At 65.4% G+C, this 115,343-nt stretch carries 97 protein-coding genes and 1 pseudogene (2 of these 98 only partly in view); 48 read left to right on the forward strand and 50 right to left on the reverse strand.

Annotated features, from left to right (window positions below):
• From pgaC to kbl, 7 genes are all read right to left on the reverse strand, one after another.
• A protein-coding gene (gene pgaC / locus ACTJK4_RS19345) for a poly-beta-1,6-N-acetyl-D-glucosamine synthase (RefSeq protein WP_232038965.1) crosses the window boundary here: on the reverse strand, positions 1 to 1,176 show its 5' portion. Its footprint begins 108 nt before the window's first position; the window shows 1,176 of its 1,284 coding nt (coding positions 1-1,176); its start codon is at positions 1,174 to 1,176; its stop codon lies beyond the left edge, outside the window.
• Position 1,177: 1 nt separating this feature from the next.
• A complete protein-coding gene (gene pgaB / locus ACTJK4_RS19350) occupies positions 1,178 to 3,352 on the reverse strand; it encodes a poly-beta-1,6-N-acetyl-D-glucosamine N-deacetylase PgaB (RefSeq protein ID WP_260803432.1) in 2,175 nt (724 codons plus the stop codon).
• Between the two features lie 50 nt (positions 3,353 to 3,402).
• A complete protein-coding gene (pgaA, locus tag ACTJK4_RS19355; protein WP_440818708.1) occupies positions 3,403 to 5,868 on the reverse strand; it encodes a poly-beta-1,6 N-acetyl-D-glucosamine export porin PgaA in 2,466 nt (821 codons plus the stop codon).
• Between the two features lie 73 nt (positions 5,869 to 5,941).
• Positions 5,942 to 6,943 (reverse strand): LuxR C-terminal-related transcriptional regulator, encoded by a 1,002-nt coding sequence (locus ACTJK4_RS19360; protein ID WP_440818709.1) that lies wholly within the window; start codon positions 6,941 to 6,943, stop codon positions 5,942 to 5,944.
• Positions 6,944 to 7,531: 588 nt separating this feature from the next.
• Complete coding sequence (locus tag ACTJK4_RS19365) at positions 7,532 to 7,777, reverse strand: hypothetical protein (RefSeq protein WP_232038961.1); 246 nt, start codon at positions 7,775 to 7,777, stop codon at positions 7,532 to 7,534.
• A 109-nt stretch (positions 7,778 to 7,886) separates the two neighbouring features.
• Positions 7,887 to 8,870: an NAD-dependent epimerase/dehydratase family protein gene (locus tag ACTJK4_RS19370; protein WP_232038960.1), complete on the reverse strand. Its 984-nt coding sequence runs from the start codon at positions 8,868 to 8,870 to the stop codon at positions 7,887 to 7,889.
• Positions 8,870 to 10,087 carry a glycine C-acetyltransferase gene (kbl, locus tag ACTJK4_RS19375; protein ID WP_440818710.1) on the reverse strand — a complete coding sequence of 406 codons (1,218 nt, stop codon included), beginning with the start codon at positions 10,085 to 10,087 and terminating at the stop codon, positions 8,870 to 8,872. The genes ACTJK4_RS19370 and kbl overlap by 1 nt, the downstream gene beginning before the upstream one ends.
• Positions 10,088 to 10,174: 87 nt before the next feature.
• Here kbl and ACTJK4_RS19380 point away from each other — a divergent pair, with 87 nt between their 5' ends.
• Complete coding sequence (locus tag ACTJK4_RS19380; protein WP_232038958.1) at positions 10,175 to 10,774, forward strand: helix-turn-helix domain-containing protein; 600 nt, start codon at positions 10,175 to 10,177, stop codon at positions 10,772 to 10,774.
• Positions 10,775 to 10,794: 20 nt separating this feature from the next.
• On the opposite strand, the gene ACTJK4_RS19385 is transcribed toward ACTJK4_RS19380, so the two are convergent.
• A complete protein-coding gene (locus ACTJK4_RS19385) occupies positions 10,795 to 12,150 on the reverse strand; it encodes an MATE family efflux transporter (protein WP_440818711.1) in 1,356 nt (451 codons plus the stop codon).
• 362 nt (positions 12,151 to 12,512) lie between these two features.
• Between ACTJK4_RS19385 and ACTJK4_RS19390 the strand changes: the two genes are divergently transcribed.
• Positions 12,513 to 14,159, forward strand: coding sequence for an APC family permease (locus tag ACTJK4_RS19390; protein ID WP_260803438.1), 1,647 nt, complete (start codon positions 12,513 to 12,515; stop codon positions 14,157 to 14,159).
• A 101-nt stretch (positions 14,160 to 14,260) separates the two neighbouring features.
• Here the strand turns inward: ACTJK4_RS19390 and ACTJK4_RS19395 are convergent, their stop codons facing one another.
• Positions 14,261 to 15,175: a LysR family transcriptional regulator gene (locus tag ACTJK4_RS19395; protein ID WP_440818712.1), complete on the reverse strand. Its 915-nt coding sequence runs from the start codon at positions 15,173 to 15,175 to the stop codon at positions 14,261 to 14,263.
• Positions 15,176 to 15,277: 102 nt separating this feature from the next.
• On the opposite strand from ACTJK4_RS19395, the gene ACTJK4_RS19400 reads away from it, so the two are divergent.
• A complete protein-coding gene (locus tag ACTJK4_RS19400) occupies positions 15,278 to 16,162 on the forward strand; it encodes an aldo/keto reductase family oxidoreductase (RefSeq protein WP_440818713.1) in 885 nt (294 codons plus the stop codon).
• 71 nt (positions 16,163 to 16,233) lie between these two features.
• Here ACTJK4_RS19400 and ACTJK4_RS19405 read toward each other — a convergent pair whose 3' ends face one another.
• On the reverse strand, positions 16,234 to 17,262 hold the full coding sequence (locus ACTJK4_RS19405; RefSeq protein WP_440818714.1) for a MerR family transcriptional regulator: 1,029 nt from the start codon (positions 17,260 to 17,262) through the stop codon (positions 16,234 to 16,236).
• 227 nt (positions 17,263 to 17,489) lie between these two features.
• On the opposite strand from ACTJK4_RS19405, the gene ACTJK4_RS19410 reads away from it, so the two are divergent.
• Positions 17,490 to 19,304: a phosphodiesterase gene (locus ACTJK4_RS19410; RefSeq protein ID WP_322018018.1), complete on the forward strand. Its 1,815-nt coding sequence runs from the start codon at positions 17,490 to 17,492 to the stop codon at positions 19,302 to 19,304.
• Between the two features lie 16 nt (positions 19,305 to 19,320).
• On the opposite strand, the gene ACTJK4_RS19415 is transcribed toward ACTJK4_RS19410, so the two are convergent.
• Entirely contained in the window at positions 19,321 to 20,073 is a 753-nt protein-coding gene (locus ACTJK4_RS19415) for an autoinducer binding domain-containing protein (protein ID WP_316869119.1), read from the reverse strand.
• A 947-nt stretch (positions 20,074 to 21,020) separates the two neighbouring features.
• Between ACTJK4_RS19415 and ACTJK4_RS19420 the strand changes: the two genes are divergently transcribed.
• From ACTJK4_RS19420 to ACTJK4_RS19430, 3 genes are all read left to right on the forward strand, one after another.
• Positions 21,021 to 22,439, forward strand: coding sequence for a discoidin domain-containing protein (locus tag ACTJK4_RS19420; RefSeq protein WP_440077781.1), 1,419 nt, complete (start codon positions 21,021 to 21,023; stop codon positions 22,437 to 22,439).
• A gap of 191 nt (positions 22,440 to 22,630) precedes the next feature.
• A complete protein-coding gene (locus tag ACTJK4_RS19425) occupies positions 22,631 to 24,298 on the forward strand; it encodes an alkaline phosphatase D family protein (RefSeq protein WP_232038949.1) in 1,668 nt (555 codons plus the stop codon).
• A 27-nt stretch (positions 24,299 to 24,325) separates the two neighbouring features.
• Entirely contained in the window at positions 24,326 to 25,339 is a 1,014-nt protein-coding gene (locus ACTJK4_RS19430; protein WP_440818715.1) for a 2-dehydropantoate 2-reductase, read from the forward strand.
• Between the two features lie 10 nt (positions 25,340 to 25,349).
• Here ACTJK4_RS19430 and ACTJK4_RS19435 read toward each other — a convergent pair whose 3' ends face one another.
• The 7 genes from ACTJK4_RS19435 to ACTJK4_RS19465 all read right to left on the reverse strand — a co-directional run bounded on the left by ACTJK4_RS19435 (position 25,350) and on the right by ACTJK4_RS19465 (position 30,017).
• Positions 25,350 to 26,039, reverse strand: a complete 690-nt coding sequence (locus ACTJK4_RS19435; protein WP_316869123.1) for a Crp/Fnr family transcriptional regulator — start codon at positions 26,037 to 26,039, stop codon at positions 25,350 to 25,352.
• A gap of 20 nt (positions 26,040 to 26,059) precedes the next feature.
• Positions 26,060 to 26,431: a 2OG-Fe(II) oxygenase gene (locus ACTJK4_RS19440; RefSeq protein WP_322018013.1), complete on the reverse strand. Its 372-nt coding sequence runs from the start codon at positions 26,429 to 26,431 to the stop codon at positions 26,060 to 26,062.
• Positions 26,432 to 26,475: 44 nt separating this feature from the next.
• On the reverse strand, positions 26,476 to 26,739 hold the full coding sequence (locus ACTJK4_RS19445) for a DUF2164 domain-containing protein (RefSeq protein WP_440818716.1): 264 nt from the start codon (positions 26,737 to 26,739) through the stop codon (positions 26,476 to 26,478).
• Between the two features lie 35 nt (positions 26,740 to 26,774).
• Positions 26,775 to 28,388: an alpha,alpha-trehalase TreA gene (gene treA / locus ACTJK4_RS19450; protein WP_440818717.1), complete on the reverse strand. Its 1,614-nt coding sequence runs from the start codon at positions 28,386 to 28,388 to the stop codon at positions 26,775 to 26,777.
• A gap of 199 nt (positions 28,389 to 28,587) precedes the next feature.
• Complete coding sequence (locus tag ACTJK4_RS19455) at positions 28,588 to 29,148, reverse strand: dihydrofolate reductase family protein (RefSeq protein ID WP_440818718.1); 561 nt, start codon at positions 29,146 to 29,148, stop codon at positions 28,588 to 28,590.
• 117 nt (positions 29,149 to 29,265) lie between these two features.
• On the reverse strand, positions 29,266 to 29,592 hold the full coding sequence (locus tag ACTJK4_RS19460; protein ID WP_440818719.1) for a hypothetical protein: 327 nt from the start codon (positions 29,590 to 29,592) through the stop codon (positions 29,266 to 29,268).
• Between the two features lie 74 nt (positions 29,593 to 29,666).
• Complete coding sequence (locus tag ACTJK4_RS19465; RefSeq protein ID WP_232038942.1) at positions 29,667 to 30,017, reverse strand: hypothetical protein; 351 nt, start codon at positions 30,015 to 30,017, stop codon at positions 29,667 to 29,669.
• Positions 30,018 to 30,225: 208 nt separating this feature from the next.
• On the opposite strand from ACTJK4_RS19465, the gene ACTJK4_RS19470 reads away from it, so the two are divergent.
• Complete coding sequence (locus ACTJK4_RS19470) at positions 30,226 to 30,804, forward strand: chorismate mutase (RefSeq protein ID WP_373407688.1); 579 nt, start codon at positions 30,226 to 30,228, stop codon at positions 30,802 to 30,804.
• Positions 30,805 to 30,873: 69 nt separating this feature from the next.
• On the opposite strand, the gene ACTJK4_RS19475 is transcribed toward ACTJK4_RS19470, so the two are convergent.
• The 5 genes from ACTJK4_RS19475 to ACTJK4_RS19495 all read right to left on the reverse strand — a co-directional run bounded on the left by ACTJK4_RS19475 (position 30,874) and on the right by ACTJK4_RS19495 (position 38,989).
• Positions 30,874 to 33,102: a pectate lyase gene (locus ACTJK4_RS19475; RefSeq protein WP_440818720.1), complete on the reverse strand. Its 2,229-nt coding sequence runs from the start codon at positions 33,100 to 33,102 to the stop codon at positions 30,874 to 30,876.
• Positions 33,080 to 34,858, reverse strand: coding sequence for a glycoside hydrolase family 28 protein (locus ACTJK4_RS19480; protein WP_440818721.1), 1,779 nt, complete (start codon positions 34,856 to 34,858; stop codon positions 33,080 to 33,082). The genes ACTJK4_RS19475 and ACTJK4_RS19480 overlap by 23 nt, the downstream gene beginning before the upstream one ends.
• Before the next feature lie 447 nt (positions 34,859 to 35,305).
• Positions 35,306 to 36,787, reverse strand: a complete 1,482-nt coding sequence (locus ACTJK4_RS19485; protein WP_414563131.1) for a DegQ family serine endoprotease — start codon at positions 36,785 to 36,787, stop codon at positions 35,306 to 35,308.
• A gap of 147 nt (positions 36,788 to 36,934) precedes the next feature.
• Positions 36,935 to 38,251: an ATP-binding protein gene (locus ACTJK4_RS19490; RefSeq protein ID WP_440818722.1), complete on the reverse strand. Its 1,317-nt coding sequence runs from the start codon at positions 38,249 to 38,251 to the stop codon at positions 36,935 to 36,937.
• A 3-nt stretch (positions 38,252 to 38,254) separates the two neighbouring features.
• The gene (locus ACTJK4_RS19495) at positions 38,255 to 38,989 is read right to left on the reverse strand and encodes a response regulator transcription factor (RefSeq protein WP_232038937.1); all 735 of its coding nucleotides are present in this window, start codon (positions 38,987 to 38,989) and stop codon (positions 38,255 to 38,257) included.
• Positions 38,990 to 39,227: 238 nt separating this feature from the next.
• Between ACTJK4_RS19495 and ACTJK4_RS19500 the strand changes: the two genes are divergently transcribed.
• Positions 39,228 to 39,740: a hypothetical protein gene (locus ACTJK4_RS19500; protein ID WP_440818723.1), complete on the forward strand. Its 513-nt coding sequence runs from the start codon at positions 39,228 to 39,230 to the stop codon at positions 39,738 to 39,740.
• A 61-nt stretch (positions 39,741 to 39,801) separates the two neighbouring features.
• Here the strand turns inward: ACTJK4_RS19500 and ACTJK4_RS19505 are convergent, their stop codons facing one another.
• The gene (locus ACTJK4_RS19505; RefSeq protein WP_440818724.1) at positions 39,802 to 41,526 is read right to left on the reverse strand and encodes a S53 family peptidase; all 1,725 of its coding nucleotides are present in this window, start codon (positions 41,524 to 41,526) and stop codon (positions 39,802 to 39,804) included.
• Positions 41,527 to 41,741: 215 nt separating this feature from the next.
• On the opposite strand from ACTJK4_RS19505, the gene ACTJK4_RS19510 reads away from it, so the two are divergent.
• Entirely contained in the window at positions 41,742 to 42,575 is an 834-nt protein-coding gene (locus ACTJK4_RS19510; protein WP_440077773.1) for a MurR/RpiR family transcriptional regulator, read from the forward strand.
• 19 nt (positions 42,576 to 42,594) lie between these two features.
• Here ACTJK4_RS19510 and ACTJK4_RS19515 read toward each other — a convergent pair whose 3' ends face one another.
• Genes ACTJK4_RS19515 through zwf form a run of 3 tightly spaced genes read right to left on the reverse strand, consistent with a single transcriptional unit; the run spans position 42,595 to position 45,816 of the window.
• Positions 42,595 to 43,662, reverse strand: a complete 1,068-nt coding sequence (locus tag ACTJK4_RS19515) for a glucokinase (protein WP_414563138.1) — start codon at positions 43,660 to 43,662, stop codon at positions 42,595 to 42,597.
• Positions 43,643 to 44,347 (reverse strand): 6-phosphogluconolactonase, encoded by a 705-nt coding sequence (pgl, locus tag ACTJK4_RS19520; protein WP_260803461.1) that lies wholly within the window; start codon positions 44,345 to 44,347, stop codon positions 43,643 to 43,645. The genes ACTJK4_RS19515 and pgl overlap by 20 nt, the downstream gene beginning before the upstream one ends.
• Positions 44,347 to 45,816, reverse strand: coding sequence for a glucose-6-phosphate dehydrogenase (gene zwf, locus ACTJK4_RS19525; RefSeq protein WP_232038932.1), 1,470 nt, complete (start codon positions 45,814 to 45,816; stop codon positions 44,347 to 44,349). The genes pgl and zwf overlap by 1 nt, the downstream gene beginning before the upstream one ends.
• A 321-nt stretch (positions 45,817 to 46,137) precedes the next feature.
• Here zwf and edd point away from each other — a divergent pair, with 321 nt between their 5' ends.
• Positions 46,138 to 47,967 carry a phosphogluconate dehydratase gene (edd, locus tag ACTJK4_RS19530; RefSeq protein ID WP_316879853.1) on the forward strand — a complete coding sequence of 610 codons (1,830 nt, stop codon included), beginning with the start codon at positions 46,138 to 46,140 and terminating at the stop codon, positions 47,965 to 47,967.
• A 52-nt stretch (positions 47,968 to 48,019) separates the two neighbouring features.
• Here the strand turns inward: edd and ACTJK4_RS19535 are convergent, their stop codons facing one another.
• Positions 48,020 to 48,715: a YceH family protein gene (locus ACTJK4_RS19535; RefSeq protein WP_316869137.1), complete on the reverse strand. Its 696-nt coding sequence runs from the start codon at positions 48,713 to 48,715 to the stop codon at positions 48,020 to 48,022.
• Positions 48,716 to 48,820: 105 nt separating this feature from the next.
• Positions 48,821 to 49,276 (reverse strand): universal stress protein, encoded by a 456-nt coding sequence (locus tag ACTJK4_RS19540; protein ID WP_024977942.1) that lies wholly within the window; start codon positions 49,274 to 49,276, stop codon positions 48,821 to 48,823.
• Positions 49,277 to 49,413: 137 nt separating this feature from the next.
• Here ACTJK4_RS19540 and ACTJK4_RS19545 point away from each other — a divergent pair, with 137 nt between their 5' ends.
• From ACTJK4_RS19545 to ACTJK4_RS19580, 8 genes are all read left to right on the forward strand, one after another.
• A complete protein-coding gene (locus ACTJK4_RS19545) occupies positions 49,414 to 49,872 on the forward strand; it encodes a DUF3293 domain-containing protein (RefSeq protein WP_440077772.1) in 459 nt (152 codons plus the stop codon).
• 97 nt (positions 49,873 to 49,969) lie between these two features.
• Entirely contained in the window at positions 49,970 to 50,482 is a 513-nt protein-coding gene (locus ACTJK4_RS19550; RefSeq protein ID WP_316879848.1) for a hypothetical protein, read from the forward strand.
• A gap of 234 nt (positions 50,483 to 50,716) precedes the next feature.
• The gene (locus ACTJK4_RS19555) at positions 50,717 to 51,874 is read left to right on the forward strand and encodes a cytochrome c oxidase subunit II (protein WP_440818725.1); all 1,158 of its coding nucleotides are present in this window, start codon (positions 50,717 to 50,719) and stop codon (positions 51,872 to 51,874) included.
• A gap of 12 nt (positions 51,875 to 51,886) precedes the next feature.
• Complete coding sequence (gene ctaD / locus ACTJK4_RS19560) at positions 51,887 to 53,671, forward strand: cytochrome c oxidase subunit I (RefSeq protein ID WP_260803467.1); 1,785 nt, start codon at positions 51,887 to 51,889, stop codon at positions 53,669 to 53,671.
• A complete protein-coding gene (locus ACTJK4_RS19565) occupies positions 53,668 to 54,276 on the forward strand; it encodes a cytochrome c oxidase subunit 3 (RefSeq protein WP_440818726.1) in 609 nt (202 codons plus the stop codon). Before ctaD ends, ACTJK4_RS19565 begins: the two co-directional genes overlap by 4 nt.
• Positions 54,273 to 54,965 (forward strand): heme-copper oxidase subunit III family protein, encoded by a 693-nt coding sequence (locus ACTJK4_RS19570; protein WP_440818727.1) that lies wholly within the window; start codon positions 54,273 to 54,275, stop codon positions 54,963 to 54,965. The genes ACTJK4_RS19565 and ACTJK4_RS19570 overlap by 4 nt, the downstream gene beginning before the upstream one ends.
• Before the next feature lie 7 nt (positions 54,966 to 54,972).
• Positions 54,973 to 55,320: a cytochrome C oxidase subunit IV family protein gene (locus tag ACTJK4_RS19575; RefSeq protein WP_232038923.1), complete on the forward strand. Its 348-nt coding sequence runs from the start codon at positions 54,973 to 54,975 to the stop codon at positions 55,318 to 55,320.
• Positions 55,321 to 55,482: 162 nt separating this feature from the next.
• Complete coding sequence (locus ACTJK4_RS19580; protein ID WP_433868336.1) at positions 55,483 to 56,838, forward strand: MFS transporter; 1,356 nt, start codon at positions 55,483 to 55,485, stop codon at positions 56,836 to 56,838.
• Between the two features lie 477 nt (positions 56,839 to 57,315).
• On the opposite strand, the gene ACTJK4_RS19585 is transcribed toward ACTJK4_RS19580, so the two are convergent.
• The gene (locus ACTJK4_RS19585; RefSeq protein ID WP_260803474.1) at positions 57,316 to 58,218 is read right to left on the reverse strand and encodes a LysR family transcriptional regulator; all 903 of its coding nucleotides are present in this window, start codon (positions 58,216 to 58,218) and stop codon (positions 57,316 to 57,318) included.
• 130 nt (positions 58,219 to 58,348) lie between these two features.
• Between ACTJK4_RS19585 and ACTJK4_RS19590 the strand changes: the two genes are divergently transcribed.
• The 8 genes from ACTJK4_RS19590 to ACTJK4_RS19625 all read left to right on the forward strand — a co-directional run bounded on the left by ACTJK4_RS19590 (position 58,349) and on the right by ACTJK4_RS19625 (position 65,103).
• A complete protein-coding gene (locus ACTJK4_RS19590; protein ID WP_440818728.1) occupies positions 58,349 to 59,335 on the forward strand; it encodes an FAD-binding oxidoreductase in 987 nt (328 codons plus the stop codon).
• 32 nt (positions 59,336 to 59,367) lie between these two features.
• Complete coding sequence (locus tag ACTJK4_RS19595; RefSeq protein WP_440818729.1) at positions 59,368 to 60,624, forward strand: aromatic ring-hydroxylating dioxygenase subunit alpha; 1,257 nt, start codon at positions 59,368 to 59,370, stop codon at positions 60,622 to 60,624.
• A gap of 1 nt (position 60,625) precedes the next feature.
• Positions 60,626 to 61,117, forward strand: coding sequence for an aromatic-ring-hydroxylating dioxygenase subunit beta (locus ACTJK4_RS19600; protein ID WP_440077768.1), 492 nt, complete (start codon positions 60,626 to 60,628; stop codon positions 61,115 to 61,117).
• Positions 61,118 to 61,126: 9 nt separating this feature from the next.
• Positions 61,127 to 61,450 carry a non-heme iron oxygenase ferredoxin subunit gene (locus tag ACTJK4_RS19605; protein ID WP_440077767.1) on the forward strand — a complete coding sequence of 108 codons (324 nt, stop codon included), beginning with the start codon at positions 61,127 to 61,129 and terminating at the stop codon, positions 61,448 to 61,450.
• Positions 61,451 to 61,459: 9 nt separating this feature from the next.
• The gene (gene gtdA / locus ACTJK4_RS19610) at positions 61,460 to 62,506 is read left to right on the forward strand and encodes a gentisate 1,2-dioxygenase (RefSeq protein WP_433868337.1); all 1,047 of its coding nucleotides are present in this window, start codon (positions 61,460 to 61,462) and stop codon (positions 62,504 to 62,506) included.
• Between the two features lie 94 nt (positions 62,507 to 62,600).
• Positions 62,601 to 63,299 carry a fumarylacetoacetate hydrolase family protein gene (locus ACTJK4_RS19615; protein WP_260803482.1) on the forward strand — a complete coding sequence of 233 codons (699 nt, stop codon included), beginning with the start codon at positions 62,601 to 62,603 and terminating at the stop codon, positions 63,297 to 63,299.
• Positions 63,300 to 63,310: 11 nt separating this feature from the next.
• Entirely contained in the window at positions 63,311 to 63,952 is a 642-nt protein-coding gene (gene maiA / locus ACTJK4_RS19620; RefSeq protein WP_433868339.1) for a maleylacetoacetate isomerase, read from the forward strand.
• 47 nt (positions 63,953 to 63,999) lie between these two features.
• On the forward strand, positions 64,000 to 65,103 hold the full coding sequence (locus tag ACTJK4_RS19625; RefSeq protein ID WP_433868340.1) for a porin: 1,104 nt from the start codon (positions 64,000 to 64,002) through the stop codon (positions 65,101 to 65,103).
• Between the two features lie 67 nt (positions 65,104 to 65,170).
• Here ACTJK4_RS19625 and ACTJK4_RS19630 read toward each other — a convergent pair whose 3' ends face one another.
• Positions 65,171 to 66,406, reverse strand: coding sequence for a cystathionine gamma-synthase family protein (locus tag ACTJK4_RS19630; protein WP_440818730.1), 1,236 nt, complete (start codon positions 66,404 to 66,406; stop codon positions 65,171 to 65,173).
• A gap of 221 nt (positions 66,407 to 66,627) precedes the next feature.
• Here ACTJK4_RS19630 and ACTJK4_RS19635 point away from each other — a divergent pair, with 221 nt between their 5' ends.
• The 11 genes from ACTJK4_RS19635 (at position 66,628) to ACTJK4_RS19685 (ending at position 80,459) form a co-directional block, all read left to right on the forward strand.
• Entirely contained in the window at positions 66,628 to 69,546 is a 2,919-nt protein-coding gene (locus ACTJK4_RS19635; RefSeq protein ID WP_440818731.1) for an ABC transporter transmembrane domain-containing protein, read from the forward strand.
• 2 nt (positions 69,547 to 69,548) lie between these two features.
• Positions 69,549 to 70,100, forward strand: a complete 552-nt coding sequence (locus ACTJK4_RS19640) for a hypothetical protein (protein WP_440818732.1) — start codon at positions 69,549 to 69,551, stop codon at positions 70,098 to 70,100.
• A gap of 349 nt (positions 70,101 to 70,449) precedes the next feature.
• A complete protein-coding gene (locus ACTJK4_RS19645; RefSeq protein WP_440818733.1) occupies positions 70,450 to 71,763 on the forward strand; it encodes a glycosyltransferase family 4 protein in 1,314 nt (437 codons plus the stop codon).
• A gap of 38 nt (positions 71,764 to 71,801) precedes the next feature.
• Entirely contained in the window at positions 71,802 to 72,563 is a 762-nt protein-coding gene (locus tag ACTJK4_RS19650) for an SDR family oxidoreductase (protein ID WP_232038919.1), read from the forward strand.
• A complete protein-coding gene (locus ACTJK4_RS19655; protein WP_440818734.1) occupies positions 72,554 to 73,177 on the forward strand; it encodes a D-glycero-alpha-D-manno-heptose-1,7-bisphosphate 7-phosphatase in 624 nt (207 codons plus the stop codon). The genes ACTJK4_RS19650 and ACTJK4_RS19655 overlap by 10 nt, the downstream gene beginning before the upstream one ends.
• Entirely contained in the window at positions 73,174 to 74,385 is a 1,212-nt protein-coding gene (gene waaF / locus ACTJK4_RS19660) for a lipopolysaccharide heptosyltransferase II (protein ID WP_440818735.1), read from the forward strand. The genes ACTJK4_RS19655 and waaF overlap by 4 nt, the downstream gene beginning before the upstream one ends.
• 48 nt (positions 74,386 to 74,433) lie before the next feature.
• Positions 74,434 to 76,260, forward strand: coding sequence for a carbamoyltransferase family protein (locus ACTJK4_RS19665; RefSeq protein WP_440818736.1), 1,827 nt, complete (start codon positions 74,434 to 74,436; stop codon positions 76,258 to 76,260).
• Positions 76,257 to 77,309, forward strand: coding sequence for a glycosyltransferase family 2 protein (locus tag ACTJK4_RS19670; RefSeq protein ID WP_440818737.1), 1,053 nt, complete (start codon positions 76,257 to 76,259; stop codon positions 77,307 to 77,309). Before ACTJK4_RS19665 ends, ACTJK4_RS19670 begins: the two co-directional genes overlap by 4 nt.
• Complete coding sequence (locus tag ACTJK4_RS19675; protein WP_316869148.1) at positions 77,306 to 78,451, forward strand: glycosyltransferase family 9 protein; 1,146 nt, start codon at positions 77,306 to 77,308, stop codon at positions 78,449 to 78,451. The genes ACTJK4_RS19670 and ACTJK4_RS19675 overlap by 4 nt, the downstream gene beginning before the upstream one ends.
• The gene (locus ACTJK4_RS19680; RefSeq protein WP_232038913.1) at positions 78,448 to 79,440 is read left to right on the forward strand and encodes a glycosyltransferase; all 993 of its coding nucleotides are present in this window, start codon (positions 78,448 to 78,450) and stop codon (positions 79,438 to 79,440) included. Before ACTJK4_RS19675 ends, ACTJK4_RS19680 begins: the two co-directional genes overlap by 4 nt.
• Entirely contained in the window at positions 79,437 to 80,459 is a 1,023-nt protein-coding gene (locus tag ACTJK4_RS19685) for a UDP-glucuronic acid decarboxylase family protein (RefSeq protein ID WP_343619916.1), read from the forward strand. Before ACTJK4_RS19680 ends, ACTJK4_RS19685 begins: the two co-directional genes overlap by 4 nt.
• Before the next feature lie 21 nt (positions 80,460 to 80,480).
• Here ACTJK4_RS19685 and ACTJK4_RS19690 read toward each other — a convergent pair whose 3' ends face one another.
• The 6 genes and pseudogenes from ACTJK4_RS19690 to ACTJK4_RS19715 all read right to left on the reverse strand — a co-directional run bounded on the left by ACTJK4_RS19690 (position 80,481) and on the right by ACTJK4_RS19715 (position 84,493).
• On the reverse strand, positions 80,481 to 81,404 hold the full coding sequence (locus ACTJK4_RS19690) for a glycosyltransferase family 2 protein (RefSeq protein WP_440818738.1): 924 nt from the start codon (positions 81,402 to 81,404) through the stop codon (positions 80,481 to 80,483).
• Entirely contained in the window at positions 81,388 to 82,110 is a 723-nt protein-coding gene (locus ACTJK4_RS19695; RefSeq protein WP_440818739.1) for a PIG-L deacetylase family protein, read from the reverse strand. The genes ACTJK4_RS19690 and ACTJK4_RS19695 overlap by 17 nt, the downstream gene beginning before the upstream one ends.
• Before the next feature lie 95 nt (positions 82,111 to 82,205).
• Positions 82,206 to 82,325 (reverse strand): annotated as a pseudogene (locus ACTJK4_RS19700) (glutathione-dependent formaldehyde dehydrogenase); the annotation flags it as partial.
• Between the two features lie 95 nt (positions 82,326 to 82,420).
• Positions 82,421 to 83,692 (reverse strand): Nramp family divalent metal transporter, encoded by a 1,272-nt coding sequence (locus ACTJK4_RS19705; RefSeq protein ID WP_440818740.1) that lies wholly within the window; start codon positions 83,690 to 83,692, stop codon positions 82,421 to 82,423.
• A gap of 7 nt (positions 83,693 to 83,699) precedes the next feature.
• Positions 83,700 to 83,966, reverse strand: a complete 267-nt coding sequence (locus tag ACTJK4_RS19710; RefSeq protein WP_232038907.1) for a hypothetical protein — start codon at positions 83,964 to 83,966, stop codon at positions 83,700 to 83,702.
• Between the two features lie 35 nt (positions 83,967 to 84,001).
• The gene (locus ACTJK4_RS19715; protein ID WP_440818741.1) at positions 84,002 to 84,493 is read right to left on the reverse strand and encodes a DUF421 domain-containing protein; all 492 of its coding nucleotides are present in this window, start codon (positions 84,491 to 84,493) and stop codon (positions 84,002 to 84,004) included.
• A gap of 158 nt (positions 84,494 to 84,651) precedes the next feature.
• Between ACTJK4_RS19715 and ACTJK4_RS19720 the strand changes: the two genes are divergently transcribed.
• Positions 84,652 to 85,512, forward strand: coding sequence for an SDR family oxidoreductase (locus tag ACTJK4_RS19720; RefSeq protein WP_260803503.1), 861 nt, complete (start codon positions 84,652 to 84,654; stop codon positions 85,510 to 85,512).
• 22 nt (positions 85,513 to 85,534) lie between these two features.
• On the opposite strand, the gene ACTJK4_RS19725 is transcribed toward ACTJK4_RS19720, so the two are convergent.
• From ACTJK4_RS19725 to ACTJK4_RS19750, 6 genes are all read right to left on the reverse strand, one after another.
• Positions 85,535 to 86,671 (reverse strand): porin, encoded by a 1,137-nt coding sequence (locus ACTJK4_RS19725; RefSeq protein WP_440475736.1) that lies wholly within the window; start codon positions 86,669 to 86,671, stop codon positions 85,535 to 85,537.
• A gap of 115 nt (positions 86,672 to 86,786) precedes the next feature.
• Positions 86,787 to 88,007: a 3-(3-hydroxy-phenyl)propionate transporter MhpT gene (gene mhpT / locus ACTJK4_RS19730; protein WP_260803505.1), complete on the reverse strand. Its 1,221-nt coding sequence runs from the start codon at positions 88,005 to 88,007 to the stop codon at positions 86,787 to 86,789.
• A 29-nt stretch (positions 88,008 to 88,036) separates the two neighbouring features.
• On the reverse strand, positions 88,037 to 89,785 hold the full coding sequence (locus ACTJK4_RS19735; RefSeq protein ID WP_440818742.1) for a tannase/feruloyl esterase family alpha/beta hydrolase: 1,749 nt from the start codon (positions 89,783 to 89,785) through the stop codon (positions 88,037 to 88,039).
• Between the two features lie 60 nt (positions 89,786 to 89,845).
• Positions 89,846 to 91,750: a feruloyl-CoA synthase gene (locus ACTJK4_RS19740; protein ID WP_440818772.1), complete on the reverse strand. Its 1,905-nt coding sequence runs from the start codon at positions 91,748 to 91,750 to the stop codon at positions 89,846 to 89,848.
• A gap of 81 nt (positions 91,751 to 91,831) precedes the next feature.
• Positions 91,832 to 93,295, reverse strand: a complete 1,464-nt coding sequence (locus ACTJK4_RS19745; protein WP_440818743.1) for an aldehyde dehydrogenase — start codon at positions 93,293 to 93,295, stop codon at positions 91,832 to 91,834.
• Positions 93,296 to 93,328: 33 nt separating this feature from the next.
• Entirely contained in the window at positions 93,329 to 94,162 is an 834-nt protein-coding gene (locus ACTJK4_RS19750) for a p-hydroxycinnamoyl CoA hydratase/lyase (protein WP_065859218.1), read from the reverse strand.
• A gap of 189 nt (positions 94,163 to 94,351) precedes the next feature.
• On the opposite strand from ACTJK4_RS19750, the gene ACTJK4_RS19755 reads away from it, so the two are divergent.
• From ACTJK4_RS19755 to ACTJK4_RS19770, 4 genes are all read left to right on the forward strand, one after another.
• Positions 94,352 to 94,825: a MarR family winged helix-turn-helix transcriptional regulator gene (locus tag ACTJK4_RS19755; RefSeq protein WP_316879810.1), complete on the forward strand. Its 474-nt coding sequence runs from the start codon at positions 94,352 to 94,354 to the stop codon at positions 94,823 to 94,825.
• 162 nt (positions 94,826 to 94,987) lie between these two features.
• Entirely contained in the window at positions 94,988 to 98,194 is a 3,207-nt protein-coding gene (locus ACTJK4_RS19760) for an efflux RND transporter permease subunit (protein ID WP_440818744.1), read from the forward strand.
• A complete protein-coding gene (locus ACTJK4_RS19765; RefSeq protein WP_440077743.1) occupies positions 98,187 to 99,500 on the forward strand; it encodes an efflux RND transporter periplasmic adaptor subunit in 1,314 nt (437 codons plus the stop codon). Before ACTJK4_RS19760 ends, ACTJK4_RS19765 begins: the two co-directional genes overlap by 8 nt.
• Entirely contained in the window at positions 99,500 to 100,951 is a 1,452-nt protein-coding gene (locus ACTJK4_RS19770; RefSeq protein ID WP_440818773.1) for an efflux transporter outer membrane subunit, read from the forward strand. The genes ACTJK4_RS19765 and ACTJK4_RS19770 overlap by 1 nt, the downstream gene beginning before the upstream one ends.
• A 3-nt stretch (positions 100,952 to 100,954) precedes the next feature.
• On the opposite strand, the gene ACTJK4_RS19775 is transcribed toward ACTJK4_RS19770, so the two are convergent.
• Positions 100,955 to 101,869, reverse strand: a complete 915-nt coding sequence (locus tag ACTJK4_RS19775; RefSeq protein WP_440818745.1) for a hypothetical protein — start codon at positions 101,867 to 101,869, stop codon at positions 100,955 to 100,957.
• Positions 101,870 to 102,228: 359 nt separating this feature from the next.
• Here ACTJK4_RS19775 and ACTJK4_RS19780 point away from each other — a divergent pair, with 359 nt between their 5' ends.
• Positions 102,229 to 103,821, forward strand: coding sequence for an N-acyl-D-amino-acid deacylase family protein (locus tag ACTJK4_RS19780; RefSeq protein ID WP_440818746.1), 1,593 nt, complete (start codon positions 102,229 to 102,231; stop codon positions 103,819 to 103,821).
• Between the two features lie 31 nt (positions 103,822 to 103,852).
• On the opposite strand, the gene ACTJK4_RS19785 is transcribed toward ACTJK4_RS19780, so the two are convergent.
• A complete protein-coding gene (locus ACTJK4_RS19785) occupies positions 103,853 to 104,506 on the reverse strand; it encodes a helix-turn-helix domain-containing protein (protein WP_440818747.1) in 654 nt (217 codons plus the stop codon).
• A 94-nt stretch (positions 104,507 to 104,600) separates the two neighbouring features.
• Between ACTJK4_RS19785 and ACTJK4_RS19790 the strand changes: the two genes are divergently transcribed.
• From ACTJK4_RS19790 to ACTJK4_RS19805, 4 genes are read left to right on the forward strand one after another with little or no spacing between them, the layout of a single operon-like run.
• A complete protein-coding gene (locus tag ACTJK4_RS19790) occupies positions 104,601 to 105,893 on the forward strand; it encodes an MFS transporter (protein WP_316879798.1) in 1,293 nt (430 codons plus the stop codon).
• 11 nt (positions 105,894 to 105,904) lie between these two features.
• Positions 105,905 to 107,428 carry an amidase gene (locus tag ACTJK4_RS19795; protein ID WP_440818748.1) on the forward strand — a complete coding sequence of 508 codons (1,524 nt, stop codon included), beginning with the start codon at positions 105,905 to 105,907 and terminating at the stop codon, positions 107,426 to 107,428.
• Positions 107,429 to 107,452: 24 nt separating this feature from the next.
• Positions 107,453 to 107,809, forward strand: coding sequence for a RidA family protein (locus ACTJK4_RS19800; protein WP_147218740.1), 357 nt, complete (start codon positions 107,453 to 107,455; stop codon positions 107,807 to 107,809).
• Between the two features lie 13 nt (positions 107,810 to 107,822).
• Positions 107,823 to 109,076 carry an NAD(P)/FAD-dependent oxidoreductase gene (locus tag ACTJK4_RS19805; protein WP_440818749.1) on the forward strand — a complete coding sequence of 418 codons (1,254 nt, stop codon included), beginning with the start codon at positions 107,823 to 107,825 and terminating at the stop codon, positions 109,074 to 109,076.
• Here the strand turns inward: ACTJK4_RS19805 and ACTJK4_RS19810 are convergent.
• The 5 genes in view from ACTJK4_RS19810 to ACTJK4_RS19830 are tightly spaced (at most 50 nt apart) and all read right to left on the reverse strand, a layout consistent with a single transcriptional unit that may run on beyond the window.
• Positions 109,073 to 110,554 (reverse strand): NAD-dependent succinate-semialdehyde dehydrogenase, encoded by a 1,482-nt coding sequence (locus tag ACTJK4_RS19810; protein WP_440818750.1) that lies wholly within the window; start codon positions 110,552 to 110,554, stop codon positions 109,073 to 109,075. The genes ACTJK4_RS19805 and ACTJK4_RS19810 overlap by 4 nt on opposite strands.
• A gap of 20 nt (positions 110,555 to 110,574) precedes the next feature.
• A complete protein-coding gene (locus ACTJK4_RS19815; RefSeq protein WP_260803519.1) occupies positions 110,575 to 111,660 on the reverse strand; it encodes a tartrate dehydrogenase in 1,086 nt (361 codons plus the stop codon).
• 29 nt (positions 111,661 to 111,689) lie between these two features.
• Positions 111,690 to 112,493, reverse strand: a complete 804-nt coding sequence (gene hpaI, locus ACTJK4_RS19820) for a 4-hydroxy-2-oxoheptanedioate aldolase (RefSeq protein WP_316879791.1) — start codon at positions 112,491 to 112,493, stop codon at positions 111,690 to 111,692.
• A complete protein-coding gene (locus ACTJK4_RS19825; protein WP_440818751.1) occupies positions 112,462 to 113,802 on the reverse strand; it encodes an MFS transporter in 1,341 nt (446 codons plus the stop codon). The genes hpaI and ACTJK4_RS19825 overlap by 32 nt, the downstream gene beginning before the upstream one ends.
• A gap of 50 nt (positions 113,803 to 113,852) precedes the next feature.
• Positions 113,853 to 115,343, reverse strand: the 3' portion of a protein-coding gene (locus ACTJK4_RS19830; protein WP_440077732.1) for a UxaA family hydrolase. The gene runs 57 nt beyond the window's last position; the window shows 1,491 of its 1,548 coding nt (coding positions 58-1,548); its start codon lies off the right edge, out of view — the gene reads right to left on this strand; it ends in the stop codon at positions 113,853 to 113,855.

Consider the following 115,343-nt stretch of genomic DNA (forward strand, 5'->3'; position numbering starts at 1 on the left):
GACAAGGTTCAGTATCCAGAACGCAACCGGATACCAGACGGTGTCGATGAAGTAGCGCAGGATGTTGTCGTCGTAGCGGCGATCGATAAAGCAGCCGATCAGCAACTGCAGCACGCAGGTGATGAAGAGCAGCGTGCCGTGCCAGCGCGGGAGTGCTTCCATGCGCCATTCGGGAGGCAACTCGACGAAGAAGCCGACCATCGACCACGTGATGACGATCAGCATGTTGTACGCCCACACCACCGACAGTGCGTACTCGAAGAAGATCGGCCACATCATCGATTGCCGCAGGCTCGCCATGGCCGGCGCGTACTTGATGAGCGCCTGGATGCCGCCCTTGGCCCATCGCAGGCGCTGCTTGTAGAGGCCGCGGAAGGTCTCGGGCATCAGGATCCACGACAGCGCGCGCGGCTCGTAGCGGATCATCCAGCCGCCCACCTGCAGCTTCCAGCTGATGTCGATGTCCTCGGTGAGCATGTCATTGCTCCAGTAGCCGACATCCTCGATGGCGTGCTTGCGGAACATCACGACCACGCCCGACACCGTCAGCAGCCGGCCATAGACCTGCTGCGTGCGCTTGATGAGCCCCACGATCGACGAGAACTCGCCCACCTGCATGCGCCCCAGCAGGGTGGAACGCGTGCGGATGCGCGGGTTGCCCGTCACCGCGCCAATGGTCGGGTTCTCCATCAGGTGGCGAATCATCCAGGCAATGGCATCCACGTCCAGGATCGAATCGCCATCGATGCACATCAGGTATTCGGCGTCTGTCACCTGCGCGGCGGTGGTGAGGCCAATTGCCTTGCCCTGGTTCGACGACTGGTGGATCACCACCAGTTGCGGGTATTCCGCAGCCAGTTCGTTCAGGCGTTCACCGGTGCGGTCGGAGCTGCCGTCGTTCACGGCGATGATGTCGTAGTTCGGATACCGCATGCGTGCGAGGTGGCTGATCACCTCGCGCACATTGGCCTCTTCGTTGTAGCAAGGCACGATGATCGACACCTTGGGGTAGCTCTTCACCCCAAGGAGTGCCAGCGGATGCCGCACATTCTGCGTGCCGCGCTCGAGCAGGAAGTAGTGCAGCAACCCTCCGATCATCCAGAAATACGACATGAAGAACGGGTAGTAGAAGACAAAGCCGGAGATCCAGCGCTTGGCGGTGAGTGCGTCCACCATCTCAGCCTCCCGCCTTGTTTGCGTGGGACGGCGCTGCCGCTTCGGTGGTCGCGGGCTTCTTGTCTGCACCCCCGGCGTTGCCATTGGGCGACGGGCTCTGCGGTGCGGCGCTGCTCTCGAGCTTCTCAACGCTGGCCTTATTGCCGCCGGGCGGCTTGCGCGTCTCGATATACGTCTTGAGCGACATCACATCGCGCAGCACCTCGGTATCGGGCCGGCCGGCAATGAAGTCATCCGGGTAGTAGCCATAGTTGAGAGCCCCTGCCGAGCGCAGGGCGCGCATCTGGTCACGCAACTCGGTCGTGGGGATCGGTTTGTCCTGATTGCGCCAGTCCACCGCCTGCAGCTCGAAGATGGTCTTCTTCAGGCCATCCTTGTGCTTGGCCACGGCGGCGGTCAGCTTCTTCATCCAATCCTTCGGGTCCTTGGCTTCTTCCATGTACGGCATGGCTTCGAGCGCAACGTAGTCGTACGCCTCCAGGAAGTCGTCATAGTTCTGCGCCGTCCAAGTTTCAGCCTTCGGATCGAGCACCGGCCCCGAAAAGATATTGCGCGCGGTCAGCATGTCGCGGCCGTTCTGATAGCCCTGCGCCACCGCGATCAGCTCTTTCGAGAACGAGATCAACGCAGCGGTCTTGGCGCGCGACCACTTCTGCATCAGCTCGGGCGACTGGCGGATCTTGTTGATATCGCCGGGCAGGCCCATGGCCTCGTAGGCCTTGAGCGCGGCGGGGCTGGCATCTTCGTAGTCGTCGAGCACGCCGTCGTCGTGGAACAGCACGCCGTCGATGATCGAGTTCTTGGCCAGGTCCTCATAGATGTCCCGAATCATCTGGCGCGCCTGCGGATCGAACGGCGACAGGCGCGGCGGCTTGACGGTGCCCGGCTTTTGCGGCGCGCCCGGCAGCGACTGCACCAGGTGCGTGGCCGCCGGATTGTTGGCCGGCAGTTTGTACGACAGCATCGGCAGCCACGCGTATACCTCTACCTTTGCACGCGTCTTCAACTGCCACGACACGCGCGAGAACAGGTCTGCACGCATCGGCATGTGCCGGTTCGGGAAGTACACGGCGTCCACTGCGCCGTTGCCCTTCGGGTCGGCGAAAGCCTGCAGATACACCACACGCGGCGCGAGGTCCTTGATGCGGTCGATCAGCTTGCCGAGGTTGGCTTCCTGCTGCTTCGGGTCCGGGTCGTAGATGTAATCCATGTCGACCTGAACCACGCGCTGCACGGGGTTGATCTCACCGTGGTGCGTCACAGGCTCGCGCAGCGAACGCTCCAGATCACCGGTGTCGGTGTCGTAGCCCATCAGGCTGCGGCGGATGGCGGTGAGCGGCACGTCCGGCGTGTTCGGACCCGGCTCCAGCGTCAGCATGTACTTCAGGCCCACGTTGGCGGCTTCCTGGTCGAGCATCTGGTTGTGGGCGCCATACGGCCACACCACCGTCTGCACCTTGGTGCCCACGTTCTTCTGGATCAGGTCGATGCTGCGCTGCAGGTCGTCATGCACACGCTTGCGGTACTCGTCGTCGGTTTCATAACGGCCCAGATTGCGCAGATATTCGTGCGTGGTAGCCGCCGGCATCTCGTTGCCCTGCGGGTTGCCCAGCGCACCGTGGTGCATGTCCGCCGTGTGGGTGGCGAACTCGGCCAGCCCCGAGGCCTGCATCTCGCGGATCTGGTTCCAGTTCATGAAAAAGTCACGTGGCACGATCTGCTTGTCCGACAGCTTGATCTTCGCGCCCGCAGGTGCGTTGGTCCACTCCGTGACCAGCCCGAACACGGCGGGGAACCGGAACTGCTTGAGCAGCGGGAAGACCTTCGTGTAGTGGCTTTCATAGCCGTCATCGAACGTCAGCAGGATCGGGCGCTTGGGCAGCGGCTTGCCGCCGTGGCGCGCGGCGTCGATCTGCGCGAGGGTGACCGGGTGGTAGCCGTTGGCCTGGATCCAGCTGAACATGTTCGTCAGCATCTTGGTATCGACGGCAAACCCATCGGGCAGCTTCTCGAAACTGGCACGCAGGTTGTCGCGGATGTCGTGAAAGCACAGCACGCGGAACGTCTTGCCGTCATCCGGATCGGGCTTGGGCAGGAAGTCCACCTGAACGGCGGCGGCCGGTCGAACGGCGGCAAGGAAAGCCAACGTCAGGGCCAGCGCCAGTCTCGGTGCCATCCAGGCGAAGAATCGTCGCAATGACGGTTGTCGGAGAGCTTGCATGGGCATCACAGCGGAATGTTGAGGTTCAGGTACAGGAACTTGCGGTTCTCGGGCTGGCCGTCGTAGCGATGGCGACCAAAGCCGATGCCGTAGGACACCTGCGTCTTGCGATTGATTTGCCACACGTGCTCCAGCCGCGCTTCGACCATCGGGCTGCTGCCGAACGACTGCTGGTTGTACATGCCACCGGTCAGGTACACGCGCTGCGTGAACGACTTGTCGGCGTAGCGCCAGGGCGTCCACGACCAGATGGCCGTGGCCTGGCCGCTGTAGTCGCGCGACGGGCTGAAGTAGTTCAGGCCCGTCATCGTGTTGCGGCTGGTATCGGCCCCGAACAACACGCCGATGGTGTGCCGCGGCGAGGTGAACACCTGCTGGTAGAAGTTCGCTGCCACGCGCTGGCGCAGGTTGTCGTCGGTGTAGCGCGACACGCCGTACGTGAGCGATGCGTAGCGCGTTTCGTCCCAGGTGTAGCGAACGTTGCCGCTGGCGCTCTTGCCGGTCACGCCCACCTGGTACGCCTTGTAGGGCACTTCCAGGTCATCGTTGGTGACCATGCCCGACACCTTCCAGTGGTCACTGGGTATCCACGTGGCATCCAGGGTGCCGCCGGTCTTGCCAGCCGCGCCGACAGACTGGTGCACCTCGCCGTTCACCTCGACGCCGGTGTCGAACCACTGCAGGCCCGCGCCGTTGCGCACGCGGCTCTCCGATGCGCCGTCAAACTGCGCACGGCCCGCAAAGTTGTGGAAGAACAGCCGATAGTGGTCTGCAAACGGCCCGCTGTATGCCTTGGTGTCGATACCGTACTCGTTGTTGGCGAACGCCGAATTGCCCTTGTCCGCCGTCGACTGGATGATGAGCTGCGGGCTCTGGTAGACGTCCAGATCCTTGCGCAGCGCACGCACCGAGCCATTCTCCGGAAAGCGTTCGTCCAGCCCGTTGGCGACGTTCTTGGCGGTCTTCAGATCGTCCACCGCCAGCGACGCGCGGCCATAGCCGGCCACCACGCTCAGGTCATCCGGGTGCTCTGCAAGCGCCGTCTTGTACATGTCACGCGAGCGATACGGCTCGGTCTGCACCATCGCGCCGTCGGCACGTGCGCTGACGAGCGAGGCGGCGAACGGCGCTTCGTGCCGCCACTTGTCCAGCTCGGCAATGCCCTGGTGCGTGCGGCCCGTCAGGATCAGGTACTGCGCTTCCAGACGCTTGATGCGCGAGTAATCGGGATTGGGGGTACCGGCTTCCGGCGCCAGGCGCACGTATTCCGGGTTGTCGGCCTTCATCTTGTCGAGCAGCGCGCGGGCCTCTTCAAAGCGGCCGGTGTCGAGCATGGCGTAGAACAGGCCTTCCTGAACGTCGCCCGTTTCGATCTCGCCAGGGCTCGCATCCTTGAGCGCGCGGGCGTAGGCGTCGGCGACCTTGTCCGGCGTATCGAGATACGCATAGGCATCGCCCGCGGCCACGCGTGTGTAGGCCGGAACCTTGCCCGTCTGCGACATGGCTTCGTAGCGCTTGACGGCGTCTTTCATGCGCCCGCGCGAAGCCAGTGCCACCACTTCATCGGCCACGATCTGCTGGCGGAACTCTGCGTTTTCCGGCGTGTCGGGCACCTTCTTGAGCAGCGCCTCGATTTCGGCCACCGCCTGATCGATGATGACGAAGCGCTCCGGCCCATTGATGACCTTCAACTGCTGACGCCCCCAGCGGATGCGCTGCGCGGCGGCGGCATGGTCGACGTGCCACGATTCGCTTTCCTTGAACCAGTCCGGATGCTGGCGCAGGTTTTCTTGCGCAAGCGTGGCCGCGCCCTCGCGCGACTCCCGCATGACCTCGTCGTGGAACGCCTGACGGTCGGTTGGCATCGCGCCTACGGGCGCGTTGTCGGGCGCATTGCCAGCGGCATGGGTGGCCGCCGCATTGGCCGCTTCCGGCGACACCTGCAGCGGTTCGAGCGCGCCGGGCCCTTGAGCGCTCGGGCCTGAAGGCATGGCCGGCGCCTGTGCAGACGTATCCGGTGCAGGCGTGCCCGGCGGCAGGATCACCGTGGGTGACGGCGATGCGGGCCGAGGTGCGGGCGGCGCTGCCTCAACAGCAGGCATTGGCGAGGCGGCGGCCGGTGCGGTTGCCGCGGGCGATGTCTTGACGGACGAGTCTGCCGGCGGCACCGCCTGTTGCGCAACGAGCAGCGTGTTGGCCGGAGACGCCGGCACGTCGTCACCTCCGGCGATGACGGTCGTGGATGCAAACGTGGCCGGGCCCTTGGCGGCGGCGTCGGTCAGTTGCGAATCGATCAAGCGGCGCGTGGCCGCGTTGGAAGCATCGTCGGTCGCGGCGTGCGCGATCATCGGCACCGTGCCGACCACCACAACGGTGGCAGCAGCAATAGCGCAGCGGCGGGGATGCCATGCCGCGGCCGCGCTGGTGCGCTCGGCCGGCAGGCTCCAGGAGAGTGGCTCGTGGGTTGTCATTGTTGTCATGTCCAGTGGGCGGCGCGTGCGGGCGCACGCCATCCGCATTGCATGAAGGGCTGCCGGGGCTGAGTCAGCCGAGGCGGGCCGTACCGTTGGCGGCGCGCACCGGGGCGCGCATCGGCTTGGCAGGCGTCACGCCGCCAAAGGCTCGCGTCATGGCAGCCCAGCGCGATTCGGCGCCCAGTTCAGCGCCCGATGCGGTCACCGACGTGGTGGTCCGTTCGGACGCCCCCGGCTGGGGGGAGGAAGACGCCATCACCGCATCTCGGGCCGGTACGCCGGCCTGGAGCGGAGTCGATGTGCGTGCAGCGGTTTGCACGAACACGTCTGCGTCTTGCGCATCTCCAGACACCTGGACCGATGTCTGTGCGGATGCAGCGCTAATGGTGGCGGCAGCCCCGCCCTGCAGTTCCAGCGGAATACCCAAGCGCATGGCGGCATACACCGCTTCGCTCTTGTTGCGCACGTTCAGGCGTCGATACAGCGTGCACGCATGCGTTTTGACAGTGGCTTCCGAGATGCCCAGCAGGCGGCCGACACCCTTGACGGAGTGGCCGCGCGACAGCAGCACCAGCACTTCGTACTGCCGTAGCGACACATTCAGCCGCTGCGCCGCTTCGGACGCATCCAGCGAGAGCATCGGCATGGCTGCATCGTCTGCACGCGGTATCAGGGCCGGATACGACTGGCCGCCGGCCAGCACAAGCCGCAGCGTGGCCAGCAAGACTTCCGGCGATTGCGATTTGGCGCAGTAGGCATCGACACCGCACGTCATGGCAGCGTGCGCTTCTTGAGCAGACAGGCTGGCGGCCAGCAGCACCACGCGGCTGGCCTCGCTGGCGTCCATCGCTTCGCGCAATTGGGCAGCGAATTGACCAGCGTTGAACGGGCCCTCGGCCTCGTCCAGCCCGATGACGAGCAGATCGGCTCGCTCATCGAACGCGTGCAGTTCGCCAGGGATGCCCGCAGGCAATGCCGGGGCGACGACCTCCAGGCCGAGGGTGGGATGCGCCAGCAACTGCGCAAGTCCGGCCCGTAGCAAGGGATGATTCTCCAGCAGGACTGCTTTCATGGTTTCCTCGTTTTCTTGTGAAGCGATTCCGGTCAGGCGCGCACAAGCCAGCCGCTGCGGGCGAGCACGCATATGACCGTCGAAACCCCGGGACCGTCCGAGAGAAAGCGCCCTGCCGCCAGCGATGCGCCGGCTCTGGAGAAGCGAAGTGCGAATGCCGTGGGGACCGTGGGGCCGTGGGGACCAATCCGGTTCCGGATCCGCTTATGGGAAAAACCTGTTCTGCAGGTGGCGGAATTGCCTTGCACATGCAGAGTGACCGCACGACATAGAGCAAGCATCGGGCCACCTCCGTGCAGCGCAACATCTGCTTACACTTGCGGCACAAATGATGACGTGCAGAAGGCGGGCGAAACCCGCTGTGGCAAAGGATTGGCGGGCCGCGGCATCGGTTGGTGCGATGCCGCAAATTCACTTCATTTCTGTAACGATTCAGTTACGAATTCGCGACGTGTGACGACCGGCCCGATCATGCCGCCGGTTGTCCACTGAACGTTTTTACAACCTGTTTTAAAACTTACCGAGCGAGCGCGGCAGACGCCACATCACAGGCATGCCGGCGGTGGATAGATGACCGATGCGCCCCCTTCAGGGCTTATGGCGCATGGCAAAGAGGAAGAGGCTGTCGATGGCGCCCACCATGAAGATGATGCCCGCAGCCGTATGCAGCATCCAGGCACCGTCGGAAAAGGGCAGTTGGATCGACGTGTGTGGAATGGCCGCCACCGCGCCCGCGGCCACCGACATGCGCAACACCGGCACCCACCAGGTGCGCTTGGCGGGCTGCGGATCGTCGCGATGGCGCGGCGCGGGGTCGGGTGTCGAACAAGGCATGCGGCAGGGACGAGAAGTGATGGCCATGCTGCATTGTTGAACACAACCGATCGAAGCGAAACACAAAACAGCGCCCTGCAATGCCCGCAATTCCCCTAACTGAAGCTGCCTAGGCTGGATGCGCAGCCAGGTGGGCGAGGTTCTGCAGCATGTCGGTCGTCATCTCCGCCACACCGTATTCGGGCTTCCAGCCCCAGTCGCGCCGGGCAACCGAATCGTCGATGGAATTCGGCCAACTGGCCGCGATGGCCTGGCGGAAATCCGGCGCATACGCCACCTCGAACGATGGACGATGCCGGCGGATCTCGGCCGCCAGCTGCTCGGGCGTAAAGCTCACGCCTGCGAGGTTGTAGCTGCCGCGCTGGCTGATGCGCTCGGCCGGGGCCTCCATCAACTCGATGGTGGCGCGCACGGCGTCCGGCATATACATCATGGGAAGCGCCTCATCGTGCTCCAGGAAGCACGTATAGCGCTCGCCCTTCACGGCCGAATGGAAGATGTCGATCGCGTAGTCCGTCGTGCCGCCGCCCGGTGCGGTCTTGTACGAGATCAGCCCCGGATAACGCAGGCTGCGCACATCGACGCCGTGGTGCTCGAAATACCAGCGGCACCAGCCTTCGCCCGCCAGCTTGGAAATGCCATAGACGGTCTTGGGCTCCATGATCGTGCTCTGCGGCGTGTTGTCCGCAGGCGTGGTGGGCCCGAACGCGGCAATCGAACTGGGCCAGAAGATGCGCTCAAGCTGATGATTGCGCGCCGCCTCCAGCACATTCAGCAGGCCATTCATATTGAGCGCCCAGCCCCACGTGGGCGACTGCTCTGCCGCGGCCGACAGCGCTGCAGCCAGGTGATAGATCTGCGTGATGCCGTGGCGCTCGATGATCTCGCGCAACTGGCCGCGATCGGTCACATCCAGCGTTTCGTGACGGATCTGCGGGTGGCGGCCACGGGGCACCATGTCGCTCGTCACGACGTTGCCAGTGCCATAGCGCTCGGCCAGCGCGGCGGCCAGCTCCGTCCCCAATTGCCCATTGGCGCCGATGATGAGGATGCGCGGCGCCGTTCCAAAATTCGCGCTCGTACCGGTGCTCATCAGATGATCCCCAGTTCCTTGCCGGCGGTTTCAAACGCCTTGAGCGCCGCGTCGAGTTGCGCGCGCTCGTGCACCGCGCTGATCTGCACGCGGATGCGCGCCTGCCCCTTGGGCACCACCGGGTAGAAGAAGCCAACCACATACACGCCAAGCTCCAGCAGGCGTTTGGACAGCGCCTGCGCCTTCTGCGCGTCATACACCATGATCGGCACGATCGGGTGGTCGCCCGGCTTGATATCGAAACCCAGCTCGACGATCTTGCGGCGGAAATACAGCGCGCTGTCTTCCAGCTTGTCACGCAGCGCGGTGTCGGCTTCCAGCAGATCGAGCACCTTGATGGTGGCCCCGACAATGGACGGCGCCACCGTGTTCGAGAACAGATACGGCCGCGAACGCTGGCGCAGCAGCGCCACCACTTCCTTGCGCGCACTCGTGAAGCCACCCGACGCGCCGCCCAGGCCCTTGCCCAGCGTGCCGGTAATGATGTCGATCTTGCCGAACACGCCGCGGTGCTCGTGCGAGCCGCGGCCGCGCTTGCCAAGGAAGCCCGTGGCATGGCATTCGTCAATGCCGAGCAGCGCGCCGAATTCATCGCAGATGGCGCGGATTTCATCCAGCCGCGCGATGGTGCCGTCCATCGAGAACACGCCGTCAGTAAACACAAGCTTGAAGCGCGCGCCCGCCGCATCGGCTGCCTGCAATTGCGCGCGCAGATCCTCCAGGTCGTTGTGCTTGTAGCGATAGCGTTGCGCCTTGCACAGGCGGATGCCATCAATGATGGACGCATGGTTCAACTCGTCGCTGATGACGGCGTCTTCGGCCCCAAGCAGCGTTTCGAACAAGCCACCGTTGGCATCGAATGCCGAGCCGTAGAGGATGGTGTCTTCCGTGCCGAGAAACTTCGCCAGCCGCGCTTCCAGCGTCTTGTGCAGGTCTTGCGTGCCGCAGATGAAGCGCACCGAGCTCAGGCCAAAGCCATGCGTGTCGAGCGCCTCGTGCGCCGCCTTCAGCACCTCCGGGTGCGACGACAAGCCGAGGTAGTTGTTGGCGCAGAGGTTGATGACCTCCTTGCCATCAGCCGTGCGGATCACGGCGCCCTGCGGCGAGGTGATGATGCGCTCGGTCTTGTAGAGACCGGCTTCCTCGATCGCCTCCAGTTCGCGGCGGATGTACGCGTAGAAAGCGTCGGTGGAAGCGTTAGCTTGCGTTGTCCCCATGGTGCTGCTCCTGTAGACTGCGTTGATCGATAAATCGAACATGTTCGATATATCGAATAATTTGTTCAATTTACAAGATACCAACCGATGGCACAAGCCCCCGCCACCGATGTCCTCGCCGACGGCCCGCCCGCCGTTGGCGCCAAGCTGCAAGCGCTGCGCCAGGCGCGCAAGCTGTCGCTCGATGAACTGTCGCGGCGCGCGGGCGTGTCCAAATCCATGCTCTCGCAGGTCGAGCGCAACCTCGCCAACCCGACCGTCGCCGTGCTGTGGCGCCTGGCCACCGCGCTCGGCGTCGGGCTGGCGGATTTCCTCTCGCCTGAAGGCGCGGCCGATGCGGCGCCCTCCGTGACGGTCATTCCCGCTCACTCCATCCCAGTCATCAAAAGCCCGGATGGCAAGTGCGAATTGAAGATTCTTGGCCCGGTGGACCTTGCCGCGCGCTTTGAATGGTATGAACTGGCAATCCAGCCCGGCGGCGTGCTGGCGTCAGAGCCGCACGAGCTGGGCTCGAAGGAGCACATCTCGGTGCTCAGCGGCACGGTGACGGTGCAATCCGGCCCGAGTGAGAAGAAGGTGCGGCACGGGGAATCGGCGCGCTATCCGGGGGATGTGCAGCACGCCATCTCGAACGCCGGCAAGACGGTGGCGACGGCGTTGCTGGTGGTGGAATACGCGCAGCAGTAGGCGCTGCAGATTGGCGCCGCCTAGGCCGCCTGCAGTTCGGGCGCGCGCCACACGCGCGGCAGCAGCACCCCAAGCATCAGCCCGCGCACAGCCATGAACCCCAGCATCGACAACCACAGCCCGTGGTTGCCCCACAGCGGCTGCAGCGTGACCGACAGGCCCCAGAACGCGGCAGCCGCCGCGGCCATCGTCACCAGCAGTTCACGGGTGCGCGTCGCGCCGATGAACACGCCGTCAAACTGGAAGCCCCATACCGACACGATCGGCAGCAACGCCGCCCACACCAGATAGTGGCGCGCGGCTTCGCGCACGGCAGGCTGATCGGTCAGCACGCCGATGATGCCGGCGCCGGCCAGCGCATACACGGCGGCAAAAAGCCCAGCGCCAAGCACCGACCAGAACGTCGACACGCGAATCGCCATGCGCAGCGCAGCGCGGTCCCGCGCACCCATGGCGGCGCCCACCAGCGCTTCGGCCGCGTGTGCGAAGCCGTCCAACCCGTAGGCCATGAAGGTCAGGAAATTGAGCAGCAGCGCGTTGGCAGCCAGCACCACATCGCCCTGCTTGGCGCCCGCGTGGGCAAACCAGCCGAAGGCGGCCAGGAGGCAAAGCGTGCGCAGGAAGATGTCGGTGTTCAGGCCCATCAGGCGACGCCAGGCGTCGCGGGCCAGCAAGTCAGCGAGCGTGAGCGTCGGCAGACCAGTGGGCCGTTGCAGCCAGAGCAGCAGCATGCCGAGCCCAAACCCCGCAATGTCGGCCAGCGCCGTTGCCGCGCCAATACCGCCCACGCCCATGCCGGCCCCAAGCACCAGGGCCAGCACTGCCGCCATGTTGACGGTGTTGATGAACACCTGCAGCAGCAGCGCCCGCCGCACCTGCTGACGCCCGAGCAGCGTGCCGAGCACCACGTAGTTGGCCAGCGCAAACGGCGCCGACCAGATGCGCGCGTGGCAATACACCTCGGCCATGCGGGTGACGGATTCGCTCGCACCGAGCAGCGCCAGCGTGATGCGGATCGCCGGCACCTGCAGCACCAGCAATGCCGCTCCAATGGCAAAGGCCAGCAGCAGCGCGCGCACCACGCTCGCCCGCAACGCCTGCGTGTCGCCCGCGCCGTGTGCCTGCGACACCAGCCCCGTGGTGCCCATGCGCAGGAAGCCAAAGCCCCAGAACACAAAATTGAAGAAGACCCCGCCCAGCGCCACGCCGCCAATGTATTCCGGCCCCGGCAGATGCCCGGCCACGGCGGTATCCACCGCCGAGAGGATCGGCTGCGTCAGGTTGGCCAGCACGATGGGAAACGCCAGCGTCAGCACGCGCCGGTGCCACTGCGCAGGTGACGCAGGTGCAACCGAAGTGGCGAAAGAGGACTCCATGGGGAGAAAAAACTGCGAGGAACGATGAAAAAGGCGGTGCAACCGTTCACGATTTCGCTATCATTGCGCCCCATTGCGGGCTCCGGAAATCGGGCGGCAAGTGCGGCACCCCGCACAACGTCGTCGATGACTATACGCGAATCCCCCCGGAAGGCAGACACCGTGTTTTGCCTTTCATCGCGGCCGGACGGGTGCGGTTGATGCTACGCATCATCCGGCACACGCATGTCCTAGGCTGGTGACACCCACCACACGGGACGGCGGGCGACGCCCAAACAGCGTCGCCTCGGTAGAACTAAGCGGACTGGTAAGCAACCGCGATGCCCTGTCGAACTTCCGACTCGCCGGGGCGGAGACTCCTCTTGGAAAAAAACGTACAACGCAATCTGGGCGCCTGGGCATTGATGCTGACCGGGCTGGGCTCGATCATCGGCTCCGGCTGGCTGTTCGGCGCCGGCCACGCTGCAAAGGTGGCGGGCCCCGCTGCCATCTTCACCTGGATCATCGGCGCCGTCGTCATCCTGGCCATTGCCCTGACGTATTCCGAACTGGGCGCGATGTTCCCGGAATCGGGCGGCATGGTGCGCTATGCGCGCTACTCGCATGGCTCACTGGTGGGCTTCGTGGCGGCCTGGGCAAACTGGATCGCCATCGTCACCGTCATCCCCATCGAGGCCGAAGCCTCCATCCAGTACATGAGCAGTTGGCCGTGGCCCTGGGCGCAGTCGCTCTTCCAGCACGGTGAGCTGACGCCGCCTGGGCTGGTGCTGTCGGCCGTGCTCGTGGTCGTGTACTTCCTGCTGAACTACTGGGGCGTGAAGGTGTTTGCCAAGGCGAACAACGCCATCACGATCTTCAAGTTCATCATTCCGGCCGCGACAGCGGTGGCGCTGGTTGCAGCCGGTTTCCACCCGGGCAACTTTGGTGGCAGCTCGGCCGCGAATGTGGCGGGACAGGGCTTCGCCCCGTACGGCTGGTCTGCGGTGCTGACCGCCATTGCCACCAGCGGCATCGTGTTTGCGTTCAACGGTTTCCAGAGCCCGATCAACCTTGCGGGCGAGGCGCGCAACCCGGGCCGCAACGTGCCTATCGCGGTGATCGGTTCGATCCTGCTGGCCGCGGTGATCTACGTGGCGCTGCAGGTGGCCTTCCTCGGTGCGGTGCCGCCTGAGTCGCTCGTCAATGGCTGGCACGGCATTGATTACCACTCGCCGTTCGCCCAACTGGCGATTGCGCTGAACCTGAACTGGCTGGCCATCGTGCTGTACATCGATGCGTTCGTCAGCCCGTCGGGCACCGGCAGCACGTACATGGCCACCACCACGCGCATGATCTACGCGATGGAGCGCAACAACACCATGCCGGCCATCTTCGGCCGCGTGCATCCGCTGTTTGGCGTGTCGCGTCCGGCCATGTGGTTCAACCTGGCGGTGTCGTTCATCTTCCTGTTCTTCTTCCGTGGCTGGGGTGCGCTGGCGGCTGTCATCTCGGTGGCGACGGTCATTTCGTACCTGACGGGGCCGATCAGCGTGATGTCGCTTCGCCGCACGTCGCCGCAACTGCATCGCCCGCTGCGTCTGCCGGGGCTCTCGCTCATCGCGCCGTTCGCGTTTGTGTGCGCATCGCTCATCCTGTACTGGGCCAAGTGGCCGCTGACGGGCGAGATCATCGTGCTGATGCTGGTGGCGCTGCCCGTGTACTTCTACTACCAGGCCAAGGCCGGCTGGCCCGACTTCAAGACGGAACTCAAGGGCGCGTGGTGGATGATCGCCTACCTGCCGACCATCGCCGCGCTGTCCTACTGCGGCAGCACGGAGTTCGGCGGCCACGGCTACATCCCCTACGGCTGGGACATGGGCATCGTGGCGGTGCTCTCGCTGTTCTTCTACCACTGGGGCGTGGCCAGCGGCTGGCACACGCGCTATCTGGATGAAGTCGAACACGTACATGACGACGTGCAAGCGCACGACACCAAGCGTGCGCCGCGCGCCGTGCCGCAACGCGCCTGATACCGCTTTGCTCGTAAGAAAAAACGCCCGACCGGTTCTGCCGGCGGGCGTTTTTTTCGTTGGAGCAGTGATGCCGTAGCGAGAACCTCAGCTGCTAAGGTTCAGACGGCGCCTTGGCCTGACCCGGCCTTGATGAAATCGATGAACGCCCGGAGCGGCGCCGGAACGAGCCGCCGTCCCGGGTAGTAGAGATACGGCCCAGGGAACGGCCGCCACCAATCCTCGAGCACGGGCTCGAGCGCCCCGCTCACAAGATGCGGGCGCAGCCAGTCTTCGTAGAGGTGGACGATGCCGACGCCGGCGACGGCGGCATCCACGACAAGATCGGTCGCGCCACCAATACGGACGAGCAGCGGGCCAGATGGGTCCACGTTGACCACTTCACCATCACGCTCGAATTCCCACGGCGGCATGGCGCCGCTCGCAAACCGGCCGCGCATGCAGGCGTGGCCGAGCAGGTCGCGCGGATGCGTGGGGCGACCGCGTCGATCGAGATAGCCGGGTGCGGCTGCCGTCGCGAACCGCTGCGTTCGCGGCCCGATCGGAACGGCGATCATGTCCTGTTCGAGCCGCTCGTCATAACGGATGCCTGCATCGCAGCCGGCGGCCAGAATGTCGACAAAGCTTTCTTCGGCCACGACCTCAAGCCGGATCTCAGGATAGGCTTCGAGGAATCCGGGGATGACGGCAGGCAGCACAAGCCGCGCGGCGCTCATCGGCACATTGAGCTTCAGCGTGCCGGCAGGTCTTTCGCGGAAATTGTTGACCACGTCCAGCGCGGCTTCCACCTCGCTCAAGGCGGGCCGCAGGCGGGTCAGCAGGCGCTGCCCCGCTTCGGTGGGTGAAACACTGCGCGTCGTGCGGTTCAGCAGGCGCACACCAAGCTGCGATTCCAGCCGCCGCACGGCCTCGCTCAGCCCGGATGCGCTCGCGCCCATCAGCCTTGCACCTTCGCGAAAGCCCTTGGCCTGCGCCACCGCCACGAAGGCATTCAGGTCACCCAGATCGACTTGCATTGTTCGCCCTCTCGCACAACCCGTGCGGATTATGCCCACTTATCGAGCAGCGAGCTTGCGCCTAACCTGCCGTCACCTCGTCTTTCACACAGGAGTGTGACCATGTCTCCCATCCTTCAATCCGGCACGTTTTCCATCGGCGGCCACCAGGTGCACCGTCTCGGCTATGGCGCCATGCAGCTCGCTGGCCCAGGCGTTTTTGGGCCGCCCAAGAACCGCGACGCCGCGCTTGCCGTATTGCGCGAAGCCGTTGCCTCGGGCGTCAACCATATCGACACGAGCGACTTCTACGGCCCCCACATCACGAACCAGTTGATCCGCGAAGCCTTGCATCCGTATCGCGACGATCTGCTCATCGTCACCAAGATCGGTGCCAGGCGCGACGCCCAAGGCGCATGGCTGCCGGCATTTTCAGCGCAGGCGCTGACCGAAGCCGTGCACGACAACCTGCGTAACCTGGGCGTGGATGTTCTGGACGTGGTGAACTTGCGGATCATGTTCGACACGCACGGCCCGGCCGAAGGATCGATCGAGGCGCCCCTCTCGGCCTTGGCCGAGCTGCAACGGCAGGGACTCGTGCGGCATATCGGGCTGAGCAACGTCACGGCCAACCAGATCGCACAAGGGCGCCGGATCTGCGAGATCGTCTGCGTGCAGAACCACTACAACCTCGCCCACCGAAGCGACGACGGGCTGATCGACACGCTGGCCGCCGACGGCATCGCGTATGTCCCGTTCTTTCCGCTGGGCGGGTTCAGCCCGCTGCAATCATCCACGCTCAACGCTGTGGCAGCGCGGCTCGGTGCAACACCGATGCAGACGGCACTCGCCTGGCTGCTGCACCGGTCGCCGAACATCCTGGTGATTCCGGGCACCTCGTCGGTCGCCCATCTGCGTGAGAACCTGGGCGCGGCGACGATAACGTTGCCGGAAGATGCGATGCGCGACCTCGACGCCGTCGCGCTTTCCACGGACGAGGCCGCCTGATTTTGTGCAAACGACCAACGGGCCCTTCGGTCATCATCGAACGCGATCGGTACCCGCCGTCTGCGCCGCTGCTACGCCGCCTTCATCAGCCCTTCCATCGCCTCGCGCACATAGGCGATCAGGTCCGGGCCCATCCACGGGCTGGCGGATAGCTCGGGCTCGCGCTCCATTGCCAGTCGCACCTTGGCTTGCGTTTGCGGATCGTCCCCCGCATACGAACGGAACAATTCGATCCAATGGCGCGCGAGCTGCTGCATGGCAGGCGCATGCGCCGGCGTGCCCTTGGCCAGATGCTGGCGCACCTCTGCAATCAAGGTCGGCCACTCGTTGGCGCGCTTGCCGAAGTTCTCGCGCATGAACTGCAGCTCTTGCGCCGACAGATACTTCGCATAGATCGCCAGCTTGGTTTCGTTGGCCGCCTCCATGATGAAGTCGAGCATTTCCAGGCTGATGCCGGTGCGCTCCTGCAACGCCGGCTCGTTGATGTGCATTTTGTGCAGCTTGGCCGAGAGGATCGGGTCGAGCGCCGCATCCTGCGCGAGCAACGCCATCCACTGCTTGGCGAGCGCCTGCGCCTCGCTGCTGCGTGAAGGCACCTGGCGCGTCATTGCATCCTGCACGATCGACACCAGCGCCGCCCACCGCTCATGACGGGCCGTATCGGCATCGATGCGTTCGGCACGGGCACGTTCTTCCTGCGAAAGATATTTGTCGTACATGGTCATCCATTCCAAGGTTGTGAGCCACTCGGTCAATTCGGGCTCCTCTTGGCGCACGAGCTGGCCGTGCAGCCGCGACAACCGATCGCGCAGTACGCTGGCTTGCGTGATCTGCTGATCGAGCATCGCAATCTGCCGTTCCACGATCGTGGTGAGGGGAATATCCGGATTGGCCAGGAAAGCTCCGACATCGGCCAGCGACATGCCGAAGCGCCGCAACGCCTGGATCTGGTGCAGGCGCGCGACGTCGGCCTTGTCGTATAGCCGGTAGCCGCTGTCGGAGCGGGCCGAAGGCGTGAGCAGGCCGATGGTGTCGTAGTGGTGCAGCATGCGCACCGAGAGGCCGCAGCGTTTGGCGAGATCGCCCACTTTCAACAACATGGTGGCTCCTGTCTTCTGGCTTGGACACAGGCTAGGACCTCACACAATGTGAGGGTCAAGCACGGCGTGAATGGATCGCAATGAACGGCGCCCCCGGGAAGACGCAGGCGGGTCCAGCATTCTGGACCAGTCCCCTCTGTGGTGGGGACCATGCGCCGCGAACCCGCGCCGCTGCGTGCGTCACAAAAAGTTCATTCAACTCTGTGTTCAGCGGGTCGTTTAGCGGAATGTCCGATCTTGCGTCTGCCGCCAACGTCATGACTTTCTCACCGCTTCCCTTGCCCGCGGGCATTGCGCCCGAGATGCTGCGCACGGTGTTCCAACCGATCTTCCGCCTATCCACCACCGAGGTGCTCGGCTACGAAGCGCTGCTGCGCGGGCCGGTGGGTTCGGCCATGGAGTCACCCGCAGCGCTGTTTGGCGCAGCGTCGGACACCGCGGGCACGATTGCCCTGGAGACCACTGCCGCGCGTCTGGCCATCGCCAATTTCTCGACGATGCGGCTGCCGGGCAAGCTGTTCCTGAACTTCAGCGCGCTGGGCGTACGCCAGTTACTGGAAGACCATGCCCGCCTGCTGCATGCCATTGCCGACCACGACCTGCACCCCTCGCGCATTGTCATCGAACTGACCGAGCAGACGCCCATCGACGATCTGACCAGCTTTGCCGAGGCACTGTCGGTAGCACGCGACTTTGGCCTGCAATGCGCGCTTGACGATTTCGGCACGGGCAATGCCAACCTGAACCTGCTGATCGAACTCACGCCCGACTTCATCAAGCTCGACAAGTATTTCCTGCGTGACATTGCCAAGCACCCGGCCAAGCTGGACATGGCACGCACACTGCAACAGACGCTCAAGGGCGGCGCCACCAGCATCATTGCCGAAGGGCTGGAAACTGAAGACGAACTGGGCGTGGTGCGCGACCTGGGCATCCGCTTCGGGCAGGGGTTCTTCCTGGCGCGTCCACAGGACAAGCCGGCGAGCGACATGTCGAGCCACGCCGCGCGCGTGCTGCAGTCTTCGCAGATTGCGGTGTTTCCGCAGGCCGTGCGCGTGGGCTGGCGCGCCATCACGGCCAGCAAGCTGCTTCGCGTCGCGCCCACGCTGCCCTTGCGCAGCAGCAATGACGACGTGCTGCATCTGTTCAACCGCCACCCTGATCTGCACGCCATGGCGCTGCTCGATGAAGACGAGCGCCCGCTGGCGCTCATTGCGCGCCGCGCCTTTATCGACCGCTATGCGATGCCGTATCACCGCGAGCTGTACGGCAAAAAGCCAGCGCTGGCGTTTGCCAACCGGCAGCCGGTGCTGGTGGAAAAATCCGCTTCGCTGGAAGACATGTCGGCGCTGCTGATGAGCGAAGACCAGCGCTACCTGACCGACGGTTTCATCATCACCGAACATGGCCGCTACCTGGGCCTGGGCACCGGTGAAGAGCTTGTCCGCACCGTGACGGAAATCCGCATCGAGGCCGCGCGCTACGCCAACCCGCTCACGTTCCTGCCAGGCAACATTCCGTTGAACCTGCACATTGAACGTTTGCTGGAAGCGCGCGCGGAGTTCTACGCCTGTTATGTGGACCTCAACCACTTCAAGCCCTTCAACGACCAGTACGGCTATTGGCAAGGTGACGAAATGCTGAAGATGGCCGCCGCGGTGTTGGCTAACGCATGCGAGCCCACACGGGATTTTCTCGGCCACGTGGGCGGCGACGATTTCCTGATCCTGTTTCAGAGCGCCGACTGGCAGGCGCGCATCACGCAAGCCATGGCAGCGTTCAACGCCAACGCGCTCGCCATGTACACGCCAGCGGACCGCGCGGCGGGCGGCATCCATGCAGAAGACCGCAAGGGCCTGCCCACGTTCTTCCGCTTTGTGACCATCGCGGTGGGCGCGCTGCACGTATATCCCGGTGCGGCACACAACAGCGATGACATCGGCACCGCCGCAGCCCTGGCCAAGCGGCGTGCCAAGCAAAGCGAAAACGGCTTCCATCTGGAAGCCATGCGCCCTGCCCCTGCCGTGCGGGCCATCGCATGACACCGCTGAGCCCACGCTACGCCATCGCCGGAATCAGCCCCATCAGCGCGGCCTTCACCACGGCATGCGTCTTGTTGGCGGCGTTGAGCTTGATGATGGCGTTGCGGATGTGGAAGTTCACGTTGCGCTCGGTCATCTCCAGGATGGCCGCGACTTCGGCCGCCGTCTTGCCTTCGGCCGTCCAGTGCAGCGTCTGGCGCTCCACCTCTTTCAAACGCGTGGCGGCATCGGGCAAGACTTTTTCGGCCATCAGCGTGCTGAGGCTGGCGTGCGCGCGCTGGCTCAGCCAGATCATTTCGGGCTCGCTCGCGGCCAGCTCATCTTCGGTGATGGGCGTGGCGCGGCGCACCAGGCTGAAGGTACCGAAGATGCCGGTGTGATCTCGTATGGTGTGCGACCAACCGTGGTTCAACCCATGGCGGCGCGCGTCGATCCAGAACGGCGCGTCTGCGGTGGCGATGCTGGACCACAGCGTTGGCTTGATGCAGCGCTGCCCGAACTGCAAGACCGGGTCGACGGCCAAATAGCCGCGCAACCGGTAATGCTCGCACCAGGGCTCCGGATAGGTGCTCCAGCAGATGGTGTTGAAGCGCGTGATCGGAATCGCTGCACGCAGGGCGTAGGCGCAATAGTCGAAGCCGAGCAGAACCACCGCCTTTTGCAGGCAGCGGATGACTGCATCGGCATCGCGCGGGGCAGTCAACTCGCGCAGCAATGCCGCCCGCCAGGATATTGCGCAGCCATGCGGCACTTGGTTGTAAACGCCCATTCCCTCGGCCTCCAGAGCCCCCCCCTAAATCGCCATGCCCGCGCCCATTCCCGCTTATCGGCTTTCGTTATTTCAAACGGGCGGAGAGCGTGGTCAGTCTTGCGTTTTACCAAGGGCAATCATTGGCGTGCTGAAACTATACCTAATCCGAAACGAATTGCAGACCACGCATAGCCAATGCAATTAGTAGATTTTCTCGAATACAGGAATAGCGCAATACAGAAATAAATGAATTGATTGCCAAACACTTTTGCGCAAAACAACATTCATTATTTAAATCTGCTTTTTATATACGGCATACCCGCCCTCGACATTGCAAGCTGGCTACAGGGGCCAGCTTTTTTTACAACGCCGGGGTAGGCCGAATTCGTACCGTCGGCTTCCGCCAATGCAGGTTGCGGGCGGCATAGGTGCGCCTCGCAGCGCATGACACGCTTGCCGTATTGAAAACGCCGCAAAGCGGGCGCCGACGCCACTTCCGGATGGTGCGCAAACGCGACACCCAGCAAGGTTTGCACCGCGGAGGCGCGGCAAAACGCCGCAGTAAAAATAACAATAACGCCTTCGCACGTGCAGTTTGACCGACGTCCGGAAAATTTGACGTGTCAGATTTACACGTGCGTGTGGCGATTCGCTACCACGGCAGCGAATTAGGGCAAGAACGGCATTCTTATTGGGGTTTCACAGTGTCAGTGAAACCCTTACAGTCTGGTCCGCGACTCGCCCTCTCGATGTAGTCGAGGCCCCGACAAGAAACACGACGGTACGAAGCAACAGGGTTTTCTGGCGCGTCTTTATCTTCGTCACTCCCCCGGTTTGTGGCGCTTTTTTCAAATCCGGATTTCCCGGAATTGGCGGAGCTTTGCCCAAATTCATAAAAGTGACGCGGACTGAATGCGGCGGTTATCCCCGCCCCACTGACCCATTTGCATAGGAAGTCCCGTTTCATGCGCTCCACTCTGATTTCTCTTGGCCTTGTCGCCACCGCAGCCCTCGGTCTGTTCTCTGCTGGCGCCCAGGCCAACTGCGTTGCCAATCCGCCCACGCAGTCCAACACGAGCTTCCCCGCCAGCCTGACCGGCAAGCTCGCGTATCACAGCTACGTCAGCTACGGCGACGGCACCAGCCAGATCTTCATCTACGATTTTTCGGCACGCACGCTGCAGCAGGTGTCGAAGGCGGCCTGGGGCATCCAGGACCCGATGAATGCGGTGTTCAGCCCCGACGGCAAGTGGATCGCCTTCATGGGCATCACCAACAACGCGTGGAACGTGTTCTTCTGGCAAGTCGGTTCGACCAACATGCCGATCAACCTGACCAACAGCACCGGCCAGACGCGCAATGAAGATCCGAAGTTCAGCACCGACGGAAAATCGCTGTTCTTCAAACAGAACGGCGATGTCATGCAGGCTGCGCTGTCGTACACCAGCTCGGGCCCCGTCTTCACCTCGACGGTGAATTTGACGCGCACCGCACCGACGCTGGAAAACTCGATGCCGTTTGCGACGCCGGACGGCACGGCCGTCTACTACACCACGGGCACGGGCTCGGGCATGGGCCTTTACAAGCAGACCGTGGGCAGCACCACCAAGGTGGCGTTCGACACGCCCACCGGCCTGGCGACGTACTACCCGATCGTGCGCGCCGACGGCACCGTCTTCTATGCCCGCTGGCATGACGCCACGAGCCAGGCCGACCAGATCTACACCAAGGTCAACCCGAGCGACACACCCAACCAGCTCACGCTCAACGACTGCAACAGCAACAACTCTGATCCGTCGCCCGTGAACGGCACGAACTACGTGTTCTTCTCGTCGACGAGTGCGGGCGGCTACCAGCTCTACCTGGGCGACGCGAGCAACGGCCAGCGCTGGAGCCTGTCGCAGTTCGGGGTGAACTCGGACACGACCAAAGCCAAGCTCGGTTCGAACTACTACCCGGGCACGCCGACGGCCGCTGCACAGGCTGTCACCCTGCTCTCGCAGGGCAAGCCGGCCAGCGCGTCCACCAGCTACAGCGCCAGCTTCGGCCCGGCCTACGCGTTCGACGGCAACACCACCAACACACGCTGGGATTCGGTGGAAGGCGTGGCCGGCGCGCAATGGCTGATGGTCGATCTGGGCTCGACCCGCACCATCACCGGCGTCGACCTCTACTGGGACGCTGGCGCCAAGGTGTACTACATCCAGACCTCCAACGACGGCGTGACGTGGACGAACATCTACTCGACGTCGAGCGGCGCTTCGTGGGGCCACACTTCGCTGGCCAACCTCAAGGGCAGCGGCCGCTATGTGCGCATGTACGGCACGCAGCGCGCCACGCAGTGGGGTTACTCGCTGGATGAGATGCAGGTGTGGGGCTACTAAGCCGCAGCCCCCGCATCAGCATCGTCTGACATGACAAACGCCCCGCTGGCTTCGGCCATCGGGGCGTTTGTCATTGGTCATGGAGTCGACGAGCGGCCCGCATTGGGACCTACCCCTAGATTGTCAAAAGCTGAACATTCAGCATGGGTACGACTCGGCACGATGGCGTCTCCGCACCACGCCAGAGGATCATGATGCCCTCCCGCACACCCCCGAAGACGCCTGCGCACGGTATGAGCCGGCGCGATTTCCTGACGCTAGGCACCGCCGCCGCGGGCCTCGGCGCGCTGGGCCTGAGCCTGCCGGAAGGCGCACAAGCCGCCGCACGTGCCGCCGACGCCAACTGGCATGCCGGCCAGCTCGCGCATCTGATTCCCGCGGCCAGCCACGACCGCTTTCTCATCAAGGCTTCGTTCCAGGCGCCACTTGCACGTGCGCCGTGGCTAATGGTCAACGGCAAGCGCGTCGCCGGCGAGCAAACCGATACCGCCGGCCGCTTCTGGCGCTTCGATGCGCGTGGCCTGCAGCCCGCCACGCAATACACGCTGCGCATTGTCGATGCGGCCGGCAAGCCGCTGGCCGACGCGTGGCCGCTGCGCACCTTTCCCGCGCCCGATGCCACCCCCGCACGTCTGCGCATCCTGGCCTACACCTGCGCAGGCGGCTACGATGGCCCGCCGGTGGCCGGCAAGACCGCGTGGCTGGACATGACAGCGCGCCGCCGCCTGCTCGCGCGCGGCATGTCGTTCGCGCCCGACACCGTCATCGCCAACGGCGACCACATCTACTGGGATCTGCAGACCTCGCAGAACAAGCCGTTCGCCCGCCAGGTGCGCGAACTGATGTGGGCGAAGTTTGGCGGCGCGCTCGACACATCGGTGCCGATGTCGCACCCGAAGAACGAAGCCATCTTCACGCGCGTGTGCGACTACCAGATCAGCGGGCTGTACGGCACCACGCTGCGCTCCACGCCCGCGTACTTCCTGACCGACGACCACGATACCTTCGAAAACGACGAGTTTGACGACAAGGTCGCCACCCTGCCGCCGGAGCCGTACGGCCTGGTCGGTGCAGAGTTGACGCAACATCGCTACTACCCCGAATTTCTGCCCGACGCGAACCGCCCCGTGTGGCTGCCCGGCGGTGACAAGGCCGGCATGCCCGCCGACACCAACAGCGCCTTCGGCACGCTGCGCTACGGTGCGCTGCTCGAAGCCGTGCTGTACGACTGCCGGCGCTTTCTCGACAACAAGGGCATCCACGCACGCGTGGTACCTCAGTGGGTGGAAGACTGGCTCGTGGCACGTACGCGCGCCGAAGACACCGCGCATTTTTTCCACGTGCCTTCGCTGCCATTTGCGTATTCCTCGGGCAAGCTGGGGGACTGGTACCCGGACCTGCTCGACAGGAAGACCGGCCGCCTCGTTGCCAACCAGCCCAAGCCCGGTTGGCAGGCCGGCTGGCACACGCAGCACCAGCGCCTGGTGGCGGCGCTGGCCGAGCAGAAGCAGCGCGCGGCCGTGATCGTGCAGGGCGACTTCCATGCATCGGCAGCCGGGTCGATGTCGCGCTCGGGCGATCTGGCATTCGCCCATCCAGTGCATACAGTCATGACAGGCACGCTGGGCACCGGCGACCTCGCCTTCCCGTCGGCATTCCGCAGCATCGAGACCACGCCGGCACTGTCCGTCGCCATGCAGGAGGCGCTGCGCCCAACCGAGAAAAACGGCTTTACCATCATCGACGTGACGCCCGAGAAGATGACCTTCTCGCTGTTCATGTGGCGCCCGCCCGAGCCGGTGGAAGCCATCGATACACTGCAGCCGGCCCTGGTGTACGAGGTGCCGCGCCTGGCTTGAGGTGCCAGCGCAACAACAAGGAGACGCATGGCGAAGATCTGCATCGTGGGGGCCGGCTCGATCGGCTGCTATCTGGGTGGCCGTCTGCTGGCGGCCGGCGCCGATGTTTCGCTGGTCGGCCGCGCGCGCATCGGCAACGAGCTGCGCGCGCACGGTCTCACCTTGACGGACTATCGCAACGGCCGCTGGCAAGTACCGCCGGCTGACGTGCGCTACGTGACGGATCCCGGCGCTCCCGCCGATGCCGATCTCGTGCTCGTCACGGTCAAATCTGCCGCCACGCAATCCGTCGCCGATGAACTGAAGCCCGTGCTACGCGCGGGCGCCATCGTCGTCAGCTTCCAAAACGGGCTTGGCAATGCCGACGTGCTGCGGGCCACTCTGCCGCAGCACACTGTGCTAGCAGGCATGGTGCCCTTCAATGTGATGCAGCCTGGCCCGGGCGCTTTCCATCAAGGCACGGGCGGCGAGCTGGAAGTGGCAGCGTCGCCCTTGCTGCAGCCGTTTCTCGGCGATTTCCTCCGCGCGGGTCTGCCGCTCACGGAACGCACCGACATGACGGCTGTGCAGTGGGCCAAGCTGCTGCTCAACCTGAACAACGCCATCAACGCACTGGCCAACCGGCCGCTGAAGGAAGAGCTGTCGCAGCGTGTGTACCGGCGCTGCCTCGCGCTGGCGCAGATGGAAGCGCTCCGGCTGCTGTCCCGCGCGGGCATCCAGCCCGCCAAACTGACGCCGATACCGCCGACGTGGATTCCACGCCTGCTCGCCACGCCCGACGCGGTGTTTGCGCGGCTGGCCGGCAAGATGCTCGCCATCGATCCGCTCGCGCGTTCGTCCATGTCCGACGATCTGGCCGCCGGGCGCAAGACCGAAGTCGACTGGATCAACGGCGAAGTCGTGCGCTTGGCGGAGCGCCTCGGGCAACGCGCGCCGGTGAATGCGCAACTGTGTGCGATGGTGCATGCTGCCGAATCGGCCGCCACGCGCCCGAGCTGGTCGGGCAACGATCTGCTGGCGGCCTTGGGGGCGTCGAGCTAGGGGCGGCGGGTTAGTCGGCGCCGGCTTCGCTGGCGCCAAGCAACAGCGCCATGTCCTGAATCTCGATGTGCCCATAGCGCAGGCGGATCGCACCGAGCTTGACCAGCGCCTGCAGCTCCTTGCTGAGCGTCTGCCGGCTGATGCCCAGCATCATCGCCAGCGCGTCTTGCGAGGTGGAGATGCTCGCGCGGCCTTCTGCCGATTGCGACACGTCGCCGTGCGCGAGCGAAGCAATACGCCGCGCCACGCGCGCCCGCGTGCCGTGCAACGCCGCACTCGCCAGCGAGCCATACGCCAGGCGCAAGCGCGTCGCCACCAGTCGCGCAATCGCTCCGGCAAATGCAGCGTCGCGCATCAATGCTTCAAAGCGCGCCACGCTCACCCCCAGCACGTCCGAATCTTCCAGCGCGATTGCGCAATGGCCGCGCGGTTGTTGATCAAGCGTTGACACCCCACCAAACCAGTTGCCTGGCTCCACCAACGTGAGGATGGCCTCGTCTCCGTCGGCATTGAAGATGGAGAGCTTGAGCGCGCCACTGGCCACGCCAAAGAATGCGTGCGAACTGGCGTCCATCGGATCGCCCTGGCGAAAGAGAAATGCACCGGCGGCGATGTGCAGGGGCACCGTGGCTTCGAGTAGCGCGTCGGCAACGTGCGGAGGGAGGCTCCGGAACCAGGGGTTGGCGGCAAATGCGTTCATCACGATTCAGTTTCCGCCGCTCAGCGCCGGCGCCCTAACACCCACCCAACCGACAGCACATAGCGGCTGCCACCCACCACGCGCGTCACGCTGTGCTCGCACGCATCGGGGCGGAACAGCTTGATACGCCGCGACTGGAAGATCGGGCTGGCGCAAACGAACTCGCCGCCGGCCCGCGGCGACTTCAGCACGATGTTCAGCCGATAGTGCCGGCCGTTGGTGACGGGGTCGGTATGCGGCGGAATTTCCGAACCGTCCGGATAGCGGATCAGGTAGCTGTCAAACGGGATGGGCCACGGCGCGGTAGCCAGCAGCATCTTGTCGTAGCCGGTGCCCTGGCGGCCGCGCTGCCAGCGAAAGGCGGTGCTGAAGAATGCACGCAAGGAAGACATGGAAACGAAGCAGCCCGATGGAATCCGGGCATGGTAGCCGGGAACTATCGGCGCTTGTCGAATTTCTGCCAGTATCCGAACGGCTCCTGGTGGCACTCGTAATCCAGCTCGGCCACGCGCGTGTGCAGGCGTTCCTGCGCCTCCTGCACGGCAAGGTTGTAGACCACCGGGCCGATCTCTTCCAGAAAGAAACTCAGCAGCGCACCGGCCTGGATGTTGCCGATGCGCTCGTCCATCTGCTCGTTGAAGTAGCGCTGGATGGATCGAACGGCTTCTTCGCGGACGTCGCGGTCAAGTTCGATGGGCATGCGAGGGGCCGGTGGTGGCGGATGAAACCGCCAGCTTACTGCCCGCGGCCATACGCATCCAGCAGCTTGAGCGTGACACCGTTGGTCCAGCCGAAGCCGTCCTGCAACGGATACTCACCCCCGCCGCCACCCGTGCCCGTTCCATCGACGATGTATTTCTCGACGAGCTTCTGCTGGCTGGCATAGAGCTGCTCCACGCTGCCGAGAAAGCGCTCACCGATCGCCTGCGCAAGCGGCTGCCAACCGTATCGCTGCGCCCCGCGCAGTGCGATCCATTGCAGCGGCGCCCAGCCGTTGGGGGCATCCCATTGCTGGCCGGTCTTGAAGGTCGTGGTCGACAACCCGCCCACCTGCAGCAGCGCCTGCTGGGTCCATTGCAATGTCTTCCACGCGCGGTCTGGGCGTGCAGCGCCCACAAACAGCGGATAGGTCATCGCGGCGGACTTGTTGTCGCGAATGCGGCCGAGCTGCCAGTCGTAATCGGCGTAGTAACCGGCCGGGTGCCACAGGTAGCGCTCGATGGCGACGGCACGTTTTCCGGCGCGCACGGAGTATTCCACCGTGCACGCAAAATCGCGCGCCGCTGTACAGCCGCGCGCAATCGTCTTCTCAAGCTGGAACATCAGGCTGTTCAGATCCACCGGCACGATGGACGTCGTACGGATGGTGCCCAGCGTGGCGTTGTCGCCAAACCAGCGCGAACTGAAATCCCATCCGCTTTCTGCCGCCGCACGCAGGTCGCGCCAGACTTCGTTGGCGGGGCGTGCGGGTGTTTGCTGCGCGGTGGTCACGTCTTGCAGATACGACTCGGGGCGCGGGGTGTCCTGGTCGTCCCAGTAGCGATTGAGCACAGTGCCGTCGCGCATGACGACGACGTTGCTGCTTGCCTGCCCGGCAGGCGTGGTGGTGGCGCCGCGCATCCAGTACGCATATTCCTTGCGCAGTTGCGGGAGGTAGCGCTTGAGCGCCGCGTCGCCTTCCTGCTGCGCGGCCAGCTCCACCATCAACGCAAAGAACGGCGGCTGGGAGCGGCTCAGGTAGTAGGTGCGATTACCGTTCGGGATGTGGCCGAACTGGTCGATGGCATAGGCGAAGTTGTCGAGCATGTTGTCGACTAGGTCTTCGCGGCCGGCCTCCTGCAGGCCAAGCATGGTGAAGTAGGTATCCCAGTAATAGCCCTCGCGAAAGCGGCCGCCGGGCACCACGTATGGCTTGGGTAGAGGAATGAGCGAGCTGTTGTCAGGCGCGCTGGTCGTTGTGCGTGTGAGGGCCGGCCACAGCCAATCGATATGCGCGCGCAAGGATTGCCCCGCGGGCGGCGTCACCGGCGTATCCACCGGTGGCGTGAAGTACTGGTCGACGAACGCCTTGAGCGAGAAGCCCGGCACGCCCTTCTGTGCCTGATACGCCTGGAGGATGACGGCCGGCGCGGCCTTGGGCACCGCATCGACGAACGTCTTCTGATCCGGATACACCTGCGCCGTCTGCACCGCCACGAACAACTCGCCATAGAGCTTGTCGGGCGACGGCGGCAGTGCGGCACCCACGCCCACATCGGCCAACGCGGACGAGGCCGCCAAACCAAACGCCAGCCATGCGGCAACGTTCGCCACACGGCGCCGGATCAAAAAGTGAGCCTGTCGATGCATCGTCATCTCCTGCCTGGTTGACGGAAAGCCAGTCCAGAAAAGGAGACACCGACAGCGTTGTCAAATCGACAGGTTTTGCGCAAAACGGCGGCGTGCCCAAGCGGCAGGAATGGCGCCGTATCAGGCTCTGCGGGCAAGCAATTTGCTGATGGGCGGCGATGCCTCGATCGCTCATTCGAGCACGCGTTGCCAGAGAGCGCTATGCGTGCACGACCTCGTAGCGCATCTCGACGAAGGTGTTCTTGTAGGGCACGGCGGAAGTGAGCTTGAGCGCGGGCTGTACGATGCGGCGTGGCAACAGCGGCAGCCCGGTGCCCAGCGTGACAGGCATCACCTGCACGATCAGTTCGTCTAACAGCCCTGTATCGAGAAATTTGCCGGCGAGTTCACCGCCGCCAACGATCCACAGATTGCGCCCGCCGGCTGCGGCGAGCATGTCGCGGTGCACGGGCGCCACTTCACCATGCACGAAGCGGACGTCTGCGCCTTGCACCGCCGGCAGCGTGCGCGATGTGAAGACCCACGCAGGCTGCACGTAAGGCCATGGCTGGGCTTGCCCCTCGGGGCCGGGCTTGGCCAGTTCGCGAAGCAGCCATTCGTACGTGGACGCACCCATCGCCAGCGCGCCCACGTCGCGAATGAAGCTGTCGTAGCTCGTGCCTTCCAGCGAACCAAACTGCATCAGCCAATCGAGCGAGTGATCCGTCGTGGCGATGAAGCCGTCCAGGGTCGCCGCGGCGTAGTACTGCGTTTTCGACATGTCGCCTCCCGTTGATAGTCAGGAGCGAAATGCTACGTCGTTCGGATTGCCGTTCCCTTGCGCGCCCGACGGGTCAGGGCTGCAAGACGTGCTTTCCGGAAACACCGCACAGGACGATCAACGCTTCGGCCCAAGATCGTCCACGGCATGTCCGCCAGCGGGCTGTAACGCAGCTTCGGCGGCATCAACCTGGGTGGGCTCGGCATCGATGGTCAGCAGAAAGCGCCCGCCGATCACGACGTTCTGGAATTTGCGCTCGTAGGTCTCGGCGTTCTCGCCGCCGGGCTCGTAGTCGCCGCAAAGGAAGTTGCCGCACAAGGCACCTGCCTCGTCACCCTGATGCGACAGCGAGACGCGCTCCAGGGTGAGGCCGGTATTCAATACGGCTTCGCGGGCCGCCTCAGCAGCGACATGGTCTGTGAAGATGCGGACGATGGTTGGCATGGGGGTTCTCCTCGTCGTGGTGAACCCAAAGTTGACGCATCGGCCGTGCCCATCGACACGCCGGACGAGGGCGTTCAGAACAACGCCATCTGCCGCATCCCAAACCCGATCGCCTCCTCGACCCGCATGCGTGCGTGCGTGAGCGACCCCTCGATGCCCGAGAGCGTACCGGCGAGCCAGCGGTAGAGCAGCGGTGCCTGACCGCGCGGGCTCAGGTGGATTTCACCGAGCTTCTTGCCGCGCTTGTCGCGGTAGTAGTGGGAGCGGTAGCCGCGTTCCCAATGGGTGATTGGGCCGCGCCATCGGCGCAAGCGGCGGGGTTTGGTGGGGGAAGTGTCGGCTGGCGATGCCGACGCCGGTTCCTCCCAGCCGAAAGCGGGTTTGGCGAACAGCGGCAAACCTTCCAGATCGGGGTAGAAATCCATCGTCGTATGCTCAGCTAGCCGCGCCGCCGCAGGCTTTGCGGACAAACACGGCGCGTAGCCCGCATGATACCTGGGTTTGTGGCAGACAGCACGTGCAAACGGCCTAACGGCGGGCATCGGAACAACGTTGCGCACGCCGGCCGGTCAGCGCTTCGGTATGATTGCCGCTCCCAGTCTCATGACACGCAGCTATCGACCGGTACTTAGCATGAAGAACGCCTTTAACACGTTGATGACACCCCGAATTGCCTGCACCCTGCTGTTGGCGGCGAGCTTCGCCACCCAGGCTCACGCTCAGGAAGGCGCGTTCGCACCGCTGCTCCGCCATCTGGCGGATCGCCTGGTCACCGCCGATCAGGTTGCGCTGAGCAAATGGGACAGTGGCCAGTCGGTCTACGACCCGGCGCGCGAAGCCAAGGTCATCGCCAATGCCTCGGCGCAGGCGCCCGCCTACGGCCTGGCGGCCGCGGACGTGAGCGATGTCTTCACAGACCAGATCGAGGCGAACAAGGAAGTGCAGTACGCCCTGCTGAACGACTGGCGCCGGGCCGGTGCCGCGCCCACCGCGCAGCGGCAGAGCCTGCCGGATGTGATTCGCCCCAAGCTCGATGGGCTGCAGAAATCCATTCTGCAAACGTTGCACGATGCTGCGCCGGCGCGCCGGCAGGCGGATTGCCCCGTACAGGTAGCGAAGGAGATCGGCAGAGTGTCGCAGGAGGAATCGCTCGACACCCTGCATAGGATCGCTCTAGACCGTGCAACGGCAAGGCTCTGCACCACCCGCTGAGCCCCTGAAAAAAACGGCGCGGTCCTGAAAGGGCACGCGCCGCAGCATCCGTCACGCTTATCTGAGAAATCAGGGCGTGGGCGTCCAGCTCGCGCCGTTGCCATCCTTGAAGCTGGCGAACACCTTGGCGGTGGTGTTGAGCCCACTCAAATCAATGGCGCTGGTGGCGTATTGGGTATCCCGACCCGACATGCTCAACGCATTGCCGGCCGCGTCCATGCTCAGCCATTCACGCCATCCCGCGGTGGCGGTTGGTGTTCCGGGGTAGGGTGCCATGGCGCCGTTGGTGTTCGGATCTTGCCAGCCGCCGCTTGCAATGTGTGTGCCCATCTTCGTGCTGATGTACGCCGCTGTGTCGCAATACAGTTGAGCATTGCCCAAACTGCCGGTGCCGGTGTACTGCTGGGTGCAGTAGCTGTTCGCGGCCTGGGTGGCACCGGTCAGGGATCGGGCGAGATAGGTGGTCGCGGCAGGCACCGTAGCATCCGCGGTCAAGGCGCTGTTGAGCACCACGAATCCCGGGTAACCCGTGGCCGCACGTGCCTGAATGATGGCGTTGGCGCTGTAGCTGCCGCCCGACCCGGCGATCGGGTCAAACGTCGTATGCAGCTCGCTCTGCTCGAACAGTGCTGCATAGGGCGAGCCCCAGATGAAATCAACGTTTCCGGCAATGTAGGACTTGTAGTACCAGACCCAGCCCTTGGTCTGGATCGTATCCTGCGCGCTAAGGAAGTTCATGAAACTTGCCACCATGCGGCTGGCGGTCAGGGTCGAGGTGTTGTAGTAAAGCGCTTCGGCCTGGTTGTTGAAGTTCGACTGTCTGACGTGCGAGTTCTGCAACGTGAAGTTGGTGAGCTTGAGCAGGTCGGAACCTTCCACCAGAAGGACGGATCTTCCGCCTCCCAGGGCGCGCCGGGTGCCGCTGCCTTCCGTCGTCAGCGTTGTGGCCGGTGCCGCCTTGCTGCCGCCGGTGCCTGGGTTGTAAGACTCTGAATTGTCCTGATAGACGATGGTGCCCGCCTGGCTCTGGCCCGAGATCGTCAGGTTATTCACGTTGCGCAGGAACAGCTGCTCGTTGTAGCTGCCATCCTGGATCGTGATCGTCTTGCTGGCCGACGCGTTCGCGCTGCTGTTGCGCATGATCCAGTCGAGCGCACCCTGTACGGTGCGGAAGTCCGCCGTGCCGGTGCTGGCGACGGTCACGGCCGTCTGGGATGCCGGGGCCGCCTTGGTCGTGAAGGTCCACGCGGTAGGCGAGGTGATGCCCGCAAAGGGGATACCGTTCATCTTGCCGGCCAGTACACCGTTGTCGATGGTGACGTAGTACTTGGTGCCGTTGCTGAGCATGTTGTCGTGCAGGCGGATGGTGGCCGTGTTACCGGAAATCGTGACCGGCGTGTAGTACACATACCGCCACTGGGTCAGCCCGGTGTTGTTGCCCAGCGTGTCGATCTCGGTGTTGGCGGCCGGCATATAGGTCTGCGTTTCGCCGCCGGCGGTGACCGGTGCACCGCTGATATCGATCTGGTCGACCTGCGCACCCGTCGTGGCGTTAAAAACCTTGATCAAGCCGGTCGCACCCAAGATGGGGGTGCCATCAAAGCTGAGTTGCAGCCGCGTGTCGACATAGGCGGCGGTTTCTCCGTTGGCGGGAACCAACCCGACCGCGTTCGTCGAGCCTGACGACGAACCACCAGAAGACCCCGCTCCGCCGGCAGCCGGCGCAACCGTCACTGACGTACTGCAACTGCCCTGGGCCGCACAGCCCGACACCCCTTCGCCGGATGTCGAGACAGAACTGGTGAGGCTACCGGCGGTTGTGGCCGTGGCCGTCAGGGTGACGGTCGCGGCGGCTCCGGCTGCGAGCCCGGGCGGGATCGTGCACGTGAGCGTGCTGACTGCCGGCCCGCATGTTGCACCCTGCGCGTTCACCGCGATACCACCGACGTTGCCTGGCACGCTGACCACCAGCGAAACGGTATCCCCGGTGGCGCCGCTTCCGTTGTTCACGGCGGTGATCGTCCAGATCACCCTGTCCCCAACGGCGGCGCTCGTCTGGCTGGAGGTCTCGGACACATTCACAGAAGCGAGGCTGGCCGTTGTCGCCGAGCCACCGCTTCCTCCGGTGGTGGCGCTGGCAGTGTCGGCGCCACCATCTCCGCCGCAGCCCGCCAACAGCAGTGCCGGCAGGGCTGCAACCACAATTGCGCGCTGGAACGTTCTTGTCATTGTTGTCTCCTCTTCTTCTTTTTGGATGAGCGGAACCCAGTTGCGCTCAATGAATCGACATCGGCGCATTCACTGCGGGGAAGTCCACAAACGCGGCCGAGCAGTCATAGGGCGCCGGGGTTGCCGCCCGGTTGTCGAAGATGTGGACGTGGTTGATGTCCTGCCCCGCGAGCAGCAGGCTGGCAAACGACACCGGCCCCGAACCCATCGTCAACTCCGCATAGGACGGCACGGAATTCGTCAGCTTGGTCGTTGCCCAACCCGGCAGAGAATCAAAGACCACGTTGTCGAAGACGACGTTGTAGAGATAGTTGAACTGGCCCTGCGACTGGTAGCCGCGCAGCAGTAAGGCTGCGTTGGCGCCGTCATAGACGGAGCCGGCCACATCCAGGTAGCGGAAATTGCGCACCGTGATGTCATGAAGGTTCGGGTAGAGCGCCTTGGCCGAGCCGGAAGCGTCGCCGTAGTACGGGTCCATCACAATCGGCTGTTGCAGACGCCGTGCGCACACACCGTCAACCGTCACATTCTTGACTTCACCGCCACGGCTATCGTCGGTCTTGATGCGAAAGCCGCTGGTGGCGCCCATGTCGAAACCGTCGATAGTCAGGTCGCGGATCGTGATGCTATTCATGCCGCTGTCGGTTTCGCTGCCGAGCGACATGCCATGCGTGAAATAGAAGCGGTTGTGCAGGATCTGCACGTTGGAAACGGGGCCCGTGGTACTGGCGTGCGACTTGATGGCGATACCGTCGTCGCCATTGCTGATGTGGTTGAACGCGATGAGCACGTTCTGCGATTGACCCGGGTCGATGCCGTCTGTGTTTTTGACGGTGGCAGGCGTAAAGCACGTGCTGGGCGTGGTGGTATTGGGCGAACCTGAGACGACCGGCATCGTATTGGCTGCGCATTGGTAGCCTGCCACGGAGTATTCGAGCGAGGGCGTCAGGATCTTGGTGCCCCAGGCGGTCACCCCACTGACGCCGCTCGTGACAACGTGGAACTTCGGCGCGTTCTGCAACGTAATCCGATAGAGGCTGAAGTTGCTCCCGCCATTCACCTGGATCAGGCGCGGGTTGTTCTGACTGGCGTTGCTCATGGTTTTGGTCAGCGCGCCGACATCCCACCACGTGAGCTTGTTGGCATACAGGCCGGAGGTGAGCACCTCGCCGCCGCGGCCGTCGATCACGCCGTCGCCGACCACACCGTTACCATTGGGCGTCGTGGTGATGAGCGCGTTGCAGCCGTTATCGCTGCTGGCGGTTTCGCCGCAATTGTTCTTACCGCTGATCTGGTAGTCAGACGGCTTACGTGAGGCGAACAGTGTCACCCCCGCATCGACCCACAGCGTGACTGACCCCGGCAAGACGATCGGGCCACTGAGGAAAGCATTTTGGCCTTGGCTTCCCTTGACCAGCTTCACCGCTTGTCCGGCAGGACAACCGTTGATGGCCGCCTGAATGTTGGCGGTGTCGGGCTCAGAGTTGGCCGGCGGCGCATCCACCGACGCGTCGAGCAGCCCCTTGCTGTTCTTGGTCAAGGTGGCGCTCAAGGTCGCGCACACCGTAGTCGGTAGCGACGGCTCCTTGCCCTGCACGGCCGGATCCGAAAGCGCCGTGGCCGGCCAGAGCGCAGAGGAAGTTGTCGTAGATGTACCGGTGCCGACTCCAGGGCCGGTTCCAGGGCTGGTGGCGACACCACCGCCGCTGCTGGCGATGTTGCTGCTGCCATCACCACCCCCGCAGCCGGCCAAAGCAAGGCTGACAGATAGGCAGATCAGGCCGATGCAGGCACGCGCTGGCCGCACCGCTATTGAATGGGTCATCGTGTTGTTCTCCTCGTTTGCTTCGTATGGGTGTGAATTCAGCGCGCGTGCAAGCCGCTCGCAGACGGAACCGCACGCGTTTGGCGGAGGCAGGCGCGCGTGGGAATACGAACGCCGAATGGGCGGATCAGCACGCGCCGGTGTTGCGCTGCAATGTGCGTCGTGAAGACGCGAAAAGCGTATGGGCGCGTGTTGGCGCCCACCGCCGGTGGCGGGGGTATTGCATGCGTCTCCTCTCTGCTTTTTGTATTGGCATCTACCGGAGGACTGCATCGTTGCGAGCAGGCATGTCCGCAGGGAGCCAATTTCTGATATATCAAAATCTATTAATTGATATATTAGAAGTCAAGGCAGGGTTTTCCCGGCAAAGGCGTAGGGCCGGCAAGACAAAAAAAAGCCGGCCCCTTGGGACCGGCTATTCGAGGAGATGCAGCGCCGAGGTCTACGTCAACCGAGATCCACCGGCACGAAGATCTTCGTATCGTCACGCTGCACCAACAGCGCGACATGCTTGCCGGCGCGATCCACCAGCGTGCGCAACTCCTGCACCGATGACACCGGCGTGCCGTTGAGCGACAGGATCACGTCGCCGGGCTGGATGCCGACCTTGGCCGCCGGGCCGGTTACGTCCATCACCACGAGGCCGCCAGGCAGGCCGTTCTGCCGCTTCTCTTCCGGTTGCAGCGGACGCACCGCCAAGCCCAGACGGCCTTGGTCGGGCGCAGCCTTTTCACTGGACGCCACCTTGGCGTCCTTGGCGGCACCCACGGTCACAGTCAGCGTGGTCTGCTTGCCCTGGCGGATGATCTGCAGCGGGACGGTGGTCCCAGGCTTGATGTCGGCCACCTGTTCGGGCAGATCACCCGACCGGTCGATACGTGCATCGCCAATCTGCAGGATCACGTCGCCTGGTTGCAGGCCTGCCTTGGCTGCGGGGCCGCCGTCTTCGACCGAGTTGACCAATGCGCCTTCGGGCTTGGGCAGCTTGAAGGAGTCGGCAAGCGACTGGTCGACCTCCTGCACCGCCACGCCCAGGCGGCCACGCGTGACCTTGCCGGTCGACACGAGCTGCTGCTCCACCTTCATCGCCACATCGATCGGCACGGCAAACGACAAGCCCTGGTAGCCGCCGGTCTGGCTGTAGATCTGCGAGTTGATGCCGATCACCTCGCCGCGCTGGTTGAACAGCGGGCCACCCGAGTTGCCGGGGTTCACGGCCACATCGGTCTGGATGAACGGCACATAGGTATCGTCCGGCAGCGAGCGCGACTTGGCGCTCACGATGCCCGCCGTGACGGTGTTCTCGAAACCGTACGGCGAACCGATGGCCAGCACGGGCTCACCCACCTTGGTATTGGCTGGGCTCCCAATTTGCACCACCGGCAGGTTCTTGGCCGAGATGCGCAGCACTGCCACGTCGGATTGCTTGTCGACGCCCAGCACCTTGGCCTTGAACTCGCGGCGGTCGGTCAGCTTGACGTTGACCTCTTGCGCGCCATCCACCACGTGGGCGTTGGTCAGGATCAGCCCATCGGCCGAGACGATGAAGCCCGAGCCCAGACCGCGCACGATCTGGTCGCCGCGCTGCTGCGGCATCTGCGGCATGAAGTGCTTGAAGAATTCGGAGAACGGATCATCCGGGCTCATGCCGGGCGGCAGACCCTGCATGCTGGTGCGCTGCGCATGCGCGGTGGTGCTGATGTTGACCACCGCCGGGCCGTAGCGATCGACGATGCCGGAGAAATCCATGGGCGCCGCAACAGCCACCGCAGCTGCGCCAGGAGCGGGCGCGGTGGTTGCCGCTGCGGTGGCCACGGGTGCTGCCACCGCGCGCGAAATCATGTCTTTTTGAAGATAGGCATAGCCGCCTGCAACGGCGACCACAGCGGCCAGGCCAGCCGCACTGCGTGCCAGGGTTTGACGCGTCATTGTCGTGTCCTCTCTTGCTGAGCACGAGGGTCACGGCCTGCGGAGTCGCCTGTCGTGCCCATCGGTTGAAGGCATCGTAGGCGGGCAGACTTAAACGAGACTTAAAGGTGCAAGGCGCACGCGCGCATCACACGAAACAAAATGTTTCTACGCGCTGGCCTTGAATGGAAAGCGCAGCACCACGCGCAAGCCGCCACCCTCGCGCGCTTCCAGCGCAAGGGCGGCGTCGTGCGCCTGCGCAATTTCGCGGACGATGGCGAGCCCCAGGCCGCTGCCGCCCGTGGGCGCCTGCGCAGGCCGATAGAAGCGATCGAGCACGCGTTCGCGTTCTTCCGCAGGGATGCCGGGGCCGTTGTCCTCCACCACGAGCTGCGCGCCACCGTCTGGCGTATGTGCCGTCGACACATCGACGCGCGCCCCGGCCGGACAGTATTTCAACGCGTTGTCGACAAGGTTCACAAGCAGCACACGCAGCGCATCGGTATTGCCCATGACCGAAGCCGGCTGCGACTCCACCGCAATCCCCAAATCAATGCCCTTGTGCACTGCCGCCGGCGACAACTCGGCAACCACGTCGGCCGCCACGGCGTCTAGCGCAACGGATGCGCGTTGCGTATCGGCGGCGCCAGGCTCCTGCCGCGCGAGCGTGAGCAACTGGCCGACGAGACGGATCATGCGTTCCACACCCCGATGCAGATCAGCATGTGCGGCGCGGCGTTCGTCTTCGTTCTCGGCGCGGTCGGCCACCTGCAACTGCAGCTTGAGGGCGGCCAACGGTGTACGCAGCGCGTGGGCGGCGTCGGCAACGAACGCGCGCTGGTGCGCGAGCGCGGTGCCGAGTCGCGCAAGCAGATCGTTCAATGCGTTCGTCAGCGGGCGGATCTCGTCAGGCAGGCCCTGCGTGGGCAACGGCGACAGCGCGGCCGCATCACGCGCCTGCACCTGCTTGGCCACAGAGCCCAGCGGCGCCAGCCCACGCCCGACGGCAAGCCACACGATCCAGCCCAGCAGCGGCAACAGGATCAGCAGCGGCGCCGCCGTGCGCAGCGCCATGCGCGCCGCCACCTCGTGCCGCGCGCTGTATGGCTGGGCGATCTGCACCACGGCGGGCCCGAACGCAACGCTGTAGATGCGCCATGGGCCTTCCGGCGTATTCGCGTCTGAGAAACCCAGCTCCGCCTGGTCCGGCAGATCGGGACGCGCGTGCGAGAGATACAGGCTGCGCCCGGTGCCGTCCCAGATGCGGATCACGACATCGTCGTCACGCGCAATGCCGGCCAGCGCCGGCGGCGGCGGGTCGATCCACTGGCTCGGCAAGGCGGCGGCCACCTGCTGCATCTGGTAGTCGAACAGCGCGTTGGCCTCCTGGCGCGCCTGCGCGTAGATCAGGCCGGTGGCGATGACAATGCCCGCCAGCAGGCCGCCGGCCAGCCACCACAGCAGGGTTTTACGAATCGATTGCATGGGTTATTGGTGCGCGTCGTCGCCGGCAGGTTCCACAGGCGACGTTGCCGCCTCACGTGGAATCACATACCCCACGCCGCGGATGTTCTGGATGAAATGGCTGCCGAGCTTCTTGCGCAGCGCATGGATGTAGACCTCGACCGTGTTGCTGCCGACCTCTTCATCCCAGCCGTAGAGGTTGTCCTGCAGTTGTGCGATCGACCACACCTTGCCCGGCCGCGCCAGCAGCGCATGCAGCACCGCAAACTCGCGGCCCGACAGCTTGACCGGCACCCCCGCGCGCAGCACCTCGCGGGTGACGGGGTTGAGCAGCACCTCGCCGTGGCGCATGAGCGGATCGGCACGGCCGCCTTGCCTGCGCAACAGCGCATGCATGCGGGCAGCCAGTTCCTGCAGGTCGAAGGGCTTGACCAGGTAGTCGTCTGCGCCGGCATTGAGACCGGCCACGCGGTCGGCCACGGCGTCGCGCGCGGTGAGGATCAGGATGGGGATGGCGATACCGCGCTGGCGCACCTCGCGCACCACGTCGAGCCCGTCGCGCTTGGGCAGGCCGAGGTCGAGCAGCATGAGATCGAACATGGTGGTGCCGGATTCTGCACCGGCAGCGCCGGGGGCGGTCACGGCGTGCACGGCAGCCTCGCCGTCGCGCACCCAATCGATGGCGAAACCGTCGTGGCGCAAACCCTTGCGCACGCTGTCGCCGATCATGTCGTCGTCTTCTACGAGAAGCACACGCATCACTGTCTACCTGGGGTATTCGAGAAACCTACGCTGAAGCCTACGCCCTGGCATGCATCCATGCCACCCGCCCTCACCGCCGAACGCATCATAGCGCTGTCGGTGCACCCGCCCCATGGAAGCCGGCCCGTGCCAATGTCGTGACGCTTGGCACCTGTTTGCGTCCAGAGGCGAGTGCCACGATGACGTCGTAGGCGTACTGCAGCGTCATGCGCCTTAACGTCAATGGAGAACGAAGATGCCACGCAGACTCTCGGACCAAACTCTGAAGAAAGGCAATGGGGAAATCGCAATCACCTTCCTGCAAGAAGGCTTCGGCAACTTCCAGGCAGTCAAAACCAATGACCCGGGTGATGGCTCAGAAGAGTGCACAGTCACGTTGCATTACAGCGGCGGCTCTATCGAGGGCAAGACTGGCAACGGCCACGGGCACGCAGAAATGGACGCCCTGCACCAGTTGTGGGCCGACGTCTGCAACAAGGACCTGAATACATTCCTGACCTATTCGCGCAACCTCACGCTCGACTGCACCGACAAGCCGTGTTGCGTCAAATGCTCCTCGGTGCTCGGCTGGATGGGGGTTTTGCCGCGCACCGCCGATACGAAGAAAACGCCGTACACAATGGGAAAAACGTCATGGAACGTCAGCACTGACCTACTGAACCTGATACGCGAAGTCACGAAAGTGCCCACCGATGCCTTCCGGCAGTTCGCCAACATGAGCCAGTCCGATGTCCGCAAGCATCTGTAGCAGTACGGCTGGGCGGGCGGCTCGCGCTTTGTGCAAAACCGCCCGCAAACTCACTCCCGCGTCAGAATCCGCCCGATTTGATCAGTTGATTCAACGCGCCGATGTTCAGGCTGCCCCAACCCGTCGGGTAGTCCCAGCCTTGCGCGGCGTTGTAACCGTAGCCCTGGTAGCCGTTGTTGCCCGAGACCACGTCATAGCGCAGCAGCGACGCGTTGGCCGGAATGGCGCTGTACAGGCGCGCCGCCGGGAAGCCCAGGTTGCCGTTGGCCGCCAGCAGCCGTGCCCAGAAGCCGACGAAGATGGGCGATGCGAGACTCGTACCGCCAATCTGCTGCAGTCGCCCGTAGTTGTAGATGTAGGCGCCGGTGCTCTGCGCCGCATCGAACGACACATCGGGCAATAGGCGCGCATTGCCGCCCTGCCAGCTCGGCGCCGGCAGGATCTGGCTGATGCCGCCGCCCGTGGCCCAGAGCTTGCCGTTGCCGTCGAGCCCCTCGTTCCACACGCTCTCGCTGGCGAAGCTCGATCCGCTCGTGTAGAGCGTGGTGCCGCCAATGGCGAGCACGTGCGGTGACGATGCCGGCCACGATACGCTGTAGTTGCCGTCATCCGGATAGCCGCGGTTGTTGCACTCGTAGACGCCCTCGTCGCCCGAAGACACGGAGAACGTCTGCCCCTGCGCGGCGGCCGTGGTGAAGATGGCCTCTTCGGCGTCGAGCGTGCCATCGGCGCTGGCGTCGTTCTCGCACCAGCCGAGCGACACGTTGATGATCTTGGCGGTGTTGTCGGTCACCGCCTTGTTGAAAGCCTTGGTCAAGCCCGTGTTGCCCGGCGCATTCAGGTCGGCCATGTAGAAGGCGAGCTTGCCGACCGCGCCGCCGGCCGCACCCACGATGGACTGGCTGTCGAGGTTCCACTCACCCTGGCCTTCCTGGTCATCGGTGTAGTTGCCGCTGGTGCCGTTCGTCTTGATCGTGGTGGTGGACACCGTGGCGTAGCCGTTGTTGCTCGTAAACGTCCGCAAGTCACGCAGCGTTTGCGATACACCGCCGATGGTGATGACACCAACGGTGGTGCCCGCCGCCGTCGGCACGCCGGTCGCGCCATACAGCGCCGGGAATTCCTTCGGGTAGTGGCCCGTTGCGGTGCCGGCCGCCAGCGTGCGCGCTTCGGCCACATCGCCCACGCGCAGCAACGGACGCGCGCGCGCCACGTTCTGCAGGCCCAGCACCGAGCCGACGATACCGCCCAGGGCGCGCGGCACCTGCGCCTTGCCGCTGTTCGCAAACCCGCTGCGGCCGGTCAGCTGGTAATGCACCAGCGGCGTGTTGAATGCCGCCTTGACCGTGCCGGCCGTACCGCGCGCCGACACCAGCAACCGGTTGGGCGCAACGTCAATATCGATAAAACCGTTCTGCCGCAGATAGCGCACCACGGCATCCACCTGCGCCTGCGTGGGCGCGTGGTCGGCCAGGAACTGCTCGCTCGTCAGGTACTTGCGGTAGCGCGGGCTGCGCGGGTCGTTGACGTCGTGGGCAAGCGTCTTCAGCGTGGCCTCGTTGCGCAGCTTGAGGCTGATCAGCACGTCGGTCGCCTGGCCCGGTGCGACCTCGTTAGCGGCACCGCGCGCCATGAGCTGCGGGCCGGTCACGAACGCCTTGGTGTGGGTGTCGACCCAATCGGTGGCAGCATGCAGCGGCCCGGCCGCAAACACCAGCGGCCATGCATACGGCAGATGGCGGCACAGGTTGGAGAAACGCTGCATGGGGAGAGCAGTACGGAGCATCGGATGTCCTTTTGAGGAGTACGACGTTGCAGGACCACGCCGCTTGTGACGACGTGGGCGTCGTTCACCGTATCCAACCCGCTGCCCTCGCAACAGTGCAAAAACAGGCAGTTGCACTCGGAGCGCGCTGCATCTAGCAACCCCTCGCCGGGCGGTTGCGTACGGCTGCGCTTGCCTTTATCGTGATGCGGTCCACCATTCGAACCCGCGCGCAGATGAGCGCCCAGCAAGCCACTTCCTCCGCCAAACCTGAAGCACCGACCGACCTGCGCGAGCGCATCCGCGCGGCGCGCCCGTCGCTCTCTCCGGCCGAACGCCAGGTGGCCGACTGGGTGCTGCGCCAGCCCGGTACGGTGCTGAGCCTGCCGGTGGCCGCCATCGCGCGCGAGGCCGGTGTCAGTCAGCCCACGGTTATCCGCTTCTGCCGCTCGATGGGCTGCCATGGCCTGTCGGATTTCAAGCTGCGGCTCGCGCAAGGCAACGTCGCCCGCGATGCTGCACCGGCGCGCATCGCGTCTCCCTCCGGCACGCGCGTCCTGCAAAACGCCATCGATTCGCTCACCACGCTGCAAGACCGCTTCGACCCGCGCACGCTCGATGCGGCGGTTGCGCTGGTCGACAGCGCCCACCGCATCGACCTGTACGGCTTCGGCAGTTCAGGCGTCGTGGCGCTCGATGCGCAGACGAAGTTCTTCCGCTACGGCATTCCCGCGAATGCGTATAGCGATCCGTATCTCGTGTCGATGTCGTTGAACGTGCTGCAGGCGCGCGACGTGGTGATCGCCATTTCCAAATCGGGCGCGTTGCCCGAACTGCAGACGGCGGTGGAGCGCGTGCGTGAACTGGGCGTGCGCGTGATTGCCGTGACTGCGCCCGGCAGCCCGCTCGCGGCACTCGCCGATGTGGTGCTGCCCGCAGACGTGGACGATGCCGTGGCCGACCGCTCGATGGTCGCGCGCCTGTTGCACCTGGCGCTGCTCGATGCGCTGGTGCTGGAGGTGGCGCTGCGCAAGGGCAGCGCACTCCAGCACGCCGATCAACCCGAGTAACACCAACGCCAACGCAGCGTCAGTGTCCCTGCGCCACCGCGTGGTCCATGGCAGCACAGAGGCCGATCAGCCCCGGGTACGGGGAATGAATCACGTACACCGGCATCGACGCCACATAGGCCGAGAAGCGGCCCTTGTCTTCAAAGCGGCGCCGGAACGGTGAGTTGGCAAACGCCGGCCCCAGACGCGGGACGATGCCGCCGCCGATGTACACGCCCCCGCGCGCACCCAGCGTGACCGCCAGGTTGGCCGCGATGGTGCCGAGAAACGCACAGAACGTATCGACGGCATAACGGCAGCGCGCGTGGTCGCCAGCGGCATCTTCCATCTCGCCCAGCGCGATGGCGGTGATGTCGGCCGCGCGGCGCAACGTTGGGCCTTGCTGCCAGAGATCGAAGCACGCACCCAGCGCCTCGTAGATCAGCTCCAGACCCATGCCCGAAATCAGCCGCTCGGCCGACACATGGCCGAAGCGCTCGCGTGCGAAGCGCCAAATGACGGCTTCCTCGTCGTTCATCGGCGGAAAGGCGACATGGCCGCCCTCGCCTGCCACGGCGATGTAGCGGCCCTCGGCCGTCGGCAGCAGCGATGCGACACCCAGGCCCGTGCCGGCGCCGAGCAGCGCCCGCGGTGCATCGGCCAGGCTCGCGCCGCCGCCCACCTGTTCCAGCTCGTCTGCGGGCAGATACGGCAACGCGTGCGCCAGCGCGGCAAAGTCGTTGAGCACGACGAAGGTGTCGAAGCCCAGCGACTGGCGCATCGCCTCGATTGAGAACGCCCAGTCGCGGTTGGTCATGCGGATCTGGTCACCCAGCACCGGATTGGCGATGCCGATGGCCGCATGGCGCACGCCAGCGGTTGCGATTTCCGGCGGCAGCGATGCCAGGTACGCGCGCATGGCTGCTTCCAGCGACGGATAGTCATCGCCGGCCAGCACACCGATGTGGGCCAGGCGCATGGGCGCCATCTCCAGCGCAAAGCGCACGTTGGTGCCGCCCACGTCGGCCACCAGCCGCGGGTAGGCCAGCGCATCGGCCAATTGGTCGGCCCCCGTGCCCGCGTTCACCTCATGTAGTCCAATAGACATCGAGCGGCACCTCCCGCTGATGAATGACGTAGCTCACCGGCAGCGCGCGCTGGGCCACGCCTCGCGCGGCATCGTCGAACACACCGCGCTTGACCGGCCCGGAGATCGAAAGGAACAACCGCCGCGCCGCACACAGCGCAGACAGATTCAGGCTGATACGCCGATGCGGCGCTGTGCCCGGGCGCACCGGCAGATAGGCCGGCGCCTGCGTGCGATCGATGCCCTCGTTCAATTCGGGCGCGTCGGGAAACAACGATGCGGTATGCCCGTCGTCGCCCATGCCGAGAATCACTACGTCGGGTTGCTGAAACGGATCATTGGCAGTTGCCACGCATGCATCCACGTCCACCGATTCGCCATGCACATGCGGTGACAACACCAGCGGAAAAAAGCGCGCCGCAGCCGCGGCATCCTGCAACAGGTGCTCGCGGACAAGGCGCGCGTTGCTGTCGGCATGCCCGGGCGGCACGGCACGCTCGTCTACCAGCGTGATCGACACATCAGCCCAGCGCAGCGGCAACACGCGCAGTGCGGCAAACAGCGCGATGGGCGAACGCCCGCCAGAGACAGCCAGGCACGCGCTGCCCTGTTCCTCGATCACATGCGTGAGCGTGTTGGCAACGGCCGCTGCCAGCGCTTGCACCTGCGCAGCGGCGTCCGGAACTGCGTGCCAGCGCATCGCCATTACATCTCCTCGTGCCAGGCGGCGTTGTCGCGCGAGAGCAGCGCGCTCGATGCCGCCGGCCCCCAACTGCCAGCGGTGTAACCCTTGGGCGCAATGCGCGCTTCGTTCCACGCTTCAATGATCGGCTCGACCCAGCGCCAGGCTTCGGCCTGCTCATCGCGGCGCACGAACAGGCCGAGCTTGCCGTTGACAGCGTCCATCAGCAGACGCTCATACGCGCCGGCATGGCGCACGCCGCCGTGGTCGGTAAAGTCCAGATCCAGCGTGGACGGCTGCAAGCCCAGCGCCGCGCCCGGCGTCTTGGTCAGGAACTGCAGGCGGATGCTTTCTTCCGGCTGCAGGCGGATGACCAGACGGTTTTCCGGGAACTGGATCAGCGGCTTGGGAAACAGCGCGTGCGGCACATCGTGAAAACGCACCACGATCTCCGCGAGGCGCTGCGGCATGCGCTTGCCCGTGCGCAGGTAGAACGGCACGCCGGCCCAGCGCCAATTGGCAATCTCCGCCTTGATCGAGACGAACGTTTCGGTTCGGCTGTCGGGCGGAATGCCCTGCTCGTGCAGATAGCCCTGCACCGGCTGCCCGGCGATGGCGCCTTCCTGATACTGGCCCCGCACGGTCTTTTCCGGCACCTCCTGCAGCGGAATCGGCTTGAGCGCCTTGAGAATCTTCAGCTTTTCGTCGCGGATGGCGTCTTGCGACAGGCTCGACGGCGGCTCCATGGCGACGATACACAGGAGTTGCAGCAGGTGGTTCTGCACCATGTCGCGCAGCGCGCCGACGCCATCGTAGAAGTCACCGCGCTTTTCCACGCCCAACTGCTCGGCAATGGTGATCTGCACGTCCTTGATCCATTCGCGGCGCCACAGCGGCTCGAACAGCGCGTTGCCAAAGCGGATCGCCATCAGGTTCTGGACGGATTCTTTACCCAAGTAGTGGTCGATCCGGTAGATCTGGTCTTCGGCAAAGAATTGCGCCACGGCGGAGTTGATGCGCTCGTTCGACGCGAGATCGGTGCCCAGGGGCTTTTCCAGCACCAGCCGCACATTCGGCGTATTCAGCCCGACACGGGCGAGCTGCGCGCAGATGTCGATGAAGAAGCCAGGGGCGGTGGCCAAGTAGCACACGGTTACCGGAGCGCGGTCCTCGCCCAGCGCGGCGGCCAGCCCGTCGAACTGCTCGGGCTTGCGGGCGTCGACCTGCTGATAAACGATGCGCTCGGCAAACGAAGCCCAGGCGTCGTCTGAGACGGGCGCCCCGGAGTACAGGCGCATGGTCGGGCGCGTTTCACGCTCCAGCAGGGCAAGGTAGCCGGCGGTCTCCAGCGGCTGCGTGCCGATGGCGAAGATCCGCCCGCGCGGGTGCAGTTCGCCGCCCTGATGCGCATCGAACAAGGCCGGAATCAGCTTGCGGCGGGCAAGATCGCCCGTACCGCCGAACAACACCATGTCGAATGCGGGCACCGACATCGTCATCTCCTGTGTGTGAGCCATCGATTAGGCTAGCCTAGCTGACTAGCAAGACAACACGTGTTTTTAGCTCATTTTGTAGTATTACTACATCGCGGGCAAGGCATTCATGAAACTGCCCCGGCAAGCGTTTCCGGCGAAACTTTTGCCGCGGGGCACCTGCTTTGGCGCGCCTTCTGGCACGCAATTCGCGTGCTCGCCCGTGTTAAGGGCGCTGCATCGGATGCGGTACCTGTGGAAAACCCTGCACCACATTCGGCGCATTTGTAGGAAAATTACAGCATTCCGTCCTGCCCGGACCTACCCCCCAGGAGAACCCGCATGGCCCTGCACCGCACTTTGGCCGCCGTCACCCAGCGCATCATCGACCGCAGCCGCGGCCCCCGCCAGGCCTATCTGGACGTCACCCGCAAGAATGCCGGCCGCAGGGTCGAGCGTACGCTCCTCTCGTGTACGAACCTCGCCCACGGTTTTGCGGCCATGCCGGGTGAAGCGAAGATCCGCCTGAAAGCGCTGGAGCGGCCGAACCTCGGCATTGTCTCGGCGTACAACGACATGCTCTCTGCCCACCAGCCGCTGGAGGCATTTCCCGCGTGGCTCAAGCAGGCCGCGCTGGACGCTGGCGGCACCGCACAGTTTGCCGGCGGCGTGCCGGCCATGTGCGATGGCGTGACGCAGGGGCAGGACGGGATGGAGCTGTCGCTGTTCTCGCGTGACACGATTGCCTTGTCGACAGCAGTAGCGCTGTCGCACCAGATGTTCGATGCGGCGCTGTACCTGGGCGTGTGCGACAAGATCGTGCCGGGACTGGTGATCGGCGCGCTGTCGTTCGGCCACCTGCCCGCCGTGTTCGTGCCGGCCGGCCCGATGACCACCGGCATCAGCAACGATGAAAAAGCCCGCACGCGCCAGCTCTACGCCGAGGGCAAGCTATCGCGCGCCGACCTGCTGGAAGCCGAATCCAAGTCGTACCACGGTGCCGGCACCTGCACGTTCTACGGCACGGCCAACTCCAACCAGATGCTGATGGAGGTGATGGGCCTGCACCTGCCGGGTACCGCCTTCATCAACCCGAACACGCCGCTGCGCGAGGCGCTCACGCGTGAATCGGCGCGCCAGGCGCTCAAGCTCGTCTTCAGTGGCGACCAATACACCCCCATCGCCGACGTGCTGGATGAGCGCGCCTTCGTCAACGGCATCGTCGGCCTGCTGGCCACGGGCGGCTCGACCAACCACACGCTGCACCTGGTGGCGATGGCGCGCGCGGCCGGCATCCTGCTCACGTGGGACGACTTCAACGATCTGTCGGGCGTGATTCCGCTGCTGGCGCGTGTGTACCCCAACGGCAAGGCCGATGTGAACGAATTCCAGGCGGCGGGCGGCCTGTCCATCGTGATTCGCGAGTTGATCGATGCCGGCCTGCTGCACGACGACGTGACGACGATCATGGGCAAGGGCCTGCGCCGCCATGCGCAAGAACCTTTCCTGGACGGTGACAAACTCGTGTGGCGCGATGGCGCCGCCGCCTCGCTCGATACCAACATCGTGCGCGGCGTGGCCGAGCCGTTCTCGCCCGACGGCGGCCTGCGCGTGCTCGACGGCAATATCGGGCGCTCGGTCATCAAGGTGTCGGCGGTCAAGCCGGAACATCGCTTTGTGGAAGCGCCGGCACGCGTGTTCCTCGCGCAGGACGATCTGATCAATGCATTCAAGGCCGGTGAACTGGAGCGCGATTTCGTGGCTGTGCTGCCGTATCAGGGCCCGGCCGCCAACGGCATGCCCGAGCTGCACAAGCTCACGCCAACGCTGTCGGTGCTGCAGGAGCGCGGTTTCAAGGTCGCACTGGTGACGGACGGCCGCATGTCGGGCGCGTCGGGCAAGGTGCCGGCCGCCATCCACATCACGCCGGAAGCGCTCAACGGTGGGCCGCTGGCGCGTGTGCGCGATGGCGACATCGTCGTGCTGGATGCGGAAGCGGGCACGCTGCAAGTGCGCGTGCCGGAGGCGGAGTGGAAAGCCCGCCAGGTCAGCACGCCGGATCTCTCGCACTACCACGCCGGCGTTGGACGGGACTTGTTCTCGGGCTTCCGCCGCAATGTGTCGGCGGCGGAAGAAGGTGCCTGCACGTTGTTCGTATCGGCAGGCGCATAAGCCGAAGACGATCTACCGGTCGAGGCCCGATGCCTCGGCCGGCTAGTTACATCTACAGCATCGACTTGTCGATCGAGATGCCCAGTTCACCGGCCATCTGTTCGACGAGCGCCTGCAGCCTGGCCACCTTGTCGGCCAACGCCTTCTGCTCCGCCTTCAGCGCCTCGAACTCGGACGGCGCGATGGACTCGTCAACGCCGCCTTGCCGCATATCGGCCTGCGCAACTTCACCGCACAGCAGGTGCATCCAGCGGCTTTCGCGCTCCCCCGGCATACGCTGCAGCTTCACCACATAGGGCGGATCGTGCTCGGCCAGTTCGTCCAGAAACGCTTCAACGGATGAAATATCGGCAAAGGCGTGGAACCGCGCTGCGTTCAGCCGCAGCTCGGCTGCGGTCTGCGGGCCGCGCAGCAGCAGCACCGTGAGCAACGCGACCGATTGGCTCGGCACAGCCAGCACGCGGTTCATGTTGTGCTCGAAGCGCGGCACGCGGCTGCTGCTGCCTTCCATGACCAGACTCATCGATTTCAGCCCGTCGATGGCCGTGAGTATCTCGGCTTCGGTCACGGACATGACGGGCGCACGTGCGGTCTTCTGGTTGCAGCCGGCCGCCAGCGCGTTGAGCGTTAGCGGGTAGGTGTCGGGCACCGTGTGCTGCTTCTCGACCAGAACGCCGAGCACGCGTCCTTCAAGTGCGGTCAGGGTGCGGATGGCGCGACGCTGTGGAGCGTCGGAATGGATGTTCATGATGGGACGGCGACGGATACGCTGTGGGTTGGGGCAAATCGGATCCCAGCATCATATCCGCCACGCGCAGGCAAGCGACCCTGCCTGCGCAACAGCAAGCGAAACTCAGCCCTTGGCCGGACCGCGCACCAACAACACCGGCGTGGTCGCCTGGCGGATGAACTTCTCGGCCACGCTGCCCAGCATCGCATGCGCCAGCCCACGGCGGCCGTGCGTGCCGATCACCACCACATCGGCGCCACTGCGCACCGCTTCGCCTTGCAGAGCGGCGGCCACATCTTCCCCCACGTTCTGCGTTTCCACCAGCACCGTTTCCTGCTGCAAACCGGCAGAGGTCAGCGTTGCGGCGGTGTCGGCCAACAACGCGGTGCCGGCCTGGATAAACGACTTGCGCAGCTCGGTCGGGTCGTAATAGCCGACGTCGAACAGCATGGCAGGGCTGTCGACGATATAGACCGCGCGGACAGTGCTCTGGAATGCCTTGGCCAGGCGCACGGCCTCGGCCAGGGCCAGCTTGCTGGTTTCGCTGCCATCAATGGCGACCAGGATCTTCTTGTACATGGTTCAAGCCTCGCAGGGGAGTGGTTGTCGGAATACTGTGCCGGGGCAGCAACATGGCCGCCTACGCACTATTCTGTGACATCCACGGCCCTTTTGCGTTGCGCCAGATCAGATGGCCGCGACCATGCGACGCAACAATGCACCGCCATCCGCCCGCCCCTCCGCCCGAGTTGATTGCTGCTTACCGCAGCGCGCGGTATCGCGTCAGCACGCCGGAAGGCGACGTGCTGCTGCGCGTCGATGCCGTCAACCCATGCGTGGCGGCTCTGCTTGCGCAAGCCAACGCACCGTGGGCCGTCTTCGTGACGGCGCATCAGCCGTTCTCCCACCCGGTGTCTGCCGATGAAAACGCTGCGCGCCAGGCAGAACTGCTCGCCTGGGCCATCGCGCGCGGCATGCCGTGGCTCGATGGCGAAGGCGGGCCACCGGAAGATTCCCCGGCAAACCCGTGGCCGCCCGAGCCGAGCCTGCTGCTGTTCATTGAAGACGAGGCCGTCGCCGACACCCTGATGCTCACGTTCGAGCAGAACGCCGTAGTGCTGTGCGATGCGCACGGATTTTGTACCTTGCGTTGGCACCCGTATCTGCCAGACTGATTTTGCACAGGGCACTTGGCAGACAGCGCTTTGCAGCACCCTAAGTGGCGCTTCCGATTCCTAAGTGCTTGCGTGGATACATCAGCAGGAGGTTTGTATGGAACTGCACATGCAATCGCATCATTGGGAGCGCCGCATGCCGGACTGGCTCGCCGCCAGCGTGGCAGGCCTCGTGGGCGGCGCACTGGTCATCGTGCTGGAGTTCTTCTGGTCAACCATGGTGCTCAATGAAAGCCCATGGCGCCCGACCCACAAGATCGCCGCCATGGTCATGGGCCGGGGCGCGCTGGAAGAGATGTCCCTGTTCAGCTACAGCATCGTGGCGACGGCGCTCGTGCTGCACTTCGTGCTGGGCGCGATCATGGGGATGATCCTTGGGGCCATCATCGCACCGTTCCACTTCGACTCGAGCCCCGGCATGCTCGCAGCCGTTGGCGTGGTCTTCGGGATCGTGGCGTACGTGGTGAACTTCTACGGCATGACGGCCGTGTTTCCTTGGTTTGTGTCGGAGCGCGGCTCGGGGCCGCTACTGGCCAACCTGCTGTTCGGGGTGGCGGCGGCCATCACCTACGGCATGCTGGAGCGGCGCGTGGGCGAACCGATGCACTGATCCCTCGACCTTTTTCCTGCGGCGCCGCAAGCTGAGCGGCGCCATCAGGAGGCGGCCGCCTCTGGCAACCCATGCCGGAGGCGGCCGCTTTGCATTGCGGCGCAGCACGCAGATGCCGCATTGGCGCGATCCGCACGCGCGGTGCGCCTCGTCCTTACGTTGCCTTGCACGATCCGGGTGCGCGACCTAGCCTGTCTTTAGCGTGTTGAGGGAATCCCTCGCCGGGAGGTGCCCATGGCCCTTGCGATTGCGCTCGTGCTGATCGTCGTGCTGGCGGTGGGGTTTCACTTTGCCAGTCCGTGGTGGATCACCCCGATCGCCTCCAACTGGGTGCGCATAGACGACACGCTGACGATCACCATCGTCATTACCGGCGTGTTGTTTGTCGCCATCAACCTCTTCGTCGTTGCAGCGCTCCTGCGCTATCGCCATCGCGATGGCCAACCCAACCAGCGCGCCGCCTACGAGCCGCACAACACGCGACTGGAATGGTGGCTGATCGGCGTCACCACGGTGGGTGTGGCGGCGCTACTGGCGCCCGGCCTGTTCGTCTATGCCGATTACGTGCGCCCGCCATCGAACGCCCTGCAGATGGAAGTGCTCGGCCAGCAATGGCAATGGCGCTTCCGCTTTGCCGGCCCCGGCGGCAAGCTCGGCACGACCGACGTGCGCTACATCAGCAACGACAACCCGTTCGGCATGAACCCGGCCGACCCGAACGGGCGCGACAACTACCTGATCGAAACCCCCGAACTGCACCTGCCGATCAACCGCCCGATCCAGGTGCTGGCGCGCTCGCGCGATGTGCTGCACGACTTTTATGTGCCGCCGTTCCGCGCGCGCATGAACATGGTGCCGGGCATGATCACCACGTTCTGGTTCACGCCCACCAAGGCGGGGCGTTACGACATTCTGTGCGCGCAGCTCTGCGGTATCGGGCACTCCAACATGCGCGGTGTGGTGGTCGTGGAAGACGAGGCATCGTTTGCACGCTGGCTCGCACAGCAGACCACCTTCGAGCAGAGCCAGAAGGCCAAGGTGCAGGCCGCCTCCGCCGCTGCCGGCGGCAGCGCGCAGGCATTGGCCGAACAAGGCCACACGCTCGCGCAGGCCAAGGGCTGCGTCGCCTGCCACTCGGTCAATGGCAGCCCAGGCGTCGGCCCGACATGGAAGGGTTTGTACGGCTCCACCCAGACCATGGCCGACGGCTCGACCGCGGTGGCCGATGAAGCCTATCTGCGCGCCTTCATCCGCGATCCGAAAGCGCGTGTGGTCAAAGGCTTCGCGCCCATCATGCCGAACTTCGACCTGAGCGAGCAGGAGCTCGCAGCGCTGGTGGCGTACATCAAGGCGCAAGGTGCCGACGCTGCGGCGACCGCTGCAAAACCGTAGCGAGGAGAAACCATGTCCTACGCACACGCCGACCACGGCCAGGATCACGCACCGCAAAGCTTCTGGACACGCTACGTCTGGAGCCAGGACCACAAGGTCATCGCCGTGCAGTATTCGCTCACGGCCATCGCCATCGGGCTGGTGGGGCTCGTGCTGTCGAACCTGATGCGGCTGCAGCTGGGGTTTCCGGGCAAGTTCGCCTTTATCGACGCCAACCACTACTACCAGTTCGTCACCATGCACGGAATGATCATGGTGGTCTACCTGCTCACGGCGCTGTTCCTGGGCGGCTTCGGCAACTACCTGATCCCGCTGATGCTGGGCGCGCGCGACATGGTGTTTCCGTTCCTGAACATGCTTAGCTACTGGGTGTATCTGCTGGCCGTGCTGGTGCTGGTGGCGAGCTTCTTCGTACCGGGCGGGCCCACCGGCGCAGGCTGGACGCTGTATCCGCCGCAGGCGATCCTGCCCGGCACGCCCGGCACCGAATGGGGCATCGTGCTGATGCTGGTGTCGCTGGCGATCTTCATCGTGGCGGCAACGATGGGCGGTCTGAACTACGTGACCACCACGCTGCAGGCGCGCACGCGCGGCATGACGCTCATGCGCATGCCGCTCACGGTGTGGGGCATCTTTACGGCGACCGTGCTGGCGCTGCTGGCGTTTCCGGCGCTGTTCGTGTCGGCCATCATGATGCTGCTCGACAAGACGCTGGGCACCAGCTTCTTCGTACCGGCTGTGGTGTCGATGGGGCAGCAGCTCAAGCACAGCGGGGGCAGCCCGTTGCTGTTCCAGCACCTGTTCTGGTTCTTCGGGCACCCCGAGGTGTACATCGTGGCGCTGCCCGCCTTCGGCATCGTGTCGGACCTCATCAGCACGCACGCGCGCAAGAACATCTTCGGCTACCGGATGATGGTGTGGGCCATCGTCATCATCGGTGTGTTGTCGTTCGTCGTCTGGGCACACCACATGTTCGTCTCGGGCATGAACCCGTACTTCGGGTTCTTCTTTGCCACCACCACGCTCATCATCGCCATCCCGACGGCGCTGAAGGTCTACAACTGGGTGCTCACGCTGTGGCGCGGCAACATCCACCTGACCGTGCCGATGCTGTTTGCCATCGGCTTCATCAGCACGTTCCTGATCGGCGGCTTGACGGGGCTGTTCCTCGGCAACGTCAGCGTGGACATTCCGCTGTCCAACACGTACTTCGTGGTTGCGCACTTCCACATGGTGATGGGCGTGTCGCCGATCCTGGTGGTGTTCGGCGGGCTCTATCACTGGTACCCGAAGGTGACGGGCCGCATGCTGAACGACACGCTGGGCCGCGCGCATTTCTGGATCACCTTCATCGGCACGTACCTCATCTACTTCCCGATGCACTACCTGGGCTTGCTCGGCATGCCGCGCCGGTATTACGCGTATGAGGGCTACAGCTTCATCCCGCCCTCCGCGCAGACGCTGAATACGTTCATCACCGTCATCGCCATCATCGTGGGCGTGGCGCAGTTGCTGTTCCTCTTCAACCTGGCTTGGAGCCTCGTGCGCGGCAAAAAGGCCGAGGCCAACCCGTGGCGCGCCACCACGCTCGAATGGCAGACGCCGCAGACGCCACCCGTGCACGGCAACTGGGGGCCGACGCTGCCGGTGGTCTATCGGTGGGCATACGAGTACAGCCCGCCCGGCCGTGCCGATGACTTCGTACCGCAGAACGAACCACCCACCGGCGCACCCCACATGGGAACGGAAGCAGCGCCGGGCACCGACATCCTCCACACCAGCGGGGTGCGCACATGACGACCCTTCCCCGCCACTTTGTTCCCGATACCGCGCCTATACTGCCGCACGCCGGGCGCATCGGCCTGCGCGTGTTCATGGCCGTGGTGACGGCGCTGTTCTCGCTGCTGATCCTGGCTTATGCCATGCGCATGCGCGAGCCGGATTGGATGCCGGTTCCGCACCCGGTCCTGCTTTGGTGGAACACCGGCGCGCTGGCGCTGGCCAGCGTGGCCACGGAACTGGCACGGCGAACCGACGCGCGCCGCACGATCTGGCTGCTCGCGGGTGGCGCGCTTGCCGCACTGTTCGTGTTCGGGCAATGGGCAGCATGGCAACAACTGTCGGCCACGGGGCAAGGCGTGTCGGTCAACCCATCCAACAGCTTTTTATATGTGTTCACCGGCCTGCACGCCGCGCATGTCATCGGTGGGCTCGTCGTCTGGGCGGTGACGGTCGTGCGCCTGCACAGCAACGCCGATCGCACGCAACGTGCCGTTGCCCTCTGCGCGACGTACTGGCACTTTCTGCTGGCCGTGTGGCTCGTGCTGCTGGCCGCGATGTGGTGGATCACGCCCGCCTTCGTCAGCGCCATCTGCGGGCCGTTGTACGGAGCCACGCCATGAGCCACTCCACGCTTCCAACCGACCCGGCCAACGCCTTGCCCGAAGGTTGGCCTGGCGTCGTCAGCGACTGGTCTGGCGACCGCGAAGCCTTCAAGGTGCCGTGGGGCAAGGCCATGATGTGGATCTTCCTGCTGTCGGACACCTTCGTCTTCAGCAGTTTCCTGATCGGCTACATGACAGTGCGCATGTCGACCACGGTGCCGTGGCCCAACACGGCCGAAGTGTTCGGCATGAAGATCGGCGGCGTGGAGGTGCCATTGCTGCTGATCGCCATCATGACCTTTGTGCTCATCAGCAGCAGCGGAACCATGGCCATGGCCGTCAACTTCGGCTACCGGCGCAACGCCAGGCGCGCCGCCGCGCTCATGCTGGCCACGGCATTGCTCGGCGTCTGCTTCGTCAGCCTGCAGGCATTCGAGTGGACCAAGCTGATCGTGCTCGAAGGCGTGCGGCCCTGGGGCAATCCGCTGGGTGCGGCGCAGTTTGGCGCGTGCTTTTTCATGATCACCGGCTTCCACGGCTTTCACGTGACCTGCGGCGTGATCTACCTGTTGCTGGTCGCACGCAAGATCCGGCAGCCGGGCTTTGCCGAACACGGCAACTTCCAGATCGTGGAGATCGCGGGCCTCTACTGGCACTTCGTCGATCTCGTCTGGGTATTCATCTTTGCGTTGTTCTACCTGTGGTGAGGCAGCCATGAACCACACCGACCCATCTCCCACGCCAGCAGTGCCCGACACCCACGGCCAGCAGCACAGCATCAGCGTCTACCTGAAAATCTGGGGCCTGCTGTTCGTGCTCAGCACGCTGTCGTACTTGGTCGATTACTTTCGCGTGGAAGGCCTCACGCGCTGGGTGCTGATCGTCGTGCTGATGATCGCCAAGGCTGGGCTGATCGTCTCCGTGTTCATGCACATGATGTGGGAGCGGCTGGCCCTGGTGTACGCGATCCTGATGCCGCCGCTCGCGCTGCTGGTGCTGATGGTGTTGATGGCGGCGGAGGCGCATCACACGTTCGGGATGCGCATGTTGTTCTTCCACTGAGCCGCCTCTCGGCTGTCGTTTGACGGGCCGCCCAGTCCGGCCACGCCTACCTTTTCCGTCCAGTATCAATCTGGTGAATGTCGCGCATTCACCAGCTGACTGGCGTGCCTCCTCGGTGCCCGCTACCTTCAGCGCACACCTACAAAAAACTGAGGAGACACCATGCTGCCCCACCCTGCAACCATCGACGTACGCGCGTGGCTCGATGGCCAGCGCTTTTCCGCGTTCCAATGGCGCGTCGTCGCGCTGTGCTTTTTCATCGTCGCCATTGACGGCTTTGATACCGCATGCGTCGGCTTCATCGCACCGGCGCTCGTGCAGGACTGGCACGTCACCCCCGGCGTGTTGGGCACCGTGTTCAGTGCCGGCCTGGCGGGGCTGATGGTTGGGGCGCTCGCCTTTGGCCCATTGGCCGACCGCATCGGGCGCAAGCGCACGCTGCTGATTACGGTCTCGGCGTTTGGCGTTGCCACGGTGGCATCGGCGTTTGCACCAAACGTCAGCGCGCTGATTGCGTTGCGATTCCTGACGGGCCTCGGCCTGGGCGGCGCCATGCCCAACGCCATCGCCCTCACGTCTGAATACTGCCCAGAGCGGCGGCGCTCCTTCCTCACCACCGTCATGTTCTGCGGCTTCACATTGGGGTCGGGCTTTGGTGGCATCGTTGCCGCGCAACTGGTGCCCGATTTTGGCTGGCGCAGCGTGCTGCTGTTCGGCGGCGTCGTGCCGCTGGTGCTGGTGCCGGTGATGGCCTTTGCATTGCCGGAGTCGGTGCGCTATTTAGTGTCCAGTGGCGCAAGCAACACAGCGGTCGGCAAGCTGCTCAACCGGATTGCGCCATTGGACGTCACGCCCGACACCCGCTTCGCGCTGCATGAAGCCAAGGCGCCGGGGTCGCCGGTGCGGCAGCTCTTCCTGCCGGCTTTCCGCACGGGCACGCTGCTGCTGTGGACGGTGTTCTTCATGAGCCTGCTGATCGTCTATCTGTTGACGAACTGGCTGCCGACGCTGATTCACGCGGGTGGCGTGTCGCTCGCGCTGGCGTCGCGCATTGCGGTGATGTACCAGGTGGGCGGCACCATCGGCGCGCTCATCATCGGACGGTTGATGGATCGGCACCCCGCGACGATCGTGCTGTGCGGCACCTACGGCCTGGGCGCCATATTCCTTGCTCTGACCGGCGTGACGCAAGGCACGATGCTCGCCTTTGCCGTCACGGGCGTCGGTTTCTGCATCAGCGGCTCGCAAATCGGCGCGAATGCGTTCGCAGCGCAGTTCTATCCCACTGCCAACCGTGTAACGGGCATCAGCTGGGCACTGGGCGTGGGCCGCCTCGGTTCGGTGTGCGGTGCGCTGGTGGGTGGCGTCTTGCTGACGGCAAACATCGGGTTCCAGCTGCTGTTCCTGATCGTGGCGGTGCCGGCAGCAATTGCGGCGGTGGCCATGTTCCTATGCGGCAGCCAAGCCAAACGCTCCGCCGCTGGGCAGGCGTTGCCCATGGCGTCGGAAGGCACCTAAGCATCCGGCCCGTCGAGAGCGGATTGCGGACCTCAAACAGTGAAGCTCCACTGTCTGAGGTCGAAAATCTCGACCTCCAACTGCGGCGCTCGACCGTCCGGGAGCGGAACGCCAGCCTCAACGCGACAACTTCGCCGATCCCAGAACGAAATGCAGGCCTCGGAGCACGGATGGGTCGGATGTTTTAGAGCGGAGCGCGAGCCTCGGATAGTCGCCTTCGAGCGTTCGAGACTGAAACTTCAGCCCCCGAGCGTGGCAGTCGAGTGTTCGAGGGTGAAGCACGACCCTCTGGCGGTGGAGTTCGACCCTCAGAGCGCCAAGTTCGAGCGTTCGAGCCGGACGCTCGACCCTCGGACGGTGGGGCGCCAGTGTTCGAGCTTGAAGCGTCACGATCCAAAGGTGGAATTCGAGTGTTAGGCGGTGAGGCGCGAGGCTCCAATACTCACCGACGACGAAGCCGACGCGTTGCCGGCCCGCCTAGATGGCAAACATCTCGAACAACAGCTGCCGCAGCCATTGATTGGCCGGCTCGCGGTGATTGCGCCCGTGCCACAGCACATTGATGGTGATATCCGGGATCTTGGCCGGGCACGGCGCCGTGGCCAGGTCAAACGGTTTGAGCGTACGCGTGGCATAGGCCTCGGGCACCACCGCAATCATGTCGGTCGACTGCAGGATGTGCCCCAGCGCCACGAAGTGCGGCACACGCAGGCTCACGCGCCGCGACATCCCTGCCCGCAGGATCGTTGAATCCACCATGCCGTGGCCCGTTCCCTCGGCGACGATCGACACGTGCTCGGCTTCCAGGAAGCTCTTCATTGTCATGCCGTTCCTGGCGAGCGGATGGCCCTTGCGGAAGAGGCACACATAGCGCTGCTTGAACAGCCTGCGCTGGAAGAACCCCGCTTTCAGATCCGGCAGAAAGCCAATGGCGAGGTCCACGCGGCCGGCCTCCATTTCATCGCGCAGCGTGTCGGCATGGTTGCGCACCGTACTGATGGTGACCCCAGGCGCGTCCTTCTCCAGGCGGCGCATCAGACTGGGCAGAAAGTAGATCTCGCCAATGTCCGTCATCGCGATGGTGAAGGCGCGTGTGCTCGTCTTGGGGTCGAACTTGGTCGTGGCGTTGAGCGAGTTGTAGATCGCCCCGAGTGCGTAAGCGATGGGTTCAGCCAGCGTCTCGGCAAACGGTGTCGGCACCATGCCTTTCGATGTGCGGATGAACAACTCGTCCCCAAACAACTTGCGCATGCGGTTCAGCGCATTGCTGATGGCGGGTTGCGAGATGCCCAGTGTTTCCGCCACGGCAGAGACACGACGTTGCCGAAGCAACTCATTGAAGACGACCAACAGGTTGAGGTCGATGTCCTGTAGTTCCACCGCGTGTCTCCTCTCGTTTTTGCATTATCACTGCGGGTGATATGACACATCAGGTTGCTTCTATTTATGTATGTCGTCAAGCGAGCCATGATGCGTTCACACAGAAAAACGACTAGCCCGGAGACACGGCATGGACGTCACCGTCACCCCTCTGCAGCGCATCGTGAGCGCGCGCTCGGGCGATAACCTGCTCGAAGTCCTTCGCACCAACGAAGTGCCCATCTCGTACAGCTGTATGGCGGGCCGCTGCGGTACGTGCCGCTGCCGGGTCGTGTCCGGCAATGTGGCCGTGACCGGCGGCGCAGATATGAACGGCCCCTCGACTTCCGGCCAGATTGTGCTGGCGTGCCAGACCACGCTGGTGGAAGACTGCGCGATCGAGCTGCCGGAAATCGATGAAGTGGTTGTGCACGCGGCCAGGATCGTCAAGTCGAAGGTGGTGTCCATCGAGGACATGACCCACGACATCAAGCGCATCCGGCTGGACCTCGCCAAGCCACTCGAATACTCGCCCGGCCAGTACGCCACGCTGCAGTTCACGCCCAAGCATGTGCGGCCGTATTCCATGGCCGTCGCCAACGAAGGGAACACGCTGGAGTTCCATGTGCGTGTGGTGCCGGATGGCCGCGTCACCTCGTATATCGCAAGCGAACTCAAGGTTGGCGACGATGTACGCGTAAGCGGCCCACTGGGCACGGCGTATCTGCGCCGCCGCAATGCAGACCCGATCCTTTGCGTGGCCGGCGGCACGGGTCTCGCGCCCATCCTGTCCATCCTGCGCGGCATGGCCGATGCGCGCATGACGAACCCGGTGCACGTGTACTTCGGCGTGCGCTCGCCCATCGACGTGTACGGCACGCATTGGCTGGACGCGCTGCGCGAGCGTCTTCCAAACCTGCACACGCACGTCGTCATCACCACATCGAATACGGACCGCCGCTACCGCTCGGGCGTCGTCACCGATGCCGTGGCGAGCGACTGGCCGAGCCTCACCGGCTGGCGCGCCTATCTGGCTGGCGCGCCCGTCATGGTGGACGCCGCGAGCCTGCTGCTGCGCCAGCGCGGCGTGCTGCCCGAACACATCTACGCGGATGCCTTCTACGCCGTTGGCGTCTGAAGCAGCACGCATTACAAACCTCGGAGACGCCCATGAAAGAGTCGACCCTCACGTTTTCCAGACCCGTCTGGAAAGACGACGGCTGCAGCCGGATTCCATTCCGCGCGTACACCGACGACGAGATCCACCAGCGCGAGCTCGAACGCCTGTTCTACAACGGCCACTGGTGCTACGTCGGCCTGGAAGCGGAGATCCCCAACGCGGGCGATTTCAAGCGCACGGTGGTGGGTGAACGCTCGGTGATCGTCACGCGCACGCCGGACGGCTCGATTGCCGTAGTGGAAAACGTCTGCGCGCACCGCGGCGTGCGCTTCTGCCGCGAGAAATCCGGCAACCGCAAAGACTTCACCTGCCCATACCACCAGTGGAACTACGACCTGAAAGGCAACCTGATCGGCGTGCCGTTCCGGCGTGGTGTGAAGTCGGAAGGCAAGGTGCAGGGCGGCATGCCCGCCGACTTTGACCCGAAGGAACACGGCCTCACGCAGCTCAACGTCGCCGTGCGCAATGGGGTCATCTTTGCCTCGTTCGACCACGACCTGCCGTCATTGGAAGACTTTCTGGGGCCCACCATCCTCGGTTACTTCGACCGCGTATTCGACGGCCGCAAGCTGAAGATCTTGGGCTACAACAAGCAGCGCATTCCGGGCAACTGGAAGCTGATGCAGGAGAACATCAAAGACCCGTATCACCCGGGCCTCCTGCATACGTGGTTCGTCACCTTCGGGCTCTGGCGTGCCGACAACAAGTCCGAGCTGAAGATGGATGCGCTGCATCGCCATGCCGCGATGATCTCCACGCGCGGCACCGGCGGCAAAAGCGCCGTCACCAGCGGCGTCACCAGCTTCAAAGAGAAGATGACGCTGCACGATGACCGCTTTCTCGACGTGGTGCAGGAACCCTGGTGGGACGGCCCGACGGCCGTGATGATGACCGTCTTCCCGAGCGTGATCATCCAGCAGCAGGTCAATTCGGTGTCCACGCGGCATATCCAGCCCAACGGTCACGGCTCGTTCGATTTCGTCTGGACCCACTTCGGTTTTGAAGACGACACCGAAGAGATGACGCAGCGCCGCCTGCGCCAGGCCAACCTGTTCGGGCCCGCCGGCTTTGTCTCGGCAGACGACGGCGAGGTCATCGAGTTCTCGCAGGAAGGCTTCGAGCAGAAGCCCGGCCACCGCACCGTGGTCGAACTGGGCGGCCGCGAAGTGGGCGACACCGACCACATGGTCACGGAAACGCTCATCCGGGGCATGTACGAATACTGGCGCAAGGTGATGGAGATCTGACATGGCTGACGTCGCTCACACGCTCGATTTCCCGACCTACCAGCAACTGCTGGCGCTCTACACCCGCTACGCCAGCGCCGTGGACAACGCTGCGTGGGATCAATGGACCGACCTCTTCGTCGACGACTGCACCTACAAGGTCCAGCCCCGCGAAAACTACGAACGCGGCTTTCCGCTCGCCACGCTGTCGTTCGAAAGCAAGGGCATGTTGAAGGATCGCATCTACGGCATCACCGAGACGATCTTCCACGACCCGTACTACCAGCGCCATGTGGTCGGCCTGCCCGAGGTGACGCACGTGGAGGGCGACCGCATAGAGGCGCAGGCCAACTACGCCGTGTTCCGCACCAAGCCCGACGAGCTGTCGACGGTGTTCAACGTCGGCCGTTATATCGACACCATCGTCCGCACCGAAACGGGATTGAAGCTGAAGTCGCGCACCTGCGTGTTCGACAGCGAAATGATCCCCAACTCGATCATCTACCCGATCTGAGGTCTGCCCATGAGCAACACATCAACCACCACCTGGCTCAAGCTCATCAGCGTTGACGACCTGCCGGACGACGACGTGATCGCAGTCGCTGCCGGCGATGCGGAGATCGCGGTGTACCGCGTTGACGGCGAGGTCTTTGCCACCGACAACGTCTGCACGCATGGTCATGCGCGCCTGTGCGACGGCTTTCTCGACGGCTACGAAATCGAATGCCCGCTGCATCAGGGCAAGTTCGACGTGCGCTCGGGCAAGGCGATGTGCGAACCGCTGACCACCGACGTGCGCACGTTCCCGATCAAGATCGAAGACGGCCACGTCTTCGTCGAGCTGTAAGGAGCCGTCATGACATCCACCACGCTGCAAACGGAGCGCAGTGCGTACTACGCGCAACTCGATGGCAAGCAACTGGCGCCGCTGTGGGAGTCGCTGCATTCGCTGGTGCCGCGTGAGCCCAAGCCGCGCATCGTGCCTGCCATCTGGAAGTACAACGAGGTGCGCCCGCTGGTCATGCAGGCCGGCGCCGTCATCAGCGCGGAAGAGGCCGTGCGCCGCGTTCTGATCCTGGAGAACCCGGGGCTGCCAGGCAAGGCCAGCGTTACGTCCACGCTGTATGCAGGGCTGCAGCTGATCCTGCCCGGCGAGATCGCGCCGAGCCACCGGCATACGCAGTCGGCGCTGCGTTTCATCGTCGAAGGCCGTGGCGCATGGACGGCGGTGAATGGCGAACGCACGACGATGCACCCCGGCGATTTCATCATCACGCCTTCGTGGACGTGGCACGACCACGGCTGCCCGACGCTTGAGGATGGCGGCGAACCCGTCGTCTGGCTGGACGGCCTCGACATTCCGCTGGTGCAACAGTTCGACTGCGGCTTTGCCGAGAACTACGCGCAAGCCCAGCAACCCGTGATGCGCCCGGAAGGCGACAGCTACGCGCGCTTCGGCCACAACATGGTGCCGGTCCGCCATCGCGTGACCGACCCCACCTCGCCCATCTTCAGCTACCCATATGAGCGCACGCGCGACGCGCTGGACACGTTGTACCGCCACGGTGAACTGGACCCCTGGGACGGCGTGAAGCTGCGCTACGTCAATCCCGCCACCGGCGGCTGGCCGATGCCGACCATCGCCACCTTCATGCAGTTCCTGCCCAAGGGCTTTGCGGGCAAGGCCTACCGCAGCACCGATGCCACCGTCTACAGCGTGGTGGAAGGCCGCGGCACGGCTCGCATTGGCGACATGCAATTCGAGTTCGAGCCGCGCGACGTCTTTGTCGCGCCGTCGTGGGCGCCGGTGCAGCTCCATGCATCGGAGGATGCGGTGCTGTTCAGCTATTCCGACCGGCCCGTGCTGTCTGCACTGAATCTGCTCCGCGAAGCGCGTACCTGACGAGACCCCACTCCATTGCTCTTGCGGGGTGCCAGCTGGCACCGCCGCCGGACCCATTCACCCCTGCGTTTTGACTGACCACACTGAGCCGACCATGAACTACGTCTTCACGCCCCCAGCCCTTACCGCCGTGCCCGTTGCGGGCAGCAACGAGGAGTTTGTTGTCCGCCGCGTCTATTGCGTCGGCCGCAACTACGCCGCCCACGCCCGTGAAATGGGCTATGACCCTGACCGCGAACCGCCGTTCTTCTTCTGCAAGCCCGCCGATGCCATCGTGCCGGTGGCTGATGGGCAGACGCTTGAACTGCCGTATCCGTCGCAAACGCAGAACTACCACTACGAAGCCGAGCTGGTGGCCGTGATCGGAAAATCCGGCGCCGACATCTCGGTGGACAACGCGCTCGATCATGTGTGGGGCTACGCCGTCGGGCTGGATATGACGCGCCGTGATCTGCAGATGAAGATGCGAGAGATGGGCCGCCCCTGGGAGATCGGCAAGGCGTTCGATGTGTCCGCGCCGATGGGGCCAATCCACCCGGCCACCAAGATCGGCCACCCGCAGCGGGCCGGCATCTGGCTGACCGTCAATGGCGAGACCAAGCAACGCAGCGACGTATCGCACCTGATCTGGTCGGTGGCGGAAACGGTGGCGTACCTCTCGCAGTTCTTCCGGCTGGAACCGGGCGACGTGATCTTTACCGGCACGCCGGAGGGTGTGGGTGCCGTGAATCCCAGCGACAGCATCGTGATGGGAGTCGACGGCCTGGGCGAGCTGAAGGCTCGCATCGTCTGAGCGCGCCGGCCATGCAGCTCTACAGCTTCTTCAACAGCTCGACGTCCTATCGGGTGCGCATTGCGCTGGCACTCAAAGGGCTGCCTTACGAGACCTTGCCGGTCAACATCCGCACCGACGAGCATCGCGCGGCGGGTTATGTGGAGCACATCAACCCGTCGGCGGGCGTACCGGCGCTCATCGACGGTGAGATGCACTTGAGCCAGTCGCTCGCGATCATCGATTACCTCGACGCGTGCCACCCCGCAACACGGCTCATTCCGCGCGAACCGTTGCGGCGCGCACGCGTGCTGGAACTGGCCAACGCCATTGCCTGCGATATCCACCCCGTCAACAACCTGCGCGTGCTGCGCTATCTGCAGGACGTGCTGGAGGTCTCACCCGAGCAGAAAGACGCCTGGTACCGCCACTGGATCGACGAAGGCATGTCCACCGTGGAACGCTTGCTCGCGCGGTACGGCGCAGGCCCCTGGTGCTTTGGTGAATCGCCCACGCTGGCCGACGTGACGCTCGTGCCGCAGATGGCCAACGCGCTGCGCATGGGGTGTTCGCTGGAACGGTACGAACGGGCGATGGCCGTCTACGAACACGCCAGTGCGCATCCGGCCTTCAAGGCGGCTGCCCCGGCACAGCAACCGGATTTCACCGCCTGATGCACGTCACGCATTGCTGAAAAAACAACCACAACGGAGGAGACATCATGAACCTGCGCCACCTGGCGTTCCCCCTGCTGCTGGCGGCGCCCGCGCTTGCCGCCGCACAATCAGCAGCCCAATCCGTGACGCTGTATGGCGTGATCGATACCGGCGTCGAATACGTCAACCGCATCGGCTCGACCGGCAATAGCGTCGTGCGCATGCCCAACCTGAGCGGCACGGTGCCCTCGCGCTGGGGCCTGCGCGGCACCGAGGATCTGGGCGGCGGCGCCAAGGCGCTGTTCACGCTGGAATCGGGCTTTGCGCCCGACAGCGGCACGAGCAACCAGGGCGGCCGCCTGTTTGGCCGGCAGGCGTGGGTGGGCCTGTCCAACAACTGGGGGCAAATCAGCCTCGGCCGTCAATACACGATGCTGTTCTGGGCCACGCTCGATACCGATCTGCTCGGCCCCAACGCCTACGGCTCCAGCTCGCTCGACACGTATCTGCCCAACGCCCGCGCCGACAACGCCGTTGCCTACAAGGGCAAGTTCGGCGGCTTCACGGTGGGTGCCACCTACAGCTTTGGCCGCGATGCCGTCAACGCCGGGCCCAGCCCATCCGGCACCAACTGCGCAGGCGAGAACCCCGCTGACAGACTGGCCTGCCGCGAGTGGTCGGCCATGCTGATGTACGAGACCGGCAAGTGGGGCGTGTCGGCCGCGTACGATTCGCAACGCGGCGGGCCCGGCGCATTTGCCGGGTTGACGTCAAGCTCGCTCAAGGATGAGCGCATGGCGTTGGGCGGCTATGCGCTATTCGATCGCGCAAAGGTCGGCCTGGGCTGGATTGGCCGACGCAATGGCGCATCGGCCACGCCGCGCAGTGATCTCTTTTACGCCGGCGCCGCATACGATCTGACACCGGCCCTGATGTTGACTGGCGAGGTGTTCCATCTGCGGTTCCACAACAGCGCCAACAAGGCATGGCTGGGGGCGGTGCGCGCCAGCTACGCGTTCAGCAAGCGCTCGTCGGTATATGCCACGGTGGGCTATATCGACAACCGCGGCAGCCTGGCGCTGTCAGTGGACAGTGCCGCCACGGGCGCCGCACCTGCCGCTGGCGGAAACCAGCTCGGCACGATGGTTGGTATCCGGCACGTGTTCTGACGTGCCATGAAAAAGGCCCGCCACTCTGTGCGAGTGTGCGGGCCTTCAAAACCGCATCGATGTCGGCTTAGCCGACGGCCGTAGCGTCCAGCGCCTGCGTGAAATCGGCCAGCAGGTCAGCTTCGTCTTCAATGCCGACCGATACGCGAACCAGCGAATCGGCAATGCCCATCGACGCGCGGCGCTCGGCGCCCATTTCCCAGTAGATGGTTGGGGCGACCGGAATCACCAGCGTGCGCGTGTCGCCCAGGTGCGTGGCGCGCACGGCGTAGCGCAGGTGATCGAGCATGTCGACGTAGTCAGCGCCGTCCACCAGTTCGAAGCTCAGCAGGCCGCCGTAGTGACGGAACAGCTCGGTGGCGCGGGCGTGTTCGGGGTGTTCCGGCAGGCCGGGGTAATACACGCGTGCCACCTTCGGGTGCGCGGCCAGCGTGCGGGCCAGCGCCAGCGCGTTGCTGCAGGTGCGGTCCACGCGCAGCGCCATCGTTTCGGCGCCCACGGCAATACGGTGCGCGGCATCGGCAATCAACGTCGCGCCCTGATCGCGCAGGCCCTTCTTGCGGATCTGCTGGATGCCCTGCATTTCCGGCTTGGCCTTGCGGTATGCCGGGTAGATGTTCGGATACGCCGTCCAGTCGAACAGGCCCGTATCCACCACCGCGCCGCCCAGCGCGTTACCGTGCCCGCCGATGTACTTGGACAGCGAATGCACCACGAGGCTCGCCTGCGCATCACGCGCGCGGAACAGCCATGGTGACGTCATCGTGCTGTCGACCACGTAGATCAGCCCGCGTGCCTTGCAGATGTCGCCAATGCCCTTCAGATCCGCCACCTGGGTGCGCGGGTTGGCAATGGTTTCCACAAAGACGAGGCGTGTGTTCGGCTGCACCGCATCGACCACGGCCTGGGCCGACGTGGCATCGACAAACGTCACTTCCACGCCCAGGTTGCGCAGCGTTTCGAACACGCTGTTGGTGTTGCCGAACAGGAACGCGCTGGAGACCACGTGGTCGCCGGCGCGCAGCATGGTCGAAAACACCGCCATGATGGCCGCCATGCCGGTCGCAAAGCATGCGGTGGCCACGCCGGCTTCCATCATCGTGATCTTGGCTTCGAGTGCGGCCGTGGTCGGGTTGCCCTGGCGCGCGTAGGTGTAGCCGGGCTTGCCCTGGAACACGTCGATCAGCTCGCGCGTATCGGTATAACCGTACGTGGTGGACGTGTGCAGCGGCTTGTGGATGGCGTAGTGCTCGACGCCGGCTTCGCGGTCGGCGTGCAGGAGGGCGGTGGTCAGTCCGGTCATGGCGGGGGCAGCAGAAAGGCAGGAAACAGCAGGAAAGTCCTGCATTATCGCGCGATTCCGGGGCCACCTGGGCGGTCCAACCGGAGCGGGCGTGGAACATGGCTTGCGTCGCACCCTCGCGTTGCAAGACCGACCGGATTCCACGCCTGGTGACGAGCCCATCTCCTGCATCCTCCCCTCCTCCCCATCCTGCTGAGGCATCGAGCCTGCAGCAGCGGATCGTGGGCGCGTTGTGGCGCGCCATCTGGCGCTACCGCAAGCGCGTGCTGGTGGCCGTGGGGCTGCTGGTGCTGGCCAAGCTGTGCGCGGTGGGCGTGCCGATCGTGCTCAAGTGGATTGTCGATGGCTTTGGCGATGCCACGCGGGCGCGTGTCTTTCCCGCCTTCCTACTGCTGGCCTATGCCGTGCTGCGCTTTGGCGGCACGCTGTTCGGCGAGCTGCGCGACATGGTGTTCTCGCGCGTGTCGCAGCCCACGGTGGCGGGCTTCATGGCGCAGGCGTTCGAGCACCTGCACCAGCTCGGGCCGCGCTTTCATGCAAGTCGGCAGACCGGCGGGCTGATCCGCGATGTGGAACGCGGCACGACCGGCATCGAGTTCCTGCTGGGTGTCGCGCTGTTCACGATCCTGCCGACCATGGTGGAGATCGGCTCCGTGCTCATCATCATGATGAGCCGCTACAGCGGGTGGTATCTCGTCACCATCCTGGCCACGTTTGCCGCCTACTGCACCGCCACCGTGCTCCTCACGCGACGCCGCGTACGCCTGCAGCGGCAGATGAACGAGTTCGACTCGATGGCCGGCAGCCGGCTGCTCGACAGCATGCTCAACCACGAAGCCGTGAAGGTCTACACGAGCGAGCGCTTCGAGGCCCACCGCTACCGCGACATCCTGCGCCAGCGCATCGAGACGGCGGTCGCCAACCAGCGTGCTTTGTCATTGCTGCACGTGTCGCAAAGCGGCGTCATTGCCGGCGGTGTAGCGACCGTCATGCTGCTGGCCGGGCAGGACGTGACGCGCGGCGTGCTGTCGGTCGGCGACCTTGTGCTGATCAACGCGTACATCATCCAGGTGTGCCTGCCGCTCAACGCGCTGGGCTTCATGTTCCGCGAGGCGAAAGACGCCGCCATCAATGCCGAGCGCCTGTTCCAGTTGCTTGAACAGCGGGCCGATGTGGTGGACCTGCCCAACGGCGCACCGCTGCGCGTGACGCAGGGCGAGGTGCAGTTCGACCACGTGGATTTCGGCTACGAGAACACGCGACCCATCCTGCACGACCTGTCGCTGCATATTCCGGCCGGGCACACGGTGGCCGTGGTGGGGGGCAGCGGCTCAGGCAAGTCGACGCTGGCGCGGCTGCTGTTGCGCTTTTACGACCCCTGGGCGGGGCGCGTGTCCATCGACGGGCAAGACCTGCGCGTGGTCACGCAAGACAGCGTGCGGCGCGCGATCGGCATCGTCCCGCAAGACACGATCCTCTTCAACGACACCATCGCCTACAACATCGCCTACGGGCGCGAAGGCGCAACGATGGCCGAGGTGATCGAGGCCGCCCGCGCGGCCTATGTGCACGACTTCATCGCCGCGCTGCCCGAGGGCTACCAGACCATGGTCGGCGAGCGCGGCCTGAAACTCTCGGGCGGTGAAAAGCAGCGCATTGCCATTGCGCGGGCGCTGCTGAAGAACCCGTCGATCCTGATCTTCGACGAGGCGACCTCCGCCCTGGATACCCGTTCGGAACGCGCCATCCAGCGCGAGCTGGACCGGCTCTCGGCACACCGCACGACGCTGGTGATTGCACACCGGCTTTCCACGGTGGTGGACGCCCACGAAATCGTCGTGCTGGAAAAGGGCCGCATCGTCGAGCGCGGCCGCCATGTCGATCTGCTAGCGTCCAACGGCGTCTACGCCCAGCTCTGGACGCTGCAGCGTCAGCAGTCCGACCTGGAACAGGCCCAGCACCGGCTTGCACAGCAGCCGATCAACCTCGTGGCACTGGTGGTGAGCGTGCTCGACGGCTTGCGCGAGGCAATCGATGCACGCCGTATCACGGTGTATTCCGTCATCCGATCAGAAACGCCAAGCATCACGGGTGACCCGAGCCGCCTGCAAGGCATCGTGGGCGACGTGCTGAGCCACGCCGTGCTCGCCAGCCACCCAGGCAGCCGCATCGAGATCGTGCTGGAGCGCGTGGAAGGCATGGCGCAGTTGCGTGTGACTGACACGATTGCCATACCGGCTTCGGCCGCTGCCGCCATTCCCACCGCCTCGCACACGCCTGCCGAGATGGAGCCCGACGCCGCATTGTCAGCCTTTGGGCCGACGGCAACCCCGCCGGCGCCCGCGCCGTTCGACGTGCTGGACCCGGTGGAACCGCTGGCGCCGCTGCGGCAAGAGCCGCGCGCGTTCGACACCGCGCTCGTGGCCACCGCGCAAGACACGGCCCCGACACCCGCAGCCACGCTTGACCCGTTGTGGATTCGCTCTGTCGTCGAACAGCACGGCGGGCGCTTTGCCGTCGTGCCGCTGCCCCATGGCGAGGGCACAACGTATGTGATGGACTTCCCGATCCGCGCCGTGGCGCCGCTTGCGACCGCGCCCGGCGAGCCCGTGCCCGCCACCGCGCAGCAGGCGCCACGAGGCGAACGCACCACGCTTGCGCCGCCGGATGCGCTATCCGGTGTGCACGTGCTCATCGTCGATGACCAGGAAGACGCCCGCGAGATACTCCAACTGCTGCTGGAAGACTACGGCGCCACCGTCACCGCTTACGGCGCGGCCAAGCCTGCACTTGCTGCGTTGCGCGCGGCGCCGGGCAATTCCTGGCCCGATGTGCTGGTCTCCGACATTGCCCTGGGTGACGACGAAGACGGCTACGCGCTGCTGCGCAACGTGCGCATGCTGGAGAGCGAACGCGACATGCCGCTCGATGCCCGCCTGCCCGCCGTCGCGCTATCCGGCTATGACAGAGCCGAAGACCGCACGCGCGCGCTGCTGGCCGGCTTCCAGCTGCACCTGGCCAAGCCGACCGAACACGGCGAGCTGGTCACCGCCATCCTGAGCGTCATTCGCGCACGGCATGCGCCCGCACGTGAATCGCACGCATCCGTTTCCTTCCAATCAGCCCAGGAGTCTCCATAAGCATGCTGGCCGATTTCGATCCTTCCGCCCAAGCAGAGCCAACGCAGGCGACGCAGAAACCACCGCAACAGAGCACATCGCACTTTGCCAGCGCAGACGCCGCGCGCCGTGCTGTCGAAATGGCACTGCCGCTCATCACGCAAGCGATGACGCGTCCGCAGGAGGTGGGCGACAGCGGTTTTCTGCACATCGTGGTGATGGACCCGGCACGCTCGCTCGGCGAATGCGCCTTCGACGAGGCGGTGCTCTACGAATACTCGGTGGGCGATCGCACGCAATGGGATGCGGACTACGCCGCTTACGCGCGCGCCAAGGCGCGGCTGGCGTGGCAGCACGGCATGAGCACACATGCACTGCAGGCACTGCGCCCGCACGTGCTGCGTGCGGGCGACACCAACCTGTGGGGCAGCGCCGTGCTCGACGGCATCGTGATCGGCGTGAGCGGCGCACTGCCGTTCTATGACGAAGCCTTTGCACATGTGGTGGCCGCGTGCCTGCGCGCCATCGCCAAACAGGCCGCGGCCGCCACGAGCGGTATGCTGCGGCTCGCCTGACGCCCTCCCTTCCGCGCGCGGCACGACGGGCGTGATGCCGTCGCCGCGCCGTTTCTCCTTGCCCTCCACGTAAGAATTGCGCGGTCACTTCGGCGGCAGCTCGTGCCAGCCGAGTGTCGCCATGGCGGCCGACGGCGCGCACAGGTCGCACGCCATGTCCTCGCCAATCTCCCGCAAACGCTTGTCCGGACAAGCGAGAGACGCTTCTCCGCAGGCGCTCCACGCGCACTGCCGGAATACCCCCGCCGCATCAGGTCGCGCGCCATGGCACGCCGGCTGCTGTAGGTCTTCGCACGTGGCTTCCAAACACCTCACCACCACAGGCCGCGACGATAAGAGGAGAAACGACATGCGCATCGCCATGGTCAGTGAACACGCATCGCCACTCGCCGACCTGGGCGGTGTCGACTGCGGCGGACAAAACGTCTACGTGCGCCATGTCGCGCGCCAGCTTGCACGGCTGGGCCACCGTGTCGATGTCTTCACGCGCCGCGAGCGCCCGTGGGACCCAGAGGTGGTGCCGTTCGATAGCGGATGCCGTGTCGTCCACGTACCGGCCGGGCCGGCTGCCGTGCTGCCCAAGGAAGCGCTGCTGCCGCACATGCATGCCTTTGGCCGCTACCTGCTCAACCATTGCGCGCGCGCCCAGGCCAGCGGCGACGCCTACGACGTCATCCACGCCAACTTCTTCATGTCGGGCCTCGCATCGCTGGCAGCGTCCGCGCGGTTGCACCTGCCGTTGGTCATGACCTTCCACGCGCTCGGCCGCGTGCGCCGGTTGCACCAGGGCAGCGCCGATGGCTTTCCTGATGCGCGCTTCGCGATTGAAGAAACGCTGGTGCAACGCGCCGATCGCGTCATTGCCGAATGCCCGCAGGATCAGGCTGATCTGGAAACGCTCTACCGCGCGCGGCCCGAGCAGATCGACGTGGTGCCGTGCGGCTTCGACGCGAGCGAGTTTGCTCCGATTGACCGCGCGCAAGCGCGACGCCGGCTGGGCGTGCCGGCCGACGCGTTTGTCGTGCTGCAACTCGGCCGCATGGTGGCGCGCAAGGGCGTGGACAACGTCATCGAGGCCATCGGCAAGCTGCCGCCCGATGCCCGCAAGCGCGTGCGCCTGTATGTGGTGGGCGGCAACACCGTCGCGCCGGACGTGGCCGCCACGCCCGAACTCGGCCGCCTGCAAGCCATTGCCGAGCGCGCCGGCGTGAGCGCGCAGACCACCTTTGTCGGCAAGCGCGGCCGCGCCGATCTGCGCGCCTGGTACAGCGCCTGCGATGTGTTTGTGAGCACGCCGTGGTACGAGCCGTTCGGCATCACGCCGGTAGAGGCCATGGCGTGCGGGCGCGCCGTCATTGGTGCCGACGTGGGCGGCATCCGATCGACCGTTCGGCATGAGCGCACCGGCTTCCTTGTGCCGCCCAAGGACCCGCAAGCCCTGGCCGCACGCCTGCTGCAACTGATACAGCGACCCGAGCTGTGCCGCGAGCTAGGGCAGGCCGGACTGGTGCGCGCCCGCATGCTCTACACGTGGCTGGGTGTGGCCGGACAGCTTGAACGCGCCTACCTCAAAGCCATCGACACCCACGCGCGCTCCGTGGGCCGCATGACCGACGCCGCGCCCAGTGCCAACGCTGCCGCGCTGGCGGGGCTCGCAGCCTGACCTGATCTTCTTTCCCACCGTTCCATCTTCACGCCGCCATGACCCAGACTGATTTGAATTCCAATCCCAACACCACACCCACACTGCGCGACCAGGTCATCATCGTGACCGGCGCGGGGCGCGGGCTGGGCGCCGCCATCAGCCGCGTGCTCTCTGCCGAAGGCGCCACGGTGGTGGCCACCGATCACGATGCCGGCACCGCGGACCGCACCGCCGCCGAGCTGATCGCCGAGGGCAGCCAGTCGCATGCCATTGCGCTGGACGTGGGCGACGAAGCGGCCGTACGCGGCGCGCTCGATGAAGTGGTCGATCGCTTTGGCCGCTTGGATGCCGTCATCAACAATGCGGCCATCGATATCACGCTGCCCATTGATGAACTGAACGTCGAAGACTGGGACCGCGTGGTGCGCACCAACCTGCGCGGCCCGTTCCTGCTGGCCAAGCACGCCAGCGTGCTGATGCGCAAACGCGCGAGCGGCGCCATCGTCAACATTGCCTCGACCGCATCGCGCCGTGCGTGGCCGAATGCGTCGGTCTACCACGCCACCAAATGGGGGCTGCTGGGGTTGTCGCATGCGCTGCATGCCGAGCTGCGCCCGCACGGCATCAAGGTCTCTGCCGTGATTGCCGGCGGCATGCGCACGCCGTTCCTGCTCGACCGCTTTCCCGATATTGATGTGAACAATCTGCAGGACCCGGCCAACGTGGCCGCCGCCGTGCGCTTCGTGCTGCTGCAGCCGCCCGAGACGGTCATCCCGGAAGTGATGGTGCTGCCGATGCGGGAGACGTCATGGCCCTGATGCGCGCGCCGTTGCGGCTGCGACCAAGCCCCGCCGTCTTTCTCGACAAGGACGGCACGCTGCTCGAAGACGTGCCCTACAACGTCGACCCCGCGCGCATCGCATTGGCACCCGGGGCGGGAGAAGGTCTGCGCATGCTGGCCGCCACCGGCCTGCCGCTCATCGTGGTCAGCAACCAGCCCGGCGTGGCGCTGGGCTACTTTTCCGAGGAGGCGCTCGACGCCGTAGCCCTGCGGCTGGGCGAGCTGTTCGCGCTGCACGGTGCCACGCTCAGCGGCTTCTACTTCTGCCCGCACGTGCCGGCAGACGATGGCAGCGTCAATTGCGCCTGCCGCAAGCCGGCCGATGGCCTGTTGCGCCAGGCAGCGGCCGCACACAGCCTCACGCTGGAAGGCTCGTGGATGATCGGCGACATCCTCAACGACGTGGAGGCCGGCCGGCGCGCGGGGTGCCAGACCATCCTGATCGCCAATGGCAACGAGACGCTGTGGCAGCCGGGGCCGCTGCGCGTACCGGACTACATCGTCGGGCGCTTTGACGAGGCGGCTGCCATCGTGATTGCACAGCAGGGCTGGCACGCGGCCCACACGCAACACCTGAGGGCGGTCGCATGATCCCAGCCGGCATTCCCGAGCGCCGCGCCGTGTGGGCCAACGCGAGCCGCATCCTGTGTGTGCGGCCCGACAACCTGGGCGACGTGGTGATGACCACGCCCGCCTTCCACGCGCTCAAGGCCGACCAGCAAACGCGCCACGCGAGCCGTCATCTCACGTTGCTGACATCGCGCTCGGGCGCCACGGCCGCACCGCACCTGTCCGACATCGACGATGTGATCATCTGCGACGTGCCGTGGGCCAAGCATGCCACCGCGGCCGACGCCGACCAGACGCGCGCACTGGTCGACACCTTGCACGACGGCGCGTTCGACGCGGCAGTCATTTTTACCGTGCACACGCAGAATCCGTTGCCGGCCGCCATGCTGTGCTTTCTGGCGGGCATTCCGCTGCGTCTCGCGCATTGCCGCGAGAACCCGTACGCGTTGCTGACCGACTGGATTGCCGACCCCGATGCACGCATTGCCGCCACCGCCCCTGGCGACGTGCGCCACGAGGTGCGCCGCCAACTGGACCTCGTGCAGCACGTGACCGACGTGGCTGCGCATCTGCCGCATCGGCTGCGCTTCAACGTACCCGCGGCGGACCGCGACGCCGTGCGCGCCAAGCTGGCCGAGCGGGGCGTGACCACGGATACGCCGTGGATCGTTCTGCACCCGGGCGCGACCGCGGCCTCACGGCGCTATCCGCCCGATCGCTTTGCGCATATCGCCTGCACGCTGGCAAACCGCTATGGCTGCCCGGTGCTGGTGACCGGTGCGCCCACCGAAGCGGAACTGGTGCAGCAGGTATGCCTGCCGGGGCTGATTGCCGGGCAGCGCGTGCTGAACCTGGCCGGCGCGCTCACGCTGGGCGAGCTGGCCGCTCTCATCGAAGGTGCGGCGCTGCTGGTGTCCAACAACAGCGGCCCCGTGCACTTGGCCGCCGCCACGCAGACACCGGTGGTCGATCTCTACGCGCTGACCAATCCGCAGCACACGCCATGGGCCGTGCCGCACGCGGTGCTCTCGCACCAGGTGCCTTGCCGCTATTGCTACCGCAGCGTGTGCCCGCTCGGCCATCAGGCTTGCCTGACCGGCGTGACGGAAGAGGAAGTGGTGGCCGCCGCGCACCCGCTATGGCAGTCGTCGCGCGTGGCGCGGGCGTTATGGCCTGCCCCCGCCATGTCTGCGTTGCCTGAATCGAACGCGCCAACGCCGGTCGCCTGAGCGTTGCGCATGACTTCACCTGACTGAACCGATTGACGGAGCCCCCGCATGGAAGCCAAACCGCGCTACACCCTCGGCATCAACGCGGCGTATCACGATTCTTCCGCTACGCTGGTGCGTGACGGTGTGGTGATCGCCGCCGCTGAAGACGAACGCTTCACGCACGTCAAGCACGCCAAGCGGCCGGTACCCTTTTCCACTTGGCAGCTGCCGTATCACGCCATCGATTACTGCCTGGCCGAAGCCGGTATCGACCTCGCGCGCGTGGACCAGGTCGCCTATTCGCTGGACCCTGCCCTGCTGACCGACCTGCAGGCGCAGACCCATATCGCGCTGCCGCTGCAGCCGTCGGCGCAGATGGATCTGCCGGCCGGCGCCGCGCCGTGGGACCCGCTGTTTCTCTCGTACGTGCTGAACGCCCCCCGCCAGCTTGCCGACGGTGCACCGCATCACCTGCAGGCGCGCTTCGCCAACGTGAAGCACACGGGGCCGTTCCGCTGGTCGTTTGTCGAGCACCACCTGGCGCACGAGGCCAGTGCATTCCTGGCAGCCCCGTTCGACGACTGTGCCGTGCTCACCATGGATGGACGCGGCGAGCGCGCAACGACCTCCTATGGCCTCTTCCGCAACGGCGAATACACGCGCCTGCAGCAGGTGGACTTGCCACACTCGCTGGGCCTGCTCTATGAAGAGGTGACGGACTACCTGGGCTTTCTACGCTCGTCCGACGAGTACAAGGTGATGGCGCTGGCCTCGTACGGGGAGCCGCGCTATGTCGACGCATTTCACGAGATGGTGCGGGTCGAGACGGACGGCCGCTACACCGTGGCACCGCTGCGCCTGGAAGAGCGCTTCGGCCCGCCGCGCCAACGTGGCGGCCCGATGGAACCGCGCCACTTTGACATCGCCCGTTCGCTCCAGCAGGTGCTGGAAGAGACCGTGCTGACGATGAGCCAGTGGCTGCATCAGGCCACGGGCGCGCGCAACCTGGCCATGGCCGGCGGCGTGGCGCTCAACTGCGTGATGAATGCGCGCATCCGCGACCGCGGCCCGTTCGAAAACGTCTGGGTACAACCGGCGGCAGGCGATGCCGGCACGTCGCTTGGCGCAGCGCTATGGACGGACTATCAGACACGCGGCAACAAGCAGCGCCTGTGGAAGATGGACCACGCCTATCTCGGCCCGTCGTATGCCGATGAAGAGATCGAGCAATTCCTCAGATGGTCCAAACTGCCGTTCGAGCGCCTGGACAACATTGCCGAGCAGACCGCCGAGCTGCTGGCGCAAGGGCAGGTGATCGGCTGGTTCCAGGGGCGCATGGAGTTCGGCCCGCGCGCCCTGGGTGCGCGTTCGATCCTTGCCTCGCCCATCCCCGCCGACATGCAGGCGCGGCTCAACGAGATCAAGGACCGCGAGGACTTCCGCCCCGTCGCCCCGGTGGTGATGGAAGAGCGCGCCGCCGACTGGTTTGTCGGAGCGCAATCCGCGCCGTTCATGCTGTTCATCTTTGACGTGCGGGAAGACCGCGCCACGCAGATCCCGGCCGTGCGCCATGTTGACGGCACCGCGCGCGTGCAGACCGTCAACCGCAGGCAGCTTCCGCTGTACTACGACCTGCTGGCTGCGTTCGAGCGTCGCACCGGCGTGCCGATCCTGGTGAACACATCGTTCAATACGCGCGGCGAGCCGATGGTCTGCAGCCCACGCGATGCGGTGGAATCGTTCTGGACGTCGCCGCTCGATGCGCTGGTCATCGGGCCGTTCCTGCTGCGCAAGACGGCCGTGCGCCCGGACCAAACGCAAACACAGGAAGACGGCGCCGTGCGCAATGTCGACGGCTTGCGGCGCGTTCCCGGCCTGGCGGGGGTCGCATGAACCAGCCGATGCCGTTTGACGTGTCGTCCTTGACGCCGACGCAGGCAGCGCCAGCCATGTCGATCGTCATTGCCACATGGCGGCGGCCGCAGATGCTGCAACGCTGCCTGGACGGCCTGCTGGCCCAGACGTTCGACGCGCGCCGGCTGGAGTTGGTGGTGGCTGACGATGGCCCCGACGACGCCACCCGCGCCGTCGTGGACGGCTTTGCCGCAGCGGCCCCCGGCTGGCGTGTGCGGTACGTGCCCGTGCGCGAAACGCAGGGCCCCGCCGCCGCACGCAACCGCGGCTGGCGCGCCGCCACGGGCGACATCATCGCCTTTACCGACGACGACACCATTCCCGCGCCCACATGGCTAGCCGAAGGCTGGCGCATCATGACCACGCCCGAATGCGCTGGCGGTGCCGACGGAAGCGCACCGCCTGACGCCGCGACCGGCGCTGTACGCATGCCGTTGCCCACACGCCCCACCGATTACGAACGCGACGCCAGCGGCCTCACCCGCGCCGAATTCGTCACCGCCAACTGCTTCGTGCGGCGCACGATGCTCGAACGCATCGGTGGCTTTGATGAACGCTTTCGGCTGGCGTGGCGTGAAGACTCCGATCTGCAGTTCCGCATCCTGGATGCGGGCGGGCGCATCGTGCAGGCACCGCGTGCATTGATGCACCACCCGGTGCGGCCTGCGCCGTGGGGCGTAAGCGTGTCTCAGCAGCGCAAGGTGTTTTACGACGCGCTGCTCTACAAGAAGCATCCGCAGCGCTACCGCTCACGCATCCGCCCGGTGCCGCCATGGCATTACTACGCCATGGGCGCCGCCGCGGTGATTGCGCTCGCTGCGCTGGCTGCGCATCTGCCTTGGGTGGCTGCTGCAGCCGCCATGGTCTGGCTGGCGCTCACGCTGCGCTTCACCGCCATGCGGCTGCGCGGTACCGCACACACCGCGCGGCATGTGCTTGAAATGTTTTGGACATCCATCGCCATTCCGCCGCTGGCGCTGTACTGGCGCATTCGCGGTGCATGGCATTTCCGGGTCTGGTTCCTATGACGCCCGCTGCTGAACTCCTGCGCGGCGCACGCCGCATTGCCGTCTTCCGCGCCTTGCAACTGGGCGACATGCTGTGCGCCGTGCCAGCGCTGCATGCGTTGCGGGCCGCTGCGCCACAGGCGCATATCACGCTGGTCGGTCTGCCGTGGGCGTGCCAGTTTCAACAGCGCTATGCCGATCTGCTCGACGACTTTGTCGCCTTTCCGGGCGGCGAGGGCTTTCCGGAAGCCGGGCCCGCCGATGCGGATGCCACACACGCGTTCTATGCCGGGATGCGGGCCCGCTGCCTGGATGTCGCCGTCCAGTTGCACGGCAGCGGGCCGCAATCCACCGAAGTGGTCCGCCAGTTTGGCGCGCACCATGTGTTCGGGTTTCAGCCCAGTGGCGTGATCGCACGGCACGCCAACGCAGGGTTGCTCCCTTGGCCGACGCAGTTGCCCGAGGCGCAACGCCTGCTGGCGTTGCTCAATCACCTGGGGGCACCAGCGGTGCCGGCCACACCGGATTTTCCGCTTGGGCGCGACGACTATGCCGAAGCGCTGGCACTGCTGCGCCATCAAGCCCTGGACCGCGATCGCCTTGTCTGCTTGCACCCCGGCGCCCGCATGCCCACGCGGCGCTGGTGGCCGGAGCGCTTTGCGGCGGTAGCCGACACGCTCATCGTCAGCGGTTTCCATGTGGCGTTCACGGGTGCGCCATCGGAAGCGGCGCTTGTTGAAGAGGTTCGCGGCCACATGCGCCAGCGTTCGGCGTCGGTGGTGGGGCAGACCTCGCTCGGTGGGCTCGCGGCGCTGTTGCGTCTGGCGCGCCTGCTGATCTGCAACGACACCGGCGTCTCGCACGTGGCGGCAGCCGTCCGTGCGCCCAGCCTTGTCATTGCCTGCGGCAGCGACGTGGAGCGCTGGGCGCCGGCGGACCGTACGCTGCACCGCGTGCTGGCGGCACACCCGCCCTGCCGCCCCTGCATGCACTGGACCTGCCCCACGGGCCACGAATGCGCGCGCGATGTGACGGTGCACCAGGTGCTGGATGCGGCGTATGCCGCGCTGTTCGACCCCGATGTGCACCTGCGCGCGTCGCACGCGCCGCAGCCAGCCGACACTCCCACCGCATCGCACACGATCGAGAATTCGACCTCATGAACCACCCGACGCGACAACGCCTGCGTATCCTGACGTGGCACGTGCACGGCAACTACCTGTATTACCTGTCGCAGGTGCCGCACGACTTCTATCTTGTTACGCGCCCGCCCGACGCCTCAGGGCGGGTGCCGCCGGGTTATGCGGGCAAGGTGGGCGCGCTGCCCTGGGGTGACAACGTGCACGAGGTGCCGTTCGACGCCGTTGCGGGGCAGCACTTCGATGCGGTGCTGTACCAATCCCGCGCGCAATGGGAAAGCGATCGGCTGTCGGTGCTGAGTGCCGCGCAGCGCGCGTTGCCGACGATCTATCTCGAACACGATCCGCCCCAGGAACACCCGACCAACACCCGGCACTGGGTGCAAGACCCCAATGTGCTGCTGGTGCACGTGACGCCATTCAACGCGCTGATGTGGGACAGCGGCATCACGCCAACGCGCGTGATCGAACACGGTGTGCACCTGCCCGTGCCGGCGCGCTACAGCGGCGAACTGGAGCGCGGCATCGTCGTCGTCAATCATCTGCACAAGCGCGGGCGCCGGCTGGGTGCAGACGTGTTCCACTCACTGCGCCAGCGCGTGCGGCTCGATCTGGTCGGCATGGGCGCGGAAGAGGCAGGGGGCATCGGTGAAGTGGGCAATCTCGCCCTGCCCGCCTTCTGCGCGCGCTACCGCTTCTTCTTCAACCCGATCCGCTACACCAGCCTGGGACTGGCCGTGGTGGAAGCCATGACGATCGGCATGCCAATCGTCGGGCTGGCCACCACGGAGATGAGCACCGTCATCCGCAACGGCGACAACGGCTACGTCGATACCAGCCCCGATGCGCTGGCCGGCGTCATGCAGACGCTGTTGCGCGACCCGGCACTTGCCCGCCGCTGGGGCGACGCCGCACGCGAGACGGCGCGCACACGTTTCGGCATAGACCGCTTTGTCGCCGATTGGCTGAACGCATTTGCCACCGTCATGGAAAACAGAAGGGAGGCGGCATGAGACACCACGGAGATGCACATCACCCCGGCCACCCCGAACCGCACCACCACTGGCGCGACCAACGCCGCGTGCTGGTCACGGGCGGCGCGGGCTTTCTCGGCTCGCACCTGTGCGACCGCCTGCTGCGCGACGGGCACGATGTGCTGTGCGTCGACAATTTCTACACCGGCACCAAGCGCAATATCGCTCACCTGCTGGGGCACCCGCGCTTCGAAGTGCTGCGCCATGACGTGACCTTCCCGCTGTATGTGGAAGTGGACGACATCTACAACCTGGCCTGCCCCGCCTCACCCATCCATTACCAGCACGATCCGGTGCAGACCACCAAGACGAGCGTGCATGGTGCGATCAACATGCTGGGGCTGGCGAAGCGGGTAGGTGCGCGCATTCTGCAGGCATCCACCAGCGAGGTGTACGGCGACCCGCATGAACATCCGCAAACCGAAAAGTACTGGGGCAACGTCAACCCCATCGGCGTGCGCTCGTGCTACGACGAGGGCAAGCGTTGCGCCGAGACTCTCTTCATGGACTACCGCCGCCAGCATGGCCTCGACGTCAAGGTAGCGCGCATCTTCAACACGTATGGCCCGCGCATGCACCCGAACGATGGGCGCGTGGTCTCCAACTTCATCATGCAGGCGCTGGCCGGCGAGCCCATTACGCTCTATGGCGATGGCCGCCAGACACGGGCCTTCTGCTATGTGGACGATTTGATTGACGCAATGGTGCGGCTGATGAACACGCCGGCGGAATTTGCAGGACCGGTCAACGTAGGAAACCCGGTGGAATTGAGCATGCTCGATATTGCGCGGCAGATTGTGGCTTGCACACGCTCGACATCGGAACTCGTATTCCACCCGCTGCCGCAGGACGACCCGACGCAGCGTTGCCCCGACATCACGCTGGCCCGCGATGTGCTCGGGTGGGAACCCCGCACTGCGCTTGAAGTAGGGCTGGCGCGCACGGTGGAGTATTTCCGGCAGCAGTTCTTCCTCGCGCCGATGCCGGTGCTTGCCTGATGTTCGCGCCGCCAGCCCGCGTTAGCCGACCGACAGCGTGGGGATGGCGCGGCGTCGCTGGCGGTCTGCGTCCATCTGCCGCCACAGCGCCACGGTGGTGGGCTGCACGGTATGCCGGCGCAACAAGGTGCGCGGCAGGCGGACCAACGCGGCGGGCAATGCCTCCGCAAGCACGCCTTGTTCGGCCATCGCACGTATCGCCCGGCCGGTGACCCGCCACGCGAGGTCCAGCGGCAACCGAAGCCAGGCGCTCAGCAACTCGTTGCGCGTGAGCAGCGCCCGTCGCTGCATCACGTCTCGCACCGGCGAGGGGTTGTGGTGCGTGACCACCTCCCGGCAGTAGACGATGCGCCAGCCTGCGTCGACCAGGTCGAGCGCCAGCACGCTTTCTTCGCCGCCGATAAAGAGGTCGCGCCGGTAGCCGCCCGCCTCGGTAAATGCGCGCGTGCGCGCCACGCACGCCCCGGCCATGAAGCCGAGCAGCGCGGGGCCCGGCAGACCGTCGGCAGGCAGTGTGCTGGTGGCCATGGGTTCGCACGCGGTGTCGTCGCGGCGCGTAGGGCCGACCACCACGTGCGCCGCCACCACGCCCACCGACGGATACCGCTGCAGCACATCGACCGCGCGTGCCACGGAGCCCGGGAGCCACGCGGTGTCGTCGTCGCAGAAGGCAACGTACGGTGTATCGACCGAGGCGACGCCAAAGTTGCGGCCAGCCGCGCCGTAGTTGCGCGGCGCACGCACGATGGCGACGTCAGGAAAGCGCGCGGCGATCTGGTCGGCGGTGCCGTCGGTCGAGCCGTTGTCGACCGCCACGATGGGCCAGGGTTCATCCAGGGCGGCCAACTTCTCCAGCGTCTCCAGCACAGTGGCCGCCCGGTTATATGTGAGCACGACGATGGAACACGGTGCCTGGGCCCGACGGGCGTCATCCAACGGTTGCATGATCGGATTCTCCTTGCTTGGATTCCAGCAGCCAGAAGCGTTCAGGCTGGTGCAGATCTTCCACACCACCTGGCCCAAAGGCGCGCAACTGACTGGCGTAACAGGCGACGGCGCGGCGCTTCTGACGGCCATCGGCCGCCGTGGTGGGCGACACGGGCGTGGCAACAATGCCCTGGGCCGCCAGCGCAACGATGCGTTCCTGCACGACGCCGCGCCCGCGCCGGTACAGCGCATCTTCGTAGCCGATCCAGAGGCGCTCCGGCAGCTTGTGCATCAGCATCAGGGCCGCTTCGTGCACAAGCACGTGATCGCTGTGAAACAGCCCCAGCGGCACGAATACCGCATCTGCCGTGCGCTTTTCCACCAGGCGGTACAGCGCGCGCTCCAGCTCCGTTACGGTAGGCGTCTGCCCGTACTGGCTGTCGCAGAAGCCGAGATGGTGAACGGTGGCGCTCACCTGCGCGTGGGCCTGTGCGTCTTCCTGCCGGCGCGCGGCCACCGCTTCGTTGGAATCGGCAAAGCCCGCGTCGCGATCCCACACCGTCGACACGGGCGTGGCAGGTGCGCCGCCAAACACGGTGACGGTGCGACTGCCGTGATGCGCAGCCAGCAGGGCGCCGCACGAGAAGATCGCGTCGTCAAAGTGCGGCGAGATCACCAGCACCGGCCCAAGGCGGGCGACACGATCGTGCAGCTCGCGGCTCATGCCCGTGAGGCGCGGGGCGTGCGAGCGCCGTCAGTGGCTTGCGGGCCCAGCTTGACCTTCAACCAGCCGGGCTGGCGCGTGTCGAAGACGCGGTATGTGCCGCGCACGAAGTGCGGATTCGTGCCGCAGATGGCGTTGGTTGGTTCGCGCCGTGTCGGCTCGGGCACGTCTTCCAGACGGATGTCACCGATGCCGTGAAATACGACAGCTTTCATGATTGACCCCTGGTTGGTGAACAGGACACCGCGCCTGTTGCGCGGTTTTGCCCAAGACACGCAACCCCGGTGCCTGCGCAGGCCGACTGCCCTTTTTACGACCCCTGCACAGCCAGCGCAAAGAACAGCAAGGTACTGGCGCACATGCACAGGGTCGCCACCCAAGCGGTGCCATGCAGCAGCCGTGAGCTGGGGAACGGCCCCATCACGCCTTTGCGGCGCGACATCAACTGCAGCATCACCATGACGGGCGTAGCCGCCACGCCATTGAGCACCGCAGCCCAATACAGCAGCTTGAACGGCTCGATGGGCAGGAACACCATCACCGTGGCCACCGCCATCACAAGCGCCAGGAACAGGTAGAACTTGGGCGCACGGTGCACCTTGGCCTCCAGGCTGCTGTGCCACTGGAAAGCCTCGGCGGCGGCATAGGCGGCGGAGCCCGCCAGCACCGGCACAGCCAGCAGCCCCGTGCCGATCACGCCCAGGGCAAACAATGCCTGCGCAAAGCGGCCGGCCACGGGCTTGAGCGCTTCAGCGGCCTGGGCGCAGGTCTCGATCTGCGTCACGCCGTGCGTGTGCAGCGCGTAGGCGGCCGTCAACATGATGCAGAAGGCGATCAGCGCCGACACCACCATCCCGACCGTTGTGTCGATGCGGATGCGTGCGAGCTGGTCCTTCGCCTGCCACGGCGCTTTCTTGAGCGGTGCTTCGTCTTCGGCCAGCCGCGTCTCTTCCACTTCGCCTGCGGCCTGCCACACAAACAGATAGGGGCTGATGGTGGTGCCGAACACGGCGACGAGCGTCATTGCATAGTCTTTCGACCAATGCAGCCGGGGGACCACGGTGTCGTGCAACGCGTGCGCCCAGTCCACCTTCACGACAAACGCCGTGGCCACGTATGCCAGCAGCGACAGCGCGGTCCATTGCAGATAGCGCGCATAGCGGCGGTACGGCATCCACACTTGCAGCACGAGCGTGAAGACGGCAAACAGGCACGCATACCACGCTGTCGAGCCCCCCAGTAGCAGGCGCACGCTGTCGCCCATGGCCGCGATGTCGGCGCCCACATTGATGATGTTGGCAAGCGTCACCAGCGCGACAAACGCATAGGCAAGCCACGGCGACTGATGCCGCCGGATGTTTGCAACCACGCCCCGGCCCGACACACGCCCCAAGCGCGCGCTGACGAGCTGGATGGAAATCATCAGGGGCAGCGTCAGCAACAGCGTCCACAGCATGCCGGTACCCATTTGCGCACCGGCTTGCGCATAGGTGGCGATCCCGCTCGGGTCGTCATCCGCGGCGCCCGTGATAAGGCCGGGCCCCAGCCGGCGGTACCACGGGGCGTCGTCTGCGGCGGGCACGTTGCGCTCAGCTGCGGTTATCTGTGGGCGAAGCGCCGGGCGTCTGGTCTCCGGGGTCGTGCAGCTTGTCGCGCGTAATGCCAGGCGGCACCTCGCCCTGGCGCATGCGCCGCAGCGTGTCGTGCGGGCTCTGCGGCTTGGGTGCCGTGCTGCCGGTGCGGCCCACCTCCGCATTGGCCGGCCGGTCCCCCGGCTTGCGGTGCGAATCAGCCTGTTCCCAATCAGCCTTGCGTTGTTCGGCGTCTCGGTTTTCCTGCTGTTGCTTGTCTCGCATGGTTGGCTCCAGTGTGGGTGTGCGGGTGTGCAAAATCAGCGGCGTTTGCGGATCAGGCTGACCTGTCCGTTGCGCTCCAGAATGGCGGCCTCCACATCCTCCAGCGTGCGTGAGCCCAGGGTCTGGCGCACGCTCTCCTGCAAATCGCCCACGGTGATGAGCGCGGCATCCATCTGGCCTTGGTCGAAGCGCCCTTCCCGATAGATCTCGCGTTCGCGGCCCGCGATGAGCCGGTCGAGCTTCGGCAGCCGCACGCACGCCCAGCCCAGCAGGCGGTGCAACGCCACCAGTGCGAGCGACGCCGACACCGTGGCCACAAACGGCGACGCGCCGACAATCGCGCGACTCAGCGTCGCCCCCAACAACACGGCGACAACGAAGTCGAACGGCGCACGCTGCCCGAAAGAGCGCCGGCCCGACAGGCGCACCAGCGCCAGCCCAATGGCGAACACGACCACCGCGCGCATCGCGGTTTGCAGCGGGTTGAGATCCTTGCCTTCGCCAAACAGGAACAGCAGCGTGTCCATGGCGCCTCCCGTGGTCGATGTGGAGTCTGTTCCACCAGCAGAGCAAGCGGCGTGCCGCGCGGCATGCGCACGCGAGTGCATCTCACGCCGCGTTCAGGGCGCAATGGCATGCCGTGTGCTGAAAGCCGGTGTATCCACCCTCTCATAGCGAGCCCGCCATGCCAGACCAGCCACAGCAGCAACCGCCACAGCATCAAGACCGCCAGCCCGGCGCCGAGAGCGACATGACGCCACGCCCGCGCGCCGAAATGGAGAACTACATCGGCAGCGGCAAGCTGGCAGACAAGGTGGCCATCGTCACCGGCGGCGACAGCGGCATCGGGCGCGCGGTGGCCATCGGCTTCGCCAAGGAAGGCGCCGACGTGCTGATCGCCTACCTGGACGAACACGACGACGCCAACCAGACCTGCCGCCTCGTCCGCGCGACCGGCCGCCGCTGCGAAGCCATTGCCGGCGACCTGGGCGACGAAGCGCATGCCCGTGCGGTAGTCACGCAGGCGGTGGCCATGTTCGGCAAGATCGACCTCGTGGTCAGCAATGCCGCAGAACAGCACCCGCAGCAAAGCCTGGCCGACATCGATGCCGCTCAACTGGAGCGCACGTTCCGCACCAACGTCTTTGCGATGTTCTATTTGATCCGTGCCGCGTTGCCGCACCTGCATGAAGGCGCGCGCATCATCACGACCACGTCTGTGACGGCGTTCCGCGGCAGCGGCCATCTGGTGGACTACGCCGCCACCAAGGGCGCGATCGTGGCGTTCACGCGCTCACTGGCGCAGCAATTGGCGGACAAGGGCATCCTGGTGAACGCCGTGGCGCCGGGGCCGATCTGGACACCGTTGATTCCGTCCACCTTCGATGCCGAGCACGTCGCCAAATTCGGCAGCAAGGAGCCACTAGGCCGGGCCGGTCAGCCGGATGAAGTGGCACCCTGCTACATCTTTCTGGCGTCTGCCGATGCGAGCTACATGACGGGGCAGACGCTGCATCCGAATGGGGGGGAGATCGTCAATGGGTGACGGAGCGCCTCCCCGCCCTTCATCAAAACGCCGTCCGCATTCCCACCATCGCGCCGAGCTGGTTCACGCCCTTGGCAGGCGTGGTGCCGCCGCCTCCGCCGCTGACGGAATATTGCGCGTTAGCGCTGTTCCAGAGATAGCCCGTCTGCGCGTACAACGCGGTCCGCTTGGACAACGCATAAACGCCGCGCACCACAGCCATCGTCGCGCTGCGGCTCTGATCAGCATTGACGAGGCGGATCAGGCCGGCATCCAGCGTGAGCGCGCCCGTGAGTGGATAGCTGCCGTTGACGAAATACAGGTTCGAGCGCACGTCGCCGGCAACGGCCTGCACGTGGCGACCGATCCAGCCGACGCCAAGCTTGGCGTTACCGAGTTTCACGTAGCCGTTGGCGACGATGCGGCGGTCTTTGTCACCCGCATCGGTAAGCGCGATGGGCGCGCTGCCGTTGAAGAACGATGCGGTGGCGCCGGTGCCGCCGCGCTGCTCTTCATAAGCGCCGGCCACGCCAAAGGTGGCCGCGTCGTACTTCACCATGGCCGACATGGCACGGCACGCCGATGCATTGCCCGCCACCTCCCCCGCGCAGGTGCCGGAGGCCGGCACACCGCCCGCCGCATCACGCCCGAACGAATACGTAGCGCCCACTGTCAGGCCGCTGAAGGTGCCTTTGTAAGCGATGGTGTTGTCTGTGCGGGCGTTGGGAATGTACGCGTCCAGTGAGCCGATGGCGTATTGGCTGGGGCCGAGGATGTCGGCATCGGCCAGCGACAGAAACACCATGCTGTACTGCCGCCCCAGCGTGACGGTGCCGTAATCGCTTGCGAGCCCGACCCATGCCTGCCGACCGAACAGGCGGCCGCCCTGGCCGGAGGTGCCGGTGTCGGTGTTGAAACCGCTTTCCAGCGTGAACACGGCCTTCATGCCGTTGCCCAGGTCTTCAGCGCCGCGCAGGCCCCAGCGCGAGGGCAGCGTGCCCGTCACCGACGGGATGCGCGTGAGGCCGTTGCCGTTGGCATTGGCGTGGCTCACGTATTCGATGCCGGTATCAATCAGGCCGTAGAGCGTGACGCTCTGCGCGTTGGCCGCGCCGCTGGCGAGTGCGCTCGTGGCCGCTGCCAGTGCGAGACAGTGCGTGCGCAAGGTGGTGGTTTGCATGTGGGGCCCCTCCTAGGGTCGAGCCGGTCCCGCCCCCCATGTCTGGCGAGCCGGCAGTTTGGAATACGTGGGAAGGCGCCATCCGGGCGGACGGCGCGGAAAATGAATCGCTGTGTCAGTCCTGCACGCGCGGCCGCTTGAGCAGCAGCAGCGCGGCCAGCGCCGCGATGATGGTGACCGGGATGCTGGCGCCGATGATGGTGGTGGCGTGCTGCCCCATCGCCAGCAACTGGCCCGCCAGCAGCGGCCCTGCGATCGAGCCGAGCCGGCCCACCGCCACCGCCGCGCCCACGCCGGTGCCGCGCACGACGGTCGGGTAGTACGCCGCTGCCAGCGCATACAGCACCGACTGCGCGCCAATCACGAACAGCCCGGCCATGAAGGCACCGGCCGACATCGACGCCATACCGCCCGCCGCGGCCAGCAACGACAGCGCCGCGATGATGCCGACATACATGCCCGACACCACCCAGCGTGGGCGCGCCGCGTCCATCAGCATGCCGATGCCCAACGCACCTGCGCCACCGCCGATGTTGAACAGGATCTGCACCATGCCCACCTGCGGCCGGCTCAGCCCCTGCGCGGCCATCAGCGAAGGCAGCCAGTTGAGCAGGAAATACAGCACGATCAGCGTGAAGAAATAGCTGACCCACAGGAACAGCGTGGCGGCCGTGCGGCGCTCGCCAAACAGCGCCCATGACACGGGCGGCGGTTGGATGGCGCCACGCTGTGCGCTGTCGAACCGGCGCGATTCCTGCAGCGTCAGCAGCAGCGGCACCACCACCAGCGGGCCGAAGCCGCCCACGTAAAAGATGTGGCGCCAGCCGGAATCGCCCGCGCTCAACATGCCGACCACCGCGGCGATGGCGCCGCCAAACGGGATGCCGCAATACATGACGCTCACGGCGGTGTTGCGCAGGCGTGTGGGTACTGCCTCAGCACACAGCGCGATCAGGTTGGGCATGGCGGCACCCAGGCCGATGCCGGTTGCCACGCGGATCATCAACAGGCTGTTGAAATCCCACACGTGCGCGGTGGCGATCGAAAAGATGCCGAACAGCGCCGTCGCCAGGATCAGCACGCGCTTGCGGCCGATGCGATCGGCCAGGCGGCCACCCAGCATGGCCCCCGGCAACAGGCCGAACGTGCCGGCGCTGAATGCCAGGCCCATCTGCCCGACCGACAGGCCGAACTCACGCGCCATGCGCGGCGCAGCCACGCCGATGGATTGCAGATCAAGCCCCTCAAGCAGCGCAACGATGAAGCACAGCGCTAGTGTCATGGCGACACCGGGGCCAACGTTCTCCCGGCTCAACGTCGTGGTGGTGGTTTGCATGGCGTCTCCTTCCGGATGTTGGGCGGCCGTCATTGGCAACTGAAGCTCGAGGCATCGTTGATGTTGCCGGTGCCCGTATAGCGGGCGTTCTTCGGGTAGGCGCACAGCGGGCGCGTGCGGTCGTGGCCGGCTGCATTCCAGTCGCTGGGCACTTCGGCATTGGGCACGGCGTTGGCTGGGCCGCGCGCCGTGGCGACCACGCTGTCGGGCGCCACGCCGTGTTCCACCCAGGCCACTAGCGGCGTGAGCATGTCGAACTGGTCGGCGGTCGGCCCGCCCGCGCAGTGGTTCATGCCAGGCACCGGATAGAAGCGCGCGAAGTTGCTGGCATCGCCGCCGTTGGCAGCAGCCAAGCGCTGGTACCAGTCGGTCGTGTCGTCGGACGAGAACACCGGGTCGCTCGTGCCGTGATAGACCATCAGCTTGGCGCCGCGCCCCTTGAGCGTGCCCAGGTTGGTCTCATCGGGCGGCGTCATGAACGACCAAGCGGATTCTGTGTACGTGGCGTCGGTGGCGAAGATCTTCGGCGCGTCGGTATCCATGTTGAACGCCAGGCCATACGCGGTGAGCGACGTGATGGCCGACGCCGGCTGCGGCGTGGTCGTAAACACGAACGCCAGGGCGGCGGGGTCGAGCTGAATCGAGTTGCCCTGCTTCCAGGCCGCCCAGTTGCTGCCGCTGATGCCGGCGTCAAATGAAAAGCCCGAGTACAACGCCTGCCCTGCGCTGTTGTGCGCGCCGGCAAACAGATTGGCCATCACGGTCTTCTGCGCGGCGGTGAGGCAGGTGCCGTCACGTGCGCCGGTGCAGGTCGGCACATCGTTGGCGAGGCTGAAGGCGGTCTGGCAGGCCTTGAGGTTGTTGATCATGCCGTCGGTCGTGCCATCCAATGCATCGCACTTCGCGAGCACGTGGCTGGCCACCATGGCGCGCTCCGTGGGGCTGAGCGATGTGGTGATATCCGGGTAACCGGCACTGGTGTTGGCTGTCGCCACCGTCGCGAGCTGCTGCGCGCTGTACACCTCGTTGATGGCCGCCTTGGGCAGATGGAAGCCCGGATCGCCGGCCACGATGCCGTCATACGCATTGGCCGAACGTGCAGCGGCCACCATCGCGTGACGCCCGCCGTTGGAGCACCCGCCAAAGTAGCTGCGGTCGGGCGCCTTGCCGTACACCTGCGCGATCATCGACTTGGCCATCGGCGTAAGTGTGGCGACGGCGTTGTAGCCGTAGTCGAGGCGGGCCTGCGGATCGCGCCCGAACAGCGGCACCTGGCTGCCGTTATGCCCCGCGTCCGAACTGATGACGGCAAACCCGGAGCCCAGCGCACTGCTGATGGGACCGCCGCCGAGCGTGCCGAGCGCAGTAACCACCGAGCCATCCAGCCCGCCGTTGGCCTGGTAGTAGAACCGGCCGTTCCACGCCTTGGGCAGGCGCATTTCAAAACCGATGGCGTAGGTCTTGCCATCCACCGGGCTCACCCGCGTGTTCATGGTGCCGGTGATCAGGCAGTGCTCGGGCACGGCGTTGCCGCCCACGCTCAACGTGCCTGCCGCCACGGTCGAGATGGCGGTGATGCTGGTGTTGGCAAAACTGAGCTTGCCGGCAAAACTCTCGCACGCGCTGGCGAGATTCAACCCCGTAGCGGGCGTGAGCTGTGGCAGTTGCGATGCCTGCGACGTTGATGCGTCGCCTGTGCTGTCGTCGTTGCAGCCGGCGCAGCTCAGCGCGAGGGCGAGCGCGGCCAGCGCCATGCCCCGTGACATGACGGTCTTCATGTGTCTTCTCCTGGGTGGATGAACCGGTCTTTGCCGGTTGGTCGGATTGCTGCGTTGGAATCAGCCCGCGCGGATGACAGCGGGATCGCCATCGCGATACAGCGTGTCGACCTGCTCGGCACGGTGGGCCAGCACGGCGCGCTGGTTGAGCGTGCCCTTGTCGGTGATCTCGCCCCGGTCCAGCGATGGGGGAGCGTCAAGCAACAGCAGCCGCGCCACGCGCGTCGCACTGCCGGTGGCCGTGGCGTTCAGCTCGTGCAGCAGCGCGGCAAATGCGGCGCGCACGGCGGGGGCGGCCAGCACTTCGGCTGTGCTCGCGGCGGGCGGCAGGCCAGACAGGCCGCGGCATCGCTCCATTTGCGGAAACACCAGCAAGCCGATGTCGTCACGGTTCATGCCGGCAATCACCACGTCCTGCACATACGGCGCGCCCGCTGCAATCACGCGGGCGCGCAATGGCCCCACGCTCACGAAGGTGCCGGAGCTGAGCTTGAAGTCCTCCGCGATGCGGCCATCGAAGACGAGGCCTTTCTCGGGGTGCTCCGGATCGTAGAAACGCAGCGCGTCGCCGCTGCAGTAGTAGCCGTCTTCATCGAAGACCGGCGCGGCAGGCTCTTCGCCCAGGCGCCAGTAGCCACGCATGACGTGCGGGCCGCGAAAGCGCGCCTCCAGCTTGTCGCCCACGGGCACGAGCTTGAGTTCGCAGCCCGGCGCCGGGGTGCCGACATAGCCCGAGCGCATGATCGGCGCTGTGGTGAACAGGCAGCACGGCGAGGTCTCGGTCATGCCCAGGCCGGCCATGATGCGGATGCGCTCGCCACAGTGCTGGCCGGTGACGCGCTCCAGCCTGTCCCATGACTCTTGCGACAGCCCGGCACCGCCAAAGAAGTACAGCTTCACGCGGGAGAAGAAAGTCTCGCGCAGGGCCGGGTCCCGTTCCAGCGCCAGCGCGAGTTCTTCCCACCCCTTGGGCACGTTGAAATACGCCGTGGGCGCGATCTCGTGCAGGTTGCGCAGGGTCTCGTCGAATTTGCCGGGCAACGGGCGGCCGTCATCGATGTAAAGCGTGCCGCCGTTGTAAAGCACGATGCCGACGTTGTGGCTGCCGCCAAAGGTGTGGTTCCAGGGCAACCAGTCCACCAGCACCGGCGGCTCCTTGGCAAATTCGGGAATGGTCTGGCGCAGCATCTGCTGGTTGCTGCACAGCATGCGGTGCGTGGTCGGCACTGCTTTGGGCACGCGCGTCGAGCCGGAGGTGAAGAGCACCTTGACCAGCGTATCGGGACCGGTCGCGGCCTGTGCGGCGTCTGCGGTCGTTACGGGCGTCTGCAGCAGCGTGTCGAAGGCTGTAGCGCTGCGCCCCCGCAGTACGCCGTCGCGCGTGATGACCTCCACGCCCTCCGGCACCACCGCATCGATGGCTTTGGCGAACGCTGCGCCATCTGCTGCATAGACGAGCCCCGGTGTGAGCACGTCGAACACATGCCGCAGCTTGCCGAAATCCGTCGACACCAATGCATACGGCGGCGACACCGGCGCATACGGCACACCCGCCCACATGGCGCCCAGCGCCAGCTGCAAGTGCTCAAGATCATTGCCGGACAGAATCGCCAGCGGGCGCTCGGTGCTGACACCGCGATCCAGCAGCGCCTGGCCGATGGCGCGGGCGCGCTCCAGCATCTCGCGATACGTCAGCTTGATCCACGCGCCGTCGGCTCCACGGCGTGCAGCCAGCACGCGATCCGGGTGACGCTGCGCGCCCGCGACCAGGCAGTCGGTCATGCGCGGCGGATGCTCGGCCAGCGCTTCGGTATTGCGCACGTACCAGACACCGCGGTCGCGCGCGTCCATCTCGCAACGCGCAGGCGCATCGCTCACGGCAACCTGCCTGTAGGGGTGATTTGGCACACCTGCCGGGGGCGGCGAGTGATGCCCGGTTTGAACCTGCGGGCCCTGAGCCTGCATTGCGACGTGATTCACGTCTTGTCTCCTGAATGCGCCGCCCGTTTTATGGTTGTGGTGGGCGGCTGCCGAACTTCAGATCGGTTAAATCGGATAGTGGCGCGGCGTATTCTGCAAGGTGATCCAGCGCAGCTCCGTAAATTCCGCAATCGACGCCTTGCCGCCAAAACGGCCGTAACCGCTGCTCTTCACGCCGCCAAACGGCATCTGTGCCTCGTCGTGCACGGTGGGGCCGTTGATGTGGCAGATGCCCGATTCGATACGCTGCGCGACTCGCATGGCGCGCGACACATCGCGGCTGAACACGGCGGCCGACAAGCCGTATTCGCTGTCGTTGGCCAGGCGGATCGCCTCTTCATCGCCGTCCACGCGCGCCACCGTCACGACAGGGCCAAACGATTCCTCGTTGTACAGCCGCATGGCGGGTGTCACGCCATCCACGATGGCGGGCTGCACGATGGCGCCATCCATATGCAGGCCGACGGGCAGCGCAGCGCCGTGCGCACGGGCATCTTCCACCAGCGCCTGCACGCGCTTGGCCGCATCCACGCTCACCATCGCGCCCAGTTGCGCGGTGGCATCGGTCGGGTCACCCGCGCGAAGCGTGCGTGCCTTGGCGGCCAGCTTGTCGACAAGGGCATCGGCAATCTTGCGATCGGCGATGACGCGTTCGGTCGACATGCAGATCTGTCCCTGGTTGAAGAATGCGCCAAACGCAATCGCTTCCACCGCGGCATCCAGGTCGGCGTCGTCCAACACCAGCACCGGCGCCTTGCCGCCCAGTTCCAACAGCGCAGGCTTCAGATGCCGCGCCGCATGCTGCGCAATGATGCGCCCCACGTGCGTCGAACCGGTAAAGTTCACACGGCGCACGGCCGGATGCGCGATCAGGCGTTCGACCACCTGGGCGGCATCGGCCGGCGCGTTGGTCACCACGTTGACCACACCATCGCCCAGACCGGCCTCCTGCAGCACGGTGCCGATCAGCCGGTGCACGCCCGGGCACAGCTCCGATGCCTTGAGCACGACGGTGTTGCCGCATGCCAGCGGCATTGCCAGCGCACGCGTGCCCAGGATCACCGGCGCGTTCCACGGTGCAATGCCGAGCACCACGCCGCACGGCTGGCGCACGGCCATCGCAAAGTTGCCCGGCACATCCGAGGGAATGACGCTGCCGTCGATCTGCGTGGTCATGGATGCGGCTTCGCGCAGCATGTTGGCCGCCAGCATGACGTTGAAGCCGATCCAGTTGGGGCTGGCGCCGGTTTCGGCCGCGCCGGCGCGGATGAAGGCGTCGGTGTGCTGGTCCATCAAGTCGGCCGCCTTGAGCAGGCGCTTGCGGCGCTCGCCCGGCGGTAGCGCTGCCCACGCGGGAAAGGCATCGGCGGCAGCCTGGACAGCGGCGTCGGCATCCTCCAGCGTGGCCGCCGCCGCGCGCGATGCGACCGCGTCGTTGACGGGGTTGCGACGCTCGAAGGTGGCACCGTTGGCGGCCGGCCGGCTTTGTCCGCCGATCAGCAGGGTCACAAGCTGAGTCACGTCAGGCATGGGTTCGTCTCCGGGGGCGTTGGAGGGAGCGGATCAGGCGCGCTTGTACGCCTGCAGGCCCGGCTTGATCGACTTGTCATCCAGGAACTGCTTGAGGCCCTGCTCGCGACCGCCCTCCGGGTCCCGCAGCGTGGCCTGGTCGAGCTTGGCGTACAGGTAATCCTCGTTCTGCTCCCACGTCAGCTCGCGGCTGCGCTTGAAGCCGTGCTTGGCGGCACGCAGCACCACCGGGTTCTTTTCCAGCAGCTTCTCGGCCAGCGCCACGGTGCGGGCGCGCAGGTGGGCACGCGGCACGCTCTCGTTGACGAGGCCCATGGCGGCAGCCTGCTGGCCGGTGAAGGTTTCGCCGGTCATGATGTAGTAAAGCGCCTGGCGATGGCCAACGGTATCGGCCATGGCCTTGCTGACGAGGTTGCCCGGCGGGATGCCCCAGTTGATTTCCGACAGGCCGAAGGTGGCCTCGTCCGCGGCAATCGCCAGATCGCACGCCACCAGCGGCGAGAACCCGCCACCGAAGCACCAGCCGTTGACCATCGCGATGGTCGGCTTGGCATACATGCGCAGCAGCTTCCATTGCCACTGGCAGGCATCGCGGCGGATCTTCTCTTGCAGGATCTCCGGGCCCGCGTCCACTTCGCGGAAGTATTCCTTCAGGTCCATGCCCGCCGTCCAGGCATCGCCCGCGCCGGTCAGCACCAGCACCTTGGCATCGGCGTCCAGCTCCAGCGCTTCGAGCACCTGGATCATTTCCGAGTTGAGCGTCGGGCTCATGGCGTTGCGCTTCTCGGGGCGGTTGAACGTCACCCATGCAATGCCCTGGTCCACCTTCACGTCCACGGTCTGCCAGCGCCCTTGGTAATCAGCCATTTCCATCTCCTTGATCTGTCGGCTGCTTGAGACACCCGCCGCCTTGTGTGTGCGGCGTGTCTCAGCTTGGTGCCCATTTAATATCAGGTCACCTGATATAACAAGGAGATTATCATTGCCGTAAACCCTGATCCGAACGACACGTAGCAGAATGTGCGCATCTGCATAGGTGCACACCCACTCACATCCATGGCGGCCACACGAACCAAACGCAACCCACCTCAGCCCGCGCAAGAGGGGGCCCCGGCAACGTCTGCCCGACTGCCCTACCTGATCGGCCGCACTGACCGCATCGTCAAGCGGCGCCTGGGCGAAGCGCTGGCCCCGCACGGGCTGACGGTGCCGCAATTCACGGCGCTGTCCGTGCTGCACGCGCGCGGCAGCCTGTCGAACGCGCAACTGGCGGAACGCTCGTTCATGTCGCCGCAATCGGCCAATGAAGTGGTGAAGACGATGGAAGCGCGGGGCTGGGTGACGCGCACGCCCGATCCGACGCACGGCCGCATCGTCATGCTGGGCCTGACCGACGAAGCGCTCGCGCTGCTGGCGCTGTGCGACGAGGCCGTCAGCCGGTTGGAGAAGGAAATGCTGCAGGGAATCGACGTCGCGCACGCGGCATTGCTGCACGATCTGCTGCTGCAATGTGGGCGGAATCTGCGCTGAGCGGGCGCCTTCAGTTGCCCCGGCAGTCGCCGTTATTCAATGTAATAAAGTCTGATCATAGGAACATTCTGATCGACACCCCTCGGCGATAGAATGGCTGGTCGCCGCCGTTCGAGCGGCCTTCGCCCCCCCTTCAACGCACCGCGGTTCTGAAACGCCTCCATGTGGATTGTCCAACTCGCGCTGCGAAGGCCGCTGACGTTCATCGTCCTCGCCCTGCTGATCCTGCTGGCGACGCCGTTTACGCTGATGCGTACGCCCACGGACATCTTTCCGGAAATCGACATTCCGGTCGTCAGCATCATCTGGAACTACAACGGCCTGCCTGCCAAGGAGATGGCCGACCGCATCGTGTCTGTCACGGAGCGCAGCCTGACGACCACCGTCAACGACATCGAGCACATCGAGTCGCAATCGTTGAACGGCATCTCGATCGTCAAGGTGTTCTTCCAGCCGACGGCCAACATCCAGACCGCGCTGGCGCAGATCGTTTCGGTGTCGCAGGCGCAGGTGCGGCAGTTGCCACCGGGCACCACGCCGCCGCTGATCATCAAGTATTCGGCGTCGAGCATTCCGATCCTGCAGTTGGGCCTGTCGAGCAACACGCTGTCGGAGCAGGAACTCAATGATGCGGCGCTGAACTTCCTGCGCCCGCGCCTGATCACGGTGCCCGGCATCGCCGTGCCGTTCCCGTATGGCGGCAAGAGCCGGCAGATCACGGTCGATCTCGACACGCAGAAGCTGCTGGCGCAGGGCCTGACCCCCGTAGACATCGTCAACGCGGTGGGCGCACAGAACCTGATCCTGCCGGCCGGTACGCAAAAGATCGACGCTACCGAATACGGCGTCACGCTCAATGGCACGCCGGGCAGCATCGCCGCACTCAACGCCATTCCGGTCAAGACCAGCAACGGCGCCACGCTGTACCTGGGCGACGTGGCCCATGTGCGCGACGGTTTCTCGCCGCAGACCAACGTGGTGCGCCAGGACGGCCAGCGCGGCGTGCTGCTGTCCATCCTGAAGAACGGCGGTGCGTCGACGCTGGATATCGTCAGCAACATCTACAAGCTGCTGCCCACCGCCGCGGCGGCGCTTCCGCAAGACATCAAGATCACGCCGCTGTTCGATCAGTCGCTGTTCGTGAAGGCGGCCATTGAAGGGGTCATCCGCGAGGCGCTGATCGCCGCGTGCCTGACGGCCGCCATGATCCTGCTGTTCCTCGGCAACTGGCGCAGCACGGCCATCATTGCCGTGTCGATTCCGCTGTCGATCCTGTCGTCGATCATCGTGCTGCATCTGCTGGGCGAGACCATCAACCTGATGACGCTCGGCGGCCTGGCGCTCGCGGTGGGGATTCTGGTGGACGATGCCACCGTCACCATCGAGAACATCGAGCGCCATCTGCACGAGGGCAAGGAGCCGGTGACGGCCATCCTGGACGGCGCCGCCGAGATTGCCGTGCCGGCCTTCGTGTCGACCCTGTGTATCTGCATCGTGTTCGTGCCGATGTTCTTCCTCACGGGCGTGGCGCGTTACCTGTTCGTGCCAATGGCCGAAGCGGTGATCTTCGCCATGCTGGCGTCGTATGTGCTGTCGCGCACGCTGGTGCCGACGCTGGTGATGATGCTCATGACCGGCCACACGCAAGACGCCACGAAAGCCGACGCAAAACCAGGCACATTCGGCCGCATCTACCGGGCGTTCAACACGCAGTTCGAGCACATGCGCGGCAACTACGCCGCCATCCTGGGCGGGTTGCTGGAGCGCCGCCGCGTGTTCGCACTGTCGTTCCTGGGCTTCTGCGTGGCGTCGTGCGCGCTGTTCCTGGTGCTAGGCCGGGATTTCTTCCCCGATGTGGATGCCGGGCAAATCCGCCTGCACATGCGGGCACCGTCGGGCATGCGCATTGAAGAAACCGCACGCCTGGCCGACGAGGTCGAAACCGCCATCCGCGAAATCATTCCGAAAAAGGAACTGTCGACCATCCTCGACAACCTGGGCGTGCCGAACTCCGGGATCAACCTGTCGTACAGCAACGCCGGCACCATCGGCACGCTCGACGGCGAAATCCTGATCGCGCTGCAGGAAGGCGAGCGCAAGCCCAGTGCTCAGTACGTCCGCCGCCTGCGAGAAGAACTGCCCAAGCGCTTCCCGGGCGTGGAGTTCGCCTTCCAGCCTGCGGACATCGTCAGCCAGATCCTGAACTTCGGCCTGCCATCGGCCATCGACGTGCAGTTCTCGGGCGCCGACGTGGCCACCAACAAGCAGCTCGCGGGCATGCTGGCCAACCGCATCAAGCAGATTCCGGGGGCAGTCGATACACACGTGCACCAGCGCTTCGACCAGCCCACGCTGGCCCTGAACATGGACCGCATGCGCATCCAGCAGGTGGGCCTCGAAGGGCGCGACGTGGCGCAGAACCTGCTGGTCTCGCTCAGCTCGAGCTTCCAGACCTCGCCCACGTTCTGGCTGAACCCGATCAACGGCGTGGTGTACCAGGTGGCCGTCACAAGCCCGCAGTACCGCGTCGATTCCCTTGACGCACTGCTGCGCACGCCGGTGGCCGGCTCGCGCGGTGGCGCTGCACAGGCGGGCGGGCCGCAACTGCTGGGCAATCTTGTGCAGGTGAGCCCTGCCGTGCAGCCGCAGGTCGTCTCGCATTTCAACATCACCCCCGTGGTGGACGTGTATGCCGCCGTGCAGGGCCGCGACCTGGGCGCCGTCGCCAAGGAGGTGCAGAAGGCCGTCGATGACATCCGCCCCAAGCTGCCGCGCGGCGCGCAGGTCACGGTGCGCGGTCAGGTGAAGACGATGGAATCGTCCTTCATCGGCCTGGGTGTGGGGCTGGTGATGGCGATCGTGCTGGTGTACCTGCTGATCGTCGTGAACTTCCAGTCGTGGATCGACCCGCTCATCATCGTGACGGCCCTGCCGGCCGCACTGGCGGGCATCGCCTGGATGCTGTTCGTCACGGGGACAACGCTGTCGGTGCCGTCCCTCACAGGCGCAATCATGACGATGGGCGTGGCGACGGCCAACTCGATTCTGTTGATCTCGTTTGCGCGTGAGCGATTGGCCGAAGGCATTGCGCCTGTGCAGGCCGCGCTGGAAGCGGGGGCCACGCGCCTGCGCCCGGTGCTGATGACGGCCCTGGCGATGATCATCGGCATGGTGCCCATGGCGTTGGGCCTGGGCGAAGGCGCAGAACAGAACGCGCCGCTGGGGCGCGCGGTGATCGGCGGTCTGCTGTTTGCGACCGTCTCGACCCTCTTCTTTGTTCCGGTGGTGTTTGCCAGCGTGCACAACAGATTGCAGCGGCGCGCCGCCCGGCGTAGTCACGATTTGCGGGGAAGCGAAGGACATGTCTGAGCAAACATCCGGTGCCCATTCCGGGGCGCACTCTGGACACTTGGCGGACGGCCCGCCCCACCACGTCGTCACGGTAGACCCGATCGAACAGGTAGACCGCGGCCCTGCCATGCGCCGCGCACGCTGGGTCGTGATGGTCGTGGGGGTGCTCCTTGCGCTGGGCGCTGCGCGCACGCTGGTCGGCCGCTACTACAACGCGCACGCCCTGGAGCGGCAGGTGAACGCGCAGACCAGCCGCTACGTCACCACCATCGCCCCCAAACCGGCCAGCGCCAATCGCGACCTGACGCTGCCGGGCACCCTGCAGGGCTACGTTGAATCGCCCATCTATGCGCGCACCAGCGGTTACGTGCTGCGCTGGTTCAAGGACATCGGCGCCCACGTCGACAAGGGCGAAGTGCTGGCGCTGCTCGACACGCCGGAAGTCGACCAGGAACTGAACCAAGCACAGGCCACGCGCAACCAGGCCGCCGCCCGCAAGGCGCTGGCGCAGACCTCGCTCACGCGCTGGCAGAACCTGCGCCAAAAAGACGCCGTCTCTCAACAGGAACTGGATGAGCGCACCAGCGCCGCCAACCAGGCCCAGGCCGACCTGGCTGCTGCGGAAGCCAACGTGCGCCGCCTGCAGGAGCTGCAAGGCTTTCGCCGGGTGGTGGCGCCGTTTGCGGGCGTGGTGACCAAGCGCAATGTCGATGTCGGCGCGTTGGTCAATGCCGGTAATGCGGGCGCCAACCGCGAGCTGTTCACGCTTGCGCAGACCGATCCGCTGCGCATCTACCTCTATGTGCCGCAGGCGTACTCGCAACAGGTGAAGGTCGGGCAGGACGTGGCCGTGACGCTGGCCGAGCTGCCGGGCCAGACCTTCCACGGCACCATTGCGCGCGCCTCCGGCGCCATCGATGCCACCACGCGCACCATGCAGGTGGAAGTACAGTTGCCCAACAAGGACGGGCGCCTGCTGCCCGGCGCCTATGTGCAGGTCGCCATCAAGGGCACAGCCGGCGGCGACGCAGCCGGCGCCAGCGCGAAGGCAGATGCACCGGTTGCATTCACGGTGCCGACCAACACGCTCCTCTTCCGCAAGGAAGGCCCGCGCATCGCCGTGGCAGAAAACGGCCACGTCGACCTGCGCCCCGTCACCATCGGACGCGACTACGGCCGCACGGTGGAAATCATCTCCGGCCTGAAGGCGACGGACGCGCTGATCCTCAACCCGGCCGATTCCATCGAGCAGGGCGAAGCAGTGACCATCGTCACGCCGGCCCCGGCATCGGCGCCCGCGGCCTCCGCGCCGCACGCATCATGATCCGCCGACCGCGGCTGCGCACCACCGCGCTGGCGGCCTCGTTGATCGTCTCGCTGGCCGGCTGCTCGCTCGCGCCGACCTACGAGCGCCCCGCCATGGACGTGCCGGCGCACTGGCAAACCGAAGCACCGTGGCGTGCCGCGCAACCCGCCGACGCCGCGCCCAAAGGCCCGTGGTGGCAGCGCTTCAACGATCCGCAGCTCGACAAGCTGGTCACGCAGGCGCTGGCGCATAACCAATCGCTCAAGGTCGCGCTGTCGAACCTGGAGCAGGCGCAGGCGCAGACGCGCGTGGCGCGTGCCAGCCTGCTGCCGACCATCACGGCCAACAACAACGACTCGCGTACGCGCACGTCGTCGGAACGGCCGCTCTCGTCGTACACCAGTCCGACCATGTCGACCATCCAGAGCGATTTCGTGCTGCGCGCCGACGCGAGTTACGAAGCCGACCTGTTCGGCCGCGTGCGCAACACCGTCGCCAACGCGGCGGCGAGCGAAGAACAGGCCGGCGCCAATTTCGAGAACTTCCGCCTGCTGCTGGCCGCGCAGGTCGCCACCACCTGGTACAACCTGCGCGAGACCGATGCGGAAATCGCCGTGGTGCAGGAAGGGCTGGCGTTGCAGCGCAAGGCGCTGGACTTCGTCACCTCACGGCATCAGGATGGCGTGGCTTCGGGCCTCGACCTCGCGCAGCAACAGGCGCTCGTCGACAGCACCGCCACGCAGGCCGAACTGCTGACCAAGCAACGCGCGCAGTATGAACACGCGCTGGCGACGCTGGTCGGCACACCCGCACCCGCCTTCCATATCGACCCGACGCCGCTCAAGGGCACGGCACCGCAGATTCCGGTGGCGCTGCCGTCTGACGTGATCGAGCGCCGCCCCGACGTGGCCGCCGCTGAACGCGGTGCCGCTGCCGCGAACGCACAAGTTGGCGTGGCACGCGCGGCGTTCTTCCCGAGCGTGATGCTCAACGGCGGTGCCGGTTGGGAAAGCCGCGATCTCGCCCTGCTGTTTTCTGCGCCCACGCTGCTGTGGTCGTTCGGCACGCAGATCGCCCAGACGGTGTTCGACGCCGGCCGCACGCGGGGGCGCGTGGACATTGCCAATGCGGCCTACCAGGGCGCGATCGCCAACTACCGGCAGACGGTGCTGGGCGCGTTGCAGGAAGTCGAGGACGGTCTTGCGGGGCTGCAATCGCTGGACCGTGCGGCAAACCAGGCGCGCCATGCCGTGGAAAGCGCCCGCAAGGTCTATGACATTGCGAGCGTGCGCTACGAGGGCGGGCTCGCAACCTCGTTGGACGTGATCACCGCGCAGCAATCGCTGCTGAACAACCAGCGCACGGCCGTGCAGATTCTCGGCCAGCAGATGACGACGAGCGTGTTCCTCGTCAAGGCGGCGGGCGGCGACTGGAACCACGTCGCAGCCGCGCCGGCGGCCACGCGGTAGGCATCAGGCAACGCGGCGCAGGAAACCTGCGCCAACAAAGAGGCCGCCCAGCCAGCTCAGCGTGAGCGCCACGGCAACGAGCAGTTCAAGCAGATCGGTGCCGTCGCCAGGCACGCGCAGCGCCAGCGCAATCACCGCAGCCATCAGCACGCCCGCGGCCAGCACGCTCACAAGCAGCGCGCCCAGCCCGGTCGACAACGTGCGCACGACCGGCGGATGGACATGCGCCGGCGGACATAGCTCAGACATGCGCGCACGCACGTAGGCCGCCGTGCGGGTGCCGTCGGTGGCATCGGCGTGATGCCGCATCACGTGCATCCAGGTTCGGGTGTCGAGCACACCCGAACTCAGTTCTTGTGCAACGCGCCGTAGCGCCGCGCGTTCGCGTGCGTGGTCGGTGGCGTCAGAGGGCGTTTCATTGGGGGCGGGCTTGTCGAACACGGCCGGGGCGGCGGCAGGATCGGTCAGCCGCACCTCATGCCGATAGGTCACGCGCACGCGGCGCGAAAACCAGATGTACGCTGCCGTGCCGATGAGCAGCAGCGCCTCCGCTGCCAGCAGCAGCATGATCGGCATGCGCCCTGCCGTGCCGCCGGAGGCTTGTGTCGTCCACGCATGAATGCCGCCGCTCATGGCCAGCGTAGCCAGCAACTGGAGCAGGCCGTATCCGAGCCACACCATCGGAAACCAGCGCAGGCGCAGGAAGGCCAGGGTAACGAGCCCCAGCGGGAAGACGAGCCCAGCCAGTGCCGGCGCCGCCCGGGCTGGCCCACCGTTGGCCTCGCCGAGCGTGAGCATCATGCCCATCGCCAGCACGATCGCCAGCGCTGGCAGCGTGTTCAGCCACAGCAGCGTCACGAGCCAGCCGCGCACGCCGTACAGGCGATGCGCCCGTGCGCGCGCCGCCGAAATTGCCATCCAACTCTCTTGCATGAAGCTCCCCGACCGGGTCTGCCATGCGTCGCATGTGGCGCAGCATGACTTCTGAATTTTCGCGATTGTGTCACCGGGGCAAGTCAGTTGCCCCCCTCCAAAGTGGGGACAGCCGCACATTGTCGCCAATGTCTGGCCACATCCAATGCTGGCAAGGCTTTGCGGGTGATTAGTTGTTCTTAACTCAGATATTGAAAACGCTGAGTGTTGTATTGGCGTCTGCGCGCAAGCGATCCGGCACCGCGAACCCCTGCATGTCCGTTCCGCATACCGGGCCGAACCATTTGCATGCGATGTGGGCAACAAGGCTCCTTACACTCGCTGCAAACCACAAGGAAGCCGATATGCGCCCACACCGTCTGCCGCAGTGCTTGCTGTTCGCCCTCACCCTGAGCCTTGCGCTCGCCGGCGCCGCCAGTGCCGCGCCGGGGCCTGAACCGGTCGACATCCTGATCCGCAACGGCACCGTGGTCGATGGTAGCGGTGGCGCGCCGTTCGTGGCTGACGTAGGCATCCGCCACGACCGCATCGTGCTGGTGCAGCCCTCCGCCGCGGGCGTGCAGGCGAAGACGGTGCTCGATGCGCGCGGGCTGGTGGTGGCGCCGGGCTTTATTGATCCGCATACGCACGCCTATCACAACCTCGTCTCCAAAGACCGTCACCAGAACTTGCCCTATCTGCTGCAGGGCGTGACGACGGTGGTGATCGGTAATGATGGCATCGTGCTCGAAGCCGACGGGCCGGACCTCGATCGCATCGGGCCGACGCTCAAGGCACTGGAAGCCAATCGCATCGGCACCAACGTGGCCATGCTGGTGGGCCACAACGCCGTGCGCCACCGCGTGATGGGCGACGTGGACCGCGCCCCCACCGCTGACGAACTCAAAGCCATGCAGAGCCTGATGGAAGACGGCATGCGCGACGGCGCATTTGGCATGTCGACGGGCCTCGTGTACACGCCCGGCGTGTTCGCCAAAACGGACGAGGTGGTGGCGCTGGCCAAGACGGTGGCCGCGCGTGGCGGCATCTACGACACGCACCTGCGCGATGAGGGCAACTTCCGGACTGGCCTCATCAACGCTGTGAAAGAGGCGCTGGACATCGGCCGGCAGTCGGGCATCCCGATCCATATCTCGCACATCAAGGCGCTGGGCGTGGATTCGTGGGGCAAGAGCGCGGAGGTCATCGGCTTGATACGTGAGGCGCAAGCCAGCGGCATCAACGTATCGGCAAGCCAGTATCCGTACACGGCGTCGAGCACGCACATCATTCCGGCGCTGGTGCCGGGCTGGGCACGCGACGGCGGCAACGACGCGCTGCTCAAGCGCCTGGAAGACCCGGCCACGCGTGCGCGCATTGCCACCGACATGGAAAAGGCCATGCAACAGCGCAATGGGCCGGCGGCGCAGGTGCTGATTTCCACCAAGCCCGAGTACAACGGGCAATCGCTCGAAGCGCTGGGGAAGAAGCTGGGCGTGAGCCCCGTCGATGCGGCCATCAGCGTGATCCTGCATGGAGGCACGAACATCGTGTCGTTCAACATGAGCGACACCGACCTGGAAGCCTTCATGAAGCAGGACTTCGTGGTGGGCGGCTCCGACGGCATTGCCGGACACCCGCGCGAGGCCGGCACCTTTGCACGCCGCATCGGTGAATACGTCACGCGCAAGCACGTGATGACGCTGCCGTTCGCCGTTCGCCAGGCGAGCGCCCGCACCGCTGAGATCTTCGGCATCAAGGACCGCGGCACGGTGCAGGCGGGCAAGTTTGCCGATCTGGTCGTCTTCGACCCGGCCACTTATGCCGACCGCGCGAGCTATGAACAGCCGGGGCTGCCGCCTGTGGGCGTGCGCTGGGTGCTCGTCAACGGCGCGGTGGCCGTGGCCGACGGCAAGGCGGTGCCGGATGTTCTGGCGGGGCGGGCGCTGCGCAAGTGAGTCAGTCACGCGGCGCGCGCGGTGACGAAGCTCAGATCACGTCGCCGAGTTCGCGCACGTCGGTGCCGGTGCAGCACGCGAGTATCTCGGCGTCTTCCTTGCTGACTGACAGATAGACGTGGCCGACTGCGCTGTCGAAGTACAGGCTGTCGCCGGGCGCCAGGCGAAAGGCGTCGCCGTTCTCGAAGCGCAGTTCGATCTCGCCGCCCAGCACGAAGACGAATTCCTCGCCGGGGTGGCGGATGTAATCGGGAAAGTCGTCGACCGAGCGCGCGCGGATGTGTGCACGCATCGGCAGCATGCGTTTGCCGGTCAGCGCGTCGGCCAGCATGCCGTATTCGTAATTCGGCGTGTCATAGATGACCTGGCCGCCCGACGGCGTAAACGTCGGGCGTAATGGTCCGGCATCCGGCGTGCGGCGGCGGCCCAGCAGTTGCTCGAACTCCAGCCCCAATGCCTGCGCCAGGCCGGCAAACTTCTCATATGTCAGTGCAATGTCGCCGCGCTCGGCCTTGGAGATGGTCGACAACGCCACACCAGAGCGCTCCGACAGCTCCTGCAGCGTCAGCCTGCGCGCCTTGCGTGCCTCGCGAATGCGCGCCCCCACCTCCTGGTGATTGAGCTGCGCCGGTGCCTCGTCAATGGATGGATGGGCCTGGATAGCCGCTTTTGCGCTGGATGCCACGCACGTCTCCGGGTTTTCTCGTATACGAGAATTTGATTTTTCTCGTATACGATAACTCAAACCCTCCCCAGCCTCCAACCTAGGAGAGCAGCCCGTGTCGACACTCGCCCTCGACAGCCGCCCCGCGCTGTCACGCACGCAAGTCATTGCCGCTACCACCATCGGCACTGCGCTGGAGTTCTACGACTTCACGATCTATAGCTACTTCGCCATCCAGATCGGGCAACTGTTCTTTCCATCGGCATCGCCGGTGAACCAGTTCCTCCTGTCGATCGGAGTGTTTGGCGTGGGCTTTGTGGTGCGGCCGCTGGGCGGCGTCATCATCGGTGCCTATGCTGACCGCGTCGGCCGCAAGAAGGCGATGGTGCTGACCATCATGATGATGGCGCTGTCGTGCGCGCTCATCGCCACGGCGCCCACTTACGCCACGGCCGGCATCTTCGCGCCGATGATCGTGCTGGCCGCGCGCCTGATGCAAGGCTTTGCAGCAGGCGGTGAATTTGGGCCCGGCACCACGCTGCTGGTCGAATACGCAAGCGACCGCACGCGGGCGTTCTTTGCGAGCTGGAACTTTGCGGCAACCGCGTTGGGCCTCGCGCTGGGCGCGGCAGTCGCCACGCTCATCAACGTGACGCTGCCCAAGGAAGCGGTGCTCGCCTGGGGCTGGCGGCTGCCGTTCCTGCTGGGCATTTTTGCGGCCCCGGCCGGCATGCTGATCCGCCGCCGGCTGGAAGAAACGCTCGACCGCCGCGATGCGGCACCCAGCCACGCCAAGCCGCAAGGCGCGCTCAAGGCCGCGCTGACCACGCACCTGAAGCTGACCATTCTCGGCACCTTTGCTGAGCTGGGCGGCTCGGTCTCGGTGTACATCACCGCGTTTTTCCTGCCGAGCCACGCGGTGCGCACGCTGCATATGTCGCCAACGGCGGCGGTGGCTTCCGGCGTGGTCAGCTCGCTGGTGCTGTTTGTCGCCGCACCGATTGCCGGACGCCTGGCCGATCGCTACACCCGCAAGCGCCTGTTGGTCACCTCGCGCATCATCATGCTGCTGGCGGTGTACCCAGCGTTTGCCTTCCTGAGCGTGCATCCAACGCCGCTGGCGCTGTACGCGGTATCTGCATTGCTGGCGATATTCGTGGCCGCGCAGATCGTGCCCGTGCTGGTGATGATTCCGGAGCTGTTTCCCAAGCACGTACGCGCCACCGGCATTGCACTCACGTATGTGGTGAGCGCATCGTTCTTCGGCGGGTTCTCACCGTTCATCGCGAGCTGGCTGGTGGAGCGCACTGGCAACCCGCTGGCGCCGGCGTGGTATGTGGCGGCGGCGTGCCTGGTGTCACTGGTGCCGGTGATCTGGCTGCGGGACCGCACGGGCGAAGCGCTTTAAAGGGAATGCTTATGTCGCACAACGAACAACTTGTCAGCCTGTCTGCGGTGGAACTGCGCCGGCTGATCGGTGCCAAGGAAATCTCGCCCGTCGAGTTGCTCGACGCCTGCATCGCCCGCATCGAAGCCATCAATCCTGCCGTCAATGCCGTCACGGCGACGTGCTTTCCGCAGGCGCGCGAAGCCGCAAAAGCCGCAGAGCGCGCCGTGCTCAATGGCGAACCGCTCGGCCTGCTGCATGGCCTGCCGCTGGGCGTGAAGGATCTGGAAGACACAGCGGGCTTACTGACGACCTACGGCTCGCCCACCGCGCGCAGCAACGTGCCGACGCAAGACGTCTTGCTGGTCGAACGCCTGCGCGCTGCCGGCGCCGTGCTGGTGGCCAAGACCAACGTGCCGGAGTTCGGTGCCGGTGCCAACACGCGCAACCCCGTGTGGGGCGCGACAGGCAACCCGTTCAACCCGATGCTCAATGCCGGTGGTTCGTCGGGCGGCGCGGCGGCGGCGCTGGCGTGCGACATGCTGCCCGTCTGCACGGGCTCCGACACCGGCGGCTCGCTGCGCATTCCCGCATCCAAATGCGGCGTGGTGGGCTTTCGGCCATCGCCGGGGCTGGTGCCGAATTCACGCAAGAAACTCGGCTGGACGCCCATTTCGGTGGTCGGCCCGATGGGGCGCACGGTGGCCGAAGCCTGCCTGCAACTGGCCGCATCGGCGGGCCTGTCGGCAAGCGATCCGCTCAGCTTCGACGTCGATCCACGGAGCTTTCTCACGCCCGCGCCGATCGATCTGTCCACACTGCGCGTCGGCTGGACGGAAGACTTCGGCTGCTGCGATGTCGACGCCCGCATCCGCGCGGTCTTCCGCGAACGCATTGCCGCCATCGCGCCGATGTTCCGCTCATGTGAACCCGTGCAGTTCGACCTGGGCGCAGTGCACCGCTGCTTTGATGTGATCCGCGCAGAGAGCTTCGTCGCCGGCCTGCACGATGCTTATGCGCGCGACCCGGCATCGATTGGCCCCAACTCGCGCGCCAACTACGAGCTGGGCGCCGCGATGACGCTTGCCGATTGTGCGTGGGCGCAGGCTGAACAGACGCGCATCCTCAAACGCTTTCAGGCGGCATTCAGTCAGTTCGACGTGATCCTGTCGCCCACAACGCCGGTGTCGCCGTTTCCGTGGAGCGAGCTGTACGCGACACACATCGATGGCCGCGCGCAGGAGAACTATTACCGCTGGCTGGCGCTGACCTACGTGGTCACGCTGACCACGCACCCCGCGCTGTCACTGCCGTGCGGCGTTGACCACGCCGGCATGCCGTTCGGCCTGCAGATCGTCGGGCCCTTCCACGACGACCGCAAGACGCTTGCCGTGGCGCATGCGCTTGAGCAGGCTTTCGACGCGTCTGCTACGCTGCGGCGGCCGCGTCCGGACCTAGCCAAGCTTGCGCAGCCGACGCCGGCGCTGCAATCCATCGTCACCGCGCCGCCGGTGTTCGATGCCGCCACAAGCGGCATGGGCACCTCGGCCGTCTGAACCTACAACGGACCTCTTCCCGACATGACCGACATCCAACGCCTCCACACCAACGCCCGCATGAGCCAGATCGTGATCGCCAACGGCATCGTGCATCTGGCCGGGCAAGTGCCCGACATCGACTTCAAGTCGGTCACCGAGCAGACCAACAACATCCTCGAGCGCATCGATGCCCTGCTGGCCGAAGCAGGTGTCGACAAGACGCGATTGATTTCCGCCAACATCTGGCTGACCGACGCCAAACACTTTGCCGAGCTGAACGCCGCGTGGGAAGCCTGGGTGCCGGCCGGCCACGCGCCCACGCGCGCCTGCGTGCAGTCGGGCCTGATGCGCCCGGGCATCGATGTGGAAATCGCCGTCACGGCGCTGGCCAAGGGTTAAGGAGCCGGCCGCCATGCGCTTTGACACCCTTGTGCTGGGCGCCGGCATTGTCGGCGTATCGGTGGCGGTGCATCTGCAAAAACGCGGACGCGCCGTCGCCCTGGTGGACCGCCGTGCGCCGGGCTTTGAGACGTCGTTTGGCAATGCCGGGCTGATCCAGCGCGAGGGTGTGTATCCGTATGCGTTCCCGCGCGACCTGTCGACGTTGTTGCGTTATGCGAGCAACACGTCGGCGGACGTGCACTACCACCCGGGCGATCTGCCCCGGCTGCTGCCGTTTCTGTGGCAATACTGGCGCAACTCGCACCCCGCGCGCCACGCGGCGATTGCGCGTGCGTATGCGCCGCTCATTGCGCACAGCGTGAGCGAGCACCGCGCGCTGGCCGAAGCCGCCGGCGCCACGCATCTGATCCGCCCCAGCGGCTGGATCAAGGTGTTCCGCAATACCGCCACGCAGGACAAGGAAACCCGCAACGTCGAGCGTTGGCAGCGCGAATACGGTGTCGCGTTCGAAGCGCTCGACCCGGCGCGCCTCCACGTGGCGGAGCCTCATCTGGACACATCGCTGCTAGGCGGCCTGCGCTATACGGAAGCGGATTCCGTGAGCGACCCCAACGCGCTGGTCACGGCCTACGCAAAGTACTTCGAGCAACTCGGCGGCCGCCTGTTTGAAGCGGATGCCAACACGCTCACGCCCAACGCACCGTGGCTGCTGCAAACCAAGGAAGGCGAGCTGCGCGCGGACAATGTCGTCATCGCCATGGGCCCGTGGGCGGACGTCATTACCTCGCGCCTGGGCTACAGCCTGCCGCTGGCCGTCAAGCGCGGATACCACATGCACTATGCGCCCGCGCCAGGTGCGCAGTTGAACCATCCTGTGCTCGATGCGGACGGCGGTTATGTGCTGGCACCGATGGCACGCGGCATCCGCCTGACCACCGGCGCAGAACTCGCGCACCGCGATGCGCCAAAGACGCCCGTGCAGCTCAACGCGGTGGAGCCCGTCGCCCGTAAGCTGTTTCCCCTGGCCGAGCGGGTGGATACAGAACCGTGGATGGGCGCCCGCCCCTGCACGCCCGACATGTTGCCGATCATTGGGCCGGCGCCGCACCATCCAAGCCTGTGGTTCGCGTTCGGCCATGCACACCACGGCCTGACGTTGGGGCCCATTACCGGGCGATTAATTGCGGAAATGATGACGGGCGAGACATCCACCGTGGATGTTCGCCCGTTCCGTGCGCAACGCTTCTGGGATTCAGCGCGCTAGTTCAACCCGCCCTGGCACAGGTACTTGATCGACAGATAGTCGTCGAGCCCGTACTTGGAGCCCTCGCGGCCGTAGCCCGACTCCTTCACGCCGCCAAAGGGCGCCGCCTCGCTGGCGAGCGCGCCTTCGTTGATGCCGACGATGCCCGCTTCCAGCGCGCGTGATACACGCTCGATGCGGCGGATGTCTTGCGTGTAGAAGTACGAGGCCAGCCCGAACGGCGTGTCGTTGGCGGCCTGCACGGCTTCGGCTTCATCGACGAAGCGGAACAGCGGCGCAACGGGGCCGAACGTTTCTTCGCCGCACAGGGCCATGCCGCTTTTGGCATCGGCCAGCACGGTGGGCGCATAGAAGTGTTCGCCAACTTCTGGCAGGCGCTTGCCACCGGCCAGCACGCGCGCACCGTTGGCAACGGCGTCGTGCACGTGGCGTTCGATCTTGTCGACGGCGCGGGCGTTGATCATCGGGCCGATCTGCACATCCGGATCGGTGGCCGGCGCGACTTTCAGCGCGGAAACCCGCTCGGCCAGCATGGCGCCGAAGCGCTCGTACACGCCGGCCTGCACGTAGACGCGATTCGGGCACACGCAGGTCTGGCCGCCGTTGCGGAACTTGGCCGCCAGCAAACCCGTGATGGCCGCATCGAGGTCTGCGTCGTCAAACACGATGAACGGCGCGTTGCCGCCCAGCTCCAGCGACAGCTTCTTCAGCGTGCCCGCCGACTCGCGCGCCAGATACTTGCCCACCGGCGTCGAGCCCGTGAAGGTGATTTTGCGCACGCGGCTGTCTTGCAGCCAATCGGCCACGGCCTTGATGCCGCGCTCACGCGAGGCGGAAATCATGTTCAGCACGCCCGGGGGCAGCCCCGCTTCCTGCGCGAGCTGCGCCAGTGCCAGCGCCGTGAGCGGCGTGTCTTCCGCCGGCTTGGCGACCACGGTGCAGCCCGCCGCCAGCGCCGGCGCGATCTTGCGCGCAATCATCGCCAGCGGGAAATTCCACGGCGTGATGGCCGCCACGATACCCACGGGCTCCTTGACGGCGCTCATGCGTTTGCCGCGCTGCTGCTGCGGGATGAGGTCGCCGTAGATGCGCGTAGCCTCGTCAGCAAACCACGCAACGTACGACGCGCCGTACATGACCTCGCCGCGCCCTTCGGCAAACGGCTTGCCCTGCTCCAGCGAAATCAGCCTCCCCAGCGCATCGGCATTGGCAACGATGGCCGCGTGCCAGCGGCGCAAGATGGCAGCACGCTCTGCCGGCAGCGTGTCGCGCCATGCGGGAAAGGCGCGTGCTGCCGCATCGGTGGCGGCACGCGCATCAGCGGCGCTGCTGTCGGGCACGTTGGCGATGAGGCTGCCGGTGGCAGGGTCCGTCACGGCAAAGCGTGCGCCGTCGGTGCCGGCAACCCACTGGCCGTCGATCAGGTTGTCGGTGCGGACGAGCCCCGTCTGGCGGAGTTGGTCAAAGCTGAAAGCCATCGTCGATTCCTTCAATCCGCTCAACCGAGGTGCGCGGCAATCGCCTCGCCCAACTGCGTGGTATTGGCGGTGCCGCCCAGGTCAGGCGTGCGCGGGCCGTCCTTGAGCACAGCTTCGATGGCCGCGACGATGGCGTCGTGCGCGGCACGGCCTTCGCCCTGGCTTTCGGTCAGGAAGTCCAGCATCAGCGCCGCCGACCAGATCATCGCGATCGGGTTGGCGATGTTCTTGCCGTAAATGTCCGGCGCCGAGCCGTGCACCGGCTCGAACAGCGAGGGGAACGTGCGATCGGGGTTCAGGTTGGCGGAAGGTGCCAGGCCGATCGTGCCCGTCGTTGCGGGGCCAAGATCGGACAGGATGTCGCCAAACAGGTTGGTGGCGGCCACCACATCGAAGCGGCCCGGCTGCAGCACGAAGCGCGCGGTGAGGATGTCGATGTGCTGCTTGTCGAGCGTGACGTCCGGATAGTTTTGCGCGACTTCATCCGCGCGCTTGTCCCACCACGGCATGCTGATGGCGATGCCGTTGCTCTTGGTGGCGAGCGTCACGTGCTTGCGCTCGCGGCTCTGCGCGAGGTCGAAGGCGAACTTGAGCAGCCGCTCAGCACCCTTGCGCGAATAGACCGATTCCTGGATGACGATCTCGCGGTCGGTGCCTTCGTACATGATGCCGCCGAGCGATGTGTATTCGCCCTCGGTGTTTTCGCGCACGACGTAGTAGTCGATGTCGCCCGGCTTGCGATTGGCGAGCGGGCACGGCACGCCTTCAAACAAACGCACCGGGCGCAGGTTGATGTATTGATCGAACTCGCGGCGGAACTTGAGCAGCGAGCCCCACAGCGAGACGTGATCGGGCACCGTAGCCGGCCAGCCGACCGCGCCGAACAGGATGGCGTCCATGCCTTGCAGTTGCTGCTTCCAGTCGTCCGGCATCATCGTGCCGTGCTGCTGGTAGTAATCACAACTGGCCCAGTCGATGTGCTGGGTTTCGATGCTGATGCCGAAACGGCGCGCGGCGGCTTCGAGCACGCGCAGGCCTTCGGGCATCACTTCGCGGCCGATGCCGTCGCCTGGGATCACGGCGATCCGGTAAGTCTTGCGGGTCATGTCAGATCTGGTAGGAAGAGGAAAAAGAATCAGGCACCTTGCGGCGCGATGAACTCGCGGGCGAGCTTACGGGCGCCGTTGGCGAACATCAGGATATCAACACCGGTGGCGACGAAAGTGCAGCCCAGCTCCAGATAGTGACGTGCAAGCGCCGCATCGGACGTCAACGTGCCGGCGGCCTTGCCCGACGCAACAATCGTGCGCACGGCGTTGTCGATGGCCGCCTGCACATCCGGGTGGCCTGCATTGCCACGGTGGCCCATCGACGCTGCCAGATCCGCCGGGCCGATGAACACGCCGTCCACGCCATCCACATCGCAGATGGCTTCGAGGTTTTGCAGCGCGGTGACGGTCTCCGCCTGGACGAGCAGGCAGGCTTCGTCATCGGCACTCTGCAGGTAATCGGTGCGGGCGCTCCAGCGCGATGCACGGCCCACGGCACTGCCCACGCCACGCATGCCGTGCGGGGGATAGCGCACCGCGCGCACCAGCTCGCGCGCCTCTTCCGCCGTATCGACCATCGGCACGAGCAGCGTGCGCGCGCCGATGTCGAGCAAGCGCTTGATGAGCGATGGATCGCCGTTGTACGGGCGCACGATGGGCTCGGCGCGGTACGGCGCCACCGCCTGCAGTTGCGCGAGGATCGTGCGTACATCATTCGGGGCGTGCTCGCTGTCGATCAGCAGCCAGTCGAAGCCGGCAGTGGCACTCACCTCCGCCAGGTACGGATCGCTCATCGCCAGCCAGAAGCCGATCTGGCGTTGCTTGGCGGCCAGCGCGGCCTTGAAACTGTTCGGGCGGTTAAGCGCGGGCGTTTGCATTGCGTTGGTCATGCGAATGGAGTGTTTCAGAAATGGGCTCGAAGCTGATGGGTTCCACCTTGCCGAGCAGGAAGAGGTAATTCAGGATCGCGAGGCCGATCAGCGCGGCGGAAAATACCAGCGCCGGAATGAACGAACCCGTGGCGCCCACGATGGCGCCGGTGACGATCGGGCCGACCACGCCGCCCATGTTCGACACGCTGTTCTGCAGGCCCGCCACCATCGACACGTTGTTGCCCGGTGCCACATCGGCCGGCAGCGCCCACACTTGCGACGCCGCCACCGTCGTGCCCGACTTGGCGATGCACAGCAGGATGACCGCCGCCACCGCCGATTGCGCGAACGCAGCCAGCCCGATGCTCGACGCCATCACCAGGCCGATGATGAGGAACAGCTTGCGTGTGGCCGTGAGTGACAGCTTGCCCGAGGCATACACCCGGTCCGACGCCCAGCCCGCAAACACCTCCACGAACATCGACACGAACAGCGGCAGCGACGCCATGAGGCCCATCTGCATCAGGCCCATGCCGCGCTCCTTGACGAGGTACGTCGGCAGCCACGTGATGAAGAAGTATGAGTTGTAGTTGATCATGAAGAAGCCGATGCACATCGCCCAGATGTTCCGGTGCGTCAGCAGCTTCGTCCAGGGCACCTTGGGTTCATCCTTGCTACGAGCTGGCGGCAGGCCGCGCTGGATGTGGGCCAACTCGGCGGCGTTCACGCCCTTGTGCGCTTCGGGCGTTTCCTTGAACACCGCCCACCACACCACCGCCCACACAATGCCTAGGGCGCCCGTCACCGCAAAGGTGATCTTCCAATCGAACATCACCAGCAGCCACGCGATGAGCGGCAAGGCGACAGCGCTGCCCAGCTTGGAGCCGCTATCGAAAATAGCGGCCACCGTGGCACGTTCCTGCTTGGGGAACCAGCGCCCAGTGATGCCTGCGCTGCTCGGGTACGCACCCGCCTCGCCGATGCCCAACGCCACACGCAGGCCCACGAGCGACTTGAAGCCGTTTGCCAGGCCCGTCAACGCCGTCGCAACGGACCACCACAGCACCGCAAAGCCCAGCACCTTCTTCTGCCCGAAGCGGTCGGCCAGAATGCCCGCCGGCAACTGCAACAGCGCATACGACCAGAAGAACGCGGACATGACGACGCCCATCTCCACCGCGCTCAGGTGGAACTCCTTCTGGATGTGCGGCGCGGCGGCCGACAGCACGGTACGGTCGATGTAGTTGATGGCAATCGCCGCCCACATGAGGCCGGCGACGACCCAGCGCACTTTCGAGCGCGGGCCGCCCTGTGATATGTCCTGCATGGTTTGTCTCCTGTTTTGTAATAGGTGATGCGTGCCTTCGAGTCGAGGCGTTAACTCACGATGCCCATGTGCCAGGGCACGAATTCATGGTCGCCCAGGCCAAGCAGTTCGCTCTTGGTGCGCTCGCCCGCGGCGGTGCGCAGGATGTGCTCGAAGATGTCCTGGCCCATCTCTTCCACCGAACGTTCGCCGTCGAGAATGCGGCCGCAGTTGATGTCCATGTCTTCTTCAAGCCTGCGGAACATGGGCGTGTTGCTGGCGAGCTTGATCGTCGGTGCGGGCTTGGAGCCGAACATCGAGCCACGCCCCGTGGTGAAGCAGATGAGGTTGGCGCCGCTGGCAATCTGGCCCGTCACGGCGACCGGGTCGTAGCCGGGCGAATCCATGAAGACAAAGCCCGCGCGGTCGATGGGCTCGGCGTATTCGTACACGGCCTGCAGCGGCGTAGTGCCGCCCTTCATGGCCGAGCCGAGCGACTTTTCGAAGATGTTGGCCAGACCGCCCTGCTGGTTGCCGGGGCCCACCACGCCGTTGAACTGGCCGTTGTGGCCGCGGGTGTAGTTCTCCCACCAGGCGAGCCGATCGAGCAGCTTCTGGCCGACTTCCGGCGATACCGCACGGCGCGTGAGCATGGTTTCTACGCCGTGAATCTCCGGCGTTTCCGACAGGATGGCCGTACCGCCATGGCGCACCAGCAGATCCATCGCCGCGCCGAGCGCCGGGTTGGCGGTAATGCCCGAGAAACCATCGGAACCGCCGCACTCCAGGCCGATCTTGATATGACTGGCCGATACCGGGCGGCGAACGATGTCGTTGGCCACCGGCAGCATCTTCTGGATGGCGCTGATGCCCGCCTCGATGGTGGCGCGCGTGCCGCCCGTGTCCTGCATCACCAGCGTGTGCATCAGCTTGCCGGCTTCCAGGTCTTGGCTCGTCATCAAATCCGCCACCTGGTTGCGCTCGCAGCCCAAGCCGACGATCAGCACACCCGCCAGGTTCGGATGCCGCGCATAGCCCGCCAGCGTGCGGCGCAGCACATCGAAATGCTCCGATGGCGACGACATCCCGCAACCGCTCGTCTGTGCAAACGCCACCACGCCATCCACATTGGGAAACGGCGCCAGGCGCTCGGGCGTGAACCACGCCGCAATGTTCTTGATGACGGTGGATGAGCAATTGACCGACGCCAGGATGCCGATGAAGTTGCGCGTGGCCACACGGCCATCGTGCCGGACGATGCCATTGAACGTTGCGCGCTGCGCCTCCGGGATGTAATCGACCGGGCGCACATCCAGGCCAAAGCCGGGGTCGCGTGCGTAATCGATCAGCTCGACGTTGTGCGTATGAACGTGCTCGCCGGCTTCGATGTCGCGTGCGGCCCGGCCAATGATCGTGTCGTACTTGCGGATGGCTTCGCCCTGCGCGATCCGCCGCGCGGCGATCTTGTGACCGGCCGGCACCTGCGCGCGCAGGCGCACCGTCGTGCCGTTGATCGACAGGTTCGCCCCAAGCGACAGCCCTTCGCGCGCAATCAGCACGTT

Origin of the sequence: Ralstonia sp. 22111 (assembly GCF_052045895.1) — a bacterium.
GTDB lineage: Bacteria > Pseudomonadota > Gammaproteobacteria > Burkholderiales > Burkholderiaceae > Ralstonia > Ralstonia wenshanensis.

Coding starts and splice junctions, on each gene's coding strand:
- ACTJK4_RS19645 (WP_440818733.1), top strand. CDS start 70,450: ATGCGCATCGCCATGGTCAGTGAACACGCATCGCCACTCGCCGACCTG.
- waaF (WP_440818735.1), top strand. CDS start 73,174: ATGATCCCAGCCGGCATTCCCGAGCGCCGCGCCGTGTGGGCCAACGCG.
- ACTJK4_RS19655 (WP_440818734.1), top strand. CDS start 72,554: ATGGCCCTGATGCGCGCGCCGTTGCGGCTGCGACCAAGCCCCGCCGTC.
- kbl (WP_440818710.1), bottom strand. CDS start 10,087: ATGGGGACAACGCAAGCTAACGCTTCCACCGACGCTTTCTACGCGTAC.
- ACTJK4_RS19410 (WP_322018018.1), top strand. CDS start 17,490: ATGTCCGATCTTGCGTCTGCCGCCAACGTCATGACTTTCTCACCGCTT.
- ACTJK4_RS19625 (WP_433868340.1), top strand. CDS start 64,000: ATGAACCTGCGCCACCTGGCGTTCCCCCTGCTGCTGGCGGCGCCCGCG.
- ACTJK4_RS19745 (WP_440818743.1), bottom strand. CDS start 93,295: ATGCCTGACGTGACTCAGCTTGTGACCCTGCTGATCGGCGGACAAAGC.
- ctaD (WP_260803467.1), top strand. CDS start 51,887: ATGTCCTACGCACACGCCGACCACGGCCAGGATCACGCACCGCAAAGC.
- ACTJK4_RS19810 (WP_440818750.1), bottom strand. CDS start 110,554: ATGGCTTTCAGCTTTGACCAACTCCGCCAGACGGGGCTCGTCCGCACC.
- ACTJK4_RS19545 (WP_440077772.1), top strand. CDS start 49,414: ATGCACCGCCATCCGCCCGCCCCTCCGCCCGAGTTGATTGCTGCTTAC.
- ACTJK4_RS19385 (WP_440818711.1), bottom strand. CDS start 12,150: ATGGAGTCCTCTTTCGCCACTTCGGTTGCACCTGCGTCACCTGCGCAG.
- ACTJK4_RS19395 (WP_440818712.1), bottom strand. CDS start 15,175: ATGCAAGTCGATCTGGGTGACCTGAATGCCTTCGTGGCGGTGGCGCAG.
- ACTJK4_RS19680 (WP_232038913.1), top strand. CDS start 78,448: ATGAACCACCCGACGCGACAACGCCTGCGTATCCTGACGTGGCACGTG.
- ACTJK4_RS19490 (WP_440818722.1), bottom strand. CDS start 38,251: ATGCAATCGATTCGTAAAACCCTGCTGTGGTGGCTGGCCGGCGGCCTG.
- ACTJK4_RS19565 (WP_440818726.1), top strand. CDS start 53,668: ATGACGACCCTTCCCCGCCACTTTGTTCCCGATACCGCGCCTATACTG.
- ACTJK4_RS19540 (WP_024977942.1), bottom strand. CDS start 49,276: ATGTACAAGAAGATCCTGGTCGCCATTGATGGCAGCGAAACCAGCAAG.
- ACTJK4_RS19765 (WP_440077743.1), top strand. CDS start 98,187: ATGTCTGAGCAAACATCCGGTGCCCATTCCGGGGCGCACTCTGGACAC.
- ACTJK4_RS19695 (WP_440818739.1), bottom strand. CDS start 82,110: ATGAGCCGCGAGCTGCACGATCGTGTCGCCCGCCTTGGGCCGGTGCTG.
- ACTJK4_RS19440 (WP_322018013.1), bottom strand. CDS start 26,431: ATGTCTTCCTTGCGTGCATTCTTCAGCACCGCCTTTCGCTGGCAGCGC.
- pgaB (WP_260803432.1), bottom strand. CDS start 3,352: ATGGCACCGAGACTGGCGCTGGCCCTGACGTTGGCTTTCCTTGCCGCC.
- ACTJK4_RS19380 (WP_232038958.1), top strand. CDS start 10,175: ATGGCACAAGCCCCCGCCACCGATGTCCTCGCCGACGGCCCGCCCGCC.
- pgaA (WP_440818708.1), bottom strand. CDS start 5,868: ATGACAACCCACGAGCCACTCTCCTGGAGCCTGCCGGCCGAGCGCACC.
- treA (WP_440818717.1), bottom strand. CDS start 28,388: ATGCATCGACAGGCTCACTTTTTGATCCGGCGCCGTGTGGCGAACGTT.
- ACTJK4_RS19575 (WP_232038923.1), top strand. CDS start 54,973: ATGAACCACACCGACCCATCTCCCACGCCAGCAGTGCCCGACACCCAC.
- ACTJK4_RS19515 (WP_414563138.1), bottom strand. CDS start 43,662: ATGTCTATTGGACTACATGAGGTGAACGCGGGCACGGGGGCCGACCAA.
- ACTJK4_RS19630 (WP_440818730.1), bottom strand. CDS start 66,406: ATGACCGGACTGACCACCGCCCTCCTGCACGCCGACCGCGAAGCCGGC.
- ACTJK4_RS19445 (WP_440818716.1), bottom strand. CDS start 26,739: ATGCCCATCGAACTTGACCGCGACGTCCGCGAAGAAGCCGTTCGATCC.
- ACTJK4_RS19405 (WP_440818714.1), bottom strand. CDS start 17,262: ATGTTGTTGAAAGTGGGCGATCTCGCCAAACGCTGCGGCCTCTCGGTG.
- zwf (WP_232038932.1), bottom strand. CDS start 45,816: ATGTCGGTGCCCGCATTCGACATGGTGTTGTTCGGCGGTACGGGCGAT.
- ACTJK4_RS19535 (WP_316869137.1), bottom strand. CDS start 48,715: ATGAACATCCATTCCGACGCTCCACAGCGTCGCGCCATCCGCACCCTG.
- ACTJK4_RS19750 (WP_065859218.1), bottom strand. CDS start 94,162: ATGGCTGATTACCAAGGGCGCTGGCAGACCGTGGACGTGAAGGTGGAC.
- ACTJK4_RS19670 (WP_440818737.1), top strand. CDS start 76,257: ATGAACCAGCCGATGCCGTTTGACGTGTCGTCCTTGACGCCGACGCAG.
- ACTJK4_RS19825 (WP_440818751.1), bottom strand. CDS start 113,802: ATGCAGGACATATCACAGGGCGGCCCGCGCTCGAAAGTGCGCTGGGTC.
- ACTJK4_RS19465 (WP_232038942.1), bottom strand. CDS start 30,017: ATGGATTTCTACCCCGATCTGGAAGGTTTGCCGCTGTTCGCCAAACCC.
- ACTJK4_RS19460 (WP_440818719.1), bottom strand. CDS start 29,592: ATGCCAACCATCGTCCGCATCTTCACAGACCATGTCGCTGCTGAGGCG.
- ACTJK4_RS19760 (WP_440818744.1), top strand. CDS start 94,988: ATGTGGATTGTCCAACTCGCGCTGCGAAGGCCGCTGACGTTCATCGTC.
- ACTJK4_RS19475 (WP_440818720.1), bottom strand. CDS start 33,102: ATGCGCCGATGTCGATTCATTGAGCGCAACTGGGTTCCGCTCATCCAA.
- maiA (WP_433868339.1), top strand. CDS start 63,311: ATGCAGCTCTACAGCTTCTTCAACAGCTCGACGTCCTATCGGGTGCGC.
- mhpT (WP_260803505.1), bottom strand. CDS start 88,007: ATGCAAACCACCACCACGACGTTGAGCCGGGAGAACGTTGGCCCCGGT.
- ACTJK4_RS19580 (WP_433868336.1), top strand. CDS start 55,483: ATGCTGCCCCACCCTGCAACCATCGACGTACGCGCGTGGCTCGATGGC.
- ACTJK4_RS19805 (WP_440818749.1), top strand. CDS start 107,823: ATGCGCTTTGACACCCTTGTGCTGGGCGCCGGCATTGTCGGCGTATCG.
- ACTJK4_RS19755 (WP_316879810.1), top strand. CDS start 94,352: ATGGCGGCCACACGAACCAAACGCAACCCACCTCAGCCCGCGCAAGAG.
- ACTJK4_RS19550 (WP_316879848.1), top strand. CDS start 49,970: ATGGAACTGCACATGCAATCGCATCATTGGGAGCGCCGCATGCCGGAC.
- ACTJK4_RS19675 (WP_316869148.1), top strand. CDS start 77,306: ATGACGCCCGCTGCTGAACTCCTGCGCGGCGCACGCCGCATTGCCGTC.
- ACTJK4_RS19720 (WP_260803503.1), top strand. CDS start 84,652: ATGCCAGACCAGCCACAGCAGCAACCGCCACAGCATCAAGACCGCCAG.
- ACTJK4_RS19570 (WP_440818727.1), top strand. CDS start 54,273: ATGAGCCACTCCACGCTTCCAACCGACCCGGCCAACGCCTTGCCCGAA.
- ACTJK4_RS19640 (WP_440818732.1), top strand. CDS start 69,549: ATGCTGGCCGATTTCGATCCTTCCGCCCAAGCAGAGCCAACGCAGGCG.
- ACTJK4_RS19665 (WP_440818736.1), top strand. CDS start 74,434: ATGGAAGCCAAACCGCGCTACACCCTCGGCATCAACGCGGCGTATCAC.
- ACTJK4_RS19420 (WP_440077781.1), top strand. CDS start 21,021: ATGCGCTCCACTCTGATTTCTCTTGGCCTTGTCGCCACCGCAGCCCTC.
- gtdA (WP_433868337.1), top strand. CDS start 61,460: ATGACATCCACCACGCTGCAAACGGAGCGCAGTGCGTACTACGCGCAA.
- ACTJK4_RS19500 (WP_440818723.1), top strand. CDS start 39,228: ATGCCACGCAGACTCTCGGACCAAACTCTGAAGAAAGGCAATGGGGAA.
- ACTJK4_RS19780 (WP_440818746.1), top strand. CDS start 102,229: ATGCGCCCACACCGTCTGCCGCAGTGCTTGCTGTTCGCCCTCACCCTG.
- ACTJK4_RS19360 (WP_440818709.1), bottom strand. CDS start 6,943: ATGAAAGCAGTCCTGCTGGAGAATCATCCCTTGCTACGGGCCGGACTT.
- edd (WP_316879853.1), top strand. CDS start 46,138: ATGGCCCTGCACCGCACTTTGGCCGCCGTCACCCAGCGCATCATCGAC.
- ACTJK4_RS19735 (WP_440818742.1), bottom strand. CDS start 89,785: ATGAAGACCGTCATGTCACGGGGCATGGCGCTGGCCGCGCTCGCCCTC.
- ACTJK4_RS19710 (WP_232038907.1), bottom strand. CDS start 83,966: ATGCGAGACAAGCAACAGCAGGAAAACCGAGACGCCGAACAACGCAAG.
- ACTJK4_RS19365 (WP_232038961.1), bottom strand. CDS start 7,777: ATGCCTTGTTCGACACCCGACCCCGCGCCGCGCCATCGCGACGATCCG.
- ACTJK4_RS19715 (WP_440818741.1), bottom strand. CDS start 84,493: ATGGACACGCTGCTGTTCCTGTTTGGCGAAGGCAAGGATCTCAACCCG.
- ACTJK4_RS19650 (WP_232038919.1), top strand. CDS start 71,802: ATGACCCAGACTGATTTGAATTCCAATCCCAACACCACACCCACACTG.
- ACTJK4_RS19370 (WP_232038960.1), bottom strand. CDS start 8,870: ATGAGCACCGGTACGAGCGCGAATTTTGGAACGGCGCCGCGCATCCTC.
- ACTJK4_RS19495 (WP_232038937.1), bottom strand. CDS start 38,989: ATGCGTGTGCTTCTCGTAGAAGACGACGACATGATCGGCGACAGCGTG.
- ACTJK4_RS19455 (WP_440818718.1), bottom strand. CDS start 29,148: ATGTCGAAAACGCAGTACTACGCCGCGGCGACCCTGGACGGCTTCATC.
- ACTJK4_RS19400 (WP_440818713.1), top strand. CDS start 15,278: ATGTCTCCCATCCTTCAATCCGGCACGTTTTCCATCGGCGGCCACCAG.
- ACTJK4_RS19485 (WP_414563131.1), bottom strand. CDS start 36,787: ATGACGCGTCAAACCCTGGCACGCAGTGCGGCTGGCCTGGCCGCTGTG.
- ACTJK4_RS19800 (WP_147218740.1), top strand. CDS start 107,453: ATGACCGACATCCAACGCCTCCACACCAACGCCCGCATGAGCCAGATC.
- ACTJK4_RS19470 (WP_373407688.1), top strand. CDS start 30,226: ATGAAGAACGCCTTTAACACGTTGATGACACCCCGAATTGCCTGCACC.
- ACTJK4_RS19615 (WP_260803482.1), top strand. CDS start 62,601: ATGAACTACGTCTTCACGCCCCCAGCCCTTACCGCCGTGCCCGTTGCG.
- ACTJK4_RS19595 (WP_440818729.1), top strand. CDS start 59,368: ATGAAAGAGTCGACCCTCACGTTTTCCAGACCCGTCTGGAAAGACGAC.
- ACTJK4_RS19740 (WP_440818772.1), bottom strand. CDS start 91,750: ATGCAGGCTCAGGGCCCGCAGGTTCAAACCGGGCATCACTCGCCGCCC.
- ACTJK4_RS19605 (WP_440077767.1), top strand. CDS start 61,127: ATGAGCAACACATCAACCACCACCTGGCTCAAGCTCATCAGCGTTGAC.
- ACTJK4_RS19555 (WP_440818725.1), top strand. CDS start 50,717: ATGGCCCTTGCGATTGCGCTCGTGCTGATCGTCGTGCTGGCGGTGGGG.
- ACTJK4_RS19600 (WP_440077768.1), top strand. CDS start 60,626: ATGGCTGACGTCGCTCACACGCTCGATTTCCCGACCTACCAGCAACTG.
- ACTJK4_RS19815 (WP_260803519.1), bottom strand. CDS start 111,660: ATGACCCGCAAGACTTACCGGATCGCCGTGATCCCAGGCGACGGCATC.
- ACTJK4_RS19795 (WP_440818748.1), top strand. CDS start 105,905: ATGTCGCACAACGAACAACTTGTCAGCCTGTCTGCGGTGGAACTGCGC.
- ACTJK4_RS19510 (WP_440077773.1), top strand. CDS start 41,742: ATGAGCGCCCAGCAAGCCACTTCCTCCGCCAAACCTGAAGCACCGACC.
- ACTJK4_RS19430 (WP_440818715.1), top strand. CDS start 24,326: ATGGCGAAGATCTGCATCGTGGGGGCCGGCTCGATCGGCTGCTATCTG.
- ACTJK4_RS19685 (WP_343619916.1), top strand. CDS start 79,437: ATGAGACACCACGGAGATGCACATCACCCCGGCCACCCCGAACCGCAC.
- ACTJK4_RS19775 (WP_440818745.1), bottom strand. CDS start 101,869: ATGGCAATTTCGGCGGCGCGCGCACGGGCGCATCGCCTGTACGGCGTG.
- ACTJK4_RS19435 (WP_316869123.1), bottom strand. CDS start 26,039: ATGAACGCATTTGCCGCCAACCCCTGGTTCCGGAGCCTCCCTCCGCAC.
- ACTJK4_RS19505 (WP_440818724.1), bottom strand. CDS start 41,526: ATGCTCCGTACTGCTCTCCCCATGCAGCGTTTCTCCAACCTGTGCCGC.
- ACTJK4_RS19480 (WP_440818721.1), bottom strand. CDS start 34,858: ATGACCCATTCAATAGCGGTGCGGCCAGCGCGTGCCTGCATCGGCCTG.
- ACTJK4_RS19690 (WP_440818738.1), bottom strand. CDS start 81,404: ATGCAACCGTTGGATGACGCCCGTCGGGCCCAGGCACCGTGTTCCATC.
- hpaI (WP_316879791.1), bottom strand. CDS start 112,493: ATGACCAACGCAATGCAAACGCCCGCGCTTAACCGCCCGAACAGTTTC.
- ACTJK4_RS19425 (WP_232038949.1), top strand. CDS start 22,631: ATGATGCCCTCCCGCACACCCCCGAAGACGCCTGCGCACGGTATGAGC.
- pgl (WP_260803461.1), bottom strand. CDS start 44,347: ATGGCGATGCGCTGGCACGCAGTTCCGGACGCCGCTGCGCAGGTGCAA.
- ACTJK4_RS19415 (WP_316869119.1), bottom strand. CDS start 20,073: ATGGGCGTTTACAACCAAGTGCCGCATGGCTGCGCAATATCCTGGCGG.
- ACTJK4_RS19590 (WP_440818728.1), top strand. CDS start 58,349: ATGGACGTCACCGTCACCCCTCTGCAGCGCATCGTGAGCGCGCGCTCG.
- ACTJK4_RS19725 (WP_440475736.1), bottom strand. CDS start 86,671: ATGCAAACCACCACCTTGCGCACGCACTGTCTCGCACTGGCAGCGGCC.